Genomic DNA, 113,333 nt, shown 5'->3' with positions numbered 1-113,333 from the left:
GCGATTCCGCTCGGGTATTCGGGCTATCGGCGCACTATACGTCTTTTTAGCGGCGAAGACGTATCTGGAGCGCCACAACGATACCTGAGTCTTCCCGCCATCGTCAGTTGCTGAATCTGAGATTTGGTTCGTTGCGGCTGCACGTATTGCTTGGTATCTAAAGTTTGACCCCCAATAGACCAGTATAATCGAAGGGGAAATCCGCTAAAGGGAGGGAGCCGTATGTACCTCTGTATGACGACGACCATCACCGTGGAAGGAATGTCGTGCGGTCACTGTGAGCAGACGGTCGAAGAGGCCCTTGAAGAGGTCTCTGGCGTGACTTCCGTGACCGTCGATAGGGAGAGTGAACAGGCAAGTGTCGACGGTGAAGCAGAGGTCACGGCCCTCGTGGCGGCCGTCGAAGACGCGGGATACACCGCTCACGCCTGAGTATCGTGCGTTGCGGATAGCACAAGTCGCTTCGAGACGACGATTAACCGTTGTCTTCGGAGCTTGTCTACGCTGGTCTTGCTGTACGGTTTCAGGGCCGAAGATTCAGGAAGCCGGCGGAGCCACCTCAATAGAGAACATGACTCATGGACGACCACAAAGATACAACTGAGAATTCCCCGGGAGGAGAGGACCAGCCGGACACCACCAGTCACCAGCACGAACACGGTGAGCACGATGAAGCGGTCGCGGAATCGGACGAGGAAGGGGTAGAACAGGAGCTACTAGAGGAGGAGGCTCACCCTGCTGCGGCAGGTGAGATGGCGTCCCACGAGCAGCACGAGCACGCCGGACACGAGGGCGACGGGCACGGCCACGGTTCACACGATGGACACGGCGAGGGCCATGGCGGGATGCACGAAGGCCACGAACAGATGTTCCGCCGGCGTTTCTTCGTTTCGACGCTCCTGTCGATTCCCGTTCTCCTGTACAGCGAAATGCTGCAGGCGTGGCTCGGCTTCTCCGTTCCTGTGTTCCCGGGCAGCGAGTGGATCAACCCTGTCTTCGCGGTCATCGTCTTCGCCTACGGTGGGATTCCGTTCCTCCAGATGGCACTCCCGGAGCTGAAAGATCGGTCGCCGGGGATGATGACGTTGATCTCGATGGCGATCACCGTCGCGTTCGTCTACAGTCTCGCGAGCGTGGCCTTCCCCACGCAGTCGGCGTTCTTCTGGGAGCTCGTCACGCTGATCGACATCATGCTGCTGGGCCACTGGATCGAGATGCGGTCGGTCCGGCGGGCCTCCAGCGCGGTCGACGAACTGGCGAAACTGATGCCAGACACCGCCGAGCGTATCACCGACGACGGGGAGACCGAGGAGGTCCCCGTCAGTGAGCTCTCGGAAGGCGATCTCGTGCTCGTCCGGCCGGGCGCGAGTGTCCCTGCTGACGGCACCGTCGAGGAGGGTGACTCCGACGTCAACGAGTCGATGATCACGGGCGAGTCCAAGCCCGTCTCGAAAGAGCCTGGCGACGAGGTCATCGGCGGCACCATCAACGGCGACGGGAGTCTCCGTGTTCGCGTCGGTGCGACGGGCGAGGAGACAACACTCGCGGGCATTATGCGCCTCGTCGAGGAAGCCCAGCAGAGCAAGTCCAAGACGCAAGTGTTGGCCGACCGGGCGGCCGGCTGGCTGTTCTACGTCGCGCTCGGGGCGGCAGTCGTGACCGCGATTGCGTGGACGGTCGCAGTCTCGTTCGACGCGACGGTAATCGAGCGAGTCGTGACGGTGCTCGTCATCGCCTGCCCACACGCTCTCGGGCTCGCTATCCCGCTGGTCGTCGCGATCAACACCTCACTTGCAGCGCGCAACGGGATGCTCGTTCGCGACCGAATCGCGATGGAGGACGCACGGAACCTGGACGCCATCATCTTCGACAAGACAGGGACGCTCACCGAAGGCGAACACGGCGTCGTGGATATGGCGACCGTCGACGGCGTCGACGAGGATGACGCGCTCGGGCTGGCGGCAGCCGTCGAGAGCGACTCCGAACACATGATTGCCCGAGCGATCCGCGAGGCCGCCGACGAGCGAGACCTCAGTGCCCCTGATGCGTCCAGCTTCGAGGCGATCAAAGGGCGAGGGGTTCGCGCAAACGTCGATGGAAACGAGGTGTACGTCGGTGGGCCGAACCTGTTGACCCAGCTCGATAGCGAGATCCCCGCCCATCTCCAGCGCTTCGCTGACGAGGCGGGACAGAACGCTCAAACGGTGGTGTATCTCGTTCGTGACAGTGAGTTGATCGCCGCGTTCGCGATGGCCGACGTAATCCGTGAAGAGAGTTTCCGCGTCGTCGACGCCCTCCACGATCTGGGAATCGAAGTGGCGATGCTGACTGGCGACTCCCAGGACGTCGCCAACGCTGTCGCTGACGAACTGGGCATCGACACGGTGTTCGCCGAGGTCCTCCCCGAAGACAAAGACGAGAAAGTCCAGGAACTCCAAGACCAGGGGAAGCTCGTGGGGATGGTTGGTGACGGTGTAAACGATGCGCCGGCGCTGACGCGAGCCGACGTCGGGATCGCCATCGGGAGCGGCACCGACGTCGCCGTCCAGTCGGCGGATGTCATTCTCGTGCAGAACAACCCGATGGATGTAGTGCGACTCGTGAAACTCAGTAAGGCGAGCTACCGGAAGATGCAGGAGAACATCGTCTGGGCCGCCGGCTACAACGTGTTCGCGATTCCGCTCGCAGCAGGCGTGTTGGCACCGATCGGGATTCTGCTGTCTCCCGCTGTGGGTGCGCTTCTGATGTCGTTGAGTACAGTAATCGTCGCCATCAACGCGCAACTGCTCCGCCGGGTGGATCTATCCATCCCCGAGCTTCCAGGAGTGACACCATCCACTAGCACCCAAACTGCAGACTGAAACTCTGCCTGATCGCTTTAGGAGGGGTTTTTCGATTGCATACGGTTGGTATTCGGAATCAGAAAATCGGTGCAGTTTGGATAGATGGCACTCTGTAAACCGATTTAACGGGCTATAGATGCCAGTTTTCCCACTCACGCCGCGCCTCTTCTTGAGAAGCTGGTTGTCCTCACACGAGTTATCTCAGCATAGTTGATTCCAGAATCTCCCGACCAGTTTCTCACCCTCAACGTCGAGCAGGATGATTGAGTCATCATCAATGAAGGTGTTAGCTATGAGTGAACGAAGCGTAGCTGCGAGACTTACAGAGTACTTGTTTGTGCTGACCGATTCAACAGCAGCGGTTCCTGCGCAAAGAGGATGGGATCGCGCCGCTTGTGTGACTGGCTGATGGGATAGCTCACATGACTTCTCAGGAGCACCGATTGACCGACGCCTACCTTGTCGGGTTGACACTCACAGAGGCACTCAAAGCCGATCAGTCCCTCTGCACGGCTCTTCGAACTCTGGAGGGGCCGTTCGATTCGCTCAATGACGGCTACCCAGAGTGGCATCCAGCACCGCACTCGTTCGAGGGGATGGTACGCTTGTTACTCTACCGCGAACTCACTGGCGAAAGCTACCGTTCGCTCGCCCAGTATCCCGAACTCGCAGTTGTCTTCGACTTGGAGAAAATCCCCGACGAATCGGTGCTCTCGCGGACCTGGCGTAACCGGTTCGACGAGGCGACCCGGGAGTTCGTCACCACAGCCGCCCACTACGTCATCAAGGAAGTCCACGATCGCGACATCTCAGCGCCGGAGGTGCGGCCTAAGGCAGAGATCGTCGACGATGAGCAAGAAGCCGCAGATCCAGTAGAAGACAAATCCTTCTCACAGAAGGAGATCATCCAGACAACGCGCCTCGCGCGTGATCACGCCTTCGGTCACTTCGACTCTGGTCGGGCGTCGAACGCCTCGTACGAGGACACACAATTCTTTGAGCTACAGACGTTCATGGGGATGGTCCACTGTGGAACTGCGCAGGGAGCGACTCGCTTCCAATATCGCCATGGCGAAGAGTACAGCCCCCATGGTGATACCCACCTCCGCGCCGTCAAGCAGTTCGATCCCGAAGAACTCGTGAACGGATTCAACGAGACAACGGATCGCTTGCTCTCCGTGATCGCCTCGGAAGCATCCTTTCGAAGGCCGGTCACCGCTGCAATCGATATCACGACTATTCCCTATTACGGAGAGGTCGAAGGAATGCCGATGGTCAGCGGGACCAAGGACAGAGACGGTCGAGCATTCAAATTCGCAACCCTCTCGATCATCGGGCAGAACATCCCGCTCGTTCTGGCGGTTGAGCCGGTCCGTGAGAGTTCCGAGTGGGATGAGAACCCGTCGAATCAGATCCATCGTACTGTGCGACGGCTCGTTCGACGAGCGAAAGAACAAGTTCCGATCGAGACGGTGCTGTGTGATCGAGAGTTTGACTCGATACAAGTGTTCCAGACACTCTCAAACCTCGATGTGAACTACCTCATTCCGAAGCGAGTCTCAAGCTCCGAACGGGATGTGCTCGAACAAATGGAGGGAGACGACCAAGAGGTGGCTGTTGAGTCGGCTTCTATCCATGTAGAATCTGGATCGCATCCAATGCGGCTCCTGTACGTGCCGTCGACGAGTGGGGAGGGAACGGCCGTCTTCGCGACGAATCTACGAGTCGGTCCTGAGGAAGCCGAGACATTCTGTCAGCGCTACAGCCGCCGGTGGCAGATCGAGAGTGAGTACAAATCGATCAAAGGTGATTTTCTCGCGAAGACCTCCTCGAAAGACTACCGCATTCGTTTGTTCTACTTCGTTTTCGCGGTCCTCTTGTACAATATCTGGCGGCTCACCGACTTCCTGCTGAAAGCGAGTGTGGGAGGTGAGATGGACTACGCACCTGTGATTACTGCGGGTGAGTGTGTTGAGCTCGTTGCCTCGTCGTTGATTCCACACGACTAACCGGCTGATCCCCCTGAGTCCGCCGTTTGGGAGTGACAACCCTAATCAGGAGCGGCAGAATCTACGCAATTTCGCACGTCCGCCCAGTAGATGCGATCGGTAAGGATCCAAATCAGGACTGGTCGGTGAGAAGAACCACGAAGTGATGTTAATTCGATCTGAAACTGGGCTATCCTCCGAAACTGTGGTGCGGTTGAAGCATCACCCATTAGTATAGCGTCAAACAGTTTATTTAATGTCGCCGTCTCAGATGACCGCGTGCGGCCGAAACGTGTCGCCGACAGTACCCGGTTTCAGACGACCACTCGTCTCGTCGAAGCCCGCGACGTGCGCGTTGGTCGTCCTTGCCGTCTCGGGTTCGGGTGGTCGGCGCGGTCTCGACGGAACAACCCGTCGTCGCCGATGTCCGGCGCGACGTTCGGCGGATCACTCACAGGCCGAACAGGGTCGCGGCGTTCTCGCTGAGTATCTTCGTCCGCTGTGTCTCACTGATTCCCTCGAGGTTCTCGATTGCCGCGGGGGCGTCGAAGTCCTGATGCGGCCGGTCGGAGTTGTAGACGAGTTGATCCTCCAGGTTCGCGCGCTCGATGAGGCCTGGGAGGTCGACCATCCCGGTCGCTTCCTCGGGGAGGGGTTGGGTTCCGTAGTAGAACTCGGAGAGATACTCGCTGGGGAGTTGTGAGAGGTCTGCAAACTCCCCGGAGCGTTCGAGGTACTCGCGGTCGAGGCGTTCCGCGAGCGCCGGAATCCACGAGAGTCCGCCCTCCCAGAAGCCGAAGTCGACGTCGTACTCCTCGACGATCCCACGGACGATGAGGCTGTTCGCGTGCCACATCTTCGGGATGGTGTGTGCGAGCGTGTGGAACTCCGCGAAGTTCTTCGGTTTCATCCCGGTGATCGGGAACCCGGGGACGATTCCGGTCGTCGAGTGCAGGATGATGGGGAGATCGTGTTCCTCGGCGGCCTCGTACAGCGGCCGGTAGCTCTTGTGTCCCATCGGATAGGTGGGGCCGACGTCGGTGATCATCGCGCCGACGATGCCGTCCTCGTCACCGTGTCGCCGTATCTCCGCTGCGCTCTCCTTCGGGTGGTCGCCCATGACGAAGAGTTTCGCGTAGTACGTCCCGTCGCCCTTTGCGAACCGGTCGACGGTGAGGTCGTTCAACGCCCGCATGTAAGGCACCTGTTTCTCCTGGGAGGGGATGGTCGTCATCCGGAACTGTCCGGGGGAGAAAACGACGCGGTCGATGCCGAGTTGCTCGCGGTTCTCGTCGACGTCCGTCGCGTCGGTGATGTCGGGTTGGTGAATCTCGATGCGGCTCCGACCGCCGGCGCTCCGGTCCCACCCGTCCCACTGGATCGGCCCCCACTCGGCCGGACCAGCGGTGTAGCCGGCTTCCTCGTCGGCCTTGAACGTCTCGTCGGAGAGGTAATCGCGGATGTTCGATCCGGACTCGGCGCTGTGCCATTCCCCATCGATAACCATCTGGCTCATCGGTACCACACGTCGGTCGCGGGGCCTCTTAGTAGTTGCTCCGCTCTCGTCGGGGGAAAGGATATACGACCGCCGCGCCGAGGGGGGCGTATGCCACCGCGGAACGAACCGAACCGGCGCGTGAAAACGGCCGACACCGTGTTCGCCGTCGTGCAGGCGGTACACGAGCGCGACGGCGCGACGCTCGACGACCTGGCTTCGGACCTCGGGCTCGCGCGCAGCACCGTCCACGACCACGTTTCCACTCTCCGTGATTTGGGGTATCTGGTCCGCGACGACCACCGCTACTACCTCAGTCTCGCCTTCCTCGATCACGGGATGGAGGCCCGGCGGCGACACTGGATCGCCGAGATGGACGGCGCCACCCTTCGGCGATTGGCGGACGACACCGAGGAGGTCGCGTGGGCCGTCGCGGAGGAGAACGGACGGGCAGTCTATTTGGATCGCGCGAAGGGCGACCGGGCCGTCCAGACGTTCGCGCGCGTCGGCGCGCGCCGGGACCTGCACTACCTCGCGTCCGGCAAGGCCATCCTCGCGGAACTCCCGCGCGAGCGCGTCGAGGCCATCATCGACAAACACGGGCTCACGGGGCGCACCGACCGGACGGTCACCACTCCCGACGTGCTCTTCGAGACGCTCGCCGCGATTCGGGAGCAGGGCTACGCCGTCAACGACCGCGAGGTCGCGGATGGGACGCGCTCGGTCGGGGTCGCGCTCGTCCCGGACGATACCGTTGTGGGCGCCATCACGGTCACCGGCCCGCACAACCGCCTGAAGGGCGCGCACCTCGACGCAGTCATCGATGCGACCGTCTCGGCGGCGAACGAGATCGAGCTCAAGCTCTCCGCGACGACGGACTGACGGCCGCTCCATTCGGCGTCACCGAACGCCATATATAACGTTCGATAGTAGGTAATACGGCGGCTGCCGAGCTTCTCCTCCATTCGACCTTGACGACAATATTGGCGTAAAGCGATTGCGCGCGAGTCGGCCGTGTTACCGCCCCTCGACGGTGACGGGGCCGTCCATTCGGCGACGCCGAATCCGAACGGATGTACCGCCGAATCGCGACGGGCGTGTCGTCGTGGGTCGACTGCGTCGTCCGCTCTCCTGCACGCCCTCACGACGCGCGTGGGAACACTTATCTGGTCGGTCGATATACGATGACGCGATGACAGACCACGCGTCCGGTTCGTTCGGTGAGTTCGGGTGTTACATCGACGGCGCGTACCGGGAGCCGACCGAGACGTTCGCGGTGTCCGACCCCGCGACGGGTGACGACATCGCGACCGTCGCCGAGGGGGGAGCCGACGGTATCGACGCGGCGCTCGACGCCGCCGAGGCCGCCCAGCGCGAGTGGACGTCAATCGACCCGAGCGAGCGCGGTCGCATCCTGAAGGACGCTGCCGACGCCCTCCGCGACCACGCGGAGGAGCTTGCGCAACTGGAGACGGCCGAGACCGGGCGGCCGATCAGCCAGTCGCGCCTCTTCGTCACCAACGCTGCGAAGTACTTCGACTACTACGGCGGCCTCACGGACAAGGTCGAGGGCGAGACGATACCGGTCGGCGAGGGGTATCTCGACTACACCCGCCTTGAACCGCTCGGGGTCACCGGCCAGATCGTCCCGTGGAACGTCCCATCGCTACTCTCGCTTCGCGGGATCGCGCCCGCCCTCGCCTGTGGCAACGCCGTAGTTGCTAAACCCTCACCGGAAGCGCCCTTGACGGTCCTGGAGATGAACCGCATCGTCACCGAAGCGGGACTCCCCGCCGGACTCTGGAACTCCGTCCCAGGGGACGGCGCGAACACCGGTGCGGCCCTCACCGGTGCCGACCGGGTCGACAAGGTGGTGTTCACGGGATCGACCGAGACGGCGAAGCAGGTGATGAAGGACGCCGCGGACACTCTCACGCCCGTCGGGATGGAGACGGGCGGGAAGAGCCCGGGCATCGTCTTCCCCGATGCGAACCTCGACCACGTCGTCGAGGACGCGCTCAAGGTGTTCTTCAACGCCGGGCAGACCTGCTTCGCCACGACGCGCATCTTCGTCCACGAGGCCGTCTACGACGAGGTCGCAGAGCGCATCGCCGACGAAACCGCGGCGCTCAGCGTCGGCCCCGGTAGCGACGACCCGGACGTCGGCCCGCTCATCAGCGAGGCCGCCCGCGACAGCGTCGCGGCGTCGGTCGACGACGCCGTCGAACGCGGCGGTCGCGTCCTCGCCGGTGGCGAGATTCCGCGCGAGACCGGGAACTTCTACGCGCCCACGGTGATCGACGGCGTCGCGGACGACGCGCCGATCTCCCGCGAGGAGGTGTTCGGTCCGCTGTTCACCCTCTACGGGTTCAGCGACGAGGCAGAGGTCGTCCGCCGTGCGAACGACACGAAGTACGGGCTCTACGCGACCGTCTGGACGGCCGACGTCTCGCGCGCCCACCGGGTCGCACACCGACTCGAAGCCGGGACTGTCACCGTCAACGAGTACCCGGTGACCGCGCCACAGGCCCCCTTCGGCGGCTACAAGGAGTCCGGGATTGGCCGCGAGAAAGGCCTCCAGGCGGTCGAGGAGTACACGCAGACGAAGAACGTCGTCGTCTCCATCGACCGCTGAGGCGGTATCGGACCGACGGACACAGTTAAGCCCGTCCGCTCGGAAGTCGGAGCCGACCATGGCTAACGATTCCACGGAGCGGACTGCCGTCGTGACCGGCGCGGCGAGCGGTATCGGGCGGGCCATCGCGCGGCGACTCTCGGACGACGGGTTCCACGTCGTCGTCGCCGACGTCGCGGACGGCAACGAGACCGTCGATCTCGTCCACGACGACGGCGGTTCGGCCGAGTACCGCCGCGCCGACGTCACCGACCAAGAGAGCGTCGACGACCTCTTCGTCGACCTCGACGTCGACGCGCTCGTCAACAACGCCGCGCTCTACGGCCCCCTCGTCGAGAACAAACGCCGGTTCGACGAGATCGACGGTGAGGAGTTCCAGCGCGTCCTCGACGTGAACGTCACGGGCGTCTTCCGGGTGACGAAGGCCGCCGTTCCACACCTCCACCCGGGCTCGACCGTCGTCAACATCGGGTCGAACTCGGCCGAACTCGGCGTGCCGGGCTTCCTCCACTACGTCGCCTCGAAGGGTGCCGTCCTGAGTATGACGCGCTCGCTCGCCACCGAACTCGGTTCCGCGGACGTCCGCGTGAACGCGGTGCTACCCGGGTTGACGATGTCCGAGGCGACGCTCCAGAACGACGACGACTATATCGAGGACCTCGTCAGCCAACAGTCCATCGAGCGCCGCCTCGAACCCGAGGACGTGGCGAACAGCGTCGCGTTCCTCGCCACCGCGGAGAGCGCGCCGATGACCGGACAGGTTCTCAGCGTCGACCCCGGACAGACGTACTACTAGGGCGGCTCAGACCTCGACGTAGACGTCGTCGCCGTCGACTCGTACCTCGTACGCCGTCGCCGCCGCGACGTTCTGCGCGTGCTCGCCCGTTTCGAGGTCGAACTGCCAGCCGTGCCAGGGACAGTGGACGCAGCCGTCGGCCACCCGCCCCTCTTCGAGCGGGCCGCCTTGATGCGGGCAGGTGCTGTCGAGCGCGTAATACTCGCCGTCGAGGACGAAGACCGCGACTTCCGTCCCATCGACATCGCCGACGTAGGGTGACTCCGGCGTGACGTCGTCGACGGTGCAAACTCGGCGTGTTGGCTCCGGAACTTCGCTCGCCATGAACTCACTTACCACGCGGCCGGTATAAATCCCGGGGGTCGCGATGCATCGCCGGCGCGGCCGGGCCGAACGCCGCGGGCCGCCCGCGACGCCGAGCGACGCCGTCCCGGCGGGTCTATCGCCAGCTGATAACGTGGTCCTCGGCCAGTCGGAGCGCCTCCTGACTGAGGATGACGATGAGGATGGGGACGACGACCCACCCGAGCAGCATGTCGACACGCTGTTGGTTGAACCAGTAGTTGACCATGTAGCCGACCCCGGAGCCGGCACCGAACACCTCGGCGATGAACAGGACTTTCCACGACGTAATGAACCCCCAGTACATCGACGGGAAGAGGTACTGGAGCAGCTGTGGCACCAGAACGTGGCGTATCTGTTGTCGGCGGCTCGCGCCGAAGAAGTCTGCCATCTCGCCGATGTTCGAGTCGAGGTCCTGCGCGCCCTCCCACATGTTCAGCGCGACGAAGGGAATGCCGACGAGCGTCACCGTCAGTATCGGCACCCAGTTGGTGATCCCGAGCAGGATCACCAGCGAGAACGCGACGAAGATCGCGGGAAGCGAGAGACCGAAGACGACCCACGCGCGGAAGAACGCCTCGACGTTCGTCCGGAGACCCATGAGCGTCCCGAGTACGCCGCCGATGGCGACGGAGAGGACGAACCCGACGAGGAGACGGCCGAACGTCACGGCGACGTTCGAGGCGAACGACCCGAAGGCTGGGTCGCTTATCGCGGTGTTCAGCGCCGTGAGCACGCGCGCCGGCGACGGGAACACCCAGTACTGGAAGAAGAGCGACGTCACCCACCAGGCGGCGAGGAGGAGGAGGCCGACGAGCGCCTTATCGCGGAGCCCGCGGCCGTGAGACATGAGAGTCATAGCTGTGTGGAGGGATCAGACCGGGTTCTTGAGGACGTCGTCCTGTGCGGGCACGGAGTCGATGTAGCCGTGCTCTTGCATCAGCGCCGCGAACTCCCAGGTGGAGTCGACGAACTCCTGACTCTGCTCCTTGCGGAAGACGTGGCCCTCGTTCGCCATCTCGTCGACGACGTCGATCTGGGCGTCCGTCGTGATGCTCGCGGGTTCTCCCCACTGCTGGAGGATGTCCGTCGTGTTGTCCCGCCAGTACTGGACCGTCTCCTTCGACGCCTCCACCATCGCGGCAGCGACGTCCGTATTGTTCTCGTACCAGTCCGCCGTACACCACCACGAGGTGAGCGGGAGGGTGTGCCCGCTCTGGTTGAGCCACATCTCGTTGAGTCCGACGATGTTGCGGTACTTCTCCGGTTGTGCCTCCATTTTGATCGTCAGACTGCTCACGTCGATGACCGCGTCGATCTTCCCGGAGTCGAGCAACCCGATGAGCGCGGGCGGCGCGGCGGTCGTCGTCTCGAAGTCCTTCCGAAGGTTGAGTCCCGTCCGCTCAGCCATCAGAGCCTCGAAGGCTTGGACGGTCGAGGAGCCGAACGACCAAACGCCGATACGTTCCCCCTTCAGGTCCTCGATGGTCTCGTAGTCGCTGTCGGCGCGCACGTAGAGCGCGTTGATGCTCTGGAGGCCAGCCTGGAACCCGAACGTCACGAGGTCCTGCCCCTTGACGACGTTCCCGAGGTACGGGAGGAACGATTCGAGCGCCGTCGCCACCGACCCGCCGCTGACGGCCTGAATCTGTGCGGGGAACGGTTTGTACTGCGGGGTGACGTCGAGCCCGCGGTCCGCGTAGAACCCCTGGTCGAGCGCCGCCGACCACCGTGGGTGGTTGATCGTTCCCGCGATGGCCATCGGCGAGAGCGACGTCATTCCCTCGCCGCCCGACGACGTGGACGAGGCGTCCCCGCCCGAACTGCCGCCGGTTCCGCCGCAGCCGGCGAGCCCGACGCTCGCGGCGACACCCGTCGCTTTCAGGAGGTTCCGTCTGGTCCTCTGTGGCATGTTCCCACAGTTAGCGAAGCGCCCACATAATTGTAACGTTTAATTTGTACACCCATCTGGGTGAGATAATTCGCGCGGCCGCCGTCCTCCCCTCGTGTGTCCGAAAGTACCATAGTACTGGAGGGTAAGTCGAGTACACGTCCATGAGTCGAAGCCAACGGTCCGCCGACGCGACCGACAGCGATGACGCTACGCTCGAACTCCGAGACATCGTCAAGTACTACGGCAAACCCGGGCAGGGGCGCGTCCTCGTGCTCGACGAGATCGACCTCGACGTCGAACCCGGTTCGTTCGTCTCCCTCCTCGGCCCCTCCGGGTGTGGGAAGACGACGCTGATGAACGTCGTCGCCGGCCTCGTCGAACCGACCTCGGGGACGATGCGCCGCGGTGGCCGCGACGTCACGCCCGACGACCTTTCCTCCGGCTACGTCTTCCAGGAGCCCCGCCTCCTGGAATGGCGGACGGTTGCCGAGAACATCGAGTTCGCCCTGCAGGCCCGCGACGTCCCCGAATCGGAGTGGGACGAGCGTATCGAGAAGTATCTCGACATGGTCGGCCTCCTCAGCGACGCCGACAACTACCCGAGTCGACTCTCCGGCGGGATGAAACAGCGCGTCGCCATCGCGCGCGCGCTCGCTATCGAACCCGAGATGTTGCTCATGGACGAACCGTTCTCCAGCCTCGACGAGATTACTGCTGGTGACCTCCGCGAGGAACTCCTCGAGATTTGGCGCGAGGAGGACATGACCGTCCTCTTCGTCACCCACGACATCAACGAGGCCGTCTTCCTCTCCGACTACATCTACATGATGAACGAGGTCGGCGAGATGTTCGCCCGCCGCGACGTCGACATCGAGCGCCCCCGCCACTACGACGACCCGGCCGTCGCGGAACGCGAGACCGAACTCTACACGGAGTTCCACGAGCAGGTGGTGTCGTGATGGACCGGGTCCGGCGCATCCTCTGGTCTGTGGCGTCGATGCTCGGTCTGCTCGTCATCTGGTGGGTCGGCAGCGTCGCCTTCCCGGCCGTCCTCCCCGGCGTCGGGGCGGTCGTCGAGGAACTCGGCGTCATCCTGACCACACCCGGCGCGTACGGCCACATGTGGTACTACCACGTCTGGAAGACGGCGGAGATGATTTTCGTCTCGCTCGTCGTCTGTCTCGCCGTCGGCACCGTCGTCGGCGTCGCGCTCGGGACGTCCGACTGGCTGGAGACCGCGACGTCGCCCTGGGTGTACGGGTGGCTCGCCTTCCCCTCGCTGGTCGTCGTCTTCCTCGTCGGCGTCTGGTTCGGTTTCACGCCGCTCGCCGGCTACATCGGCGTCCCCATCGTCGTCACTCCCTTCGTCGTCCTGAACATGTGGGAGGGCGCGCGGAATCTCGACCGGAATCTCGAAGAGATGTCGGGGTTCTTCGGTGCGAGCCGCTATCAGACGTTCATGGAGGTCATCATCCCGCAACTCGTGCCGTTCCTCTTCACGAGCGTCCGCTCGGCGCTCTCCATCGGCTGGAAGATCACGCTGCTCGTCGAGGCGCTCCTCCTCACGCGCGGCGTCGGGTTCATGTTCAAGCGGAGCTTCGACAACTACCAGCTGACCGCGATGATGGCGTGGCTCGTCGTCTTCATGGTCTTCCTCTTCATCGTCGAGTACGGCGTCATCGTCCCCCTCCACAACTACATGACCGACTGGCGACCCGAGATCGAGGGCGTCCAGCCGACCGAGTAACGACACCGCTTCCCGACGACCCGCGCTCGTTCTCTTCCGTCTCCCTCACGCGTTCGTGCTCCCCGTCCCCGTCACGCGCGCAGCCGTCTGACCCGAGCGGCCGCTGACGTCGCTCGGACAGTCGTCGCGCCGCCTCCCCCACCCTGGGCGGTGGCGTCCGTGGGTGTCGGATGTCTCGAAGAAAAGTGGGTCGTAACGGCTCGATGCCCCGCGCCGTCGATGTCCCGTGTTCGTCCCTCCTCGATTCGCGTCAGCGTCGCGTGCTCGCGTCGGTCTCGGTGCGTCGCGTCGATGTCTCGTGTTCGCGCCGTCCCGCGTTCTCGTCGATGCCGCTCGCTTACTTCCGCTGGTCCGTGGAGTAGGGCGCTTCCCGGACCGTCGCGCGGATCGTCGTCTGCTCGTGCTCCTCGACCTTCGGGTTCGGCGAGTCGGACGCCTCGCCCCACGTCAGCGTGACCTCCGTGCCGGTCTCGCTGTACTCGGGGTCGATGCGGCACAGGGAGATCATCGAGCGGATGTCGTACTGGTACGACCGCGAGTGCGACGTGCCGATGAACTCGCCGTCCGCAGTGACGGTGTCGTAGTTCGCCCGCCCCCACCCGACGCGGGGCAGGTCCATGTACTTGTAGTGCCCGCCGTCGCCGAACAGCGAGGCGAAGACGTCGACGACGTCCTCGTCGTTCCATTCGAGCGTGACGAGCTCACGGTGGTCTTCCGCGAGCTGCGATTCGAGGGCGTCGCGGCCGACGAAGTCGTGGTCGAAGGAGATCAGCGACTCGTAGCCGAGCTCGACCGGGCTCATGTAGTAGTCGCTGATGTCGTCCGAGTCGTAGCTCCCGTCGATGGAGTACGTCGCTTCGCGGCTGTCGGCGTCGAGCCACTCCCGGTAATCGGCCATCTCCTCGACGTCGTAGATCGGCGGGACGCCCGGCGGGAGCCACCCGAGCTTGACGGAGAGCGTGTGGTAGGCCTTCGAGCCGAGTTGCCGGAGGTCGTACGCCTCGCCGGCCTCGACGATGGCCTCCCGGACCCGCTCGCTGTCCTCGAAGTCGCCGACGAACTCGAAGCCGCCGGCCTCCGTCGACATCCCGTGGCCGAGTGCGAGCACGCCGTCCGCGCCGCCGAAGGTGATCTCCTCGAAGTTGTAGAAGCCGATGGAGCCGAGATCGGCGTCGGTGAGGTCGGCGAGGACTTCGGGGGCGTTCGGGCCGGCGACCTGGTAGACGAACTTGTCGGGGTCGCCGTCGAGCGCCGACGTCCGCGCCTCGATATCGACGTCCGCGTCGTAGTCGCCCGTCTCCTGGTTGTACTTCACCCAGTTGGCGGAGAGGACGCCCGGGCCGTAGTACTCGTCGTCGTCGACGCGGAGCATCGGTCCGTCACCGATGATGTGGCCGTTGGGGTTACACATCACGATCTGCTTGGCCTTCCCGATGGGGAACTCCTCGAAACTGTTGACGCTGAGGTCGCGCAGGAGGTCGCGCGCGTCCGGGCCGCTGACGCGGAGCGACGCCATGTGATGTGAGAGGTTCGCTAGCGCGGCGGACTCGGTGATCGCGCGCTGCTCGTCGATCCAGTTCGTAATCTCGTTCGGGACGACCGGGAAGTTCGCTGTGTAGTCTTCTCCCTTCGCTCTGAGCAGTTCCACAGGCTCCGCAGACGCCTGTATCTCTTCAGGGACCATACGCCACCATCACGGGACCGTCACTTAATACTTCGTCTCCGACCCACCCCATCCCATCGTCCTCCCGCCACCCCTCTCACACCACGCCACTTCACCCCGACCGACCCCGGAGTTCGATACTGGGAAACGGTTTTGTACCCACCGCAGGTTTGTGAGAACGCATGCCACCAGTGATAGACGCGTATTCGCACGTCCTCCCACCCGCGGTCTACGATAAACTCGTCGAGGTCCACCCACACGACGAGGTGACGAACCTCGAAACCGCGACGCACCTGATGGACGTCGACAACCGCATCGCGGACATGGAGGAGTTCGGGATCGACAAGCAGGTTCTCACGCTCGCCCACCCGCCGATCTGGGAGGGGCTCTCCGATAAGGACGCCCTCGAAGTGACCCGTCTGGCGAACGACGAGATTCGCCGCATCGCCGACGACCACCCGGACAAGTTCATCCCGGTCGCCACGCTTCCGCGCCTCACGGGCGAGTTCGTCGACGAGGTCGGGCGGGCCGTCGATGACCTCGACATGGCCGGCGTCCAGACGTTCACGAACGTCGAGGGCCGTCTCCTCGACGACCCGGAGTTCGCGGAGTTCTACGATGCCCTGAATCAGGCGGACGTCCCGCTGTGGATTCACCCACAGCTCTACGACTGGCACGACTACGAGGCCGAGGACACCTGGATATACAAGGCGCTGGGCTGGCCGTTCGACACGACGGTCGCGCTCGCGCGACTCGTGTTCAACGGCGTGCTCGACGAGTTCCCGAACATCGACGTCGTCTCCCACCACATGGGCGGCTTCCTCCCCTTCGTGGACGAGCGCATCCGCTCGTTCTACCAGAGTCGCTCCGAGGACCCCGAACTGTACGTCGGGACCGTCAGCGACCTCTCCCAGCCCCTCGACGCCTACTTCGACCGCATCTACGCAGACACGGCGGTGAGCTCGCGCGGGAAGCAGCTCACGCTCCAGTGTGGCTACGAGTTCTTCGGTGCCGACAACGTCCTCTTCGGTGCGGACTACCCGTTCGGCCCGGACGGCGGCCGGTTCTGGCTCGACGAGACCGTCCCCGCCGTCGAGGCGATGGACGTCCCCGAGTCCGACCGGGAGGCCATCCTCGGCGGCAACCTCCTCGACCTGCTCGACCGGTAACGACTGCGTCCGCTCCTCGACCGACGCCTCCTCTTCCCGCAGGTTCCCACCGGTGAGCCGTGCGGCCGACCACGACCCCGTCGAGGGCGTCCAGTATTGTCGGTCGGGTTCTTCACTATCTTTGTGCGTGGGTATTCGGCTACCCTGAGACCGCACGCTCGCCGTCGCGTTACGCCAGTATCGCTGTAAATCCGCGAGCGGCGTCCAGTAATACCGGACGCTACGAGGGATACGTCAGCTCGATCTCGTTCGCCGCCGCGAGGACCTCGCCCAGCACGTCCGCCTCGATCCGCTCCGGTGTAATCCGGTGTGCTGGACCCGCCACGGCGATTGCCGCGACCACCTCGTCGTCGACGACGACTGGTGCGCCGACAGCCCGCGTCCCCGCGTTCGCCTCGTGCTCGTTGATCGCGTACCCCTGTTCGCGGACGCGCGCCAGCGTCTCGTCTAACGCTTCGCGGGACTGTATCGTCCGCTCCGTCTCCGCCGGGAGGCCGTGGGCTGCGACGATCTCGTCGACGCGCTCTTCGGGGAGGTGCGCCAGGATCGTCTTCCCTGACGCGATACTGTGTAGCGGCGAGCGCGTCCCGACGATGGCGTGCGTCGTGACTGCCCGCTCTCCGAGCGCGTAATCCACGTACACGCCGTAGCCGTGCTCCTCGACGACCAGGTAGACCGCCTCGCTCGTGTCGCTCGCCAACTGCTCGATGGTGTCCGCCGCGACGTCGACGATGGGGAGGCGCTCGCGTTCCTCCATCCCGTACTCGAGGAACTTCAGACTCACCGCGTAGCCGTCCGGTGAGCGCGTCACGTACTCCAACTCCTCCATCGTGGCGAGGTACGCGTGTGCGGTGCTCTTCGAAACGTCGAGCGCCGACGCCACGGCGCGCGAACTCAGCGGCTCGCGCTCCCGGAGCACCTCGATTATCTCCCCGAACCGCTCGACCGCTCCGATCCGGCTGGCCTCGTTGTCGCCCATGGTCGTGTGGAAGACCGGCGACCCGTATAGCTCTTTCCAACCGTCCACCATAACCGGACGGTCTGTGTGACTGCGGGCCGGTGCGTGCGGGTCGGTTTCGTCCTCGGGGACACGAACCGACGTGCGCCGGCCCTCACGGCGTCGCTTACAGGTACTCAGGGAAGAGACGTTTCTCCGGTGGCTCGATGTCGAGGAGTCGGCAGGCGTTCCCACCGAGAATGAGGTTGAACTCGTCCTGCGGGAGCTCCTCGTCCCAGACGAACTTCTCCAGTTGACGCAGCGACGTCCCCCAGTAGTCGGGTTGGTGCGCGGGGAGACCGCGGCTCTCGATCTGGTCCCAGTACATCGGCGGCTCCTCGTTCGGTTGGGCGTGCGCCACCATGGACGCACCCCAGTCGGTCCCCCAGAGCAGCTGGCTGAGGTCGATGTTCGGGTCGTTGAACGGTTTGTGGATGAGGTCCGCCCAGTAGAGGCCGATCTCCAAGTAGACGTTGTTGTGCCGGGCGGCGACCTTGCAGGCCGCGTCGACGGTGTCCTCGTGCCACGTCCCCTGCATCCCGCCGTGGTTGATGATGATGTCGACGTCCGAGTATTCGGCGGCGAGGTCGGAGACGAGCGTCGGGTCCTCCCAGTCCGGGTAGACGTCCAGCGAGGACTTCCCGTCCGAGTACCCGGACACCGTCCCCGAGTGCCAACTGATCGGGACGTCGTGCGCGTCGGCAACCTCGAACGCCTGCCTGAGTTCGTCCCGGCGTTCGCGCCACTCGATCCGTTCGTCGCGCGTCGGGTCCGTCGGCGCGGACTCGCCGATCCCGACGAACTCCTCCGCTTCGAGGACGTCGTCGAGCTCCTCACAAGCGCGCTCTATCGTCCACTCCTCCTCACCGCGCGCGGCGGCCTTGTCGGTCTGCACCGGCGAGGCGAGCGCGGTGAACCGGTCCGGGTGGTCCTGTACCATCTGCTTGTGTATCTCGTTCGTCATCCCGAAACCGGGGAGGAGCACGGCACGGTCGACACCGTAGGTGTCCATGTCGTGGATGATTCGGTCGGTGTTCGGGTAGACGACGACGTCCGAGTCCTCGGTCGCTTCGTCCGCGGGCGTCGCGGTCCGCATCACGTGCGAGATGTCCTCGTACCCGGCCTCGATCTCGGACTTGTCGAGTCGGACCGCGTGCCGCTGGCCGTGGACGTGCGTGTCGACGACGAAGCGCCCGGGCTTCATGCGCCGACCCCCATCGGCGTGGCCGTCCGGTCGTCGTGCTGTGCGCGTCGTCGGTAGTGGGTCGTGGGATTCATGCGTATCTGTGTCGGTCTCGACGGCGTGACGCGGACCGCTTCGTCGGTACCGGTGTCCGTGTAGTGTCGTGACCGCCCGTATATATCTTCCGCTGGCCGCGGGGTCGGCGACGCCTCGCCGCGTCGCTCGGCGCCGCTTCGAGCGCGTCGGACGACCGGGTCCGGGGTCGAGGTTGGGGGTGTCGATCCCGTGTTAGGTCGCTCACGCTGGATTGATGGTTCCGTCGGCCGCGTGCCCCGTCGGAAATACCCGGACGTGTTCGCGGGGGACGCGGATTTCGATCTCGTCGCCCGCCGCGAGGCTGAGCGGTTCCAGACTGCGGAATGTGACGGTGGTCCCCTCGACGGCGATCTGGTACTCCGTGAAGTCCCGCGTCGCTGCCTTCTGTTCGAGGCGACCGCGGAGTGTCGCCGCGTACGTCCGATCGACGGGGCGGTCCACTCGGGCCGCGTAGTCGCAGAACTTCGGTCGGAAGGAGACCAAGACCTCCGTTCCGGGCGTCGCGTCCGGGCCGACTCGCCGCTTGTCGAGCGTGAAGGGGCCAACCGGTGTCTCGACGGCGACGGTCCCCTCGCCCCGCTTCGCGACGCGACCACGGAGCGTGTTCGTGTGGCCCATGAAGTCCATGGCGAACAGGCTGCTTGGGTCCGTGTGGAGGGGTTCGGGCGCGCCCTCCTCGACGATCCGCCCGTTATCCATCAACGCAATCGTGTCGGAGAGGAACATAGCCTCGTCCTGCGAGTGCGTGACGTAGAGGGTCGTGATGTCCAGTTCGTCGCTGAGTTCGTGTATCTCCTCGCGCATCTCCCGGCGGAGCTTCGCATCGAGGTTGGACAGCGGCTCGTCGAACAGGAGGATGCTCGGTTCGATGACGAGCGCGCGGGAGATGGCGACGCGTTGCTGTTGACCGCCGCTGAGTTCGGTCGCCATCGAATCCCGGTACTCCGCGAGGCCGACCATTTCGAGCGTTTCGAGGACGCGCTCTTCGCGCTCGGCCGCGTCGCCGATCCCGCGGACCTTCAGCGGGAAGGCGACGTTCTCCGCGACGGTCATGTGCGGCCAAATGGCGTACGATTGGAACACCATCCCGATGTCGCGGTTCTCCGGTTTGACGTGGACGCCCTCGTCGGGGGCCGAGACGAGTTCGTCGTTGATGTATATCCGGCCACCGCTCGCCTTCTCGATGCCCGCGATACATCGGAGGGTCGTGGTCTTCCCACAGCCCGACGGGCCGAGCAACGATTTGAACTCACCCTCCCCGATGGACACCGAGAGGTCGTCCACCGCGACGGTATAGCCGTACCGTTTGGTGAGTCCCTCGACCCGCAACATCTGTGATGACATACCTCATCACACCCTGTTCATCATTATAAATGTTCGTGTAGTCGGCCCCATCGCATCAATCCATCATCATTAATCAGGATAACAGTTATATGAGAGTGTGTTACAGTACCATCCGTAATGTCGCAGCGAGAGCGCTTTAGTCGACGGTCGTACTTGGCGGGAGCAGCAACAGTCGGTCTCGGGGCACTTGCGGGATGCTCCGGTAGCGGCGGTGGTGACGGCGGCGAATCCGGTGGGGACGGTGGGACGGTCACTGGCGGGACGACGAGCTCGGACTCGATGGCCGACACGGTCGTCTACTACGGCTCCGCGTCCCGTCCCGGGTTCTTCGAGGCGTTCGAGGAAGAGACCGGGATCACCGTCAACGCCGTCACCGCCCCAGGGTACCAGTCCGTCTCCCGGTTCCAGACCGAGGAGTCGAACGGCCAGCACAGCGCCGACGTGCTCAACTCCGTCTCGCAGGTGTTCCTCCGCGACGACCTCACACCGTACTTCGCGGAGATCGATATGTGGGAGGAGTACAAGGACGTCTACTCGGACGCACTCGTCGAGAAGGTCGAGAGCACGGCGAGCGAGACGGAACGGAGCAAGATGCTCCCCGTGACGACGACGAACTACACGAGCGCGTACTCGACGTCCCGAACCGACGAACCGGTCGACTCGTGGGACGCGATCCTCGCCTCGCAGTTCGAGAACCGCATCGGCGCGCCGACGTTCACGATGTCCTCGATGTACTGGATACTCACGCGCGAGTGGGGGGAGGAGCGCGCCGACCAGTACTTCACCGACCTCGCCGACATGGAGACGCGGTTCGCCGGCCAGTCGACGAGCGCGTTCACGGAGTCGCTCGTCGCCGGCCAGTCCGACGTCGCATTCGGTGTCGCCGGCAGCACCGCCGTCGCGCCCTTCCTTCAGGACGGCGCGCCGATAGCGCCCGTCCGGACCGACTGGACGGGGGCCGTGATCTCGCCCATCGCCGTCTCGAAAAACGCACCGCATCCGAAGGCGGCGCGCAAACTCGTGGAGTTCATGATCTCCGAGGAGGGACAGCGAGCGAACGCGGCCCACGGTGCCGGCCGCCCGTCGATCCGCGCGGGCATCGAGCACGGGAACGAACAGCTCCGCCAAGCCTTCTCGGAGACGACGATCCACCCCATGTTTATCACTCCCGAGACGAAGAGCCGCATCGTTGAGAAGGCGAACAGCCTCCTCCCGCTCTCGTGAAACAGCGTGCAGCCACGAACCGTCACCGGTCGTCGCGGTCCGAACGCACCCCATGAGTAACGAGTCATCACCCAACCCACTCGTCCGCGGGTGGAACCGAGTACAGCGCCGATACAGCGCGAACCGGAACCGCTGGCTCGGTGCCGCGCTCGTCGTCGGGCTCTTCCTGTTGAACGTCGTCCCCTTCGTCGTCATCGTCCTCTCCAGCTTCCGGGCGAACGGGACGAACCTCTGGGCGGACCTGACCCTCCGCAACTGGCGACTCTTCGTGACGAACAGCGGCCCAGTCATCGTCAACACCTTCGTCTTCACTGTCGGGGCGGCCACGCTCACGACGTTCCTCGCGGGGTGCGTCGCGTGGGTGATCGCGCGGACCAACGCCCCGCTTCGGCGCGTCTACTACTTCTCGATCTTCCTCGTCTTCTTCTACCCGCCGGTCGTCATCGAGACCGTCTGGATTCGACTCCTCGGTGACAACGGGCTGTACCCCGCGCTCCTGGGTTTCGAGACCTTCCACATCTACTCGATGGTCGGGATGATCGTCGTCCAGTCGATCCGGATGCTCCCCATCGGGATGATCCTCCTCATCCCCCTCTTCGGCAGCATCGACCGGACCCTGGAGGACGCGAGTCGGCTCTCCGGTGCGGGACTGTTGCAGACGCTCCGCTACGTCACCGGGCCGCTGCTCCTCCCCGGGCTGTCGGTGGTGTTCGTCTTCACCTTCCTCATCACGCTGGAGTCGTTTCGCGTGCCGCTCATCATCGGCCTCCCCGCGGAGATTCCCGTCCTCGCCATCAAGGTCTACCAGAGCACGAACGTCCCCCCGATAGACTACGGCGTCGCCATGGTGCAGGCGGTCTTCCTCGTCGGCGTCGCCATCCCGCTCCTCTACCTCTACAAGCGGATGCTCGGGAAGACGAACCAGTACGTCACCGTCTCCGGTGAGGGGTTCGTCGCCGACAGCGTCGACGTCGGCCGCTGGCGATACGTCTACTCGGCGCTCACCGGCCTGTTCATCTTCGTGACCGTGATCGTCCCGGGCCTGTTCATGGTGTACAACTCCCTGCTTCCTTACTACATGCCCCCGCACGTCATGTCCGCCGAGCAAATTATCTCCTCGATCACCTTCGAGGGGTACACGGCGATGATCGGCGACGCGGAGCTGATCGACGCGGCCGCCAACAGCTTCCTCGTGGCCTTCATCGCGGCGTTCCTCCTCACGGGGACCGGCATCGTCATCGCGTGGGTGGTCAACAAGTCCAGCATCGAGTACCGGAAGGTCATCGACTACTTGGCGTTCTTCCCCATCGGCATCCCCGCGGTGTCGCTGGCGCTCGCCATGATGGTCATGTACCTCAAGTTCCTCGACTTCGTCCCGATCTACGGTACGATAGCTATCTTTCTCGTCGCCTTCTACATCAAGTACATCCCCTCGAACGTCCGGACGATGGAGACGGCGGTGCTCCAGGTCGACACGTCGCTCCTCGAAGCCGGTGCCGTCTCGGGTGCGAGCACGATTCGGTCGATATACAGCCTCCTCGTGCCGGTGATATTCGACCTCACGCGGATTTCCTGGATCCTCTCGTTCAGTTTCATCGCCATGGAGATGCCCATCGTGATGATGCTCCGGAGCCCGGACACGCCCATGATCTCCTCCGTCCTCTATCGTATCTCGAACCAGGCCACGACACACGCGGAGACGTACGCCTTCGGCGTCTCGATTACTCTCCTGTTCATCGTCGTCGTGCTGTTGCTTCACGCCACGAAGTACAAACGCTTCAACCTCTTTCGCTGGTGACGCCCCGCGGCGCCGCGGGGGCGTCATCGCTCGGTGGTTCCTTTCCCTTTCACCTGCCCAAAGCTTATAGTCGCCACTGGTGAAGTCGTGTTCACACGATCATGCGATTACTTCTCAAAGAGTGCCGTTCGGCTCCTGACAGCGCACCGGTGGGGCAATAACCGATGACGGGAGACGGCACCCGACAACCGAGTCTCGGGGAGCTCTCGACGATTCAGGCCGAGAACCACCCCGGGGGGCTCGCGTTCGCCGACGACACCGGAACGGCGCTCACGTGGCGGGAGTTCGAGGCGCGAAGCACCGACCTCGCCGCGTCCTTCGCCGACCGGCTCTGCCACCGCGACCGCGTGGCCTTCCTCTGTGACACCGGCGTCGACACCGTCACTGCGTGGAACGGCGCGGTGAAGGCCGGGGCCATCACCTCGTTCGTTCACACCCAATCCTCCCCGGAGACGGTCCGCTACACCATCGACCACTTCGACCCCTCGATACTCGTCGTCAGCGAGACGTACGCGGCGTTCGTTGATGAGCGAGTCGTCGACGGACTGACGGCCGAGCCCGAAATCGTCGTCCTCGGCGACGCGGCGCGCGAACACGGGCGCTCGGTGGACGACTTTGTCGCCGCGACGGACGACGTTCGGCCGGACACCTATCTGGACGAGGACGACATCGGTGCGGTCATCTGGACCTCGGGGACGACCGGCGACCCGAAGGGATGGTGTCACACGTACCGGAACCTCCGCATGAAGGCCCGCGACCCGAGCGTCATCACGAACCGCTCGAAGACGCGAATGAGCCAGACGATGCCGTCACTCGGCGGGTGGTACAAGTGCGTCGTCGCGACGCTTCTCGCCGGCAGTTCGCTCGTCCTCCTCACCGACTGGGGGCCGGAGCGGTGGCTCGCCGCCGTCGAACGCCACGGGGTGACGCACGCCTCCATGGTGCCGACGATGTGGCGCGAAGTGCTAAACACGGACGTCGACGCCTACGACGTCGACACGCTCGAAACCGTGCTCTGCCTCGGCGAGAAGGTCGAGCCCGAGACGCTCAGGCGAATCCGCTCGACCGTCTGCGAGAGCGTCGTGAACGCGTACGCGTCGACGGAAGTGGACGTCTCGATGCTGGAGAACGAGGAGTTCACCGAGGACCGCCTCGGAAGCGTCGGCAAGCCCTCCGGTGGCACGCGGGTTCGCGTCGTCGAGGAAGGGGGGGCGCCCGACGCGACGGTCCCGGTCGGCGACGTGGGCGAGGTCATCGTGCACGCGCCCGACCGCCCCGTCTGGGCGTGGCAACGGAGCGAGGTCCTCGATGAGGAGTTCACCGACGGGTGGTGGTACTCCGGCGACCTCGGCTACAAGGACGAGGACGGCTATCTCTATCTCGAAGGCCGCAAGGACTTCATGATCAAGTCGAAGGGCGTGAAGGTGTTCCCGAGCCCCATCGAGGGCGTGCTCAACGACCACCCGGGTGTCGAGGAGGCTGCCGTCGTCGGTCTCGACGACGACGAGTACGGCCAGAAGGTCACGGCGGTCGTTCGCCGGAGCGACCCGACGGTTACGGCCGCGGACCTCGACGAGGCGTGTCTCGAAAGCGACGAGATCGCCCGGTTCGAACGCCCCCGAGAGTACCGTTTCGTCGACTTCGAGATTCCGAAGACGCCGAGTCAGAAACTCGACCGACAGGGGACCGCCGAGCGGCTCGACCACTCCGACTAACGCCCCAGCGCATCCGTCCGAGTATTTCTGACGGACACCACTCGTTCCGAGCCGGTCCCTTTACGCGCGTATTGGTGTAACGGACGCCGCCTCGACTCAGAGCTACGGCGTCGCGCGAAGTACTGGGACCGTCAGTATATATCGGACGCCGAGCGATACCCGACACGCGGTTACTCGAACTGGTACGGGTCACGCGACATCTCACGGTGTTGTAGCTCGCGGTAGTTGATGCTGATCTCGTCCGCGATGGCGTTCAACTGCCCTTCGAGCTCGCCGCAGTAGCCGGGCCGTTTGAGCCGACCGGACGGACACGCGACGGACACGCTCCCGAGCACCGTCCCGTCGAACGTCACCGGGCACGCCACGAACCCGATACCGACCGACTGCTCGTCCGCATCCGTGGCATAACCGTCCTCCGCGATCCGTTCGAGCTCCCGACGAAGCGCTCCGGCGTCCGTGGTCGTCTGCTCGGTCCGGCAGGCGAGCGGATCGGCGAGTAACCGATCACGACGCGCCTCGGGTAGCGACGCGAGGAGTACTTTCCCGCCGGCGTGCGTGTGCAGCGGCGTCCGCATCCCCGGATACGGGCCCATACACGCCAGCCGCCGCTCGTGCTCGGCGTGGACTAGAACCCACTCCCCGGCCTCTTCCACGCCGATCTGCGCGATCTCCCCGGTTTCGGACGCTAGATCGGCCAGCGGGGCGCGCGAAGCCCGAAAGAACTGTTCACCGTACTTCACTCGACTCCCGCGCTGGAGGAACCGGTATCCGAGCCGGTACGTGCCGTCCTCGCGGGAGACGTATCCGGCCTCGGCGAGCGACACCAAATAGTCGTGTGCGGTGCTCCGCGTCACGTCGAGTTCGTCGGCGACCGCCGCTGGTCCCGCGCTGCCCAGCCGCCCAAGCACGTCCACGACGTCGAACGCCCGTTCGACGGTCTTCAACGACCCCGTTCCTTGTGACATACCCTCACTCTCTTGTCGACGACTATAACGTTCGGGGTCGCCGCGACCACCATCCGCCGGTCCGTCTCCAACTCCGCTCCGCTCGCCGATCCGGTCATCGGCGTCACGCGTCGGTTGTCGGTGTCCGACTTCCCGGACGCACAATTATCAGATTCAAATATACTGTGTAGAAATTATAATTATTGTCGAGGACCGCGAAAGACCGACGCCTCCTCTTCTCTTGGTTGACTGGCCGACGGTGACGCCGGTTCGCCTCTCGTCCCGCCCGATGTCGCGGCTTCGAGTCGATATGCCCGATGATACACGGGTGGCAGTTGACGGACGCGACACGAGGCGTCCCGTACCGTCGTGAATCGTCTCAATTCCCCCGGAAACGAAGCGGCTGCACTCAGCATTTTCTATCTGCTCTATTGACATCTGAAGAAAATAGACGAGCACAACACTATATTCATTCCTGTTAGTCGATAGCTTCTCTTCTATAATGGTTTACAAACACGTCTTCAGGGCCGTTGGGCGGGTCAGCTAGCTTGCCGACCGCCGCGCCACCTCCGCCGAACGGCGACACCGTGGGGACGTCCCCCGTCTCGTCGGAACGTTCGAGACCGACGGCATCGGGCGTATTTCACCGCCGAGCCGCCTCTCCGGACAGATTCCTAATAGATACTACTCTAGTATTCGCTCGAAACTCCAGCGATAATACTATAACCGTCCTCGAAGAACACAGTGTCGTGTCTCTGGAACAGCAGCCCACGTCACCACTCGCCGACGCGGGAGAACGAACGCTGGAGATCGGCGGCGACCGGCCGATACGCATCAGCACGGGCCATCGCCTCCGCCACCACGACGGGAAGTGCAGCCGTCCACACGGCCACAACTACGAGATTTCGGTCGAAGTGACCGGCACGCTCTCGGCGGACGGGTGGGTCGTCGACAAGGGCGACGTCACGGGCGTCATCGACGAGTGGGACCATCGCTTCCTCGTCGAGGCGGGCGACCCGCTCGTCGAGGCGTTCGAGGAAAGCGGCGACTCCGATGGCCTCGTCGTCCTCGACCACCCCCCGACGGCTGAGGTGATGGGGGTCCTCCTCGAAGAGAAACTCCAGGACGTACTTCCGGACCGTATCTCCGACGTCTCCGTCTCCGTCCGCGAGACGGCCGAGCTCTGCGCGGGGAGGTACTGATGCCCGTCAACGCGAGCGCCGACGCGGCGTCGCCGACCGCGGACGCCGACGACGCGGCGACGCTCCCCATCAACGAGGTATTCTACTCGCTGCAGGGGGAGGGGACACTCGCCGGCGTGCCGAGCGTCTTCGTGCGCACCTCTGGGTGTAACCTCCGGTGTTGGTTCTGTGATTCCTACCACACGTCGTGGGAACCGACGCACGGCGCGATGACCCTCGACGACATCGTCGCGGACATCGAGTCTCACGGGGAGGCCGACCACGTCGTCCTCACGGGTGGTGAACCGCTCATCCACGAGCAGTCCGTCGCCCTCCTCGAACGCCTCGACGGGTTGGGGTACCACACGACCGTCGAGACGAACGGCACCATCTATCGCGACGCTCCAATCGACCTCGCCTCTATCAGTCCGAAACTCGCCTCCAGCACGCCCACTCCCGAGAAGGACCCGAAGGGTGACGGCGAGTGGGCCGAACGCCACGAGGAGCGCCGTATCGACATCGACGCCCTCGCGGACCTCGTCGACACCTACGACTCCCAGTTGAAGTTCGTCGTCACCGGCGAGGACGACCTCCCGGAGATCGAGGACCTTCTCGAACGCGTTCGGAACGCCGCCGCGACGACCGTCGCGGATTCGGACGTCCTCCTGATGCCCGAGGGGACGACGCGCGAGCAGTTGGACGGCTCGCGGAACAGGGTCGCCGACCTCGCCATCGAGTACGGCTATCGCTACACGCCCCGCCTGCACGTCGACCTCTGGAACGACGCCCCCGGAACCTGATCTATGACACGACACGATTCTCACGACCCGACGACCCGTCTCGACTCGTCGCTCGAACACCCCGCGGTCGACACCGGCCGACACCCGTTCACCGTCGCGGTGGAGGGCCAGCGATGAGCGACGCGACCGAGAAGCGCGCCGTCGTGCTCGCGTCCGGCGGGATGGACTCCGCGACGGCCGCCGCCGTCGCGCAGGAGCGTGGCTACGACCTCTACATGCTCCACACCTCCTACGGCCAGCGCACCGAGGACAAAGAATACGAATGCGCGACGGCGCAAGCCGAGCACTTCGACGCCGCGGACTTCCTCCACCTCACTACCGACCACCTCTCGAAGGTCGGTGGCTCCTCGCTCACCGACGAGGAGATGGCCGTCGAGGACGCCGACCTCGAAAGCGACGAAATCCCCACGTCGTACGTCCCGTTCCGAAACGCGAACCTCCTCGCGATGGCGACCTCCTACGCGGAGGCGAACGACTGCGACGCCGTCTTCATGGGCGCACACTCCGAGGACTTCTCCGGCTACCCCGACTGCCGCCCCGAGTTCTTCGACGCCTTTCAGCAGGTCGTCGACGTCGGCACCAAGGACGACACCCGAATCGGCATCGAGGCGCCGTTCACCGAGTGGTCCAAGACCGACATCGCCCAGAAGGGCACCGGCCTCGACGTCCCCTACGACCTCACGTGGAGTTGCTACCGCGACGACGAACCCGCCTGCGGGACCTGTGACGCCTGCGCGTTCCGCCTCCAAGCCTTCCAGAACATCGACGTCCACGACCCGATCGAGTACGCCGAGCGGCCCGACTACACCGAGGCCTGATTCCGGGCCCCCACACAGTCCGGGTCAGCCACTCGCCCACCGTCTTCCAACGCACGGCGATGCTCTACCACGCCGGTATCCCCGCCGAACGCGGTGCCGAACCGCACCGCCTCGACCCGACCGCCGACTCGTGGCGACTCCGCGAGTCCCCGCGCGCGTTCCGATAGCGCTCGCACCGAACCGCGGAGGAGGGGGACGTCTCTATAGGTATCCGATGTGGTATAATCCGCTCATAGCAACCGCTTTCTTCGGAAATACGCCCCATCCACGTGATGGTATCAACACGACGGAAGTTCATCGGGACTGCTTCCGCTGCCGCCCTGACGAGTCTCGCGGGTTGTAACACGGGGTCCTCCACCGAACAGACGACGACCGGGACAGGGAGTGCGGAGACGTACGACATCGGCTACGGTGACTCCCGGACGACGGTCGAGGCGTCCGCCTTCCCGGACATGCTGTACTTCTACTGCGTGCAGTCGGGGTGGATGAACTGGCCGTCGCTGATGCAGTCCTTCGAGGACGCGTACGGCGTCGCGGTGCACGACGACGACCGCTCGTCGGGGGAAGCCCTCCAGCACATGCGTTCGCACGCGAACGACATGACGCACTCGGGCTACAACGGCGGGTACACGTACGGCATCGTCGCCCACAACGACGGCTTCACGCGGGCGTACAAGCCGAACGGCTGGGATACGGTCCCCGAGTCGCTGAAGACGGACGACGGTCACGTGACCGCGACGCGACGGGTGACGACGGCCGTCACGTATCGCAAAGACATCTACGAGGAGCGCGGCCTCGAGGAACCGACGACGTGGGAGGACCTGTTGCAGCCCGAGATCATGCAGGACCTCGCGCTCCAGACCCCACAGGCCGCCGTCGGACTGGCGACGGCGCTCTCGATCAACAACGCCCGCGGCGGGACGATGGACGACCTCCAGCCGGTCATCGACTACTACACCCGGATTCAAGAGGGCGGCGCGGAGTTCACCGACAACTTCCTCGCGCAGTTCTCGCGCGGCGAGTACGCGACGTTCCTCCGCTACGACTACTCCGGACTCGACCTGAAGTACAATAACACGGAGGTCCCCGAGGAGAACGTCGGCGTCGCCCTGCTCGGCGGCGAGAACGGAAACGAGGGCGCGCTCAACATGCCCTACGGCTACGCGCTCCTGAAGGACGCCCCGAACCCCGGTGCGGCGAAGCTCTTCATGGACTACGTGCTCTCGCTCGAGGGCCAGCGGCAGTTCCTCGACGCGTACGTCCGGCCGATCCGCTCCGCGGAGCTCGAACTCCCCGACGAGTTCATCGACCCCGCGGAGTACGAGCGCACGGAGTTCCAAGTGGACTACGGACAACTCGTCGAGCGACAGGAGTCGATCATCCAAGCGATCACGCGCGGCGCGAACATCTGAGAATGGCGGACGGACACGCCGGCACGGACGCTCCCTCGACGGGACGCGACCGGCGCACTGGCGTCGCCGGCGTTCTCGACGCGCTCTCCGACCCCGTCACCGAGCGGGATCGGGAGTACCGCCGTATCGCGGCCCTCTGCGCGCCGTTCGCCGCCCTGGTGCTCCTCGCCGGGCTCTACCCGCTCGCGGAGGTCGTGCGAATCAGCGTCTCCACCGACCAGTATCGGTCGGTCGGCGTCTCCCTCGGGGCGTACGCGACGCTGTTCGGCGACCCGTACTACCGGTCGGTCGCGTTCAACTCCCTCTGGCTCGCCGCCGGGACGACCGTCGTCTCGGTCGCGCTCGCCGTCCCCATCGCGCACGCGCTGGAGAAGTACGACCTCCCGGGCGAGGACCTGCTCGTGACGCTCGTCTCCTTCCCGATTAGCCTCCCCGGGATCGTCGCCGCGTTCATGATCCTCGTGCTCTTCGGGAACAACGGCCTCGTCACGGCCATCGTCGCCGCGCTCACCGGGAGCCGTCCGCTCGACGTCGCGTTCGCGGTGAGCGTGCCCGGCCTGTTCGTCGCGTTCGTCTACTCGATGGTGCCGCGCGCGACGCTCATCCTCCGCGGGACGTACGCGGAGGTCGATGAGGCCGCCGAGGAGGCCGCACAATCGCTGGGCGCGACGCCGTTCGAGACCTTCCGCTACGTGACCCTGCCGCAGATTCGTCCGGGTATCACCGGGGCCGTCATCCTCACGTTCCGCACGGGGCTGGCGATCTTCGGGACGCTCATCGTCATCCAGACGCTCGTCGTCTGGACGCTCCAGATATCGCGCGAACTCGGGAACGGCTGGAACGTCCAGGTGGCGGGCGCGATGGCGACCGTCTACTTCCTCTTCACCTTCCTGTTCACGGTGCTGGGACTGCGGTACACGAGCGCGGAGGTCGGTCTCTGATGGTCGCCCTCTCGCGGCGCGTCGGCCGGCCGGCCGTGACGGCGCTCCTCCTCGCGGCGGTCGTCTTCCTCGTCGGCCCCATCGTCCTCACGGTCGTCGCGTCGTTCGCCCGCAGTTGGACCGGCGTCCTCCCTTCGGGGTTCGTCACCCTCCAGAACTGGCGGGAAGTGCTCGGGCTCGCGGAGACGTTCGGCGCACAGCGGAGCATGGGGTGGGACCCGCTCGTCACCCTCCCGGTTGCCGGTGGGACGACGCTGATGGTCCCCTCCGAACTCGCGTTCAGCGTCGGCCTCGCGCTCGGCGGCGTGCTGATCAACCTCGTCGTCGGGGTGCCGATCGCGTACGCGGTCTCCCGCTACGACTTCCGCGGGAAGGAGTGGGTGAACGCGCTGTCGATCCTCCCGCTCGTCCCGGGCGTGATCCTCGGCGTCGCGTTCCTCCGTGCGTATCCCGAGCTCTCGGGGACGAGCGTCGGCCTCATCGTCGGCTACTCGCTCCTGAAAGCGCCGTTCATGGTGATGGCCGTGCAGAGCGAGTTCGAGTCGATGCCGCTGCGCCGCCTTGAGGAGTCCGCGCGTTCGCTCGGCGCGTCGTGGCCGCGGACGTTCCTGACGGTCATCGTCCCGAACGCGAGCTCCGGCATCATCTCCGGTGCGATCATCTGCTGGGCGCTCGCCGCCGCCGAGTTCAACTTCTCCTACATCGTCTGGGCGAAGGGTACACAGCCGCTCGCGGTCTTCCTCCAGCGCCACATCTCGAACAGCTCGTTCACGAAAGCTGCCGCCGCGGTCTCGATGTTCTTCTGCATCATCGCCGTCGTCACGCTCCTCCTCCAGCAGCTGGGGCGACGTGGCTTCGACACGAGAGGACACTGAACACAATGGCACGCGTCACACTCGATTCGGTGCGAAAGACGTACGGCGACACGACGGCGATGGACGGCGTCTCGTTCACCGTCGGCGACGGAGAAGTACTGGGCGTTCTCGGGCCCTCGGGGTGCGGGAAGACGACGACGCTGCGGAGTATCGCGGGGTTCGAGACGCCGACCTCGGGGACGATCCGCTTCGACGACGACGAGGTCACGCACGTCCCCCCGGAGAACCGGAACGTCGGTCTCGTCTTCCAAGAGTACGCCCTCTTCGACAACATGACCGTCGCGGAGAACGTCGCCTTCGGCCCGAAGATGCGAGGCGTCGACAAAACAGCCCGGCGCGAGCGCGCGACCGATCTCCTCGAACTGCTCGGCATCGGCGGGTTCGAGGACCGTGACCCGACGACGCTCTCCGGCGGCCAACAGCAGCGCGTCGGCCTCGCGCGCGCACTCGCCATCGAGCCGAGTATCCTGCTCCTCGACGAACCGATGACCGGACTGGACGCGAAACTGAAGACGCGTCTCCAGCGCGAAGTCGGCGACCTCCTCGCCGAATTGGACGTCACCGGCCTCTACGTGACGCACGACCAGGAGGAGGCGATGGTGATGTGCGACCGCGTCGCGGTCGTGAACGACGGTCGCGTCGAACAGATCGGCACACCACGGGAAATCTACGAGGACCCCGCCAACGACTTCGTCGCCGAGTTCGTCTCGCTCGACCCACCGGCGCTCCCGTTCGTCGAATGGTGAGGTGCACGCCACACCACGCCGACGGCGCTCTCGGGAGGTGTCAGCGGTGACGTCGCCACAGCGTCCCGGGACCGACGCGCACGGTCCGTCGACACCGACGGTCATCGCGCATCGCGGTTTCGCCGGGCTCGCACCCGAGAACACGCCCGCGGCGGCCCGCCTCGCCGCCGCGCGTGGCGCCGACGTGATCGAGTGCGACGTCGTCGCCACGGCCGACGGCGACCCGGTCGTGTTTCACGACCCGGCCCTCGACGCGTCCGGCGAGAGCCGCGGCATCACCGACCGAACGGGACGGGTCGCGGAGCGCACAACCGACTACGTGACCGGGGCGACGGTTCTCGGTAGCGGCGAGCACGTCCCCACGTTCGCGCGCTTCGTCGAGGCGGTTCCCGCGTCGGTCTCGCTCAACGTCGAACTGAAACGTCCCCGGGATGTCGAGCCCCGACACGGCGTCCCGCCCGACGAAATCCGTGTGGCACATCGGGAGGCGTGGCAGCCGCTCGTCGACCGCGTCCTCGACGTCCTCGATACGAACGCCCGGGGGACGTGGTTCTCCTCGTTCTCTCAGAGCGCCCTCGAAGCGGTCCGTCGACGGGAGACGAGCGCGCGGATCGCCCCGCTCGCCGAGTCCGTCGAGACCGCCCTCGAGATGGCCGAGATGCTCGGGACGGACACAATCCATCCCCCGATCACGTCTCTCACGACTGTCGAGGCATCGCGGCGTCTCGACGCGTACACCGTGAACGCGTGGACGGCGCGCACTTGGACCGACGCACGCGACGCCCTGCGACACGACGTCGACGGCCTCATCGCGGACTACCCGGACCTCGACGCGATAACTGACGGCTCCGGGACGCACACCGATACCTGACCGGACCCCTCTTAGCGCCGGCGGTCGGCCATTCGGCCGAGCGCTGGGCTTATCTGCGGAAGCACCGAACCAGGTGGTAGTTGATGACCACCGGTCCGACCGACACCGATCAGGCCCGCTCGGACGGCGCGTCGGGAGATACGAACGCGACGTCGCGGTCGCTCGGGCCGGACGACGCCGCGATATACGTCGACGGGCTCGCGAAGACGTTCGGGGACGGCGCGGACGCCGTGACCGCCGTCGACGACGTCTCCTTCACCGTCGCACCCGGCGAAGTCGTGGGGTTGCTCGGCCCGAACGGCGCGGGCAAGACCACGACCATCAAGTCGATTCTCGGGCTCGTCCTCCCCGACGATGGCGCGGTGCGTATTCAGGGTGTCGACGTCCACGCCGACCCGCGAGCGGCCTACGAGCACGTCGACGCCATGCTGGAGGGCGCGCGCAACGACTACTGGCGGTTGACGGTCCGGGAGAACCTTCGGTACTTCGCCGCGATACGGGGGCAGAATCCCGACGCCGTCGCCGACCGCCACGAAGCCCTCCTCGATAATCTCGACCTCGCGGACAAAGCGGACACGGCGGTTCGAGAGCTCTCGCGCGGGATGAAGCAGAAGGTATCGCTCGCGAGCGTGCTCGCCGGCGACGTCTCCGTCGCCTTCCTCGACGAGCCAACGCTCGGACTGGACGTCGAGAGCTCGCTGAAACTGCGGCGCGAACTCCGTCGGCTCGCCGAGGAACGCGGGCTGACGCTCGTCCTCTCCAGTCACGACATGGACGTCATCGAGGACGTCTGCGACCGCGTCGTCATCATGAACGAGGGGAGGGTGATCGTCGACGACACCGTCGAGGACCTGCTCGCGGGCTTCGAGACGAGAGGCTACCGCATCACCGTTCGCGGCGTCGACGACGCGACCCTCGACGACGTACGGGAGCGCTTCGAGCTCTCCGACGTCCAGCGGACCGCTGACCGGGCGCGCTTCGACGTCGCCGCCGACACCGAGACGTTCTACCGGCTGACGGACGCGATGGAGGCCCACGGCCTCGACGTCGCGAGCGTCGAGACGGTCCAGCCGGACCTCGCGGAGGTGTTCGTCGAGATGACGAGCGCGACTCCCGACGGTGACCCCGCGAGCGACGGGGCGGAACCCGAAAGCGAACCACGGACGAACCACCCGCCGGCCGGTGACGGTGGTGACGGGCGATGACGGCCGTCGGGGACCCCGCGCGGACCGGGGGCTACTACCACCTCCTGAAGGCCGTCGTCTACCGCGACCTCCTCATCTGGGTCCGGTACCCGCTGAACGCGGCGCTCGGGCTCTTCATGGGCGTCTTCTTCTTCGCGCTGATGTTCTACGGCGGGACGCTCGTCGCGGGTCAGGCCTTCTCGGACTCCATCGAGGGGCTGGTCGTCGGCTACTTCCTGTGGACGCTCTCGCTGGGCGCGTACTCGGGAATCATGAACGACATCCAGTCCGAGGCGAGTTGGGGAACGCTGGAGCGACACTTCATGACGCCCTTTGGCTTCGGGCCGGTGGTGTTCGCGAAGTCCATCGCCATCGTCTTCCGGACGTTCGTGACCTCCGCGGTGGTCCTCGCCGTCATGTTGCTCATCACGGGGACGCCCCTCGACCTCAATCTCGTGACGGTGCTCCCCGTCGCGCTCCTCACCGTCGCGGGCGCGCTCGGCCTCGGCCTCGTGATGGGCGGGCTGAGCGTGCTCTACAAGCGCATCTCGAACGTCGCGAACCTCCTCCAGTTCGCGTTCATCGGCCTCATCTCCGCGCCCGTCTTCGACATCCCGTGGACGCGGTTCCTGCCGCTCGTCCAGGGGAGCGCGATGCTCCAGCGGGCGATGGTCGAGGGCACCCACCTCTGGGAGTTCGACTCGTTCACCCTCGCCGTCCTCGTCGGCACGTCCGTCGGCTACCTCGCGCTCGGCTACGCCATCTTCGGGCTCGCGACGCGGCGTGCCCGTCGACTCGGCGTCCTCGGCGACTACTGACGCGGCGCGCTCGCCGCTGCGCGGACCACCCCGGCCGACGCGCACAAACTCTTCTGGCTCGCCGAGCGCGACGCCGGCGACGTCATCGTCGACAGCGTCACCGGCGACGAATCACGCCTCGGGGGCTGACCGACTCGGCCGTTCGCCACGAAACGCCTCCGCTTCGCCCGGACGAGCGAGAAGCGGCCCCACATCGTCGACCGGACCCGCCTCACGCCTCGACGGACACTACTCCACGGTCGTCGACGCCGGGTCGTCCTCGGCTTGCGCCTCCCAGAGGGCGGCGTATCCGCGGTCGGCCGCGAGGAGTTCGTCGTGGGTGCCAGTTTCGACGATTTCGCCGTCCGCCATGACGACGATGCGGTCGGCGTCGCGGATCGTGGAGAGCCGATGAGCGATGACGAACGCGGTGCGGTCCTCGATGAGGCGGTCGATGCTCTCCTGAATCAGCTCCTCGGTCTCCGTATCGACGTCGGAGGTCGCCTCGTCGAACACGATTATCTCCGGGTCGTTGAGGAGCGCGCGAGCGATGGCGACACGCTGGCGCTGGCCGCCGGAGAGTTTCACGCCGCGCTCGCCGACGAGCGTGTCGTAGCCCTCCGGGAGGTTCCCAATGAACGCGTCGGCCTCAGCGGCTTCGGCGGCCTCGACGACGGCCTCGCGGGTCTCCGCGTCCGCCTCCCACTCCTCACGGAGGAGTTCCCGGTCGCCGTACGCGATGTTCTCCGCAATCGTCCCCGAGAAGAGATAGGGGTTCTGCTCGACGACGGCGACCGACTCGCGGAGCGTCTCGAGGTCGTAGTCGCGCACGTCCACGCCATCGACGCGAACGGCGCCCGCATCGACGTCGTGGAAGCGCGGGATGAGCTTGAGGAGTGTGGATTTCCCGGCACCGGAGGTCCCGGCGAGGCCGACGGTCGCGCCCGCCGGGACGTCGAGGGAGACGTCCGTGAGGACCGGCTGGTCGTCGTAGCCGAACGTGGCGTCGTCGAAGGTCACGCGGCCGTCGACCGCCGCCGGCACGTAGGGGTCCTCTGGGCTCGTGATGGTCGGGGTACGTCCGAGGAGACCGAAGACGCGTTCCGCACTGGACTTCGCGAGCTGGTACTTGTTCGCGGACTTGCCCACGCGCCGCATCGGCGAGTAGAGCCGGCGCAGATAGAGGAAGAACAGGGCGAACGCACCCGCGCTGAGCGCGCCCGGGGCACCCGCGACGATGTCGCTACCGCCGACGTAGAGGACGAGTACGAAGACGACGCCGGTGAGGAGGCGCAGCCCCGCGAAGAACGCCCGGCGGATGCGGAGCGCCCCGACCTTCTCGTCGTGGTAGGTCTGGCTCTGCTCGGCGACACGTTCGCGCTCGAAGCCGTAGCGGTTGAACGCCTTGATGACGGCGGCGCCGCCGAGGTTGTTCTCGAGGCGCGTGTTCAGTCGCGCGACCGTCTCCCGGATCGACTTATACCGGGGCTCGATCCACGTGAGGAAGCGCCCGGAAGCGACGCCGATTATCGGGACGGGCGCGAGGGCGATCAGCGCGAGCTTCGGCGAGTAGAGCCAGAGCACGACGCCGATCCCGCCGACGGTCGCGACGACGCGGATGAGCTGGCGGAACTCCGTGTTCAGGAACTTCTCCAGGCGGTTGATGTCGCTGTTCAGGATGGACATCATCCCGCCGGTCTGGTGGTTGACGAAGAAGTCCATCGAGAGGTGCTGCAGGTGGTCGTACGTGTCGTCGCGCAGGTCGCGCTGGACCTTCTGCGCGGTCGATTGGAGGAGGTAGCGTGACGCGAAGCGCGCGACCGACCGCACGAGGTACGCGAGCACGGCGATCACGACGAGACGTTCGAGAAGCGCGTGTCTCGCGGCCTGCCCGGTGATCCCGTGTCCGGGGAGGAGGCCGAGCGAGGCGAGCAGCCCCGGCTCCCCGGACTGGAGGACGACGCGGTTGATCGCGGCCGCGACGACGATTGGCGGGACGAGGCGCGCGAAGCGCGTGCAGAACGACGCCACGACCCCCACCACCAGCCGAAGCCAGTACGGGCGAGCGTACCCGAGGAGGTTCCGAATCGGGTGGCCGTCCACGTTCTCGCGGACGTGCTTGAAGCCACCGTGTTCGTCCGACATGCCACGGCGAACGGGCCACGCCGTCAAGTATGCCGTGGCTCGGCACGGAGAGAACCCGCTACCACGCGAGCAACCACTATCGGTCCGCCAGTCGGTGAGTGAGACGTGAAGCCATCGTGGGAGCGGTCATCACCGGTATCACGACGCGTTCGTCGCCGAGCCTCCGGTTCTTGAAGCGTTCCCTCGCCTCGACCGATGGTGGTTCGATCCCGAGACGGTCGACAGTTAGCTACACTCGTCGTCGCGTCTCTGCACTCCGAGGCGCGTGACGCCGTCCCGCAGTCGTGTGGGCTGCCCAGCATCGCCCCTCATGGCCGATTGCGCTGTCGTGTTCTTCGACTCCGCCATTGAGTCCGTCCCGGCCATACTCCGGTCCGACGCGACTACACGTGACAGTGATCCGCCGGCGACCGTCCCCTCGCCCTTGACAGCCGCCACTATCGCGTCGAGACCTCCCTCTCGGCGAAATCGGTCGTTACTGTCGATATCTACTGATTGAAACAGCTGCCGCGTCGTGTTTTACTCCCGTTCTGGGTTTCTACCGCGTTGCGACCTGACGATGGTCGTCGCGTCTGGTTGACTGCTGACGGTTTCAATCCCGTTCTGGGTTTCTACCGCGTTGCGACCCGCCACGAGACTTCGAGGACTCGTGGTACGCGTTTCAATCCCGTTCTGGGTTTCTACCGCGTTGCGACCCTCGGCCGCCAGCCCGAGCGGGGATGGAGCGACGAGTTTCAATCCCGTTCTGGGTTTCTACCGCGTTGCGACCGGACGTCCCGATCTCGATGGAGCGCCGACTCATTCGGTTTCAATCCCGTTCTGGGTTTCTACCGCGTTGCGACATGACTCGGGTCTGCCTCGACCTATTCGCCGGGTTTCAATCCCGTTCTGGGTTTCTACCGCGTTGCGACGATCCCGTGGTGGCTCCTCCCCGCCGTCCTGCTGATGTTTCAATCCCGTTCTGGGTTTCTACCGCGTTGCGACCAATTGCGCACGCGACGCCGTTCCCCGAGTTCGACGTTTCAATCCCGTTCTGGGTTTCTACCGCGTTGCGACCCAGCGTGCCTGTGGACACTATTGACGTGACGGAGTTTCAATCCCGTTCTGGGTTTCTACCGCGTTGCGACGTTCTTCTTCGCGCTCTGCTTCCTTCTCCGTCGCGTTTCAATCCCGTTCTGGGTTTCTACCGCGTTGCGACACCGCACACGTCGACGACGGAAAGCCGTGTCACGGCATCGTTTCAATCCCGTTCTGGGTTTCTACCGCGTTGCGACTATAGCGAAGAACTCGTCTCGCATTCGCTTGTCTTGTTTCAATCCCGTTCTGGGTTTCTACCGCGTTGCGACACTCGGTCGACTACGCGGCGAACACCGTGACCGTGAGTTTCAATCCCGTTCTGGGTTTCTACCGCGTTGCGACCAACCGCCAGTTCCGGGTCGGCATCCGCGTGCTCTTTGTTTCAATCCCGTTCTGGGTTTCTACCGCGTTGCGACACCACCACGCGCACCGAGTTGCCACGCCGCATCTACGTGTTTCAATCCCGTTCTGGGTTTCTACCGCGTTGCGACGGCCCGAGCGGGATTGAGTACGGGCATCGGCTTCGGTGTTTCAATCCCGTTCTGGGTTTCTACCGCGTTGCGACATCAGGATGTTGATTGACCCCTCGAATCCATCAAGGTTTCAATCCCGTTCTGGGTTTCTACCGCGTTGCGACGCCACCATCCGGTTCGGTCTCACTCTCGTCGTCGTGTTTCAATCCCGTTCTGGGTTTCTACCGCGTTGCGACCACTTGCGACGGATCGCGTGACCGAAGTCTCGGCGTGTTTCAATCCCGTTCTGGGTTTCTACCGCGTTGCGACACCCGCCGAGGCTATCGGCCTTGTCGATGTACGTCAGGTTTCAATCCCGTTCTGGGTTTCTACCGCGTTGCGACGCCCTCTGGGGCATCCTGCCGGTCCTCCTTGTCCTGTTTCAATCCCGTTCTGGGTTTCTACCGCGTTGCGACTGTAGTATGGCACGAGAGATGTACCACGCAACCGAGTTTCAATCCCGTTCTGGGTTTCTACCGCGTTGCGACTCGCCATGCACACCAGCCTCGTCGCGGATTGGTTCGTTTCAATCCCGTTCTGGGTTTCTACCGCGTTGCGACGTGAGGGTCTCGGCGATGTCCCACTCGACGGGGCTGAATCGTTTCAATCCCGTTCTGGGTTTCTACCGCGTTGCGACTCGCCGTTCGCGTTCCGCATCTCGGAGACCGTAAACTGTTTCAATCCCGTTCTGGGTTTCTACCGCGTTGCGACGGATTCACCTCCTCGCGCGCATACTTAATCCATGCTGTTTCAATCCCGTTCTGGGTTTCTACCGCGTTGCGACTCGCGATTATCGTCGAAGTAGAGTTGGAGGATGCTGTTTCAATCCCGTTCTGGGTTTCTACCGCGTTGCGACGCGCCACTTGACGACTCCATCAAGCGCATGCTCTTGTTTCAATCCCGTTCTGGGTTTCTACCGCGTTGCGACCGATAGGCGCGTCAAACCCGTACAGTACCACCGTCGGTTTCAATCCCGTTCTGGGTTTCTACCGCGTTGCGACGAAGCTCAGGGGCTCCGCGAACCACCCGACAAGATGCAGTCCCTGTTTCAATCCCGTTCTGGGTTTCTACCGCGTTGCGACCCGGAGGGCTTCCACGACGATACGGTCGACGCGCTGTTTCAATCCCGTTCTGGGTTTCTACCGCGTTGCGACTCGCAATCGAGGCAGATGAGCCGCCACTCGGTGCGTTTCAATCCCGTTCTGGGTTTCTACCGCGTTGCGACAAACCTCACCGACATCGTCGACATCGCTGTTGCGGCGTTTCAATCCCGTTCTGGGTTTCTACCGCGTTGCGACCACCGTCGCAGGTTATCAACTTAACAATACCGGTGATAGAGCGTCAGAGTTTCAATCCCGTTCTGGGTTTCTACCGCGTTGCGACCGAGCGCCGCCGCGAGCAGCACGCGATCGTCGCGGCGTTTCAATCCCGTTCTGGGTTTCTACCGCGTTGCGACCGTTGTCGAGCGTGACGGTCTCGTTGACGACGACGTGTTTCAATCCCGTTCTGGGTTTCTACCGCGTTGCGACGCGTCTCGACGGACGACCTCGCGACCGTCGAGTTGTTTCAATCCCGTTCTGGGTTTCTACCGCGTTGCGACACGACGTCCTCAATTGGGACGCCGCGCTCGTAGTCGTTTCAATCCCGTTCTGGGTTTCTACCGCGTTGCGACGAAGACGACGCAGGGAGACTACGCGAAGATAGACCTGTTTCAATCCCGTTCTGGGTTTCTACCGCGTTGCGACATGGCGGCCACCCCCTCCCCGAGTCCTTCGAAGCGTTGTTTCAATCCCGTTCTGGGTTTCTACCGCGTTGCGACAGGGGGTGTTTTCTCGGGGATGGCACCTATAGTTTTCTCTGGCGGCAGGAGAGAGTGGCGACCGTTCGTGGACCCCCGCTGTACACGGCTTTGAAAAAGGTCCACGAAGGGGGTGTCAGATGACGTTCGACTGCTCCCCCGGCGGCTCCGTTCCGAGGTCGGTCGTCGCCTTCTGACAGGCTTCACAGAGTCGATACAATCGAATACGGTCGCCATCGGCTGGCTCGATGTGACTCTCGAGTTCGTCTTCGAGTTCGACCCGCTGGCTCTTCGAGACGTCGAGTTCGAAGACGCTGTACTGTCGCCACGCCCCGTATCGTTCGAGCGTCCGATAGACGCGCCGCCGATTCGCGTCGTCGCTGACGTCGTACGTCACCGCCAACCTCATCTCGACACCTCCAGTGCGTGGTAGTCGTCGAGCTCGCCCGTGATCGCTTTCCGCAGGAGGATCACTTGCTGTCGGATCGCCTTTCGACGGCTCACGCGATAGTCGAAGTGCGGATGCGTCAGCTCCTCGGTCATGTAGTCGTCGAACTTGTCCAGGTACGCTCGAAAGCCGTCGTCGGTGAGGCGATTATCGTCGCCGAACTGGTCGTGCGTGATCGTCCCTCGGTTGACCAAACGGGTGACGAACGCGTCGCAGAACAGCGGTCGAAACTCCTCTTGGAGGTCGAGCGCGAGCGACGGCCGCCCGTGTCGGTCGGCGTGGAGCACGCCCAAGAAGGGATCGAGATTGTAGCAGCGTAACGCGCTCAACACCTCGTTCTTCATCATCACGTACGTCAGTGACAGCAGGGAGTTGATGTGGTCCTCGGGCGGGCGCTTACTGCGCGTCTCGAACGTCCAGTCGTCGACGAGCGTCTCGTCGAGTCGGTCGAAGTAGCGTTCGGCGGCCTCGCCCTCGACGCCGCGGAGGTCGTCCTTGTTCGACGCGGTCGAGACGCGTTCGCCGAGGTCCTTGAGCACGGTCGTCCCGCGAACGCCCTTCCGCGAGAGGATCGTCCGCGCGTTCCGGACCTTCGCCGCGATCATGGCCTTCGCGATGGTGAGCTCAGAGCCATCGTCGAGTGCGTACTGCGCGCGACGGACTTCTGCGATGGTGTTCCGCTCCGGCACGAAGCTCCCACGGTACTGCCCGTTCTGCGTGAAGTAGTTGAGCACGATCCCGTGTTCGTTCGCCGTCGCGACGAACGGCGTCGAGAAGTTCACGCCGCCGAAGACGTTGATCGTGTCGAGTTTCTCGACGGGGAACGACGCGAGTTCGCCGTCGTCTCCCTCGACGTCGTAGATGACGACTTGACCGCCGTCGATGCGGACCTGTGAACCCTGCGTCGTCACGTAGACGACCGAGTCGTCGAACATCCCTTGGCTCGCTTTCACGCCAGATCACCTGCCGTCGTCCCCTCCCATCCCGTTCCTTCTGCCTTAGACGGGGAGAGAACGGCTGTTTCACCGGGCATACAGTACGTTCTCGCGGAGCACGCCTCGCACTTCGACGGATTCTGCGTCAACGGCGGGATCGAATCGACGGACATGGTCTGGATTCGCTGTAGTATCTCGCGGACTGTGTCGCGGTGGTCCTGTGTGATACGGACCGAGTGTCGGGTATCGGTCGAGTAGAGGTAGATGTATCCCACGTTCACGGATTCGTCGATGGCATCTTCGAGCAGCATACAGTAGCCAGCGAGTTGGATCTCGTCACTCGGATAGTACGAGCCGCTCTCCGAGCGCTTCCGTTCGACCGGGGTCGGTGTCCCGTTTTCGGTGTCCACGAGGTCGATCTTCCCGTGCAACTCGAGGTCGTCGGAGCGGAAGTACCGCTCCGTCACCCAGCCACCACGGCGGGACGCGTGCTCGTGTTTCGAGCGGCCGTCGACGAGTTCGTACGGTTCGCCGATCTCGTCGTAGTACCGTTGGTAGTAGTACCGACGGGGACAGTAGACGAACTCGTTCAGCGCACTCACGTAGACCAGTTCGTCCTTGAAGCTCGACTCCGGCATCTCAGAGATCGATCCCCAGGCTCTCGAGGTCGACGGCGTTCTGTGACTCCTGTACCGCGCAGTGAAGATAGAGCGCGTCGAGACCGAGCGCGACACACCACTGCTCGTCGCCGAGGGCGAGCGGGTAGAGGAAGAGAAACGTCCCGAGGTCGTATCGGTTCTTGACCTCCGAGGGATTCCCCTTCAGGGCGTAGCAGAGCACGTCGAGGTCCCCGTCCATCCCGTCACGAAGGTGGTCGATTGACGTGATCCGATCCGCTCCGTCCGGATCGACGTCAATCCCGATTCCATCGAGTTCACGGGGTTTCCGCGTTCCCTCGTCGGCGCCGTCGCCGCGAAGCCAGCCGTATATCTCTGAGATAGCTTGAAGACGTACGCTCCTTCCGTATCCGTCGTCGTTCGTTTCGATCGTTCCGTCGTAGGTGCAGTATCCCGTGACGTACGGCGCGAGGTGGGAGACGTCGCCGGCGTACTCGTTGGGGACGACCTCGTCGAATCCGGCACGTGAGAAGAATTCGACGTCCCCGTAACGAAGGAGGTAGAACAGGTCGTACGTCTTGATCGGCTCGTCGGCGCCCGGCTCCCTGTCGTAGACGAGGGCTTGTAGCGAGCCGCCGCGGTACCACTGGAGCGTGCGTTCGACCGCGCTGTCGATGACATCGGCGTGCGCTTCGACGTCCGATAGAGTGAGCGGTGGATCGCCACCGCCGAAGTGTCGGAGGATACGCGTCCACCCCCTCTCGCGGATATCTTCGGCCCGTTCCGAGTTGGCATCGCGAGCACGCCGTTCGACGTGGTGGTATGCTTCGGCCGCCGAGTACCGCCAGTCGAACGATTCGAACTCCCGAGGGTTGTGATAGGCGTCCTCGAGCGTCTCGACGAGATGCACCCGCGGGACACGACCGTCGTGTTCGATCTCGGCGAGCGAAGCCGCGACGGTCGATGGAACGTAGCAGCGGGCGGACTGTGGCTCGGATTCCGTTCGGAGACGGCCGAGGCGCTGGACGAAACTCGCCCGGTCGGGAGCCGAAAACACGAGACGGTCGACAGAGAAGTCGATTCCGACCTCGACGGCGGAGTTACTCACCAGCACGTCGAAGTCGTCCAGTTTCTCCTCGGCGTCACCGCGGTGGAACCCGTCGATTCGCACGACGGTCCGCTCGTCAAGCGCGCCCGAGAGGCGAGTATATACCTCGTCAACCTCGTGTATCCCGTCGAGAATGAAGACGGTCCGTCCGGGCTGGTCGGCGAACGCTTCTGTGTCCTCCCAATCCGCATCGAGGAGTTCGCTTGCGGTGTCGAACGTCGACGCCGAGCGGACGTCGAGGTCGACGGGGGGCATGACCGCACTCCATCCGTTCGTCGGTGTCTCGCCGAACGGTCGCTCCTCAACAGTTTCTCGACGCCCGGTCACGCGATGGTACGGCGCGCTCATCGCCTCCTCGAAGCGGTGTTCGAGGCGCGTCGTCGGCGTCGCGCTGAGGAGTACGACCTTCGAGAGCGCGCACTGGTACTCGGGGAGGTCGTACATCTCGTCGAGCGCGAACAGGAGCGTGTTCTGCTCTTTCCGACCGGCGCGATGGAACTCGTCGACGACGACCGTCTCGAACTCGTTGAGCTGCCTGATCCGCGAGCCCGGATCACCGGACCACCCGTATATGTGTCTGCGCATCATCACGAGGATGTCGGGATTCGTCAGGACGAGGACCGGACCGTGACGCTGATAGACGTACGTTCGAAGGAGTCGCTGTAACCGTTCCCCGTTCGTCTCCGCTTCCGGGTACTCGGCTGCGTACTGTGTCCGGAGTGTCTCGGCGGTGACCGGGAGCACCTCGACGCTCGCCCCAACGTCCGGGAAGCTCTCCTCGAGTTCCTCGGTGAGTTGGTCGTACTGGTCGTGGATGAGCGCGTTCGTCGGGTAGACGGCGAGCGCGTGTTCACCGCGTTCGACGATCGGTGCGAGCCACGACATCGTCTTCCCGCCGCCGGTCGGGCTGTCGTTCACCGCGAGGAACTCGTCTGCGCTCCGAAACAGCTCCCGGAGGTCCTGCTGGTGAGCGTACGGCTCGAAATCCGGCGTCTCGACCGGGTACGTCGAGTCGTCGTGGCGTCGGAGCTCGACGCCTGCAAGTGGGAGTGCGGCCCTCATCGCTTGGTCTCGAGGAACGTCGCGTCGGCGGGGAGGCGGACGCCGTCGTCGTCTTCACCGTCCTCGTCGTCCCCATCCGGGGTCTCGAGTTCGAGGTACGAACCCTCGTAGGAGGCCTGCATCACGAGCGGCGTCGGTCGCATCCGCTTCGTCACGAGGTTCCCGACCGGCGTGAGCGCCGTGTCGTACGCGCCGATCGGATGACCGAGATCGAATCCACCGGACCCTTCCGAGACGGTCAGTGGTTCGGTCTCGACGCGAGCTTTCCCGCGCTTCTTTCCGAGGCGAACGTATCCCGGAACCCGCGCGTCCAGTTCGCCCGCGTCGAGACCCCGCCCGACGATGTAACACGTGAGCTCGTTCCCGTGTCCGAGGACGCGACGGCGGCCGTACGTTGGGAGGTTTCGAGAGGCGTCGGTATTCTCGTCGTCCGTTGCCGCGTAGTTGATGGTCGCGTAGTCGTCGCTGCTCGTGTTGTACGTCGACGTGATTCGGTTCGCGAGTCCCGTCCCGGGCGAGTCGGACGGCGTCGCCGGCGTCACGTACAGCTCATCGGCGACCGCGTCGGTGTCGTCGAGGTACGTCGGCTCGAACGAGCGGTCGACGTACCGGCCGGACGCGAGGCCGAGCGCGTAGTAGAGCGCCGTGTTCAGGAAGTACGGTTCCGTGTCCGCGAGCCGACCGACCTCGCGGCTCGCGAACCAGACCTCCCCCTGCGTCCGGAGCGTCACTTCGAGTGCTGCCGTCATACCCTCAGTCGGTCTGTTCGAGGAACGCTCGCGAGGCGTCCAGTTGCGTTTCGAGGACGTCGGCGAGCGAGTCGCCCGTCGCGGCTTCGAGCAGGTCGTCGACGGTCTCGTCCGGGACGCGTTCGAGGTCGAGGCCGCCGCGTTCCGCGTCGACGCGGTCGTCGAACGCCTCCCGGAGGAGGTCCCCGACGAGTTCCGGGTCGTGTGCCGCCGCCGTGATGACGTCCTGAATGGAGTCACCGCCCGTCTCGTCGCTGTCGCGAAGGCGCGTGACGACGTCCCGCGTCAGCCCGAGATTCGCCGGTCCCTCCTCGCTCCCGGTGTAGACGCCAAGGACGTGGTTCTTGACGCGACCGAGGCGGGACGTCGCGGCGCCGTAGCGTTTGTTCTTCGCCGTGATACCGAGGACGAACGCGAGCTCCTCGGGCGTCGCGTCGCGGAGCGTGACGACCGAGGGGAACAGCGTCCCCGGCTCGAAGAAGTCGGGTTCGCGGATCGTCGCCTCCGCGGTCTTCGCGTAGTCGTCGCCGGGCGCGTTCTGGAACTTCTCGTCGATCACCGCGGTCGCGTCGCGGAGCGTGTAGGCGGTGTCGTACATCACGCGGGACGTGACCGAGAGCTGTTTGTCGGCGTCGTCGCTCGCGGCGCTCCCGTAGAGGATGCACTCGACGCAGTCTTGGCACATGCCGTTGACCTGCATCGTACACTCCGTTCCGAGGAGGTCGCGCTGGAGCGACTTGCCGAACCGACGGTCGCTCCCCGTCTGCTTGCGCATGAACATCAGTCCGGGCGAGTACGTCTCGCGGTCGTCGCCCGACCCGACCGCGACGTTCGCGAGGTCGGCGCTCTGCCCGTCGGTCGTGAAGACCGCGTGGCTCTCCAGTTCGCGCAGGACGAGGACGTTCGTGAAGTTGTTCTCCGGGGCGATCGTCATCTCGTCTCGGGAAACGGTACCGCGCTCCAGTTCGGGGTAGGTGTCGTAGTCGAACATCGTCAGTTGGTCTCCGTGGTGTCGTCGGTCGTCTCGCGCTGCAGCCGAATCGTCGCCGCGTAGAAGCCGTCGGCGAGGTCGTTCGCCTGCCGTTTCAGCAGCGACGGCTTACACTCGTAGCGCTCGACGAGCAGTCGCTGTACAAACGTCTCCGCATAGCGCTCAACCCGCTCATGGAACGGATCGCCGCTCTCGCTCTCTTCGGCTTTCACTCGACGGGCCTTCCGGGTCCGCGAGGGTAGTTTCTCCAGGCGACCCGCGATGCGCATCGTGGCTTCGTCCGGATCGATCCGAATACCGTGCGTGTTCTTGACAGCTTTCACCGACTCTCGGAACACCCGCTCGACGGAGTACGGCTGGTAATCGTACTGGTTTCGCGGTCGCACTGCATCGTACGCGAGCTTCGCGAGTTCGGTGATGTCGTCTTTGATCGCGTTCGTCATCTGTTGATGGTCTCCGTGGTGGTCTCCGCGTCGTTCGTGAGGTTCCCGTGATAGTCGAGGTAGTCCGCTTCCTCGAGCAGGTACCGTGCGGCCCCGCCGTCATCGGAGTCCTGTGCCGCTCGCTTCAGCAGGTACGACCCGGGGAGCGGCTTGTTCCGGACGACCCGGAGGTACTTCGCGAACCGGGCGTCGTCGAGCGCGAGCTCGTACCCGAGTCCGATCAGCGCCGCTGCGGCGCCGAGCCGCTCCCGGAACTTCGAGAGCGGGACGTCACGACCGTAGAACCCGCTCACGGTCGAGAACCCCGCGTCGAGTTTCGCCATCTCCTGGAAGTCACGACCCCTGAGGTCGGGGAGCGGGGATTCCGAGACGTACGCCCGGAGCCCCATCGCGGACGCGACCGAGAGGCCGACGAAGACGCCGAAGAACTGGAACTCCGTGTCGTTGTCCTTCGGTTTGTAGAACGAGAGGGTCTGCGTCCCGAACCCGGCGTCCGACTCGAAGTCCTGTTGGATGCTTTCGACCATCGAACGACCACCCTCGTCGTCGGCGCGCGTCGACTCCCGCAGAACGGTCGAGATCAGCTTGGCGCACGGAGCCGGGCTGGACCGGTCCGCGTCGCTGGTCGCGAGGTCGAACATCGCGGAGGCGAGGTGTCCGACTCGCGTCATCGCCTCGCCGGTGAACCGCGCGAACACCTGCTCGGAGTAGAACTCCCACATCGTCGGCGTGTAGAAGTAGTCGGGGACGAGGTGGACGAAGATTCGGCCGGCGTCGCGACGACTCGATCCGGTCTCTCGGAGGGAGAACTCGATCTGACACGGCGTGCAGACGAGGAGCTTCTCCGGCTGGCCGGCGTCGGCGGGTATCCGGTTCGAGTACCCCGCTTGGAACGTCGTGAGCGACTTTGGCGCCTTCATGTCGCTTTTCCGCGTGCTCGTCGTGCCCCGATTGCAGAACGTGCACGTCTTCCCGCGTCGGGTCGCGTGATGTTCCTCGAAGGGGTCGGTCAGGTCGTTCAGCTCCTCGGTCGGCGGGGACGCCCGCCCATCGACGCGGAGGACGTCGGCGACGTACGCGCGGAGTTCGGTCTCGAAGCGGCCCGTGTGTGCGGCCATGACGGCGTCCTCCCACTCCCCGTCGAGCGCGTCGAGGTTCGTGACGAGGAGTTTCGCGACGTGCTGGGACACGCTCCCGGTCCAGCCGTCGCGGCGGGCGCGGTCCGCGACGTGTTGGCCGATCGCGTACGCGTAGTCCCACTTGCCGCCGGCCGTGAGGTCGACGTCGTCGTCCTCCCGTAACTCCCGGAGGCCGTCGAGGACGCCCTCGTCGACCTCGAAGAGCCGGCACGTGAGCGTGAGCGCGTCCTCGTCCGTCGAGCCGGCGTCCACGATCGGAGCGACGAACGACCGTTCGAACGTATACACCAGACGGGCGTATCCCGGGGCGACGCGCGTGGTCGTATCGATCTCGATGGGGAGCCGGTCGTTCAGCGTCTCCATCGTCTCCGCCATGCTGTCGGTCGGATCGGCGTCGGGGTCGGCGTCCTGTGTGGCCTTCACCGCGACCGCGTAGAGGAGGTTCCGTGCGCCCGCGTAGAAGAAGTCCTGATCGTTGATCGTGTAGAAGCCGTGTGACTGCGTCGAGAGGTTCTCCGCGAGCGCGTCGTGGTCGTCGTACGCGGGATGGGAGTCGCCTATCGTGGACTGGAGTCGGTCGTAGACATCCTCGATCAGTTCGTCGTCGACGGCCACGTCGGGAGCGTCGCCGTCTGTCAAGTAGACACAGCCGTCCTGATAGACGAGGAGCGGCTCGTAGCCCACGCGATCACCGAGGACCTCACTGACGGCTCCGTTGAGCAGATTCGTGAGCATCCCCTTGACGTCGTCGAGCGTGTGCTGGCGGAGTTCGAGGTCGGCATCGGGGTACGCGACGTCGAGCGCGCGCTGGTTCCGTTCGACGACGGCCGACTCCGGCGTGGGACAGGACGCGAACGCGTCCGCGAGGCGGACGTACGGACGAAGCCGACCGTACGTTCGAGTGGAGTGCTCCGGGTTCGAGTTCCACGTGTTCGCGTGGTCGACCGCGGACGCGTGGAAGTCTTCGATCCTGAGGTCTGGTCCGAACCCGTCGACCCCGAGCGCGTCGACGAGCTCTTCGACCTCCGCTCGTGGGATGTCGTACTCCTCGTCCATCGACTGCTCGCCGCGTAGCTTGTGAAGGTCGTGGACGGCGAACAGCGCGATCACCCGACGGAGGTCGTCGTCGTCCAGTTCGTACGCGCCGAACGACGGTGCGACCTCGTTCAGCCACGTGATCGCGAACACGCCGTTCCGGACGTGATTGAGCATCGACTGGTCGGTGAGGTCGTACTCGACGCTCTTCGCCGACTCGAACGCCCAGCCGACGTCGAGGAGTCGCGGGTCGACGTCCGCAAGGTACTCAGCGAGAGCGGGGTGGACGTCCCCGTCCCGGTCGCCCCAGATGGAATCGTCAGTCGGCATCAGATTCGCCCTCGTGGAGTGGGTAGTACTGTCGAATCCAGAGGAGATGGCCTACACCGGGTACATCGGCTGTATCGACGAGACCACGCCCAGATTCTTCGACCGTGTGGGATGACAGGTACCGATACTGCCGACCAAGGTCGTCTATCAAGAGCCCGGAGCGTGCGTCGCCACTGAGACGGTTGTTGGTAACGATTTCGACTGGTTGGGCAACCGGGGAGTTCGCGTGGTTCATCTGGCGCACTTGCCACTACCATGCCGAAGCAGTTAGTGGTTGCGGCGCCTATACTGGTTGAATTAGAACCGGAAGATTCGAGTATCTGGGTATCCCAGTTCCGGGTGCGTCCGGGTAGAAATCCACTAGGAATTGAAATCCTATACTGGTCGCAACTACTACGGTTCATTCTTTCACCTCCACGGAGACTGTCCCACACCCTCTGGAGACGAACCCACCGACGCCAGCGTACTCGCTGAAGAGCGCGAGCGCCGTGACCGCGGTCCGGATGGCGTCGCTCGCGCCCTTGAACCGGTAGGTACAGTCGGCGGTGAACCCCTGTCGGAGGATGGGCCCGCCGTCCTCGCCGCGGTTGACGAGGACGCTGTGCGTCTCGTAGGTGTGTGCGTCGGGTTTCTCGATGAGGTTCGCCTCGAAGTCCTCGCGGGTCATCGCGAGGTCGAGCTCGTCGGCCCGCTCGTCCGGAATCGTCGACGACCATTTGCGCAGGAGCGAGCGGAAGACGCTGCCACGGTGGGGGAACATCGTCGTGATCTCCCCGCTCTCCTTGATGCACGTCGGCGTCTTGAAGCGTACCTCAATCTCGAAGGTGTCGTGATTCCGCTCGACGACCTTCGAGGCTTCGGTGAGAATCTCCTCGTGCGTCGCGTTCGTGCTTGCGAAGTCGCGGACGCGGAAATCGCCGTCAGCGAGTTCGAGCATGTCGCCGCTGAAGACGAACGCGTCGGCGAGCGCCTGAAAGACCTCCTGATCACGGGGATCGGCGACGCCGATTTTGAGGTCGTACGTCTCCTCGCGGATCACGCGTTTGTGGTGGTCGCGGTGGCTCCCGTCGAAGGTCCCGAGGAGGCCGCTGTTCGTCAGGCTCCCGATCGGGGAGTCGTGGACGCGCGTGCTGACGTCCCCGTCGACGTCGTCGAGCGCCGAGAGCACGGCCCCGTAGATCTGGTAGCCGTTCGCGGTCGGCACCGGGAATGACCCCTCCGGCTCAAGCGTTAAGTCGACCCGACGCATGACACCTCACGAAGCGGGGTGATCGTGTGTCGATTCACGAGCACATCTGGATCGGTCACCCTATTGAATCTTTTCGTGGTTGCGCAAACGTATGTGCGTACATGAAATTCTAGACGCTCAATTGCACGATACCGAAGCCAAACCGTTTAGTCACATTCGACTGCAAACGAACGTATGCGCACATACGTCTCGACGATCGGGCATCACAGCCCACGCGTGATGCGCCCGATTCTCAACAACGGCCTCGATGCGGACGACGTCGTCGTTCTCCTCCGACCGCACGACGATACGAGCGACCGGGCGAAGAACGCGATCCGAGACGTCGAACAGACCGTCAACGAACTCGGCCCTGGATCGGACGTCGTCGTCGAGGAGATCAGCTACGGATCGTTTCAGACCGCCGTGTTAGAGTGTGTCGACGTCCTAGAGGCGGCAGACGGGACTGTCGTACTCAACTTCGATGGAGGGCCGCGAGAAATCTTTCTGCCGTTGACCGTTGCTGCGATTGCTCGACCGACCGCCGTTGACCTGGCACTCCAGTTCAGAGATGTGGACGAGGAGATCGAAGAACTCACGATTCCGAATCTAATGAGTCGTCCATCGGATGCGACCCTTGAGACGCTCCGCTATCTCGTCTCTGCCGATGAAGAAATGACACTCCCCCAGCTCTCCAAGGAGGCTGACAAATCCCGGAGCACTGTCGGCCGACATCTCGATGCACTTGAGGCCGATGGCACCGTCGAGACATGGATGGAAGGGAAAACGCGCCACGTCGCTCCAACGCTCGCCGGTCAACTTCGCGTATGATCGCCGTCTTCGTGGACCCTTTTCAAAGCCGTGGACAGGTGGGGTCCACGAATCGACTCCCCTCTCACGCGTCTTCAGAGAAAGATATAGGTACTATCCCCGAAAAAATACCCCCTGTCGCAACGCGGTAGAAACCCAGAACGGGATTGAAACTCCATCACTCCCCGTCCTCCGTCTCGGGCGCGTCGAGTCGCAACGCGGTAGAAACCCAGAACGGGATTGAAACGCGCTCGACGCGTGGCTGAAGTGCCACGAGGCCCCGTCGCAACGCGGTAGAAACCCAGAACGGGATTGAAACACGTCGAGGCCGGCGAGTTCCTGGAGGGCGTTTGAGGGTCGCAACGCGGTAGAAACCCAGAACGGGATTGAAACGCGAGCCGCTGCGACCACTCGGGGACGTCGTCGTGTCGCAACGCGGTAGAAACCCAGAACGGGATTGAAACCATCGAGCGGCGGCGCGACGGCGGCCGTCGCGCTCGTCGCAACGCGGTAGAAACCCAGAACGGGATTGAAACGCAGCCTCGCGAGCGCGGGCGCGCGAGCGCCTCGGTCGCAACGCGGTAGAAACCCAGAACGGGATTGAAACTCGTCTGAGCGAGATTCTCCTTTGCGAGCTGGGCCGTCGCAACGCGGTAGAAACCCAGAACGGGATTGAAACACGTCATGCCGACCGCCCCTCGTAGAACGCGCTCGGTCGCAACGCGGTAGAAACCCAGAACGGGATTGAAACAGGTCGGGCGTGCTCACCGCGCGTCACCCCGTTCGGTTTGTCGCAACGCGGTAGAAACCCAGAACGGGATTGAAACTTCAGAACTCGCCCGGTTAGCAGACTCTCGACGAGGGTCGCAACGCGGTAGAAACCCAGAACGGGATTGAAACACCCCGGCGTCGCGGACGACCCCAACTCTTCGTCGGGTCGCAACGCGGTAGAAACCCAGAACGGGATTGAAACGCGGACTACTCATCATCGCTCACCTCCTTGTTTCCGGTCGCAACGCGGTAGAAACCCAGAACGGGATTGAAACTTATCACAACAACCGGCCAGACTGTGGTTCGGGATGTCGCAACGCGGTAGAAACCCAGAACGGGATTGAAACAGTAGTAGGTTGCTGTTTCACTTCCGGCGTCCGGTCGCAACGCGGTAGAAACCCAGAACGGGATTGAAACACGTGCAGTACGCGATGGATGGGCGGGGGAGTCGCCGCGTCGCAACGCGGTAGAAACCCAGAACGGGATTGAAACGTCTGGAACCCACGCGGATGCGTCTCCATACTGATCGGTCGCAACGCGGTAGAAACCCAGAACGGGATTGAAACGCTCCTCGACGCTCTCTTTCGGACGGTCGGCGGTGGTCGCAACGCGGTAGAAACCCAGAACGGGATTGAAACTCGGACACGAATCTCACCCTCTCAATTCCGCATCGTCGCAACGCGGTAGAAACCCAGAACGGGATTGAAACACATCGGCGAGCGTCAGATCGGTCAGGACGCGGGCTGTCGCAACGCGGTAGAAACCCAGAACGGGATTGAAACAGCACGCAACCGTCTGGGCCGTCACGCGCAACGAGTCGCAACGCGGTAGAAACCCAGAACGGGATTGAAACGGTCACACTCCTCAGCAAGCACATCGCGGACACAACCGCGCTGTGTCGCAACGCGGTAGAAACCCAGAACGGGATTGAAACAGGAGTAGGGTTCTATGCGGTGTAGGTCGCGGTCGCGTCGCAACGCGGTAGAAACCCAGAACGGGATTGAAACGAAGAACAGGCAGCCCAGAAGCGCCGCAACGAGATTATGTCGCAACGCGGTAGAAACCCAGAACGGGATTGAAACGTGTGGGCGGCCTCGTCGACGTGGGCGAGCAGCTGGTCGCAACGCGGTAGAAACCCAGAACGGGATTGAAACATCGGCCCGCGTCGGTCAGCCAATAAACCTTGGCGGAGTCGCAACGCGGTAGAAACCCAGAACGGGATTGAAACATCGGCCCGCGTCGGTCAGCCAATAAACCTTGGCGGAGTCGCAACGCGGTAGAAACCCAGAACGGGATTGAAACACGAGTACGAGGAAGTCGGGTCGGTGACGGTGCGTGGGTCGCAACGCGGTAGAAACCCAGAACGGGATTGAAACGCCCTCCACCTATCCCTCCTGGTGGCGTCGACACGTCGCAACGCGGTAGAAACCCAGAACGGGATTGAAACTGCCGACCGTGACGGCCATGCGACCGTCGTGCGTCGACGGTCGCAACGCGGTAGAAACCCAGAACGGGATTGAAACAGATCGACAACCTCGACGCCAAGAACGCGTACGACTGGTCGCAACGCGGTAGAAACCCAGAACGGGATTGAAACTTATGGAGGACGCCGGTGTAGCGGTCGGTCTCGTCGAGTCGCAACGCGGTAGAAACCCAGAACGGGATTGAAACAACTGCCAGACGGTCGCGCTCGCGCAGTCTCCGACGGGTCGCAACGCGGTAGAAACCCAGAACGGGATTGAAACACTGGTAATCACTCGGTTCGCTGTCCATACTGCGGGGTCGCAACGCGGTAGAAACCCAGAACGGGATTGAAACCTCCTCACCGACGGCGAACGAGCCGCAGTACGGGACGTCGCAACGCGGTAGAAACCCAGAACGGGATTGAAACTCGTCCTTCGGGACCGGCACCGTCACGGACTCCAACGTCGCAACGCGGTAGAAACCCAGAACGGGATTGAAACCTACTGGAGCGCGATGCAGACGAGAATCGGCTGAACGGTCGCAACGCGGTAGAAACCCAGAACGGGATTGAAACCTGGCTGCGCGTCCGCGCCACCGATGTAGACGCGAGTCGCAACGCGGTAGAAACCCAGAACGGGATTGAAACACCGCACTATGACGGCGCGAAACGGACGGTCATGTGCGTGTCGCAACGCGGTAGAAACCCAGAACGGGATTGAAACACGATGGCTGAGAGCCGTCGCGCGTTCTCGGACGGTCGCAACGCGGTAGAAACCCAGAACGGGATTGAAACTCCCGGACACGGAGGTGCTCGACGATCTCTTCCGCGTCGCAACGCGGTAGAAACCCAGAACGGGATTGAAACTCGTCGAGTGCGTCGGCCGTCCGCTCACGGCGCTGTCGCAACGCGGTAGAAACCCAGAACGGGATTGAAACTCCCGGACAGCAACGTCAAAACCGACCTGCCGAGTGGTCGCAACGCGGTAGAAACCCAGAACGGGATTGAAACGGAGGCTGGATAACTCAATTTCCGGCGCGTTCGCCTAGTCGCAACGCGGTAGAAACCCAGAACGGGATTGAAACTTGATGGCGATCTCGATGTGGCGGCCGGGCTTCGCAGTCGCAACGCGGTAGAAACCCAGAACGGGATTGAAACCGGGCTGCGCTCGAAAGAGTGGCTTGACGTGGAGGTCGCAACGCGGTAGAAACCCAGAACGGGATTGAAACCCTCCCAGTTATCGACTACGTTGGCGGGTATGTCGCAACGCGGTAGAAACCCAGAACGGGGCTGAAACAAACGCTACGGGACGCCTGGTCGATGACCGAGACGATGGTGTGTTCGTGGGAGAGCGAGCGCTCAGCGGCCTCGGTCGCCATTGGTGGCGCCGGCGGCACGAGTGCTCGTCGCCGTCGCGTTCGCGTCGGCCGGTCGTCCGCCGCGGGTCGTCGTGGTGTTCTCGTCGGTCGACGGCGCAGTATCCGCCGTCGCGTTCGAGTCGGCCGTCCGCTCGTCGCTCGGCGTCGTCGTACGCTCACCGGACGCCCGTTCGTCGTTCGGCGTCGCGTTCGTGCCGAACGCATTCCCGTCGCTCCCCGTCGCCGCCGTATCCTCGCCGGGCGTTCGTTCGCCATCTACCACTGCCGTCGCGTTCGCGCCGGACGCATCACCGGCGCTCGGCGTCGCGTTCTCGACCCGGTCGCTCGCGGGCGTCGCCGGTCGGTCGCCGCCGGCCGTGGCGGGCCCGCCACCGACCGGCGTCGCGGTGCGGTTGCCGTCGGAACCGGGGTGTCGGTCCGCCGCGGGCGTCCCCGTTCGGTTACGCCGCTCGGTGGCGTTCGCGGGGGCGCGCCCGTCGGGGCCGCCAATCGTCCGCGCGATGGCGGCGACTTCGGGACCGCTCGCCTCGGCGGCGCGCTCCCGGAGCGACCGAATCGCCGTGACGTTCACGCCGTTCGCCCGGAGGACGTCGTCGGGGAGGCCGGCGGAGACGGTCTCGCTTCGGTTCGCCATCGCCGCGACGGCGTCGAGTTCGGCGCGTGTCTCGGCCACGCGGGCGATGTACTGGCCGTGGCTGATGCTCTCGTTCCGACGGGCCTGCTGAAGACGGGCGAGGCGGTCGGTGAGCCGGTCCGCTCGCGTCTCGCTCGCGTCGAACTGTGCGGCGACGACCGCGGCTTTCGCGTCCGCGCTCTCGGCGCGCGCGACCCGAACCCCGAAGGACCGAGCTTCGAGGTCGCCACCGAGTTCGGCGCTCTGGACGCCGACGACGCCCGAGAGGCGTTCGCCGGGCGCTATCGTGCCGTTGTCGTTCGCCGTCCCGTTCGCGGTGTCGTCCGGCGTCGCGTTCGTCGCGTCGATACCGGTCGTCGCGCCGGCCATCGGCACCGCGACGACGGCGGCGACGACCAGCAGGCTCACGAGCAGTACGGGGGCGGGGTGACGCATCGGCTCGTCACCACTCACGGCCCGTGAACGTATATACACCCGCGTCGATAAACCCGAATCGGCGACCGTCGTACCGGATTAAGCCGATTTTCGCCTCACTGTTGTCGTGCGTTTCTCGGGGTCGACACCCGACCCGGCCGCGTCGGCGCCGCCGCCGTCACCCGAGCGCCGAGTGGAGCGCTCACTCCCCCTCAGTGAGTCGCACGACGTTCTCGCGGCCGATGCGGAACGTCTCGATGTCGCCGGCGTCCCGGAGGTCGCCGATGACCTGGCTCGTCTTCGCGTCCGTCCACCCGAGTTCCTGGACGACCTGTTGTTGTTTCAGCCGGCCGCCGTTGGTCTCGAGGAGACGGAGCACGCGCTCCTCGTTGCTCAGTAGCTCCGCGGGCGGTTCGTCGGACGCTTCGCCATCCGCCTCCCCGCCGCCAGAGTCGGTCGCGGCCGTCGACGCCTCCTCGTCGGACGCGTCGGCTCCCGCGTCGGCGGCCGTCGAACCGAAGCGGTCGGTCCGCCGGAGGGCGTAGAACGCGCCGCCGGCGCACGCGAGCAACACGAGCGCACCGGCGGCCAAGAGGGCGGGCGACGGGCCGGTCGCGGGTTCCGACTCGGTCGACGCGGGCGACGCGGGCGCGCTCGTGGCGACGAGCGTCGGCTGCCCGGCCGTAAATTCGAGCGGCCCCTCCCAGACGACCGCGTTCTCGCGTCTGTCCGTCGGTTGCGGGTCGACCGTCGTGGCGCGATACGCCGCCGGCCACTCGACGATGAGCGTCGTCTCGTCGTCGAGGAAGAGCTGCGCGAGGGCGTCCCCGGCGCGGAGCCGCGGGCCGTCGACCGCCGCGAAGTTCGTCCACGTGAACCGGTAGGTGACGACGCCGTAGGACTGGGGGAGTTGGCGCGTCGTCGCGTCGACGGAGACGTCCGTGACGCGCATCTCGCGGCCGGTCGCGTTCGCCGCCGCGGCCGCGGTCGCCCCCATTCGCCGCTCGAAGCCCGACGTGTACTCCGCGGGATTTCGCCGGACGTCGGCGGCGAACTCCTCGAACGCCGCCGTCTCGTTCTCCGTCGCCAGCCGCATCCGATAGGTGACTCGCCACGTCGCGTTCCCGTTCGCGTGCAGGGTCGCCCCGAGCACGACGTCGTCGGGGTCTATCTGGACGTCGCCGACGCGGACGGTGTCGCTCGCCGGCGAGGCGGGTGTGGCGAACGCGCCCGTCGGTACCGCCCCGACGAGACAGAGCGCGAACACGAGGAGGACGGTTCGGCGACGGCCGGCCATGACGCGCTCACTTCTCGGCCGAGACGCAAAACGGTTTGCGAAGCGTGCGCGGCCGTCGGCGGGCCGTCACGACGCGTCCGAGGCGGGCGTCACCTCGACGCTCGCCGTACCGGCGCGGACGAGCGGGTCGGCGACGTCCGCGTGGAGATAGGCGACCCCCTCCCGAAGGCCGTCCTCGACGGTGAGCGCTGTCTCGAGTCTCGCGCCGTCGCCGTGAACGATAACGGCGTCACCGTCGGCGAGGCCGAGCGCGTCGGCGTCCGCGGGGTTGAGGTGGAGGCGGTCGTCCGCCGTCGCGTCCGTCGCGCCGAAGCCGCCGGCGCGCGAGCCGACGACGAGCGCGAGGCCGTCCGCGGCGACCTCGACGTCCGTCTCGACGGGCGCGAAGGCGGCGCGGCCGTCGGGCGTGGCGAAGCGCTCGCGGTAGTCGTCGCCCCACCGCTCGCCGACGGCGACGTCGGCGTGGACCGGGCTCACGTCGCGGAGTTCGTCGAAGGCCTCGCGCGGGTCGTCGTAGTCGAAACCGTCGCCGACGAGGCGCGTCCCGAGGTCGCAGAGCGTCTCGAAGTCGGGGCGCGCGTCGCCCGGCGGGTCGGCGACCGCGGCGAGCGCCTGCACGCGGCGGTCGAGGTTCGTGACCGTTCCCGTCTTCTCCACGCCGACGGCGGCGGGAAGGACGACGTCCGCGTGCGCCGTCGTCTCCGTCTCGTAGACGTCCACGACGACGAGCGCGTCGAGCGCGTCGAGCCGCTCGGCCGTCCAGTCGGCGTCGCGCTTCGAGATGGCGGGGTTCTCGCCGACGACGAGCGCGCCGTGGATGGCGTCGCCGAAGACGGCGAGCGCCTCCTTCTCGTTCAGCCCCGGTTCGGCGGGGACGTCGAACCCCCAGACGTCGGCGACGCGCTCGCGCGCCGCGGGGTCGGTGACGTCCGCGTGCCCCGGGAGTTCGTCGGGCCGACAGCCGACGTCGGTCGCGCCCTGCTCGTTGTTCAGCCCGCGGAAGAGCGCGAAGCCCGCGCCCCGCCGGCCGACGTTCCCCGTGAGACAGAGGAGGTCGCAGAGCGCGCGCGCGGTCGCGCCGCCGTCCGCCTCGACGCCCGTGCCGGCGATGATGGCGACGCCGTCCGCGGCCGCGAGACGCTCGGCGAGGTCGCGGACGTCACCGGCGGGGACGTCGGTCGCCGCGGCGGCCCGTACGGCGTCGACGTCCGCGAGCGACTCGCGGTAGGCGTCGGAGCCGGTGGTGCGCTCGGCGACGAACGACTCGGCGACGGCGTCGCGCGCGAGGAGCTCGGCGGCGACGGCGTGGAAGAACAGCGCGTCCGTCCCCGGCCGGGGCGCGAGGTGGGCGTCCGCCGCGCGCGTCGTCTCGTTCGCTCGCGGGTCGACGTGGACGACGTCGGCGTCGCCCCCGCGGACGAAGGCGTTGAACGCCACGGGCTGTTGTATCGCGGGGTTCGCGCCGACGACGAGGACGAGGTCGCTCTCCGCGAGTTCGTCCATCCCGAGCGTCGACGCCGGGTAGCCAAAGCGCTCGGCGAGCGCCGCCGCGGCGTTGTCGTGACAGAGGCGCGCGCGGTTGTCGACGGTGTTCGTGCCGACGGCGCGCGCGAGCTTCTGTAAGAGGTAGTTCTCCTCGTTCGAACAGTGAGGCGCGCCGAGGAAGGCGAGCGCGTCGGGGCCGTGCGCCGCCGCGACGTCGCGGAGGCCGTCGGCCGCCCGGCCGAGCGCCGACTCCCAGTCCGTCGGGACGAGCTCGCCGTCCTCGCGGACGAGCGGCTCGGTGAGTCGGTCGGGGTCGGCGACGCTCTCGAAGGCGTTCGCGCCCTTCGCGCAGAGCCGGCCGTTCGGGTTCGCGGGGCCGGCGACGCCGCGCGCCCGGCCGTCAGCGTCCGCGCCGTCCGCGGGCGCGAGGTGACAGCCGACCGCACAGAGCGGGCAGACGGTCGTCCCCGTGGGTTCGGTTCGGTCGCTCGCGTCGTTCGCGCCCGCCTCTTGCATCACCTAGGTGTTACGGCGTCCGAGCCCCTTCAGTATCTCGACGACGTAGCCGAGACCGGCGCGGGCCTCGCTGCTGCGGAGCGCGCCGAGCGCGCCGAAGAGACCCATCGGCTCGGACTCCTCCTCCGCCTCCCCGACGGCACCGAGGACGTCGTTGAGGGCGTTCGCGGTCGTCTCGTCGGCCTCGAGGGCCGAAAACGTCGCGGCGAGGTCGAGGAGCGCGTCGAGCTGGCCGGCCTGCTTCAGCTCCATCAGGTCGTCGAGGACGTCCGCGAGCGACTCGGCGTTCTCCCCGACGGTGTTGGCGAGGCGCTCGGCGTCGTCCTCGTCGAGCGGCTCGGCGAGCGTCCCCGCGAGGTCGAGGAACATCGTGAGGTGGCCGTCCTGTTCGAGGCGCACCAGTTCGTCGAGGAGGTCCGCGAACCCCTCCGAATTCTCGCCGAACGACTCGGCGAGCGCGACGGTGCCCTCGGTGCTGATGGCGTCGCCGGCCTTCACGAGCGTCACCATCGAGTCGGTGACGTAGTCGACCTCCTCGTCGTCCGCGCTGGAGATGACGAGGATGGCGGTTTCGAGGACGTTCTCCAGTTCGTCCGTGTACTCGGCGGCGTCCGCGTAGTCGCCGCCGTACTCCTCAAGGACGGATTCGAGAGCCTCGCGGCCCTCCTGGGGTCGCTCGGGCTCCCGGTTCGTCGCGCTCTCCGGGACCTCACGAACCGGTTGCGCCATCAGTCGTCACCCCGGGCGGGCTCGACGCTCCCCGGTCGGCTCGTGGACTGCTTGCCCTCGACGGGGCTGATGCGGACGGCAGTCGCCTTGAACTCGGGCGTCTTCGCCTCCGGGTCGAGGCGCTCGGAGTCCGTGAGCGTGTTGACCGCGGTCTCCGCGAAGTGGATCGGCGCGAAGACGGCCTCCTCGCCGATGCGCTCGGTCACCTGCGCGGTGACGACGATTTCGCCCTTGTCGGACTCGATGCGGACGGGGTCGCCGTCCTCGATGCCGTAGGAGGCGGCGGTGTCCGGGTTGATTTCGACGAAGTCCCGGTCGTTGTACTTCATGATGCCCTCCTCGGGGTGCGTCATCGTTCCCGTGTGGTACTGGTAGAGGACGCGGCCCGTGGTGAGCGTGAGCGGGAACTCCTCGGTCTGCGGGGACATCGGCTCGGCGTAGCCGACCGGCGTGAGGTTCGCCTTCCCGTTCTCCGTGTTGAACTCCTCGGTGTAGAGGCGCTCGGTCCCGGGATGGTCCTCGTCCCAGCACGGCCACTGGATGCCGCCTTCTTCCTCGACGCGCTCGTGGCTGATTCCGCCGTAGATCGGCGTCAACGAGCGCATCTCCTCGTTGATCTCGTTCGTGTCCGCGTAGTCCCACTCGCGGCCCATCCGGTTGGCGAGCGCCTGGAGAATCTCCCAGTCGGCCTTCGCGTTGCCCTTCTTCTCGAGGACCTGGTTGACCTTCTGGACGCGACGGTCCGTGTTGGCGAAGGTCCCCTCCTTTTCGAGGAAGGAGACGGCGGGCAGAACGACGTCGGCGTACTTCGCCGTCTCGTTCATGAAGAGGTCCTGCACGACGAGGAACTCCATGTCCGCGAGGACCTCGTCGGCGTGCTTCTTGCCGGGCTCGGAGAGCGAGGGGTTCTCGCCGATGCAGAACATGCCCTCGAGGTCGCCGTCGTCGAAGGCGTTGAACATCTCGGTCGTGTAGTAGCCCCGCTCGGCGGGAATCTCGCAGTCCCACGCCTCCTCGAACTTCGCGCGGACCTCGTCGTCCGCGACCTTCTGGTAGCCGGGGAAGTTGTCGGGCAGGGGGCCCATGTCGCCGCCGCCGCCCTGCACGTTGTTCTGGCCGCGGAACGGCGAGACGCCGGTCCCGGGCTTGCCGACGTTCCCGGTGATGGCGGCGAGGTTGGCGAGCGACGCGACGTTGTCCGTCCCGTGGGAGTGCTCGGTGATGCCGAGCGTCCACCCGAAGACGGTGCGGTCGGCCTCCGCGATGGCCTCGGCGGCGGAGACGATGTCCTCGGGCGGCGCGCCCGTGACCTCCTCGACGTAGTCGAGGGTGAACTCGGAGACGGCCTCCTTGACCTCCTCGAAGCCGTCGGTGCGCTCCTCGACGAACTCCTCGTCGTAGAGGTCGTTCTCGATGATGTAGCGCGTGACGCCGTTGACCCAGACGGTGTCGTAGCCGGGCCGGATCGAGGTGTACTGGTCGGCGTACTCGGCGATCTGCGTCTCACGCGGGTCGAAGACGATGAGCTCGCCGCCCTCCTTGACGTGCTGCTTGACGCGCGTGCCGAGCACGGGGTGGGCCTCCGTCGTGTTCGAGCCGGTGAGGAAGATGAGGTCCGCCTCCTCGAAGTCCTTCACGCTGATGGACGCCGCGCCGTAGCCGTACGTCTTGGCGAGGCCGGCGACCGTGGAGGAGTGACAGAGGCGGTTGCAGTTGTCGACGGTGTTCGTCCCGAGCACCTGCCGGGCGAACTTGCCCATCAGGTAGTTCTCCTCGTTCGTCGCCTTCGAGGACGCGATGACGCTCATCGCCTCGTTGCCGTACTCGTCGATGATGTCCTGGAAGCCCTCGACGACGCGCGAGAGGGCCTCGTCCCACGTGGCCTCGCGCCACTCGCCGTTCTCGTCGCGGACGAGCGGGTCGGTGAGGCGCTCCTCGGAGTTGGCGAAGCTGTAGGAGAACTTCCCCTTCACGCACGTCGAGATGTCGTTGACGGGGGACTCCTCGGGGTCCGTGGCGCGCGTCGCCAGCACCTCCTCGCCGTCCGTGTAGACGTCGAATCGACAGCCGACCGCACAGTAGCCACACGTCGTGCTGTCGACGGTGAGTTCGCCGAGGCGCTTGTCGCTGATCTGCTGGGCGATGTCGAAGAGCTTGCCCTCCGGCATCGACCCGGCGGCCATCCCCTCCGCGAAGTGCTCGACGTTCCTGTTCGCCTGCTCCTTGGCGCGCTGCATGAAGCCAGCGACGCCCTCCTTCCGCTCGTTGTTACTACTCATAGCCAATCTCCGGGGTTCTCGTCGGGCTCCTCGCCCGTCAGGTCCTTCGGTTCGTCGCGCTTCATCCGCGTCATCGGCCCCTTCTTCTCCTTGCCCGTGCTCTCCAGGGACTTCCCGATGGAGTTCTTCTGGCTGAAGCCCGGGAGGGGAATCGTCGCCGCGTCGGTGATGCCCTGCTCGACGAGCGACCCCGTCGGGCAGACCGTCACGCAGTGCCCACAGGAGACACAGGTCGAGTCCTCCATCGTCTCCGAGCCGTTCTGGAAGCCGATGCGGGTGTCCTTCCCGTGCCCCTCCATCCGGAGGACGCCCTCGACCTGCACGTCGTTACAGGCGTCCACGCAGCGGTTACAGAGGATGCACTTGTTGCGGTCGATCTGGATGAAGTCGCTCGAATCGTCGAGGGGCTCGTAGGCCTCTCGGTCGTCGAAGACGCCGTATCGAGGCTCCTCGACGTCGTTGTCGATGGCCGCGTCCTGCAGTTCGCAGCGGCCGTTCTTCCCGCAGGTCGTACAGCGGAGGTTGTGGTCGGAGAGGACGAGGTCGAGGTTGACGTCGCGGGCCTCCGTGGCCGCCTCGTCGTCCGTCGAGACCGTCAGGCCGTCCTCGGCCGGGAAGCTACACGATGGCACCATCCCGTGCTCGTCGGTCTCGACCATGCAGGTCCGACACTCGCTTCGCGGCCCGATCTTCTCCGCTTCCGGGCTGTCGCGGTCGTAGTAGCAGAGGGCGGGGACCTCACCCGCCGTCTCCGCGGCCTCGATGGCCTCGATGACCGTCGAGCCCTCCGGGACGACGACGTCCTGGCCGTCGACCGTCACGGTGGCCTCGTCGGCGCTCTTCACGTCGGGGTCGGTGGCCGTCCCCGGCGCGATGGTCTCCGTCAGCGGCGGTGCGTCTGCTCTGTCTGCGTGTTCAGAACTCATCTACTGTGTCCCTCCGACCGCACAGGTGCCGCTCGGGCAGTCCCCGTCGGCGTGCGCCTCGAACGCGTCGTCGAACTCCCGCATCGCCGTCCGCACCGTGCGGGGGACGTCGCGCCCGAACGCGCAGATACTCGTCGACTCCATCACGCCCATCAGCTCCGTCATGCCGCCCTCGTCGTACGTGCCGTCGTAGACGTCGCGGAGCTTCTCCGTGAGCTGCGTCGTCCCCTCCCGACAGGGCACGCAGCGCCCGCAGTTCGTCTCCGAGGCGACGTTCGTCCGCTGGCCGACGAACGCGACCGGACAGCGGTCCTCGCCGAGGATTTCGACGACGCCCTCGGTGCCGAGGTCCGCCCCGTCGAGCGCGTCGGGGGCGACCTCGACGTCGAGGTCGGTCGTCAGGCCGCCGAACTTCCCGCCGACGCAGGCGGCCGTGAACTCGTCGACGCCCGCGGCGGCCGTCGCGCTCGCCACGGTGTCCGACTCGGCGAGTTCGACCGTCGTCGCCTCGGTCACGTCGCCCGTCACGGAGACGACCCGCGTGTCGGGGGCGTCGCCGTGGAGCGCGCCCGCGAGGTGCGCGTACGTGCGCGCCGTGTGGACGACCGTCGGGTTGCCGTAGATGCCCTCGACTTCGGGGCCCGGCGGGCGCAGGCGCGCCTCCAGGCGATGGTTGCCCTCGATGGCCTCGATGGCCATCGTCGGCTCGGCGGCCCGATAGACGTCGGGGCCGGCGACGACTTCGACGGGGACGCCGTAGTCGCGGGCCGCGGCGGCGTCGCGCGCCCGTTCGAGGGCGACCGCGTCGGCCTCGCTCGCGTAGAGATAGAGATAATCGGCGTCGACGGCGCGCGCGGCGGCGCTCGCCCCGTCGAGGACGGCGTAGGGGTCGCTCTCCAGCAGGAGGGCGTCCCCGGGGTTGCCGTGGGCGTTCACGACGACGGAGGTCGGTCCGTCGCGCTCGCGGACGCCCGCCCAGAGGTCGGCGTACGGTTCGTCGACGCACCAGTCGCCCCAGCCGCGACCGCGGAGGCCCTCGGCGGCCTCGAGTACGGCGTCGGCGTCGGCGTCGCTGAAGCCGACGGCGCTCGCGTAGTCGTCGGGGTCGCTCGGGTCGGTCCAGCCACAGCGCGCGAGGGCGCTGCGCTCGCCCGCGAACCCCTCGATGTCGGGGAGCGGGAGCGACGTCTGTGCGTCGTCGTGGTCGACTCGCGCGGTCGCGTCGGGGAGGTCCCCGTCGGCGAGCGCGTCGGCGGCGGCCGCGACGTCGTCCGCGTCCGCGTTCGGCACGAACGCCGACGTCCCCTCGTGGGTCGCGACGACGAGCGGTTCGAGAGCGCGTGCGCCGGTCGAGCCGACGGCGACGACGGGGACGTCGTCGCGCTCGACGCCGGCCACCAAGCCCGCGGCGTCCGCCCCGGCGACGCGGAGCGCGGTCGTTCGTTCGGATAAATCAGTCACTACGTGTCACCATTCGTCAGGTCGTTCTCGCCCCAGGCAAAAATAGTTACTCGCTTCGTTCCGTTCCGCCCCTTCCTCCACAGGGTGGCGTCCGCGGGTCCGTGGCGGGCGAAACCACCGTACGGCGACGGAATATTTAGGGGTGCCAAAATCCGAGCGGCGGGACCGCGTGGGTACTCCTCCCGCGATGGGGTTCAAGTGAGCTGGGAGACGGGCAGTCGAGCGGGAGGGGGTGGGAGGGGACGGAACGGCGCGTCGCTCAGCGGTCTTCGAGCGCGTCCGCCATCGAGGTGGAGAGGTAGTGCGAGAACAGTTCGTCCGTCGTGAGCGGCGACTTCCCGCTCGGGTAGCTCTCCTCGAAGACGGCGTACAGCGGCCGGAGGTAGACGCGCAGGTCGTGCCCGCGGCGCTCGACCGTCTCGTGTCGCCAGCCGGATTCTTCGAGCGCGCCGCGGACGAGTTCGTCGAAGCCGCCCTGCTTCCAGCCGGTGACGTGGTCGCGGACCGGCTCCTCCTCCTGGCTCTCGCGCGCGAGTTCGTCGCAGACCTCGTCGTGCGTGACGAGGAGGCGGCCGTCGCCGCGCAGGTCGTCCGCGAGGTCCGTCGTCGCGTCGCGCAGCGCCTGCGGGTGGTAGTAGAGGTGGCGGCTGTACTCCCATCCTTCGTCGGCGAACGCCTCCGTCACGAGGTCGTGGTCGATCTTGGAGACGTCGAGGCGGGTCTTCAGTCGGTGGTTGACGTCCGGTCGCGAGAGGACCACGATGTCCTCGCGGACGAGGTCACTGGCGAGGTCCGCTGCGGTCTCCGAGAGGTCGTCGCTCATGTCCCGTGGTGTGAATCGGCCACCGCATAACCGTTCCGGCACCGACCGAGCGCCCGCGGCCGGACGGGTGCGCTCGTCCCCGGTTCGGTCCCGCCGCTTTCACGCGAGCACGGCGTCCGCCCACGCGCGTAGTCGCCGCCGGAGGACGTCGCCCTTGAGCAGGCAGAAGCCGGCGAGGACGGCGACGAAGCCACCGACGGTCGCCGTCTCGATGGTCTCGCCGAGGAGGAGCCAGCCGAACAGCGCCGCGAACGGCGGGATGACGTACTCTATCAGCCCCATCTCGACCGGTCCGAGACGGTCGAGGAGGCGGAAGTAGACGAGGAAGCCGAGCGCGCCGGGAACGAGCGCGAGGTAGAGCACCCAGCCGACCGTCGGGAGGGGGACGGCCGCCGCGTCGAACGACTGACCGGGGAGGAGGAGGGCGGCGGCGTCGAGCGCGAGCGCGCCGACGAGGAGCGTCCACGCCTGCAGGGCGAGCCCGCCGAGGGCGGCGTCGTCCTCGTCGACGAGGACGGCCCCGACGGTCCAGACGGCGGCGGACGCGAGGACGAGGCCGACGCCGACGCTCGCTGCGAGGTTCGACGGGTCGGGGTGCGCGATGAGCGCGACGCCCGCGAAGCCGACGAGGACGCCGGCGACGCCGCGCGGGGCGAGCCGGTCGTCCGCGCGCGCCACCCGCGCCGCCGCGGGAGTCAACACGGGCACGAGGCCGAGGAGCGTGGCGGCGACGGCGGGCGGGACGGTCCGCTGGCCCGCGAAGAGGAGCGCGTGGTGGAGGCCGATGTTACAGACGCCGCCGAGGAGAATCGGGGCCCAATCGCCGCGCCCGCGCGGTCGGAGGGAGTGCCCGAGGAGGGCGGCGACGGCGAACAGGGCGAGCGCGGCGACGTCGAATCGGACGGCGGCCAGCGACACCGGCGGCACCACGTCGAGGGCGGCGTCGGTGGCGACGAACGCCGTCCCCCACGCGGCGGCCAGCCCGAGGTACAGCGCGGCGTCGCGTCTCGCGGTCACGCGAATCCGAACGCAGTCGGGCGGTTTGTATCCGTCCATTCGGGCGCGACGGGGGCGGGGGCGCCGCCCGCGAGGGCCGCGTCCGGCGCAACCCTTATACGCGACGGCGGCTAGGGTTCTCGTACGACTGACTAACCGTTCAGTTACTATCTACCATGGACGAGAGATACACCGACACGACCGCGGAGGTGAGACGATAGTGGGCGTCCTCGATACCGACAGGCGCATCCTCGCGCTCGCGTTCGCGCGGATGGCCGACTCGGTGGGGAACTCCTTCCTCATCGTCGTCCTCCCGCTCTACATCGCCAGCGGCGTCGTCTCCGGCGGGACGTTCGGGCTCGCGCCCGCGCTCATCACGGGAATCATCCTCTCGATGTTCGGCTTCTTCAACAGCGCCATCCAGCCGTTCGCCGGCAACCTCTCCGACCGCAGCGGTCGGCGGAAGGTCTTCGTCATCGCCGGGTTGCTCCTCCTGACGGTGGCGAACTTCGTCTACACGCTCGTCGGGAGCTACGCCGCCGTCCTGCTCATCCGCGTCGCGCAGGGCGTCGGCGTCGCGCTCACCGTCCCCGCGACCGTCGCGCTCGTGAACGAACTCTCCACGGACGCCGGACGCGGCGGCTCGATGGGCGTCTTCAACACCTTCCGGATGGTCGGCTTCGGGCTCGGTCCCGTCGTCGCCGGCGGCGTCGTCGCCGGCGGGCCGTACACCCTCCTCGGGGTGTCGATTACCGGCTTCGAGTCCGCGTTCTACGTCGCCACGGTCTCCTCGCTCGTCGGCGCCGTCCTCGTCCACCTGCTCGTCTCCGACCCCGACCCCGAAGAGCTCGGCGAGGAGGCCGGCGAGGACCTCAGCATCGCCGTCCTCGACCACGAGCGCGAGGGCAAGCTCCTCGACCCCGTCTTCACGCTCGGCGTCGCCTCCGTCTTCATGGCCGTCGGCATCGCCCTCCTCGAACCGCTCGCCACCCACATCAACGCCACACTCGATCAAAACGCGACGTGGTTCGGCATCGAGTTCGCCGCGTTCGTCCTCGCGCAGGTCCTCCTGCAGGCCCCCATCGGCGCCTGGAGCGACGAGTACGGCCGCAAACCGTTCATCCTCGCCGGCCTCCTGTTGCTCGTCCCCACGACGCTCGCGCAGGGGTTCGTCACGACGCCGCTCGGGATGGTCGCGGCGCGCTTCCTCCAGGGCGTCGCCGGCGCGGCCGTCTTCGCGCCCGCGATGGCGCTCGCCGGCGACATCGCCAAGGGCCGGAGCTCCGGGACGACGCTCTCCGTCCTCACGATGGCGTTCGGGCTCGGCGTCGCCATCGGCCCGCTCTCCGCCGGCTACCTCGCCGGTTTCACGCTCCCGTTCGGGACGTCCTACGCCGCGCCGTTCGTCTTCGGGGCCGTGCTGGCGTTCCTCGGCTTCCTCCTCGTCTACTCGCAGGTCGACGAGACCGTCCAGCGCGGGCCGTCCGGCGACCGCGCCGACGCCGACCCCGCGGCCGCGGACTGAGACGCGAGCGAAAGCGGATAAAGGGGTGCGCGCCGAACGGTCGGTGTGACCGCACGCCCCCGCTCGCGCACCCTCCTCGCCGTCGCGGCGCTCCTCGCCACCGTCGCCACCGCCGGGAGCCTGACGTACAGCCTCGTCCTCGGCTACCCGCCCTGCGAGCTCTGCTGGTACCAGCGAATCCTCATGTACCCGCTCGTCGGCGTCCTCGCGTACGCGTTCCTCACGGGCGACGACGGGGTCTATCGCCTCGTCCTCCCCTTTTGTGCCGGCGGAATCGCCCTCGCCGCCTACCAGTCGTACCTCCAGGTCGTCGCGGGCGGCACCTGCACCTTCGGCGGGTGCGCCGCCGTCCACGTTCGCCCCGTGACCATCCCGAACCAGTCGCTCGTCGCGTTCTGTCTCATCGCCGTCTGCATGGTCGCGCTCGCCGTCCGCGGGCGTCGCGCCTGAGTGACGATTTCTGCGGACAGCGTGGGGTCGATACTGCGGACGCCGTGGTGTCACGGGGCACGCGAGGGGCCCGTCGGCCGCAACGCCCTTCGGCCGTCGCCCGCCACGACGGGTATGAGCCGCTTCGTCGTCGCGCTCGGCGGGAACGCCCTCCTCCGCTCCGGTGAGGGGACGGTCGCCGAACAGCGCGCGCGCATCGACGAGACGCGCGCCGCCCTCGAACCGCTCCACGAGCGCGGCCACGACCTCGTCTTCACGCACGGCAACGGCCCGCAGGTCGGCAATCGGCTGCTCGCCGAGGAGCAGTCCGAAGGCGACGCCGAACCCCTCGACGTCCTCGTCGCCGAGACGCAGGCCCAGGTTGGCTACCTCCTCCAGACGGGCTTCGGCGACGCCTTCGGCGGGCCGCCTGCCCCCGTCGTCACGCGCGTCCGCGTCGACCCCGACGACCCCGGTTTCGACGACCCCGCCAAACCCGTCGGTCCCTACTACACGGCGTCGGAGGCCGCCGAGAAGCCCTTCGAGACGTCCGAAGTCCACGGCGGCGGCGAGGGGACGCGCTATCGGCGCGTCGTCGCCTCGCCGGAGCCAATCGAACTCCTCGAAGCCGACCACCTCGCCGCGCTCGTCGAGAACCGGGCCGGCCCCGTCGTCTGCGGGGGCGGCGGCGGCGTCCCGGTCGTCCCGCGCGACGAGACGGCGAACGAGAACGCCGCGAGCGAGGCGGCCACCGGCGACAGCGATAGAGAGGCGTACGAGGGCGTTCCCGCCGTCGTCGACAAGGACCACACGACGCGTCTCGTCGCGGACGTCGTCGACGCCGACACCGTCGTCATGCTCACGGACGTCGACGCGGTGTACCAGGACTACGCGAGCGACGACCCGACGCCGATTCGGGAGACGACGCCGGGCGAACTCCGCGCGCTCCGCGAGGCCGACGAGTTCCCCGCCGGCAGCATGCGGCCGAAAGTGGGCGCGTGTGCGCGCTTCGTGGACGAGACGGGCGGGCGCGCTATCGTCACCGACCCCGACTCGCTCGCCGCGGCGCTCGACGGCGAGGCGGGGACGACCGTCCGGCCCGCCTGAGCGGGTCGGTTCCGGCGGGGCTTTGTGGACGGCCCCGGAAGGGTCGTCCATGCACGCCGCGAGGGGGGACGCGTGACGGTGGACCGGCGCGTCGTCGCGCTCGGAATCGCGCGCCTCGCCGACTCGTTCGGGAACGCGCTCCTCATCGTCGCCCTCCCGCTCTACGTCGCGAGCGGGGGCGTCGGCGGGCGAACGCTCGGGTTCTCCGTCGCCGTCCTCAGCGGCGTCGTCCTCGCCGCCTTCGGGGTCTTCGACGCCCTGGTCCAACCGGCCGCCGGGCGGCTCTCGGACCGGCTCGGTCGCCGGCGCGCGTTCGTCCTCGCCGGTCTCGTCGTCCTCGTCGGCACCGACCTCGCCTTCCTCGCCGCCGACAGCTACCTCGGGCTGTTCGCCGCGCGCGCGGTCCAGGGTCTCGGCGTCGGTTGCACCGTCACCGCGAGCGTCGCGCTCATCAACGAGTACAGCACGCCCGAGGACCGCGGCGTCAACTTCGGCGTCTTCAACGCCCTCCGCCTCGTCGGCTTCGGCGTCGGCCCGCTCGTCGCCGGCGTCCTCGTCGACGGCGGCCCCTACGCCCTCCTCGGGCACACCGTCGGCGGGTTCGCGCTCTCCTTCGACGTCGCCGCCGCCGCGGCCGCCGTCGGGTTCGTCGTCGTCCTCGCGCTCGTCCGCGACCCCGCGAGCACGAGCGCCGCGGCGTCGACGGACGTCGCGTTCGCCGTGACGGACGGCGCGGGCGGCCTCGACCCCGTCTTCGCCCTCGGCGTCGCCACCCTCGTGCTCGCGCTCGGCATCGCCTTCTTCGCCGCCATCGAGCCCGCGGTCAACGCCCGCCTCGGGCAGGGCGCGGCGGCCTTCGGCGCGCAGTTCGCCGCGTTCGTCGCCACCTTCGTCTGCACGCAACCGCTCGCCGGTCGGCTCTCGGACCGCCACGGGCGCAAGCGCTTCGTCGTCGCCGGCCTCCTCGTCACCGCGCCGACACTCCTACTCCAGGGGGTCGTCACGACGCCGTGGGGGCTGGGTGCCCTCCGCGCGCTCCAGGGCGTCGGTGCCGCGATGGCGTTCGGGCCCGCGCTCGCGCTCGCCGGCGACTACGCCTCGGGCGGCACCGACGCCGCCACCCTCTCCGTGCTCACGACGGCGTTCGGCCTCGGTGCGGGCGTCGGCCCCGTCGTCGCCGGCCCCCTCAGCGCCACCGGCTTCGCCGTCCCGTTCGCCGTCGCCGCCGGCCTCAGCGTGCTCGCCGCGCTCGTCGTCCATACGCAGGTACCGGACGACGGCGTCGCGGGCTGACGCGTCTCAGCGCGCGTCGTCGTAACGGCCGTGCCAGTCACCGAACGTCTTCGTGAGCGCGCCGAGGGTGCTGCCGACGTGGAGGAGTTGGTAGTCTCGTTCGACCTTCTCGACGACGTCGTCCATCCCGAAGGTGAGTCCGCCGAGCGTCACGTCGCGGGCGAGCGCGGCGTCGTGCACCGTCTCGACGGCCGCCTGAACCTCGGGGTCGCCGACATCGCCGGGCGAGCCGTACGCGACGGAGAAGTCGTTCGGCCCGAGGAAGGCGAAACCGAGCTCCGGCACCGAGAGTATCTCGTCGATGTTCTCGACGGCCTCGACGGTCTCGACCGTCACGCCGAGACAGATTTCCTCGTCCTCGGTCCCGACGTAGTCGTCCGCGAGGCCGTAGCGCGCCGAGCGGGGGCCGGCGAGGCCGCGACGACCCGGCGAGCCGTCGTACTCGAAGTTCGCGGCCGCGAGGGCGTCGCGGACCTCGGCGGCGCTCTCGACGCGCGAGAGGAAGACGTTGCGCACGCCCGCGTCGAGGGCCTTGCGGACCATCGACGGGTTCGCCTCCGGGATACGGACGAGGAGTTCGGTGTCGGTCAACTCGGCCGCGCGCAGGAGGTCGGCGAGCGCGTCGGCGTCCCACGGGCTCGGCCCGCCGTGTTCGAGGTCGATCCAGACGAAGTCGAAGCCGAGTTCGCCGACGACCTCGACGGCCGCGGGGCTGTACGTGTTGTCGAGCACGCCGAACGCCGGCTCGTCACGAGCGAGCGTTCGGCGGAGCGCGTTGTGTCGCGGGTCCACGCCAGTGGCGAAGTGCGGCGCGAGCAAAAGCGTCCGGGCCGGCACCGGGCGCGGCGGCGCGACAACGCGGCAACGCGGCAACGCGGCGGCGCGACAACGCGGCAACGCGCCCCCCGAATCAGAGCACCGCGCGGACGGCGCCGGTCGGGTCTTACTGGATGTGGCCTTCTTCGCGCAGCTGCTCGGCGGCGTCGTCGTCGTAGCGCCACTCGACGTTCGCCTTCTCGTCCTGCCAGTCCCACGGTTCGGCGATGACGACGTCGCCCTCCTGAATCCACGTCCGGAACTTCATCCGGCCGGGGATACGCCCCATCCGCTCTTTGCCGTCCGCACAGCGAAGTTGCACGCGGCTCCCACCGAGCATCTCGGTGACGACCGCGAAGACCTGGTTGTCGTCGGGCATCCGGAGGTTCCGTCGGCCCTGATTGTCGCTCATACAGGAAGTAGGCCGGCGACACGGTTAAACGGTTCCCCTTCGTCACCGGGCGGCGAGCGACCCGGAGGGGACCGTTTCGCCCAGATTCGAGCGGAAACGAACAGGACCGGAAATAAATAGTTATACGCGGTGCGCGTCTCCTCTCGACAGAGACCACGTCCAGCAATGCTACCGGAAGCGAGAAAACGGAAGATAGTGGAACTGGTGTCGACGCACGACGGCCAGTCCGTCTCGGAGCTCGCGGACGAACTCGACTACTCGAAGGCGACGATACGGCGCGACCTGCGGGCGCTCGCGGAGGAGGGACTCATCGAGCGCAGCCACGGCGGGGCGCTCCCGGCCACGTCGGTCGCCAACGAGCGGTCGTACGACGAGCGCGAGGTCAAGAACCTGGAGGCGAAGCGCGCCATCGCGGCGCGCGCCGTCGAGGAGGTCGCGGACACCGAAGTCGTCTTCTTCGACGCGGGGACGACGACGACGGAGGTGGCGCGACGCGTCCCGAACGACCTCCTCGCGGTGACGAACTCGCCGCCGCTCGCCGTCGAGCTCGGGGACCGCGTCGAGGAGGTGAAGCTCACCGGCGGGACGTTCCGGCGTCGCACGCGCGCGCTCGTCGGCCCGACCGCCGAATCGTTCATGGAGCGAACGAACTTCGACCTCCTCTTCCTCGGGACGAACGGCCTCGACGTCGAGGCGGGGTTGACGACGCCGAACGAGAACGAGGCGCGGATGAAGGAGCTGATGGTGCAGAAGGCGAACCGGGTCGTGCTCGTCTGTGACGGCTCGAAGGTCGGCGAGCGCAGTTTCGTGCAGTTCGCGGACCTGTCGGACGTCGATCACCTCGTCACGGACGCCGCGCTCCCGAAGCGGCTCGCGGAGACGCTGGACGCCGCGGGCGTGCACGTGACGGAGGAGGTCACGGCGTGATTCTCACGGTCACGCCGAACCCCGCGCTCGACTACACGGTCGAACTGGACGAGCCGCTCGACGCCGGGACCGTCGCCCGGACGGACGGCGCGCGCATCGACGCGGGCGGGAAGGGTATCAACGTCTCGCAGTACCTCCGCGCGCTCGACACCGAGACGGCCGCGAGCGGATTCTTGGGCGACCCGTTCGGCCGGGTGCTCGCGGACGAGCTCGCCGAGTCGGGCTTCGAGACGGCGTTCGTCGCCGTCGGGGAGTCCACGCGACTCAATCAGACGATTCTCGCGCCGGACGGCGAGTACAAGGTCAATCAGGACGGTCCGCGGGTGACCCCGGAGGCCGTCGACGACTTGCTCTCGCGCGTGCGCGAGTTCGCGCCGCCGTCGCTCGTCGTCGGCGGGAGCCTCCCGCCGGGCGTCGGCCCCGGGGCCGTCGACCGGCTCGCGGCGGCGGGCGACTGGGCGACGACCGTCGACGTCGGCGGCGAGCTGCTCGCCGAGCTCGACGAGGAGTACGCCCTCTGCAAGCCGAACCGCGAGGAGCTCGCGGCCGCGACGGGGATGGCGACCGGAAGCGTCGAGGACTGTATCGCGGCGGCGGAGGCGCTGCGCGAGACGGGGTACGAGCGCGTGGTCGCCTCGCTGGGCGGCGACGGCGCGGTACTCGTCGGCCCCGACGGGGCGTTCGTCGCGAACGCCCTCGACGTCGACGTCGTGGACACGGTCGGGGCGGGCGACTCGCTCCTTGCGGGCGTGCTCGCGGCGTACGACGACGGCGCGGACGACGCGACGGCGCTCGCGCAGGGCGTCGCCGTCGCCTCCCGCGTCGTCGGCGTCGCGGGGACGAGCGTGCCCGACGTGACCGGAATCGCGGCCGTCCGCGACGACGTGCGCGTCCGGCGGCGGTAGGGCGTCGGTCAAATACCTGCAGAAGAGCGCACAACCGAACGGTTTTAACCACCCTCGAACAACTATCGTGACAGACCATGGCAGATCTGACCACAGCGTATCGGGACTACCTGACCTCCATCAAGGACGACTTGATGACCGGGGTGTCGCACATGATCCCGTTCGTCACCATCGGCGGGATATTCCTCGCGCTCGGCTACGCGTCGGCGAGCGTCTTCGGTGACGTCACGAACGTCTTCGAGGCGACGGGGACCCTCGGGTGGTTCTTCGCGCAGGTCGGGAGCATCGGTCTCACGATCATGGTGCCGATTCTCGGCGCGTACATCTCGTACGCCATCGCCGACAGGCCCGGACTCGCCCCCGGGTTCGTCCTCTCGTACCTCATCCAGCAGGGGAACGTCCTGCAGGAGGCCGGGACGATAATCGGTATCCAGGGTGGTGCCGCGGGGGCCGGCTACCTCGGCGCGCTCGTCGCCGGCCTGATAACGGGGTACGTCGCGCTGTGGTTCAAGCGCCGCGACGTCCCCGGCTTCATCGAGCCGATGATGCCGGTGCTCGTCATCCCGGTGGCGACGACGCTCGTGCTCCTCCCCGTGATGCTGTTCGTCGTCGGCGTCCCCGTCTCCATCCTCAACGCCGCGCTGACCGCGTGGCTCCGCGACATGCAGGGCGGCCAGGCGCTCCTCGTCGGCGCGATTCTCGGCGGGATGATGGCCTTCGACATGGGCGGTCCGATAAACAAGGTCGCGTACGTCTTCGCCACCGGTCTCATCAGCGAACAGCTCTACGGGCCGATGGCGGCCGTGATGATAGCGGGCATGACGCCGCCGCTCGGCATGGCGCTCGCCAACCTCGTCGCCCCCGAGAAGTACCCGGCGGAGATGTACGAGAACGCGAAGAACGCCATCCCGCTCGGCCTCTCCTTCATCACCGAGGGCGCCATCCCCTACGGGGCCTCCGACCCCGGTCGCGTCATCCCGGGCATCGTCGCCGGTTCGGCCGTCGCGGGCGCCGCCGCGATGGGCCTCGGCGTCACGATGCCCGCCCCGCACGGCGGCATCTTCGTGATTCCGCTGTCGAACAAGCCGTTCCTCTTCCTCGGCTGTCTCGTCCTCGGTGCCGTCGTCACCGCGGTCATCGAGTACGCCATCACGCCGGCGTACGACGAGCGCGTCGGCAACGTCTGAGTACCGGATACTGAACGAGTGCGGAACGCTTACCCTTCGCGCAACAACACTCACAAACGATGAACGAAGCTGAACTGAAGTCGCTTATCGACGTCGAGTTGATATCGCTCGACGAGCCGCCGGCGGAGAAGGAAGCGGTGATCGAACACCTCCTCGACCTCGCCGTCGCGGCCGGACGCGTCTCCGACCGGGAGCAGGCGCTCGCCGACCTCCTCGCGCGCGAGGAGGAGTCCACGACGGGCGTCGGGATGGGCATCGGCATCCCGCACGCGAAGACGGCGGGCGTCGACGAGCCGACGCTCGCGTTCACGCGCTCGGGCGAGGGCGTCGACTTCGGTGCGATGGACGACGAGCCCGCGACGCTCTTCTTCATGATACTCGTGCCCGAGGCGTCGAGCGACGATCACCTCCAGATACTCTCCAGCCTCTCGCGCTCGCTCGTCCACGAGGAGACCCGCGAGAAGCTCCACGCGGCGGAGACGCCCGAGCGCGTCCAGGAGATAGTCATCGAGGAGGTGGCCTGAGATGCCCGAGCGCGTCGTCGAGGTCGTCCCCGAGGAGGGCCTCCACGCCCGGCCCGCCTCGCTGTTCGTCGAGACCGCGAACGAGTACGACGCCGAGGTGTCCGTCGGCCCGGAGGGCGCGGCGGACGACGACCTCGTGAGTGCGTCGTCGATGCTCGCCGTCACCGGCCTCGGCGTCGCGGGCGGTGAGAAACTGCGCATCGTCGCGGAGGGCGGGGACGCCGAAGCCGCCCTCGACGCCCTCGAAGCGCTCCTCTCGACGCCGGAGGACGAACTGTAGGCATGAGCGAGCGACGACTCGCGGGTATCGACGTCACGCCCCTCGCCGGCGTTGGCACCGTCGTCTGGTACCGTCCGGACGCCGACCTCCCGGAGCCCCCGGCACCCGAGGACGTCGACGGCGAGGCGGAGTTCGCGGCGTTCGAGGCGGCCCGCGACGAGGCGGAGGCCGAACTCGACGAGGAGCGCGAGCGTACGGCAGAGCGCGTCGGCGAGGACGAGGCCGCGGTCTTCGACGCGCACGCCCAGTTCCTCACCGACCCGCAGATCGCCGACGGCGTCGCGGAGCGCATCGACGGCGGCCTCCCGGCGACCCACGCCGTCCGTGAGACCTTCGACGAGTTCGTCGAGCAGTTCGCGGGGATGGAGGGGAAGATGGCCGAGCGCGCGGACGACCTCCGCGACGTCCGGGACCGCCTCCTCCGCATCCTCACGGACGGCGAGCGCGTCGACCTCTCCGCGCTGCCCGAAGGGTCGGTGGTGTTCGCGGAACGACTCACGCCGAGCGATACGGCGCAGCTCGACCCGGAGCGCGTCGCGGGCTTCGCCACCGTCACGGGCGGTCGCACCTCGCACGCGGCGATATTCGCGCGCTCGCTCGCCATCCCCGCGGTCGTCGGCGTCGGCGAGGCCCTGAACGACGTCGCGGACGGCGAGACGGTCGTCGTCGACGGCGACGCGGGCGAGGTCGTCGTCGACCCGGACGAGGACACCGTCGCGGCCGCGAGCGAGGACGCGACGGCCCCGGTCCGCGAGGGGGCCGTCGAGACGGTCGACGGGACCGAAATCGAGGTCGCGGCGAACGTCGGAACGCCGGCGGAACTCGGCCCCGCGGCGGAGCGCGGCGCGGACGGCGTCGGGCTCTTTCGCACCGAGTTCCTCTTCCTCGACCGCGATGACGCCCCCGACGAGGACGAGCAGTACGCGGCCTATCGGGAGGCCATCGAGACGTTCCCCGACGGGCGCGTCGTCGTCCGGACGCTCGACGTCGGAGGCGACAAGCCCGTCCCGTACCTCGACCTGCCCGCGGAAGAGAACCCCTTCCTCGGCGAGCGCGGCATCCGGCGCTCGCTCGGGCCGGACGCGGACCTCTTCGAGACGCAACTGCGCGCGCTCCTGCGCGCGGACGCGGACACCGACGTCGGGAGCCTCGCGGTGATGCTCCCCCTCGTCGCCACCGTGGAGGAGATCGAAGCGGCCGAGACCGTCCTCGAAGGGGTCGTCGACGACCTCCGGGACGAGGGCGTCGACGCGGAGCGCCCGGAGTTCGGCGTGATGATCGAGACGCCCGCGGCGGCGTTCATGGCGGACGCGTTCGTCCCGCACGTTGATTTCTTCAGCATCGGAACGAACGACCTCGCGCAGTACGTGATGGCGGCCGAGCGCGGCAACGACGCCGTCGCGGACCTCGGCGACTTCCGCCAGCCGGCGGTGTTGCGCGCCATCGACGCGGCGGCGCGCGCGGCCGAGGGGACGGACGTCTGGGTGGGGATGTGCGGCGAGATGGCCGGCGACCCCGAGCTGACCGAGTTGCTCGTCGGCCTCGGGCTGACCGAGCTCTCGATGAGCGCGGTGACGGTGCCGGCGGTGAAGGCACGCGTCGCGGAGATCGACACGGAGGCGGCGACGGCGCTCGCGGAGCGCGCGCTCGCCGCTGCCAGTAAAGACGAAGTGACGGACCTCCTAACGTAACGTATGAAGCTAGTCGCAGTCACGAGTTGTCCGACGGGTATCGCACACAGCCAGATGGCGGCCGAGAACCTCGAAACGACGGCGGAGGGGATGGGCCACGAAATCGAAGTCGAGGTCCAGGGGGCCATGGGCGCGGAGAACGAACTCACCGCCGACGACATCGCGGCGGCGGACGCCGTCATCATCACGGCGGACACGGCCGTCCAGACGGACCGCTTCGAGGGGAAGCCGGTCGTGCAGGGGTCCGTGAAGGCGGGCGTCAACCGCGCGGGCGAGATGATAGAGCGCGCCGTCGCAGCCGCGAAAGCGGGCGAGTCCGGCATCATCAGCGAGGGCGGCGTCGCCGGGACGGCGAGCGGGACGACGAGCGTGGACACGGACCGGACGCCGGCCGTGGACGCGGACGCGGATGCGGAGTCGGACGCCGAGACGGACGAACCGACGAAGCGCGGCGGCGACCCGGAGAAGGGCATCTTCCGCCGGCTCCGCCGGTGGATTACGGGCTAACTCGCATCGGAGTTTTCGTTTCTGCTCGGGTCTGCGTTTTTCCGTGTCAATTATACGGGTGGCGGAGAACCACCCGCACGAGGTAACACAATGGGCTTCTACGGCGGCGACGAACTCTCGAAGGTGTACGCAGACGGACTGGAGGACGGCTTCGGTCTCGTCGCGAGCAACGTCGCGGAACCGAACGTGCTCCTGGGACTGCTGGAGGGGGCCGAGCGCGTCGACTCGGACCTCCTCGTCCAGATGAGCGCCGGAGCCTGTCGGTTCGCCGGCGACGGCGACGAGGTGGCGGGCCTGAAGGCGATGGGGAACTACATCGAGGTGATGGCCGAGCAGCGCGACATCGGCGTCTTCCTCAACATGGACCACCAGACGGACATGGCGTTCATCGAGGCGCAGATGGACCTCGACATCCCCTCCTCCATCATGATCGACGCGAGCCACGAGGAGTTCGAGGAGAACGTCGCGCGCTCGAAGCGCGTCGTCGAGATGGCCGAGGAGAAGGGCTCGGACGTCCTCGTCGAGGCCGAGCTCGGCCAAATCAAGGGCGTCGAGGACGGCATCGAGGCCGACGAGGCCTTCTACACCGACCCCGAGCAGGCCGTCGAGTTCGTCGAGCGCACGGGCTGCGACCTGCTCGCCATCGCCGTCGGCACCCAGCACGGCGTGGCGAAGGGCAAGGACCTCGAACTCCGCCCCGACCTCGCGCGCGACATCGAGGACGCGCTGCGCGACCACGGCCTCGACACGCCGCTCGTCCTCCACGGCTCCTCGGGCCTCCAGCCCTCGCAGGTCGAGGAGATGATGCAGTACGGCATCTGCAAGATGAACAAGGACACGCGCTACCAGTACGAGTACACGCGGACGGCCTTCGACCTCTACCGGGCGCACACGGACGAACTCGTCCCGCCGGAGGGCGTCCCGGACAGCCGCGACACCTTCTTCGAGGACGCCGACTGGTCGCCGAACAAGGACGTCTTCGACCCGCGCGTCGCGGGCCGGGACATCCGCGAGCGCATCGCGGACGTCCACGCCGACCTCGCCGAACTTGCCGGGAGCGCCGGGCAGAGCCGCTACGCGTAACGCCCACAGCTCTCCGTTCTCGCACGTCTCGGGTTCGGTTCTTCTCGCTCTCCGCCTGTTCTCTCTTCTCGTCCCACCGTCCTCTCGCTCTCTCTCCTCGTTCCACCGTCCGCCCGCCCCCCGCCGCGCTCCCCCGTTTCTCTCCATCCGTCTCTCCGCCCGCGACCCCGGACAGCGGCGCGCCCGGCGGTCGAGCCGACCCCGCTCGCGCACCGCCATCTCTAAGTAGTCGGTTGTAACACTAGGTGGTATGTCGTTCAGCGGCTTCAGCGACGCGACGGAGGCACAGGTCACGAACGCCATCGCCCGCTCGTGGGGCGACGAGTTCCTCGACTACACGGACACGGAGGCGATAATCGTCGGCGGCGGCCCCTCGGGGCTCACGTGCGCGAAGGAGCTCGCGGAGCGCGGCGTCGACGTGATGGTCGTCGAGAAGAACAACTACCTCGGCGGTGGGTTCTGGCTCGGGGGTTTCCTGATGAACAAGCTCACCGTCCGCGAGCCCGCCCAGCGCGTCCTCGACGAACTCGGCGTCCCCTACGAGGAGGCGGAGGAGGCGGACGGCCTCCAGCTCGCGGACGGACCGCACGCGTGCTCGGCGCTCATCCACGCGGCCTGCGACGCCGGCGCGAAGGTCCAGAACATGACGGAGTTCACGGACGTCGTCGTCCGCGAGGACCACGAGGTGTCGGGCATCGTGATGAACTGGTCGCCGATACACGCGCTCCCGCGCGAGCTGACCTGCGTCGACCCCATCGCCGTCGAGTCGGACATCGTCATCGACGCGACGGGCCACGACGCCGTCGTCGTCTCGAAACTTCAGGAGCGCGGCGTCGTCGACGCGCCCGGCATCGACGAGACGGAGGCGACGGGGATGGACACCACCGAGGAGGGCGAGTACGGCGCGCCCGGCCACGACTCCCCCGGCCACGACTCGATGTGGGTCGCGGACTCCGAGGACAAGGTCGTCGAATATACGGGCAAGGTCCACGACGGCCTCCTCACCTGCGGGCTCTCGACGGCGACGACGCACGGGCTCACGCGGATGGGCCCGACGTTCGGCGCGATGCTCCTCTCGGGCAAGCGCGCCGCCCAAACCGCCATCGACGAGCTCGGCGTCGACGCACCGAGCGTCGACATGCCGGGGGCGTCGGCCTCGCCCGCTGACGACTAGCGTGATCCCGGAGGGATCACGTTGACGCGAACGGCGACGCCGTGAGCAACGCGTCGCGGAGCGACCGCGTTCAGGCGAGCGGGAGTGAGCGGCGCGAAACGACACGCGAGCGGCGTGTTCCCGGAGGGAGCACGTTGACGCGAACGGCGACGCCCCGTCAGGCTTCGAGGACGCCCGCGACGTACGCGTCGGCGACGTCGCGCGCCACGCGGAGAACGTCGGGGTCGGCGAGGACGACGTATCGGGTGCGCGCGCCCTTCACGATGGTGATGAGCGCCGAGGCGACGGTGTCCGGGTCGACGTCGTCGCGGAAGACCCCCCGCTCGATGCCGTCGGCGATGACGGCGCGGAAGACGTCGCGGATGTACTCGTCGTTCCGGACGAGCTGCTCGCGGATGGCGTCGTGGTAGGGCGCCTGCGCGCGCATTTCGAGGAGCGCGCAGATGAGGTCGTAGTCGTCCTCGCGTTCGATGAGGAGCCCGTCAAGGAGGTCGCCGAGGCGGTCCTCAGGGTCGTCGGTCTCGATTTCGCGGACGTGATCGAGGAACTTATCGAGGAGGTACGCGAGGAAGGCGACGAGCAGGTCGTCCTTCGTGTCGTAGTGGTAGTGGATGGCCGCCGTCGTCTTCCCGTACTCCTCGGCGATGGCGCGCATCGTGAGGTCGGCGTACCCGTGTTCGCGGAGCGCGCGGTAGGTCGCTTCCATGATGGCCTCCTCGACGTCCGTGCGCTCCCGATCCGTCGGCGTGTCGGCCATTAGTAGTACGTGGGGTCGCGGGGGGTTTGGGTGCGTCGGTTCGACGCCCGACGACGGCGGTCGCGGGCGACGAGCGGGCACGGCGCGGTGGCCGGCACGGGGTGGTGTGCGGGCGGTGCGGCGTGGGAGGAAGGCGTCAGGCGGCGTCGAAGCAGCCGTCGACGACGTCGAGGAACTCCTCGGGGCGTTCGGCATGCGGGACGAGCGCCGTCCGGTCGATCTCGACGAAGTCGGCCCCCGCGGCGTCGGCGAGTTCGCGGCCCTCGGCGGGCGTCGTCGTCTCCGCGGCCGACCCCCAGACGAGCGTCAGCGGGCCGTCGTAGGCCCCGAGCGCGGCTTCGAGGTCGACGTCGACGTTGAGGTAGCCGCCGACGAACGCCGCGACGGCGTGTTTCGCGCCGCGCTGGTGGGCGCTGCGCCACTGGTAGTCGAGCCACGCGTCGTCGGCGTTCTCGACGTCGTAGTAGCCGTGGTCGGCGTTCGAGCGCCGGATGGAGTAGCGGGCGGTCGCGGCGTCGACGAGGAGGTCGCCGAGCAGCGGCGCGCGGACGACGCGGCGCGCCCACGGGTTCGGCCCCGGCATCGCGCCCGTCGAGGGGCAGACGAGGACGAGCGCCCGCGGGTCGATCTCGCCGCGCGCGAGCGCGTTCGCCACGTAGCCGCCGGCGAGCGAGGCCGCGAGCACTGCCGGGTCGTCGTAGCGGTCGAGGAACGCCGCGACGAACTCCGTGTAGAGGTCGCCGTCGTAGTCGATGGGCGGGCGGTCCGAACAGCCGAATCCCGGGAAGTCCGGCGCGACGACGTGGTAGTCGTCGGCGAGCGCGTCCCATATCTCCCGGTACTCGCCGCTCGACCCCGCGGCGTTCACGCCATGCAGGCAGACGACGGTGGGGGCCGACGAGTCGCCGGCCTCGGTGTACGCCACGTCCATCCCGCGCCAGCGAAACGTCCCGCGGCGGCCGCCAAGCGGCGGTTCGAGGTCGCCGGCGTACGCGCCGAGTGCGCGGTCCGCGACGGTCGCGAGCCCGACCGCGCCGGCCGCCGCGCCGATGGTTCGGAGGAGTCGCATGGACGACGGTTGGCCCGCGAGCGACAAAAGTGCGGGTGGAAGGGGCAGTCCGGGCGGCGAAACGGGGGGAGTGAGAACGATACTGGTGGCCGGGAACCGCGAAGAACGGCGGACGATACGGGGTCCCGGCAGTGTCGTGTGAGAAACGTTTAGACGCCGCCGTGCGACGCCACGCGCATGCCCTCGGATCGCTGGCTCTACGCGCTCTCCCTCTCGGCGGTCGCCTCCAGCGTCGCCGGCCTGCTCGTGCCGCTCTACGTCGTCTCGCTCGGCGGCGGCCCGGGCGCGCTCGGCGTGTCGGCGTCGCTGTCGTCGCTCGTCGGCGCGCCCGGGGCGATCCTCGCCGGCCGCTACGCCGACCGGACGGGGGACCGCCGCGGGGTCGTCGTCGCCGCGCTCGCCGTCGCCGCCGTCGCGCTCGTCGTCCTCCCGTTCCTCCACAGCGTCTGGACGGTCATCGCCGTCTACGCCGTCCTCGCGTTCGCCATCGCAGCCATCTCGCCCGTCGTCACGATGCTCGTGGTGGGCGACACGCCCGAGCAAGCGTGGAACGGCCGTATCGCGCGCCTCAACGTCTTCCAGGGGTACGGCTCGACGGCGGGGTTCGTCATCGGGACGGTGTGGACGGTCGGCGTCGCGGCGGTCGCTTCCACGGAGGTCGTGCAGGGGTCGCTGTTCGCCGTCGCGGCGCTCTTCGGCGTCGGGGCCGCCGCGCTCGCCGTGTACTCGCTCCCGCGCCACGACGCCATGCAGGTCGGTCCGCGGCGCGCGAATCGCGTCGCCGCCATCCTCTCGCGGACCTCGCGGAACGCCCCGGACGCGACGTTCGCGTACGGGACGAACCGGCTCTTCTGGGCGACGCGCTCGCTCTCGCTCGCCCGCCTCCGCCGCCTCCGCGCGGACCTCCCGCCGGCGCTCTGGCTCTACTTCGGCGCGGCGTTCTGTTTCTTCACGGGCTTCTCCGTCTTCTGGGCACCGCTCCCCCTCTACCTCGACGCGAACCTCGGCTTCACCTCGGGGATGGTGTTCGCGCTCTACCTCGTGAACAACGCGGCCTCAACGCTCCTCTTCGGCCGCGCCGGTGACGTCAGCGGCGCACACGACGTTCGGCTCGTGCAGGGCGGCGCGCTCGGCCTGCGCGCCGCCGCGTTCGTCGGCGTCGCCGGCGTCGGGCTCTTCGGCGCGGACGCGCTCTCGGGGACGCTCGGTTCGCTGGCCGCGGTCGGGGCGCTCCTCTTCGTCGTCGGCGTCACGTGGGCGTTCATCGCCGTCACCGGGACGGCCATCGTCTCGCGGTTCGCCCCGGCGAGCGCCCGCGGGAGCGTCCTCGGAACGTACGCCGCACTGGCCGCCGTCGCGGGCGCGGTCGGCGGCCTCCTCGGCGGCTGGCTCGCCGCCTACCGCTTCGACGTCGCGTTCGTCGTCGCCGCCGGCCTCTGCGTCGTCGGCGCGGCCGTCGTCTACGGCGCACGGCGGCTCTCGGCGGGGTCGGCGGCCACCACCGACGGGACGGGCGCGTGAGCTGACGGCGACGCGGGGACGCGGGGACGAACGGCGAACCGCGCGCCGGCGGCGTCGTCCGTACCGGCAGCGAGTGGCGGGACCCGGTCCTTTAGGCGCGTCCCGGCCGTCCGAGCGGACGTGGCAACGTCCCACTCTCGCTATCGTGCCGGCGTGTGCAACATCGGTCGGCGCGAGCGACGCCGTCGATACACGTACGCCGCGGCCGCCCTCGTCGCCGCGGGCGCGTTCGTGGTCGGCGTCGTGCTCGGCGTCGTCCCGCAGGAACTCGTCCCCGCCCTCTTCGTCCCGCTCGCGCTCGCCGCCGAGTGGTACCTCCAGGCCTCGAAGTCCTTCTGCGCCGCCCTCGCGCTCCTCGGCCGGTACAGCTTCGAGGACGCCGACGAGCACGGGGCCGTCGAGGACCCGGCGGACCGCGCGGCCGACCAGCAGTACGCCGTCCAAATCACCGCGACCGCCGTCGTCGTCGCCGCGCTCGTCACGACCGTCGTCTTCGTCGCGCTCTGAGGGCGGGGCTCCGCGTCCCCGCGGAACGACGTCTCCTCGTTCACGCGCGTCGAGGGGTGACGTCGTCCTCGCGTCCGAGTGAGCGCGCACGTTCGTGTCGCTTCGGCGCTCGGCCGCGTCACCGCGCCGCGTCGGCCGTGACGTCGAATCCCCGCTCGACGAACGCCGCGACGGCCCGTTCGTACGTCTCGTCGCCGTGCGACAGATAGCGCGACGGGAGGTTCACGCGGCGCTTGCGCGTCGCGTCGCCGTCGCGGTAGGTGAGCACGAGCCGCGGGCGCGTCAGACCCTTCTCGCCGCGCGTCGCACGCACCGACTCGACCCGGTCGAGCGCGAGGCGGTCCGGCGAGCGATACCCGCGGACGTAATCGAGGAGACGAAGCGCGACGACGAGCGCGAGAACGACGCCCGCACCGACAGCGACCCAAATGAGGTCGGCGCGCCGCGTGAGGAGACGCGTGAGCAGTCGTCCCGACCAGCCGAGCGCGACGACGAGCCAGCAGACGTAGCCGACGAAGAGCGCCTTGCGCCACCACACGTCGCTGCGCCAGTAGCCCCGGTAGAGCGAGCGGGCGTAGCCGACGACGGAGGCGTCGAGGACGAGCGCGCCGTCGTCGAAACGCGCGGTGCCGCGCTTCGTGTCGAAGGCGTCGGGGGGACCGGCGGCGTCGGACGCGACGTTCGGGGGGTCGGTACCGTCGGGAGGAGCGTCGTGCGGGTCGATGGAGGGCACGAACGGGTCGTGACGCGCCGGCGAGATATCCGTTCCGGTGGCCCGTACGGCTTTTGGCGGTGGGGGCCGTTCGGTCGCTCGATGGTAGGGCGGGGATTGGACCGATGGCGACGCGATTGGCACCGATGGGTAGCGTTCAGCGCCGACCGACGGATTCTGACGACGCTCGTCCTCCTCATCGGGTTCACCTTCTTCGGGCCCGTCGCCAGCTTCCTCCTCCCGTCCGCGAAGAACCCGCTCGCGGACTCCAGTCCCACTATCTCGCTCGTCTCCGCGCTCCTCAGCGGGACGTTCTTCCTCTTCAGCATCGTCGTCACCGTCAACACGCTGTTCGTCTCCCAACAGCAACACCCGCTGGCCCAGCAGTTCGGCCGCGTGCAGAGCGTCGTCGAGTACCGCCGCCAACTGGAGGACGTCGTCGACACCGAACACGTCCCGGCCGAACCAGAAGCGCTCCTGCGACTGCTCTCGGGCAGCATCCTCGAACGCGCTCAGCGCCTCGAAGACGAGCTCGGTGCCGCGGATTTCGAGCTGCGCGAGGACCTCGACGGCTACGTCGAGACGCTCGCGGAGGAGACGGGCGAGATGAATCGCGGGCTGGAGGACGCCGAGGACACCCTCGACGTCGTGCTGGCGACCATCGACTACGACCACGACAGACAGATACACGACCTCCGCGCGATTCGCGTCGCCCACGGCGACGAACTCGACGACGGGACCGCAGAACGAATCGAGGAGATGCTGCGGCTCCTCCAGTACGCCGCGACCGCCCGCGAGTACTTCAAGACGCTCTACACGCGCCGCGACCTCGCGAACCTCTCGCGCGACCTCGTGCTCACCGCCGTCCCGACCGCCGCCATCGTCGCGGCGTTCATGCACTTCCTCACGGACCTCCCAGACAGCAACCTCCTCGTCGTCGCCGTCGAGGCCGTCGCGTTCGCGCCCTTCGTCCTCGTCGCCGCCTACGTCCTCCGCGTGACGCTCGTCAACAGCGCGCAACGCGCCGCCGGCCAGTTCGTCGTCGGCGACGACGGCGGCGACATCGAGGGCATCCCGGACGGCGACTGAGGCGAGTTAGGACGCGTCCGTCGGCGGGTCCGTTCCGTCGGCCACGTCCCGGACGGCTTCGACGTCGACCACCTCGCCGTCGTCGTTCAGCGCCCGGACGAGAATCACGTACTCGTCCCCGCTCGTGTAGTAACTCGACCCCGACGGCGGGTACGTCGCGCTCCCGTTCGGCGCGAGCCCGAGCATCGACTCTACCCCGTATCCCGGGTTACTCGGGTGGTGGAAGACGACGTCGACGCGCGAGGCGTTCGAGGCGTACTCGACCCGGTAGCGGCTCTTCTTTCCGGCCTTCTTCGCGCTCTTGTCGCTCACCGCCACCCGCGAGAGGACGGCGCGGTCGGTGTCGTAGGACTCCGCGCTGTCGCGACCGTCCGCGACGTCCGTGACGACGTAGGCGTCCACGACGCTCCCGTCCGCGTCGTACGCGAGGAACGTGAACGCGTAGCGCCCACCGCCGGAGCCGTAGTAGTCGAACCCGGCCGTCGCGTCCGTCCACGCCTTCGCGACGCTCCCGTCCTGCATCACCATCGCCTCGACGCGAGCCGCGCCCGAACCGGCGGTCGCCTCGACGGTGTAGTGGCCGTCGGACTTGTCGTCGACGCTGAGGTGGCGAATCGGCTTCCCGGGACGCGACACCGCACCGAGGTTCCGGCCGTCCTCGCCGTCGGCGGTATCGTCGAGCGTCCGAACGTCCAGGACGCGCCCGTCGCCGTCGAGCGCCGCGACGACGATGGTGTAGTCGTCACCGTAGGTTCTCTCGGCGTACGTCGCGCTCCCGTTCGCCGGGTGCGTCCCGGTGCGAATCGCGTACGTCGCCTCGCGGTCGACGAACGCGACGGCGACCCGCTGGGTGGAGTCAGCCGTCGCGTACGAGACGGCGTACTGGGTCCCATCACTCACCGTGCTCCGGTCGGCGAGCGTGACGTTCCGAATCGCGTCGCGCGCACCGGGCTCGAAGCCGTCGTGCGTGTCGCGGCCGTCCGCGACGTCCTGGAGGACGTATCGGTCGAGCACGCCCCCGCTCGCGTTCCGCGCGACGAACGAAGCCACGTATCGCTCGCCGGCGCTCCCGGTGGTGTAGGTGACGCTCCCGCTCGGCGTCGTCACCGTCGTCGCCCGTGCGACCTTTGAGGCGTTCGCGGTCGGCGTCAGCGAGACCGTCACGTTCGCCACCGCGTCGGCCGCCTCGTAGCCGAGCGTGTACGCCACGCCGTCACCGGACGGGCCGGTCCGGTCGACGAGGGAGACCTGCGAGAGCGGGGAGTCGGCACGAGAGACGGTCCCGGCGGCGTCCGAGTCGGCGCCGTCGGCCACGTCGGCGACGGTCTCGGTGTCGAGGACGGTGTCGCTCCCGTCGTGCGCGCGGACGGTGACGGTGTACCGGTCGCCGGCCGTACCCTGATCATCGTACGCGACGGTGTGGGTCCCCGCCGTCGCCGCGAGGCCGGTCGCGTTCCGCGTCACGGTGTCCGTCGTCTCGTCACGAACCGTCACGGAGACGGTCGCCGTGCGCGCGGCGTCCGTCCCGTCGAGCGCGTACCGCACGTCGTACGCCGCCCGGTCGTTCGGGCCGCTTCGGTCCACGAGCGTGACGTCGAGAGACACCGGCGGGGTCGAGTCGTCGTCGCTGGTGGTGGTCGTCGTGGACGTCGTACTCGTCGTGGTCGTCGTAGACGTCGGCGTACTCGTCGTGGTCGTCGTAGACGTCGGCGTACTCGTCGTGGTCGTCGTAGACGTCGGCGTACTCGTCGTGGTCGTCGTAGACGTCGGCGTACTCGTCGTGGACGTCGTGGTCGTCGTACTCGTCGTGGACGTCGTAGACGTCGGCGTACTCGTCGTCGGGCCTCCGACGCACGCCGCGGTGTCGAGGACCGTGTTCGAGGGCGTGTGGACGACTGAGACGTCGTCCTCGGTGAGAGAGCCGATGCTCTCGTTCTGCCACGTCATCCCCGGAGCGAACGTCCCGGTCGCGGATCCGCCGCTCGCCCAGGTGCCCTTGGAGAATGCGACACGTTGCGTCTCGTCCGCTCCGCGAAGCACGACGACGAGGTCGTCACTGGCGAGTGGCTCGCCGCCACAGTGAGCGACGGTGACGGTGTCGCCGTGGACCGCGACGTCCACGGCTCCGACGGGGGCACCGGCAGCGCCGTCGTCGCCGTACGTTCGCTCCAGCATGGCGGCACCACCGACCGTCACCGCGGTGATGACGATGCCGGTCATGAGAATCGTCCCGACGACGCTACTGGCACCCTTGTTCATTCGTGACGCTCCGAGGTCGTCACTCGCCCTTCGCCCCACGCGCGCAAAAGGGTTCGGCGTCCGGACCGGCCGGTTTTTGTCGGCCGGCCGCGAACGGGTCCGTCGTGACGCGTCGTGACCTCCTCGTCCGGGCCGCCGGTGGGGCCGTCTGCTGGCTCGCGCTCGTCGCCGCGACGGCGGCGCTAGTCGTGGGTGGACTCCTCGGAACGTATCCGGGCCCGTACGACGGTGCGCTCCTCATCGCGGGCGCGCTCGCCGTCGCCGTCGTCGGCGGTGCGCTCCTCGTCGCGGGCGTACCGGCGCGGCTCGCGGACGGGACCGGAGGAGGGCGTTAGCCCGAGCCCTCTATCGGCGGGTTGACGAACACCGCCTCGCCGATGAGGCAGAGACACCCGAGACAGCCGACGGCGAGCGTCGGCATCGTCGCGTACGGCGCGGCGACGGTCGCCGCGAGGGCGGCGACGAGCAGGACGGTGATGGCACCGAGCACCGCGTCTGGGCGGCCGATACCGGCGGGGAGCGTGCGCTCGCTGGCGTCTGCCTGGGTCATCGAGGGGGAGAGAGGGGGTGTGGTCGGCCGAGCGTTACATGTAGCCCAGGTCGCGGAGGCGCTCCATGAGGTCCTCCTTGTCCTGGGCGCGGCCGGCGCGTTCGGTCGTGTTGTCGAGGTCCTGGAGCCACGCGGGGTCCTCAGCGGCCTTGTCCGTACTGACTTCGCTGCCGAGCGAGCGGAAGCCCTTGAAGTACTTCGGGCTGACCGGGATGTCCTCGTGGCTGATGCCCTCGGGGAGGTCGTCGTAGGCCTGCGGGACGTAGCCCTCGTCGGGGTAGCCCGCGACGGACTCGGGGACGACGTAGTGCCAGAAGGCGTCCCAGACGGCGGCCTCGTCGAACTGGAGGATCGGCTGGATGCGGTCGTGGGGCGGGTAGATGTCGGGGTCGTGACGCGGGCTGAAGAACGTCTCGTCGGCGCGGGCCTCCTGTTCGTCCCAGCGGATTCCCGAGAAGATGCCGTCAACGTCGTACTCCTCGAGGGCGTCGTTGAGCGCGACGGTCTTCAAGAGGTGGTTGCCGACGTAGGTGTCGAGCAGGAACGGGAAGGTGTCCTCCTCGTACTCGAGGATGTCCCGAACGTGGTGTTGGTTGTGCTCGGAGAGCTCGGAGATGTCGATGTCGTCACCGGGTTCGAGGTCGTTGGCCTCGACGTACTCCCCGACGTCCTCGTTGCGGGCGTAGATGAGCTCGAACTCCCACTCGTCGGCCCAGCGCTCGGCGAAGTCGAGCAGGTCCTCGAAGTGCTGGTAGTGGTCGATGAAGATGGCCGGCGGCATCTCGTAGCCGTACTCCTCGGCGACCTCCTTGACGAAGTAGAGGGTGAGCGTCGAGTCCTTCCCCCCGGTCCACATGATGGCGGGATTCTCGTACTCCTCGAGGCCGGTCTGGACGACCTCGACGGCTTTCTCGATCTTGTCCTCGAGGGCGGGATAGTCCTCGGGGTTCTCGCCCTCGCCGTCGGTGTAGTCGACGTCGAGGTAGTCGGGGAAGTCCGCTGACATCGTTGTACTCCCCTCGTATACCGTCCCACGTAAAGGCTTGCGTGTGCGGTCAGCGTTCACCGGTGGACCGCGAAGGCGGAGGATGTGGCCGGTACCTGTGTGGCCGGGCGGGGCACTCCGTGCCCTATACCGGCAGAAGCCTCCGGTACCAGCCGCAACACCGAAGGCAGTCGGTCGTGTCAATTAGCTATGGATTCGCGTCCGGTCGTCTACGTCGACGACGACCCAGCACTCGTGGACGTCGTCGACCGGCGCTTGCGCGCCCGTCTCGACCGGCCGGTGGAGACGACGAGGAGCGCCGCGGACGCCCTCGAACGCCTCGACGCCGAGCGCGTCGCCTGTCTCGTACTCGACTACCGCATCACGGGTGAGGAGCCGCTTTCCCTCCTGCGCGACGCGTGCGCCCGCCGTCCCGACGTGCCCGTCGTCTTCTTCACGAGCATCGGCGACCCGGAGACGATGGCCGCGGCGAGAGAGGCGGGTGCCGACGCGTTCGTCCGGAAGGGACCCGGCGGGGCGGACGCGCTCGCCGAGACGCTCGCGGACGTCCTCGACGAACCGCGCGACGGCTGATGGGGAAGTGCTAGGGACGCGGGAGGCGGAGTCGGACGTCGTTGCCGCCGAGGTCGCTCTCCCCGAAGGAGAGTTCGCCGCCGAAGCTCTCGACGGTCCACTTGACGAGCCAGAGACCGAGGCCACTCCCGTGGCGCGTCGGCGTGATCTCAGCCTCGCCGGTGACGACGTCGCGCTCGGCGGCCGGAATCGGCGGGCCGTCGTCCTCGACGTGGACCGTCGCCCATCCCTCCCCCTCGGCGACGACGCGGACGCGCACGTGTGGCGTCTCGCTCGGGTTGTGCCGGATCGCGTTGTCCACGAGGCTGTCGAGCGCGACGTCGAGGTGGCCGTTCGCCCGGACGGTCATCGACGTCGGGAGGTCCGTCTCGACGGCCGCCTCGGGCGACTCGCGTCGGTGGGCCTCGGCGACCCGGCGAATCGTCGGGACGCAGTCGACGGTCTTCGTCTCCTCGGCGGCGTTCAGGACGCGGTGAATCTCGCCGGCCTCCTCGGTCAGCTGTTGGAGGTCGTTCGCGGCCCGCTCGACCGTCGCGACGGCGTTCGTCCGCTCCGCGGACTGCTCGTCGAAGGCGTCGAGGAGCCGCGCCGTGTGCGCGACGATGACGTTCGCCTTGTTCCGCAGATTGTGCCGGAGCACGCGGTTCATCACCCGCGCGCGGCGCTCGTTCTGGACGAACTCGCTCAGGTCCGTGTAGATGGCGAAGCCGCCTTCGCCCGCTCGGTCGTCGGGGTACGGGATGCCCCGATAGAGGAACTCCCGGAGGCCGTCCACCGTCTCGCGCTTCACGCGTCGATAGTTCACCTCGCCCGCCGACGTCCGACTGTCGAGGGCGTGGGCCTCGTCGCGGAGCCAGACGGGGACGATCAGGTCGTTGAGGACCTCGCCGCGCGCGTCCGCGGTGTCGTACCCGAACGTCTCGGTGAACGCCCGATTGACGTCGACGACGACCGGAACTTCGTCGGCGAGCTCGAACTCGACGACCGCGTCCTGGATGTGCTCGATGAGGTGGCGATACCGGTCGTCGCCGCCCGGCCGACCGATTGGCGTGTTCCCATCCATATTTTATTTCACACGTGCAACATTCATCACAATATGTACGTCGATAGCGCACACTGATTCATAAGCGTGCTGTTCGTTTCACCGAGGGCTCGGGGACCACTGCAAGATTGATTTGTGCGGCTGCCGACAGTCCGTTCGACGCCGGCCTCGGCCGGCCCCTGCATCAAATGGCACCCGACGACACCACACAGCGCCGATCCCTACCGGGCGGCCGCGAGCACGACGCAGCGATGGCGGACCTCTCCGGCTTCCAGCGCGACCTGCTCTGGCGGCTCTACGAGCACCAACCGTGCAACGGGCTCGACGTCGAGACGCACATAGAGGAGTATTACGGGGAGACGGTCAACCACAGCCACGTCTACGCGAACCTCGACCGGCTCGTCGAGGCCGGGTTCATCGACAAGCGCGACGGCGACGGTCGCGCGAACGAGTACCGACTCACCGCGTTCGCGCGGACGACCCTCGACCGCCGGCGTGCGTGGCTGAACGACCGCTCCACGACGTAATTAAAATTCGTTTGTAGTTCTACAACGCGAGTTGCAAACCTTTATTCGCCCGTAGGGAGACACACGTAGTACCGCCGGAGACGGCCCGAGCACGCCGCGGGCGGCCGTCCCGCCGGACAGATACATCCCCGTTCGACCGACCAGACGCCCGGGTAGTGGCGACGCCGTCGAACGGTCAACCACATACGATGAGTCAGACACAGACACACGACGACCCACGAGACACCGTCCACGCCGTCCTCGAACGCGCACGGTCGCGCCTCGACGACGAGGGCGACGGGGACGTGGTGACGGACGAAACGTTCGCCGACCTCGTCGCCGAGGCCGACCACGCCCTCTACGACGGCGCGACGACCGAGGAGGTCTACGAGGCCGCCATCGACGCCCTGACCGCGCGCGTCGAGCGCGACCCCGCCTACAAGCGCGCCGCCGCCGAAGTCTTCCTCCAGAAGTACTTCCAGGAGGTCGCCGGCGAGGACCTCACCGGCTTCGAGCGCGACCGCGCGTACCGCGAGACGTTCCGCGAGAACGTCGCCGAGCTCGTCGAGCGCGACATCCTCGACGAGCGGATGCGCACGCGCTTCGACCTCGACCGCCTCGCCGACCACCTCGAACCCGAGCGCGACGGGAAGTTCGAGTACATGGCGCTCGACACCCTCTACCAGCGCTACTTCCTCAAGACCGCCGACGACGAGCGCATGGAGCTCCCCCAGGCCTTCTGGATGCGGGTCGCCATGGGTCTCGCCCTGGAGGAGGAGGAGCCGAACCGCCGCGCCGAGGAGTTCTACGACGTCCTCTCGAAACTCGAGTTCACGCCCTCCTCGCCGACGCTCTTCCACGCGGGCACGACGCACCCGCAGCTCTCCTCGTGCTACCTCACGACCGTCCCGGACGACCTGGAGGGTATCTTCGACGCGTACAAGGAGCACGCGAAGCTCTCGAAGTGGAGTGGGGGCCTCGGCAACGACTGGACGAACGTCCGGGCCGCGGGCGCGCGCATCTCCTCGACGGGCGTCGAGTCCACGGGCACCGTCCCCTTCCTCCGCATCTCGAACGACGTCACGGGCGCCATCAACCGCTCCGGGAAGCGCCGCGGCGCCGCCGCAGCCTACCTCGCGGCGTGGCACGCCGACTACCCGGACTTCCTCGACCTCAAGCGAAACACGGGCGACGAGCGCCGGCGCACCCCCGACATGAACACGGCGGCGTGGGTGCCCGACCTCTTCATGGAGCGCGTCCAGAACGACGAGGAGTGGACGCTCTTCTCACCTGATGAAGTGCCCGACCTCCACGAGACCTACGGCGAGGAGTTCTGCGAGCGCTACGAGGCGTACGAGGAACAGGCGCGCGAGGGCGACATCGACGAGTACGAGGTCGTCGACGCCGCGGACCTCTGGCGCAAGACGCTCACGCGGCTCTTCGAGACCGGCCACCCGTGGATCACGTTCAAGGACCCCTGTAACGTCCGCTCGCCGCAGGACCACGAGGGCGTCGTTCACTCCTCGAACCTCTGTACGGAGATCACGCTGAACACGAGTGAGGAGGAGACCGCCGTCTGCAACCTCGGGAGCGTCAACTACGAGACGCACGTCTCGGGCTCCGACCTCGACCGCGAGCGACTCGCCGACACCATCGAGACGGCGATGCGGATGCTCGACAACGTCGTCGACCTCTGCTTCTACCCGACGGAGAAGGCGGAACGCTCGAACATGCGTCATCGGCCCATCGGCCTCGGGACGATGGGCTTCCACGCCGCGCTGATGGAGTGCGACGTCCCGATGGGGAGCGACGAGGCAATCGAGAAAGCGAACCGCTGGCAGGAGTTCGTCTCCTATCACGCTATCCTGAACTCCGCGGAACTCGCCGGCGAGCGCGGCGCGTACGACTCCTACGAGGGCTCGAAGTGGTCTCGCGGGATACTCCCGCAGGACACCGTCGACCTGCTCGAGGAGGAGCGCGGCCGCGAGATTCCCACGGACCGCGAGGAGACGATGGACTGGTTCGTCGTCCGCGAAGCCATCGAGGAGCACGGGATGCGCAACTCGAACACGATGGCGATTGCGCCGACGGCGACCGTCTCGACCATCAACGGCACGTCGCCCTCCATCGAGCCGATCTACTCGAACCTCTACGTGAAGTCGAACATGAGCGGCGACTTCACCGTCATCAACGACCGGCTCGTCGACGACCTGAAGGAGCGCGACCTCTGGACGGAGGAGGTCCGTGACCGCATCAAGTACCACGACGGCTCGATACAGGAGATCGACGCGATACCCGACGAACTGAAGGAGCACTATCGCGGCGCGTTCGAGATCGACCCGCGCCACCAGCTCGACCTCACCGCCCACCGGGGGACGTGGATAGACCAGTCCGTCTCGCACAACGTCTTCTTCCCGAGCACGGACGGGAGCCTGCTCGACGACGTCTACACCCGCGCGTGGGAGATGGGCGTGAAGACGACGTACTACCTGCGGACGCTCGGCGCGAGCCAGATCGAGAAGTCCACGCTCGACATGGCCGAGTACGGGAAGACCCAACACCGCGACGACGCGGACGCGGAGACCGCGACGGACGGCGGGGAGCGCACCGACGACACCGAACTCTGCGCCGTCGAGGACCCGACCTGCGACGCCTGTCAGTAACACGAACTACACCGCTATGCCTGTCCTGAACCACGACGACGAGCACGACCCGAACAAGATACTGCCCATCGACTACGACTGGGCGCGCGAGTACTACGAGGCCGGCGTGAACAACAACTGGGTGCCCGAGGAGATTCCGATGCAGGACGACGTCGCCCAGTGGCAGGGCGACGCGCTCTCCGAGGCCGAGCGCCGACTCGTCGAGTGGAACCTCGGGTTCTTCTCGACCGCCGAATCCCTCACGGCGAACAACATCGTCCTCGCCATCTACGACTACGTCACGGCGCCCGAGTGTCGCCAGTACCTCCTCCGGCAGGCCTACGAGGAGGCCATCCACACGGACACCTTCATCTACTGCTGCGACAGCCTCGGCTTCGAGCCCGACTACCTCTACGGGATGTACGACCGCATCCCCGCCATCGAGGCGAAAGACGAGTTCGTCGTCGACCTGACGCGCGCCGTCGACGACCCCGACTTCACGCTGGAGACCGAGGACGACGTCCGCGAACTCCTGCGCGACCTCGTCGGCTTCTACGTCGTCATGGAGGGCGTCTTCTTCTACGCCGGGTTCGCGATGATGCTCGGGCTAAAGAGGCAAAACAAGATGGTCGGCGTCGGCCAGCAGTTCGAGTACATCATGCGCGACGAGTCCCTCCACGTCGGCTTCGGCGTCGACCTCGTCAACCAGATTCGCGAGGAGAACCCCGGCGTCTGGACGGCCGACTTCGAGGCGGAGGTCCGCGAGATGATCACGGACGCCGTCGACCTCGAACAGGTCTACGCCCGCGAGGCCTGTCCCGAGGAGGTCTTCGGGATGAGCCCCGAGCAGTTCGCGGAGTACGTCGAGTACGTCGCGGACCGCCGCTTCGGCCAGCTCGACATGGCCGAGGAGTACGGGACGCAAAACCCCTTCCCGTGGATGAGCGAACAGGTCGACCTGAACAAGGAGAAGAACTTCTTCGAGACGCAGGTGACGGAGTACCAGTCCGGCGGGAGCCTCGACTGGTAACGCGCACACCTCGCACACCCCGCGCACACCTCGCCCGCGCCCGCTTTCGGCCCGCCCACGCGTTGCTTCACTCCCCGCCCGAGCGCCCCGTCAGGCCGGGACGGTGGCGTCGAAGGCCTGTCTCGTCTGCAGGACGCTCGCATAGTCCGCGCGGGTGACGACGCCGACGCGCTCCTCGCCGTCGACGACGAAGGCCGCGCTCGCGTTCGATTCGTTCAGTTCCGCGAGCGCCTCGAAGGCGTCCGCGTCGTGCGCGACGGAGGGGAGGTCACGGACCATCACTTCCTCGACGCGGTAGGCGTCGCGCTCGACCTCGCGGACCCCGCGAAGCGCGTCGAGGGTGACGACGCCGACGACGCGGCCGTTCTCGGTGACGGCGTACTCGGTGCGCCGGTCCGCGAGCACGCGGTCCGCGAACGCCTGCACGCTCGCCTTGGCGTCGATAGTCGGGGTGTCCGCGAGCACGTCGCGGACCGTCAACCCCTCGAGGAGGTCGTCGATGAGGACGGTGCGGGACTCGCCCGTCGCGGCGCTGTAGACGAACCACGCGAGCAGGAGGAACAGCGGCGCGAAGTTGAGGACGCCGAAGATGGCGAAGGCGACGGCGAACCCGACGCCGATTCGCGCGGCGGTGCGCGTGGCGACGCCGTACGGCCGCGAGCGCGCGAGGTACGCGCGGAGGACGCGCCCGCCGTCCATCGGAAACGCGGGCAGGAGGTTGAACCCCGCGAGGAGGGCGTTGCTAATGGCCAGCCAGCCGACGACGAACCCGACCACGGGGAGCGACGGCGGGACGACGTAGAGGCCGGCGTAGCAGAGCGCGGCGACGAGCAGGCTCGTGACCGGGCCGGCGATGGCGATACCGAACTCCTGTTCGGGGTCGCGCGGAATCGTCGAGAGGCTGGCGAGCCCGCCGAGGAGCCAGAGGGTTATCGATTCGGTCTCGACGCCGTAGCGCGCGCCGGCGTACGCGTGCCCGAGTTCGTGGAGCGCGACGCCGACGAAGAGGCCGACGGCGGCGAGCACGCCGACGAGCCACGGGTTCGCGCCGGCGTGGAGCGTCGCCACGTCGTACGCGCGGGGCGCGATGGCGTTGACGACGCCCGCGTACGTGTCGATCTGCACCTCGCTCCCGAGGAGCCACGCGAGGAGCGGGAGGAAGAGGACGAGCGAGAGGTCGATGCGGATGGGGATGCCCCACACCCGCCCGACGGTGAACTTGCGCATCGGATGGGGGATGGCGCGGCGGGTAGTAATAGCCACCGCCCGCACCGGAACGCCGCGCTCGCGGTCGTGTTCGGCGGCAGAGGTGTACGGCCTCGGTGGTCAGTCCTCCGGGTCGCCAGCGTCGCCCGCGGCCGTCGCGCCGTCGCCGTCGAGCAGGTCGTGTTCGGCGGCGTACGCCCGGATGCGCTCGTCGTCGAGGTGGGAGAGGAGGCGGTCGTGGGCGCGCTCGCGGAGGTCGTCGACCGCCGCGGGGTCCCGGCGCGTCTCGAAGGCGGCGTCGATGTAGGACGCGCGGAGCGCCGCGATGTCGTCGTCGCCCGCGCGTGCGTCGGGGACGTGGTCGTCGAACCACTCGCGCCAGCGCTCGCGCTCCGCCCACTCGCCCGAGAACTCGCTCGCGGAGCGCAGCCAATCGTAGTGTTCGGCGAGGTCGTCCGGGTAGCCGCGCGCGAGCCGAACGTCCTTGATCAGCCGACGTGCGACGTGCGCGCCCTGCCCGGCCGCGACGACGGCCTGTGCGTTGCGCTGGCCCGCGGGCGCGACGACGTAGAGGCCCGCGACGTCGGTGCGGCCGTCCGCGTCGGGGTAGTCGCCGTCGAAGTGCTCGTGGCTCTCGCCGTCGTGCTCGTGGGACTCGTAGGCGTCGTCGCCGACGACCGGCCGGAGGTAGTCGCCGTCGTACCACGACGCCGCGACGACGTGGCGCGCGCGGACCGTGCGGCCATCCGCAGTGGTGACGACGAAGTGCGCGCCGCTCTCGTTCCCGTGCTCGTCGTCCGCGCCGGCGTCGCCCGTGGGACCGTCCGCGCTGCCTGTCGCCGGCGCGTCGCCGTCCGCGTGTTCGACGGCCTCGACGGTGTCCGCGACGAGGTCCGCGCCTGCGGTTTCGAGGTGGTCGTGGAGAAGCCCTCGATAGGTCTCGATGTCGATACCGGCGGGGAAACCGGGGTAGTTTTCGAGGAACGCCGAGCGCGGGAGCGCGGCGACGCCGCGGTCGAAGACGAGTGTATCGAGGCCATAGCGGGCGGTGAATATCGCGGTACTCGCGCCGCTCGGGCCGCCGCCGACCACGACGACGTCGCGCTCCGTCCGTTCGCTCATTCGTCGAACGCGCCGGTGACGATGTCGGCGACGCGCTGGCGGTCGAAGAGTCGTTCGTCCGCGTCGAACACGTCGGGGTAGAGGCCCTTCGCGGCCTCCTCGAGGTGGAAGAGGTGGATGATGGGGCCCTGGTAGGTGTGTCCGCCGTAGAAGACGCGGCCCTCCTGGACGGCCGTGAGTTCGCTCGCCACCTCGTGTTGCTCCATGTGCGCGACGACGTTCTCCTCGAAGTACTCGTCCGTGATCTCGCCCTGGATGCGGACGGCGATGGCGTCGGGGTCGATGTCGAGGAGCGCCTCGTAGTCGAGCGTCGCGCCGCCCGCCTGCGCGTCCGTGACGTCGTGTTGCGCGAGCGCGTCGCCGACGCCGAGGTCCCGCCACTGCGCGGACTGCGTGCCGTCGCCGATGAGGTAGGGGTAGAAGGACTCGGGCGGGATGCCGGCCGGGTAGAGGAGCGCGATGTCGGGCGTCTCCGCGGGGAGGCGACTGGTCACGTCCGCGACGACCGTCTCGCGGTAGGCGCTGAGCGCCTCGTAGCGCGCGCGCTCGTCGAAGAGTTCGGCCATCTTCTCGAAGGCCTCGTCGAGCGAGTAGTACCGGTAGTCGTGCCAGTCGTAGACCTGCGTGAATCCCGTGTTCCCGAAGAAGGGCGCGACGTTCTCCCGAATCTCCTCGACGTCGCCCTCGTTCCACTGGAGGCGGTTGACCATGAAGTTCGGGTCGACGACGTGGACGTCGGCGTCGAGCGAGTAGAATATCTCCTTGCCCGTCCCGTCCTGATAGAGCTGCGTGAGGTCCGCGGTGTCGAGGGAGACGCCGGGGAGTTCGTCGTAGTAATAGGCGGCGTAGCGCGCGCGGATGCCGATGGCTTCGAGGCCCTCGGCCTGCCCGAGCGCGACGCCCATGTCCGCGTAGTCGGCGGTGTAGGGGAACCACGTCTCGGGCACCGACTCGAAGGTGACGTCGCCGACGGGAGCCATCGAGACGGTGTGCGCATCGTCGTCGGCGTCGCCCGACTCGGTCGTCTCCGTCGTGGTGGTCGCGTCTCCCGTGCTCGTCGTCGAGTCCCCACCGGAGCCGCCACAGCCGGCGAGCAGGCCGCTGCCGACGACCGCGCCGGTCCCGAGGAGGTAGTCGCGTCGCGTCCGCGTTCGTTCGACCATATGTTTTAGGCTACCCTAAAACAATAAATCTCCACCGGTTCGCGTCGGCGGCGTCAGTCGTCGTACACGTCGTCGAGGAAGTCGCGGAGGGCGTCGGTCACGACGGCCGGGCGTTCGAGGTTCGAGAGGTGGCCCGCCGCCGGCACGCGCACGAGGTCGGCGTCTGGGAGGCCGTCGGCCGTCGCCTCGGCGCGCTCGATGTCGAAGACGTCCTCCTCGCCGTGGACGACGAGCGCGGGGACGTCGATCTCGTCGAGTCGGTCCGCGACGCCGGGTTTGTCGTACCACGATTCGTACTCGTTGGCGACCGCGTCGCCGGGGTAGGTCTCCCACCGCTCGGCCCACGTCTCTAAGAGTTCGGGGCGTTCCTCGTGCGTGGTCTCGCTCGTCACGCGCTCGGCGACCTGTCGGGCGAGCGTCCCCGGGACGAGGTCGCTCTCGCGGAGGTCCGCGACGATGCGCTCGTAGGTGTCGCGTTCGGCCTCGGTCGTCGGGCCCGCGGGGGCGTCGATCAGGACGAGGCCGTCGACGCGGTCCGGGTAGTCGAGCGCGACCCGCAGGGCCGTGAAGCCGCCGACGCTCATGCCGACGAGGACGCAGGAGTCGATGCCCTTGCCGTTCAGGAGTTCGACGCAGTCCGCCGCGAGGTCGTCGAGGTCGTAGTCGCCGACGTAGGCGTCCGTCCGCGCGCGCGAGTCGTAGGCGACGCAGCGGTAGTCGGGGGTCAGTTCGGCGACCTGCGGGTCGAACATCGTCCGGTCCATGAACGTCCCGTGCGCGAAGACGACGGGGGAGCCCGAGCCGCGGTCGTCGGCGAGGACGTCGGCGCGGCGTCGGAACAGCTCCGGGTGTGCGGGCATACGTTCGGACGAAGGCGTGGGGGGTACACGAAAGTGGTGGGTAGCGTTGGGCCGAACGAAGTGAGGGCCAACGAAACAGCGAGCGGGAGCGACCCCCCGGAGCGACACGCGAGCAGCGTTGGGCTGAACGAAGTGAGGCCCAACGGAACGGCGAGCGGCGGAGCCGCGAGCAGCGTCGGGTCGAACGGAGTGAGAGCCGACGAAATGGCGAGCGGGGAGGGACGACACGCGAGCAGCGTTGGGCCGAACGAAGTGAGAGCCAACGGAACGGCGAGCGGCGAAGCCGCGAGCAGCGTGGTGCGACGCGCCACGGAGAAGACGCCTCAGTCGCGCTCGCGTTCCTGGGTGGTCTTCTCGGTGGCGCGGAAGGTGTCGGGTTCGTCGACGAGGCCCCACGCGGCCCCGATGGAGTGGACGGCGACGACGAGCGGGTAGAGGGGGACGGCGAGCCAGTGGTGGTAGCCGATGTCGTCGTAGTAGCGCCAGCCGCGGACGAACCAGACGAGCGCGTAGGCGAACAGCCCCCACGAGAGGACGTGGTAGAGGTGGACGCCGGGCATCGTGCCGGGGAGGTAGCCGACGACGAGGAGGAGGAAGGGCGCGACGGGCGAGAACGCCCACGTGACGTTCCGGAAGGCGTAGAGCGCCCAGTAGCGCCGGGGGAGGACGGGTTCGTCGCGGAGGCCGCCGGAGAGCCACCGGCGGCGTTGTTCGACGAGTTCGCGGATGGACGGGGGTGCCTGGTTCCGGAAGCGGTCGGTGGTGACGACGTACTCGGCGTCGTGTTCGAGCACGGCGCGCCAGACGAAGACGGTGTCCTCGATGAGCGTCGGGTAATCCCACGTCACGAGGTCCTCGAGGTCGGCGCGGACGGCGATGCCGCCGCCCCACGCGTAGAGCGGGACGTCGGGGAGGCCGAAGCCCTGCTGTTCGGCCTGGTAGCCGATACGGACGAGTTCGCACCAGAAGGCGAGCGTGGAGCCGGTGTACTCGGGCCACTCGCGGAACTGGACGATGTCGGCGTCGGGGAACCCCGCGAAGGGCCGGACGTGGGAATCCTCGTCGAGGAAGAGGACGAACTCGCGTTCGCACGGGACGTTCCGGCGCGCCCACTCCAGCGCGCGGCCCTTATCGGAGGCGCGGCTCTCGAAGTCGTCGGGGACGACGTGGACGGTCGCGCCCTCGACGTCGATGGGTTCCTCGGCGATGACGTGTCTGTCGCCGGGGGCGACGTCCGCGGGGAGCGCGTCGACGGTCTTCTGGACGACCGCCTCGGCGTCGACGGTGAGGATGCGGAGTTGGCACTCCGTGGGGGCGTACGCGACCTCGGGGGACTCGTAGTCGCGCCACGAGGTGAGGACCTCGTACGTCCAGAACAGGGTAGCGAAGGCGTAGACACCGAGGAAGGCCCAGAGGGAGGCGTACGCGACCGGCCGGAGGACGGTGTCGACGAACGGGTGGAGGTCGCCATGGAGGACGACGACGGTGGCGACGGCGAGCGCGAGCGCGAACGCGCCGGCGATGAGCCTGTCCGGGGCGAACGGTGACGCGCGCATCTACGACCTGCGAGGGGCGGCGGCGGTATTAAGCGTGCGGTCGCGTCGAAGACGGTGCGGGGACGGTTCGGGAGAGGCGCGCGGCGGGCGGGACGCGTCGGCGGGGCAACGCGGGAGGCGGGCGACGACGCACCACCGGTGCTCACGCCGTCGGGTCCGGGGGGTCGGGGAGATCGGGGCCGACGGCGCGGAGCGCGGTGGCGACGAGGACGAGCGTGCTCAGGACGCCGACCCAGAGGACGAGGTGAACGAAGGCGAGCGGGAGGACGTCGGCGGTGACGGCGAGCGGAACGCCGGCGGTGAAGGCGAGCGCCTGGACGAGGAGGAGCGCGGAAATCGCGGCGACCGCGGCGTCGAGGAGTCGCCCCGGGGTCGGACGGGGGGGCCAGGCTCGCGCGGCGAAACAGCCGACGAAGCAGGCGGCGGCGAGGGCGACACCGACGCCGACGCCGACGCGCGGCCAGCGACCGAAGAGGTCGGGGACGAGCGTCGTGGCGACGAAGTAGAGCGCGAACAGCCCGACGACGGCGGCGGAGACGGCGGCCGCGGCGCGGCCGGGCGAGAGGTCACGACCGGTCATACGTCGGGGTTCGGCGGCGGGGCGGTTAGGCCGTTCGGTGCGGTGGTGTCGCGCTCGTCACAGTGGTGTACGTTCGGTGCGGCGTCACTCCTGGGCTTCGAGGAGTTCCTTGTAGCGCGACCGGATGGTGACGCGCGCGACGTTCGCCACCTCGCTCACGTCGGCCTGCGTGACCGAGTGGTTCGTGAGGCGGGCGGCGGCGTAGACGGCCGCGCCGGCCATCGTAGTCGGGCTCTTGCCGCTGTGGACGTTCGCCTCGATGGCGTCGTCGAGGAGTTCGCGGGCGCGTCGGGCGGTCTCGCCGGGGAGGTCGAGGTCGCTCGCGTAGCGCTCGACGTACTCGCGGGGGTCGGTGGGCGGGACTTCGAGGCCGAGTTCGCGACACACCTGCCGGTAGGCGCGCTGGACGCGGAGGCGGTCGACGCGGGAGACGGTCGCCACCTCGTCGAGCGAGCGCGGGACGCCGGCCTGCCGAGCCGCGGCGTAGACGCTCGCGGTGGCGACGGCCTCGATGGAGCGCCCGCGGAGGAGGTCCTCGTCGAGCGCGCGCCGGTAGACGACGCCCGCCGTCTCGCCGACGGTCTCGGGAAGGCCGAGCGCCGAGGTCATTCGCTCGACCTCGCCGAGCGCCTGCTTGAGGTTGCGCTCCTGGTCGTCGCGGGCGCGGAAGCGCTCGTCCCACTTGCGCAGGCGGGCGAGCTGGCGGCGCTTGCGCCCGGAGAGACGCTTGCCGTAGGCGTCCTTGTCCTGCCAGCCGATGACGGAGCTCAGCCCCTTGTCGTGCATCAGGTTCGTGGTGGGAGCGCCGACGCGCGAGCGGTTCTCGCCGTCGCCGTCCTCGAACGAGCGCCACTCGGGCCCGCGGTCGACGACGTCCTCGTCGACGATGAGCCCGCACTCACGACACGACACCTCGCCGCGGGTGTCGTCGTGTTCGAGCGCGGCACCGCACTCCGGGCAGGCGTCCTCGCGCTCGACGGTCGTCTCGTTCGTTTCGCGTTCTCGGCCGACGGCCGTGGTCGTTGCTTGCATCGTTAGGTCACCCAACGCTTGCGTGTCTACGGAGACGCACCCCTGTCACATAGTATCGCGACCCGGTTCCCACGACGTGGGAATCGGGGGAGTGGGACGTGGTCACGTGTCCAGTTCCGGCGGGCGTGGACCCGAGCGGAACGACTATGTATCGCAGCGGAGAACCCGTGATTGCGATGTCCACGTGTGACCGCTGCGGTGGCTCGCCACGACAGCTCTGGAAACACACCGATACCGGGTTCGACGGGTTCGTCTGTTCGGACTGTCACCCGACGGTCGACGACGGAATCGCGTTCGGTTCCTGAGGCGGCGCTCGCCCCTCGCTTCCTCCGAGACGACACCCACAAGAGCGACCGTTCCCGAGTGCGCGTGAACGGAACCATGAGCGACCTCGACTTCGACCCGCTGTCCTACGAGGAACTCCCGCCGGAGCGGCGCCCGTCGCTCGCGCAGGCGCTCGTCCCCGTCGTCGGGATGCTCGGCTTCCTCGGCATCGGACGACTCGTCTTCGGCCTCGACCCGCAGTTCCCCCTGCTCCTCGGCGTCGCGTTCACCGCGCTCTGCGCGCGCCGGTGGTTCGACCTCGGGTGGCGGGACCTCTACGACGGCGCGGCCGACAGCATCACGATGGGCTTACAGGCGGTACTCATCCTCTTCGTCGTCTACGCGCTGATTTCGACGTGGATCACCGCCGGCACCATCCCCGCGATCATGTACTACGGTCTCGGCGTCCTCACGCCGAAGGTCTTCCTCCCCGCGGCGTGCGCCCTCGCGGCCGTCGTCTCGTTCTCCATCGGCTCCTCGTGGACGACCGCCGGCACGCTCGGCGTCGCCTTTATCGGCATCGGTCACGGTCTCGGCATCCCCGCGCCGATGACCGCAGGCGCGATCCTCTCCGGGGCGTACGCGGGCGACAAGCAGAGTCCCCTCAGCGACACGACGAACCTCGCGGCGGCGGCGACGGAGACCGACCTCTTCGAGCACGTCGACGCGATGCGCGTCGGCACGGGAATCGCGTTCCTCGTCGCGCTCGTCGGCTACGCCGCCCTCGGGCTCCACGCGGGCGGCGACATCCCCGTCGGTCAGGTCGACGCCATCCGCGGCGCGCTCGTCGGGAGCTACGACGTCGGCGTCGTCGTCCTCCTCCCGCTCGTCCTCACGTTCGCGCTCGCGCTCTACGGGGTCCCGGCGCTCCCCTCGCTCGGGACCGGGGTCTTCGCGGGAATCGCCACGACGGTCGTCTTCCAGGAGGGGCCGGTCGTCACGACCGCCCCGCTCGCCTTCCACAGCGGGCCGGTCACCCACGCGTTCACGGTCGCGCAGTCCGGGACGAGCCCGAGTACGTCCTCCGACCTCGTGAACAGCCTCCTCTCCTCGTCGGGGCTCACGGGCGCGTCGTGGGTCGTCACCATCGTCCTCGCGGCGCTCGCGCTCGGCGGGATGCTCACGCGTTCGGGCGTCCTCGCCGCCGTCGCGCACGCCATTGCGAAGCGCGCGCGCTCGGTCGGGTCACTCACCGCAACCACCGCGGTCACCGCGTTCTCGATGAACGTCCTCGCCGCCGACCAGTACATCAGCATCGTCGTCCCCGGGATGACCTATCGCGGCCTCTACGACGACTTCGGCCTCGACTCCGCGAACCTCTCGCGCGCCGTCGAGGCCGCCGGCACCACGACGAGCGCGTTCGTCCCGTGGAACTCCGGTGGCGTCTACATGGCGGGCGTCCTCGGGGTCGTCCCGCTCGGCGTCAGCGTGGGGAGCGGCGGGCTCCTCGACCTCCAGTTCCTCGGGTACGCCCCCTACTACTTCTTCGGCTTCCTCAGCCCCGCCATCCTCCTCGTCATGGGGTTCACGGGGTGGCGCATCCGCACGAAGGAAGGCGTCGAGACGCCCGAACCCGGCGCGGGCGAGAGCTGAGGCACCACGTTTCTTGACCGTCCGGGTGCGGGATTCACCCGCGATGGTCCGAACGCCCTCCAGGCGGTCCCTCCTCCACGCGACCGGCGGCGCGCTCGCGGCAGCCCTCGCGGGCTGTAGCGCGCGCGAACGCGACCACGGCGCGGAGCGCGGCCGCCTCCTCGACGACGTCCCGCACGCCACGCTACGCACGACCGGCGCGCGCCCGCCACTCGTCGGGCCGACCGACGACGACGGCGACCTCTCGCTCGGCACGGTCGGGAGCGACGCTGACGCCGCAAAACTGTCGTACGCGACCGACGCGCTCGGCGCGAGCGAGGTCGCCGCCGCCCGCCGCCTCGTCGCCGAGACGGCGTTCGAGCGCGAGTCGATCCTCGTCTCGCAGACCGGGATCGACGCGTGCTACCGCCGCCGGCTGCAGTACGTCGCGCTCGACGCGGACGGCGACCCGGACGTCCAGTTCTGCCGGGTCGTCCGCGACGCGCACACGCCCTGCGAGCGCGACGAGCGCCACCACGCGGCGGTGCTCGTCCGGCTCCCGCTCGCCGCCGACGAGTACGGCAGTCACACGGTAGGGTACGGCGGGCGGTGCGGTCCCGTCCCGGAGCGCTACCGTAACGAGAGTGAGTCGGCGTGAGCGGCGGCGACGAGCGGCGAGCCGACGGCCACGAGCGGCGCGCCGGGTCGGCGGATGACCCGCACGGGCGGTCCTCGCGCCGCGGCGTTCTCGCCGCGACCGGAGCGGCGCTCACCGCGTCGCTCGCGGGGTGTGGCGGGCTCCTCGGTGGCGACGAGGCGCCGCCCGACTACGACGCGGACGCGCTCGCGGCGACGCTCGATCCCCTGCCGGACGCGCCCGTCGGCGTCCCCGTGCAGCCCTCGCGCGAGCACGTCGCGGACGCCCGCGAGCGCGTCCGAACGCTCCGCGCCGGCGACGTCTCACGCGTGCCGAACGCGGTCGTCCGCGACCGTCTCGCCGAGAAGAGCGAGAGCGCCCGCGAAGCGCTCGCCGAGCAGTCGTCGAATCGTCTCGACGCCGTCTCCGGGCTCGCCTACCCGCGCGGGGAGGCGATGTTCGTCCACGCGGGACTCGCGGCGTTCGACGGCGAACTGACCGCCGCGGACGTCGCCGCGCGCCGCGAGCGCGTCACGGCGGCGCTGGCGGCCTTCGAGTCGGAGCGCCGGTACGTCGGCGGCGACGACCCCGTGGCCGCGCTCGTCGAACACGTCGAGATCGGGTCGTGGCGGGCCGACGCGGCCAGCGTCCTCTCCTCGACCGAACCGGACGCCCTCGACCCCCGGAACGACGTCCTCCGCGTCGGCACGCGGGCGAAGGACGTCGAGTGGGGACGGGCGGCGCTCGCGGACGCCCGACGGCTCGCGGCGCACTACCGTGGGACGCTGGCCGAGCCCGTCGACCACAGGGGGCGGTTCGCCGCCGCGGCCGCCGCGCTCGCCGGCGCGCTCCCGGCCGACGTGACGGACCGACCCGACCTCAACGACGTCGGGGCGGGGATGGACCGCGAGATCGCGGGGACGGCGGCCGCGACCCTCCTGCGCGACCTCCGCCGGTCGCGGTGGCGGCACGCGACCGACGTCGCCGACGAGCGGGACGCGGGCCGGTATCCGCTGGCCGTGACGGCCGCGATGCACGCGCTCGTCGAAGAAGCCGCCCTCGCGGACGCGCGGGCCGCGATCCGTGACGGCGCGTACGCGAGGCCCGAAACCGTCGACGCCATCGCGGCCGAGCGCGACGCGGCCGTCGGCGCGCTCCGCGAACTCCGCCAGACGGGCCCCGAGCCGCTCGCGTCGCGGATCGCGGCGAGCGTGCACGCCCGACTCCGCTGGACCGACCGCGACGTTCGGGACGCGCGAGACGGCGTGAGCGACGGGTACCTCGCGGACGACGTGTACGCCGACTACGGGTACGCGCGCCGCGTCGCGGCCGCCGCGCCGCCGGTCCTCGAACGCGTCGCGGACGCCGTGCGCGGCGGCTCGTGAGCCGATAGTCGAGGGAGTGACGACGGACCGAACGGGCGCGGTGGGGGCGGAGTGACGCCGCCCCGCCGACGCCGGACGCCGTGGTACGGAATAATCGTTCGTTATGGATTCGGGCGCGATGGAACTTAATAGGCATTCTATATCAGGGAAAGATACCTCCCCGTCAGACGCATACGCCGAGCTATGGGAGAGGATGACACGGGCTCGGTAGTGCTCGTGGCGGAGGACGACCCGGAGTTGCGGACGCTGTACGCGGCGCGGTTGGAGAGCCGGTACACCGTCCGGACGGCAGGGAGCGGCGCGGAGGCGCTCGACGTCGCGGACCCCGCCGTCGGCATCGTCGTGCTCGACCGTCGGCTCCCCGACGGTGACGGGCTCGACTACCTCGACGACCTCGACGCGCGGACCGACGGGGCGTTCGTCGCCGCGGTCACGGGCGTCGACCCCGAACTGGAGGTGGCGACGGTCGACGTGGACGACTACCTCGTCAAGCCGGTCGACGGGGACCGACTCGTGGAGACGGTGGACGCCCTCGACGAGCGGCGGCACTACGAGTGCGACGTCGCGCGCTACTACGCGCTCGCGTCCCGGCGCGCCGCCCTGGAGGCGGCTCACGACCCCGAGTCGCTGCGCGACGACGAGCGGTACGTCTCACTGGTCGAGGAGCTCGACTCGCTACGCACGAGCATCACGGTTCCAACCGCCATCGTCGAGGACCCGGCGCGCTCGGCGGCGCTCTACCGCGACATCGCGGCTCCCGAGTGAGCGGAACGGCGGACACGGTGGGGTCGGGCGCGCTCGGGACGTCGGGGCCGCCGGCACCACGACGAGCGCGCGGCCCACGCGTCAGCCGTCGGTCGACGGCCCCTCAATCGCGGCGTCCTCGACGTCGACGCGCTCGCGGGTGAGGTCGCCGCCGCGCCACCCCCCGCGGCGGTACCACGCGTAGGCGACGAGCGCGCCGAGGACGTTCGAGACGGCGAAGGAGAGCCAGATACCCGTCTCGCCGACCCATCCGGAGGCGACCCACGCGATGGGGAAGCGGACGAGGCCGAGCATCACCACGGAGAGCGCCGCGGCGGTCAGCGTCTCGCCGGCGCCGCGGAAGCTCCCGGTGTAGGCGCGCATCACGCCCATGAAGCCGAAGGTCAACGCGACGTAGCGGACGAAGGTCGCGGCGGCGTCGACGACCGCGGGGTCGGTCGTGAAGACGCCGACGATGGGGACGGCGAAGACCCACGCGACGACCCCGACGCCCGTGAGGACGAAGAAGAGGGTCTTGGCGGCGAGGCCGGCGGCCCGCTCGGCGCGGTCGGGTTCGCCCGCACCGATGTTCTGCCCCGTCATCGTCTCGACGCCGCGCGCGACGGCGATGGCGGGCAGGAAGACGACGGAGAAGACCCGCGTCCCGATGCCGTAGCCGGCGACGACGGTGTCCGGGAAGAACGCGACGATGAGCAGGAGGAGGTTCATCGAGAGCGCGCGCCCCGTTCCCTCGACGGACGCCGGGATGCCGATGCGGGCGAGCCGTCGGAGGTAGGTGAGGTCGGGGGCCATGTCGCGGAGGGAGATACGGACGCCGCGGGTCCCGCGGAACATGACGGCGAGGCCGACGGCGAAGGCGAGTGCGCGCGAGAAGACGGTGGCGATGGCCGCGCCCTCGATGCCGAGGGCGGGGAACGGCCCCCAGCCGAAGATGAGGAACGGGTCGATGACGATGTTGAGGACGACGGAGCCGAACATGACGAGCATCGGCGTCACGGTGTCGCCGTAGCCGCGCATGAGGGAGACGAAGACGGCGAAGCCGAACATCGAGAAGAGACCGAGCGAGATTATCTCCATGTAGCCGGTCGCCATCGGGAGGACGTCTGCGGAGGCACCCATGACCGCAAGGAACTCGTCGACGAAGAGGTAGCCGCCGGCCCCGAGGAGGAGCGAGGCGAGGACGGCGAACGTGACCGTCTGCGAGGCGGCGTACTCGGCTTCGGCCTCCGCGCCCGCGCCGGTGTACTGGGCGACGAGGACGCTCCCGGCGACCGAGAGCCCCAACCCGAGGGCGATGAGGAGGAAGACCATCGGGAACGCGAAGCTGATAGCCGCGAGCGCGTCGGTGCTGTACTGGCCGAGCCAGAAGGTGTCGGCGAGGTTGTACGCCGTCTGGAAGAGGTTCGTGATGACGATGGGGAGCGAGAGGAAGAACAGCGGGCGGGCGATTCCGCCGCTCGTCAGGTCGAACTCCTCGGGCCCCTTGAACAGCCGCTCGATTCGGTCGCGGACGCCCATCAGCGCCCCGCCCCCCGCGTCGCGGACGCGCCGGAACCCGGACCGCGAACGCGCCGCCGCACGCGCTTCGCGCGCGCCGCGTCCCCGCGGTTCCGCGTCGGTCGCCCCCCGATACCGTGCTCGTCTCGCATTACCGTCTTTACTGACTAATCAGTCAAAGGTCTTCCGTGAGGGGCGACGGCACGGGGTGGGGGGGCGGCGGGCGACGAGGAGCGAAGCGCCGACGCGAAGTGGGCGACCGCGGACCCCGCTCATTTTTCTTCGGACGGCGTCTCTGTACGCTCGAATGCCGCCGAACCGCCCCAATCGGTCGCTCGCGGACGACGTCGCGTGGTGTTACGAGGCCGTACACGGTGTATCGCGTACGTTCAGCCTGACGATTCAGGAACTCGACGAGCCGATGGCGCGCGAAATCTGCGTCGGCTACCTCCTCTGTCGCGTCGCCGACACGGTCGAGGACGCGACCCACGTCCCTCCGGCGGCGCAGGCGGAACTCCTCGAACTGTACAGCAGGGCGCTCGACCCCGACGACGACGCGGAGGTGGAGGCGTTCCGCGAGGACGTCGACGAGTGGGTGCCCGACGACCCCGACGCGGACTGGACGGTCGTGGCGAACGCGCCCCGGGTCGTCGGCGTCTTCTGCGACCTCGAACGGGAGTCGCGCGAGACGATTCGCCCGGCGGTCCGCGAACTCACGGAGGGGATGGCGATGTTCGTCGAGCGGTACGCGGACGCGGGCGGTCTGCGTATCGGGACGCTCGACGAACTGGAGGAGTACTGCTGGTACGCGGCGGGGACGGTCGGCGAGCTCGTCACGGGGCTCGTCTCGCGCGGCGCGACACGGGCGACGCGCGCGCCGCTGGAGGAGAACGCGACGGCGTTCGCGATGCTCCTCCAGTTGGTCAACGTGGCGAAGGACGCCGCGCGCGACTTCGAGGAGGAGAACAACGTCTACCTCCCCACGGAGCTCCTCGACGCGCACGGCGTCACCCCGGCGGCGCTCGCCGACCCCGAGCGGAGCGCCGCGGTCGCGCCCGTGATAGCGCGCGTCGCCGAGCACGCGGAGGGCTACCTCGACGGCGCGAAGACGTGGCTCGACGCGATGCCGGAGACGCGCGGGAACACCATCGCGGCGTGGGCGATTCCCTACCTGCTCGCGGTCGGGACGCTGCGCGAGCTCAAGGCGCGCCCCGCCGACGTCGTCACCGAGGGGAACGTGAAGATCACGCACGCCGAGGTCGCGGCCGTCTGCGCGCAGTTCGCCGGCGACGCCAGCCCGTCGCTCGGCGAGTTGCGGGCGCGAATCGAACGCCGGCCGCTCCACGAGTACGAGAACTGAGCAGCGACGGCGGCGGCGAGAAGGGACGATGGGGGAAAACCGGGTAAGCGTCTCGGTGCCTCAGAGGTCGGCTTGGCGGAGGATGCGGCGGCCGGACTGTTCGAGACGGTCGAGGTGGTTCTGCGCGGTCGCGTTGTGGACGAGGCCGTTGCGCTTGACGACGGTCCCGTCGACGAGCACGGTGTCGACGTTCTCGATGCCGGCCTGGAAGACGACGGTCTCGACGGGGTTGTGCACCGGGGCGGTGTTGAGGTCCTCGCCGTCGATGATGGTGATGTCGGCGCGCTTGCCGGGCGTCAGCGAGCCGATGCGGTCGGCGAGGCCGAGCGCACGCGCGCCCTCGATGGTCGCGTACTCCAGCGCGCGGTGCGCCGTCGGCGTGACGTCCTGAATCTGCTCGCCGCGCTCGACGGCGGGCTGGTTGCGCAGGCCGCGCTCGACCTGCACGGCCGTGCGGAGCTGCGTGAAGAGGTCGTCGCTGACGTTCGAGACGATGTCGACGCCGACGGAGGGCGTTGCACCGGCGTCGACGGCGTCACCGATGGCGGGCATCCCCATCCCCATCTGGAGTTCGACCTCCGCGGTGGTCGAGATGGAGCCGCCGGAGGCACCCATGAGGCGGAACTCCTCGTCGGTGAGGCGGTTCGCGTGGACGTAGTTGAGGTCGTTCCCGAGGAGGTCGAGGTCGTCGAGCTTCGCCACGCCGCCCGGACCGAGCGACCCGATGTGCATGGACACCGGGATTCCGAGTTCGCGCGCGAGTTCGATGTCGTGGCGCGTGACCTCGTCCGTGGAGTAGTCGGGACCGCGCGCACCCATGGCGAGCGTGAGCAGGCCGTCGTCGCTCGGGAAGCGCTCGCGGGCGAGCCGCCGGATGTCGTCGGGGTGCGGGACGGAGCTGTTCTCCCACCACTTCGCGCTGTCGTCGCCGGGCGGGCCGTGCGTGAACAGCGCGCGGACGCCGGCGTCCTGCAGGCCGTCGATGGCGCGGTCGGTGTGGTCGGGCGTGTTGGCGATGTGGAACCAGTCGAGGATCGTCGTCGTCCCGGCGTTGAGTTGCTGGACCGCGCCGAAGAGGTTGCCGAGGTAGGCGTCCTCCGGGCGGTAGTGGCTGCTGATGTTACCCAACATCTTCTCCAGGTACTCCATGAACGTCCAGTTGCCCGCGACGCCGCGGACGCCGGACTCCCACGTGTGGAGGTGGGCGTTGACGAACCCGGGGACGACGATGGCGTCACTCGCGTCGATGACGTCCGCGCCGGGCGCGGAGATGTTCGGCTCGATGCGCCGAATCTCCCCGCCGCGCACGAGGACGTCCGCGGTGTCGTAGACGCCGTGGTCGGGGTCGACCGTGACGACCGTCCCCCCCTTGATGAGCGTCGCGCCGCCGGCGTTCGCGGTGCCGGGGGCGTCCGCTTCCTGTCCCGCGGCGGCCCCCGTCGCGAAGGAGAGCGACGCGAGGCCCGCCGCGCCAGCCTTCAGGTAGCTTCGCCGCGATACGCCAGCTTTCGATGCGTCGGTGTCGTCTGCCATGGACGGTTTCTGCTTGCGGGGGGAGGGAGATATGGCCTCGTTCGGTATGTTCCAACCGCGGGCGGACGGCGGCAGTCGTCGCCGCGAATCGGCCGACGGCGCGGCTGTCGGCCCGGCCGATGGGGGCACGGGCGCGCGAGCGGCGGCGGCGGAGAGCAACGGAGAGCAACGACGGCGAACGGGTCGCCGGAGGTGGCGCAGTCGGGACGCGAAAACGGAGACGCGGCGAGTGAAGGGAGAAGGAAGAGGGGGAAGCGTGCGAGTCGTCGAGTGGCCGGCTTCGGCGGCGCTACTGCGAGGCCGCGGAGGCGAGCGAGGCGGGGTCGAAGCGCGTGTCGTCGCCGACGAAGGACTCGACGACGTGTCGTTCGGCGCTGGTGAGGCGGTACTGGAGGGTGGAGGTCGGGATGTCGACCATCGCCGCGATCTCCTGGAGGGAGTTGCGTCGCGGCTGTTCGTAGTAGCCGTGTTCGACAGCGAGTTCGAGCGCCGCGCGCTGCGTCGGGGAGAGGCCGGCGTCGTCG

The 113,333-nt window shown here is 67.5% G+C and carries 99 protein-coding genes, 1 pseudogene and 2 CRISPR repeat arrays (2 of these 102 running past the window's edge); of the genes and pseudogenes, 52 read left to right on the top strand and 48 right to left on the bottom strand.

The genetic code is table 11. The features are described from left to right. From IEX84_RS05860 to IEX84_RS05845, 4 genes are all read left to right on the top strand, one after another. Nucleotides 1-88: the 3' portion of a hypothetical protein gene (locus tag IEX84_RS05860; RefSeq protein ID WP_188870789.1), read on the top strand. 308 nt of this gene lie to the left of the window's left edge; 88 of the gene's 396 nt are visible here — the last part of the coding sequence; its start codon lies off the left edge, out of view; it ends in the stop codon at nt 86-88. 146 nt (nt 89-234) lie between these two features. Beyond that, a complete protein-coding gene (locus IEX84_RS05855; RefSeq protein ID WP_066419296.1) occupies nt 235-432 on the top strand; it encodes a heavy-metal-associated domain-containing protein in 198 nt (65 codons plus the stop codon). Between the two features lie 146 nt (nt 433-578). After that, a complete protein-coding gene (locus IEX84_RS05850; protein ID WP_188870787.1) occupies nt 579-2,861 on the top strand; it encodes a heavy metal translocating P-type ATPase in 2,283 nt (760 codons plus the stop codon). A 404-nt stretch (nt 2,862-3,265) separates the two neighbouring features. Next, nucleotides 3,266-4,852: a transposase gene (locus tag IEX84_RS05845; RefSeq protein WP_188870785.1), complete on the top strand. Its 1,587-nt coding sequence runs from the start codon at nt 3,266-3,268 to the stop codon at nt 4,850-4,852. 430 nt (nt 4,853-5,282) lie between these two features. Here IEX84_RS05845 and IEX84_RS05840 read toward each other — a convergent pair whose 3' ends face one another. Further along, entirely contained in the window at nt 5,283-6,347 is a 1,065-nt protein-coding gene (locus IEX84_RS05840; RefSeq protein WP_229732317.1) for an amidohydrolase family protein, read from the bottom strand. A 90-nt stretch (nt 6,348-6,437) separates the two neighbouring features. Between IEX84_RS05840 and IEX84_RS05835 the strand changes: the two genes are divergently transcribed. The 3 genes from IEX84_RS05835 (at nt 6,438) to IEX84_RS05825 (ending at nt 9,757) form a co-directional block, all read left to right on the top strand. Next, complete coding sequence (locus tag IEX84_RS05835) at nt 6,438-7,208, top strand: IclR family transcriptional regulator (RefSeq protein WP_188870784.1); 771 nt, start codon at nt 6,438-6,440, stop codon at nt 7,206-7,208. Nucleotides 7,209-7,518: 310 nt separating this feature from the next. Further along, nucleotides 7,519-8,961 (top strand): aldehyde dehydrogenase family protein, encoded by a 1,443-nt coding sequence (locus IEX84_RS05830; protein ID WP_188870782.1) that lies wholly within the window; start codon nt 7,519-7,521, stop codon nt 8,959-8,961. A 58-nt stretch (nt 8,962-9,019) separates the two neighbouring features. Further along, the gene (locus tag IEX84_RS05825) at nt 9,020-9,757 is read left to right on the top strand and encodes an SDR family NAD(P)-dependent oxidoreductase (protein ID WP_188870780.1); all 738 of its coding nucleotides are present in this window, start codon (nt 9,020-9,022) and stop codon (nt 9,755-9,757) included. 6 nt (nt 9,758-9,763) lie between these two features. On the opposite strand, the gene IEX84_RS05820 is transcribed toward IEX84_RS05825, so the two are convergent. From IEX84_RS05820 to IEX84_RS05810, 3 genes are all read right to left on the bottom strand, one after another. After that, on the bottom strand, nt 9,764-10,081 hold the full coding sequence (locus IEX84_RS05820; RefSeq protein WP_188870778.1) for a Rieske (2Fe-2S) protein: 318 nt from the start codon (nt 10,079-10,081) through the stop codon (nt 9,764-9,766). Nucleotides 10,082-10,196: 115 nt separating this feature from the next. Continuing rightward, the gene (locus IEX84_RS05815) at nt 10,197-10,958 is read right to left on the bottom strand and encodes an ABC transporter permease (protein ID WP_188870776.1); all 762 of its coding nucleotides are present in this window, start codon (nt 10,956-10,958) and stop codon (nt 10,197-10,199) included. A gap of 15 nt (nt 10,959-10,973) precedes the next feature. After that, nucleotides 10,974-12,011: an ABC transporter substrate-binding protein gene (locus IEX84_RS05810; RefSeq protein ID WP_188870774.1), complete on the bottom strand. Its 1,038-nt coding sequence runs from the start codon at nt 12,009-12,011 to the stop codon at nt 10,974-10,976. A 143-nt stretch (nt 12,012-12,154) separates the two neighbouring features. Here IEX84_RS05810 and IEX84_RS05805 point away from each other — a divergent pair, with 143 nt between their 5' ends. Together IEX84_RS05805 and IEX84_RS05800 are read left to right on the top strand one after the other, a co-directional pair. Next, entirely contained in the window at nt 12,155-12,952 is a 798-nt protein-coding gene (locus IEX84_RS05805) for an ABC transporter ATP-binding protein (RefSeq protein ID WP_188870772.1), read from the top strand. Next, the gene (locus IEX84_RS05800; protein WP_188870770.1) at nt 12,952-13,740 is read left to right on the top strand and encodes an ABC transporter permease; all 789 of its coding nucleotides are present in this window, start codon (nt 12,952-12,954) and stop codon (nt 13,738-13,740) included. Before IEX84_RS05805 ends, IEX84_RS05800 begins: the two co-directional genes overlap by 1 nt. A gap of 337 nt (nt 13,741-14,077) precedes the next feature. Here IEX84_RS05800 and IEX84_RS05795 read toward each other — a convergent pair whose 3' ends face one another. After that, a complete protein-coding gene (locus IEX84_RS05795) occupies nt 14,078-15,424 on the bottom strand; it encodes an aminomethyl transferase family protein (protein ID WP_188870768.1) in 1,347 nt (448 codons plus the stop codon). Nucleotides 15,425-15,585: 161 nt separating this feature from the next. On the opposite strand from IEX84_RS05795, the gene IEX84_RS05790 reads away from it, so the two are divergent. Then, nucleotides 15,586-16,572, top strand: coding sequence for an amidohydrolase family protein (locus IEX84_RS05790; protein WP_188870767.1), 987 nt, complete (start codon nt 15,586-15,588; stop codon nt 16,570-16,572). Between the two features lie 220 nt (nt 16,573-16,792). On the opposite strand, the gene IEX84_RS05785 is transcribed toward IEX84_RS05790, so the two are convergent. The 3 genes from IEX84_RS05785 to IEX84_RS05775 all read right to left on the bottom strand — a co-directional run bounded on the left by IEX84_RS05785 (nt 16,793) and on the right by IEX84_RS05775 (nt 20,192). Then, on the bottom strand, nt 16,793-17,551 hold the full coding sequence (locus tag IEX84_RS05785) for an IclR family transcriptional regulator (protein WP_188870766.1): 759 nt from the start codon (nt 17,549-17,551) through the stop codon (nt 16,793-16,795). 145 nt (nt 17,552-17,696) lie between these two features. After that, nucleotides 17,697-18,773 carry an amidohydrolase family protein gene (locus IEX84_RS05780; protein WP_188870764.1) on the bottom strand — a complete coding sequence of 359 codons (1,077 nt, stop codon included), beginning with the start codon at nt 18,771-18,773 and terminating at the stop codon, nt 17,697-17,699. A 276-nt stretch (nt 18,774-19,049) separates the two neighbouring features. Then, nucleotides 19,050-20,192: an ABC transporter ATP-binding protein gene (locus tag IEX84_RS05775; RefSeq protein WP_188870761.1), complete on the bottom strand. Its 1,143-nt coding sequence runs from the start codon at nt 20,190-20,192 to the stop codon at nt 19,050-19,052. 279 nt (nt 20,193-20,471) lie between these two features. On the opposite strand from IEX84_RS05775, the gene IEX84_RS05770 reads away from it, so the two are divergent. The 3 genes from IEX84_RS05770 (at nt 20,472) to IEX84_RS05760 (ending at nt 24,929) form a co-directional block, all read left to right on the top strand. Beyond that, nucleotides 20,472-21,416, top strand: coding sequence for an ABC transporter substrate-binding protein (locus tag IEX84_RS05770; RefSeq protein WP_188870759.1), 945 nt, complete (start codon nt 20,472-20,474; stop codon nt 21,414-21,416). Nucleotides 21,417-21,468: 52 nt separating this feature from the next. After that, nucleotides 21,469-23,214, top strand: a complete 1,746-nt coding sequence (locus tag IEX84_RS05765; RefSeq protein WP_188870758.1) for an ABC transporter permease — start codon at nt 21,469-21,471, stop codon at nt 23,212-23,214. 164 nt (nt 23,215-23,378) lie between these two features. Beyond that, nucleotides 23,379-24,929 carry a class I adenylate-forming enzyme family protein gene (locus IEX84_RS05760; RefSeq protein ID WP_188870756.1) on the top strand — a complete coding sequence of 517 codons (1,551 nt, stop codon included), beginning with the start codon at nt 23,379-23,381 and terminating at the stop codon, nt 24,927-24,929. Nucleotides 24,930-25,099: 170 nt separating this feature from the next. Here the strand turns inward: IEX84_RS05760 and IEX84_RS05755 are convergent, their stop codons facing one another. Then, the gene (locus tag IEX84_RS05755) at nt 25,100-26,038 is read right to left on the bottom strand and encodes an IclR family transcriptional regulator (RefSeq protein ID WP_188870753.1); all 939 of its coding nucleotides are present in this window, start codon (nt 26,036-26,038) and stop codon (nt 25,100-25,102) included. A gap of 584 nt (nt 26,039-26,622) precedes the next feature. On the opposite strand from IEX84_RS05755, the gene IEX84_RS05750 reads away from it, so the two are divergent. The 10 genes from IEX84_RS05750 to IEX84_RS05705 all read left to right on the top strand — a co-directional run bounded on the left by IEX84_RS05750 (nt 26,623) and on the right by IEX84_RS05705 (nt 35,519). After that, on the top strand, nt 26,623-27,075 hold the full coding sequence (locus IEX84_RS05750; protein ID WP_188870751.1) for a 6-pyruvoyl trahydropterin synthase family protein: 453 nt from the start codon (nt 26,623-26,625) through the stop codon (nt 27,073-27,075). Next, the gene (locus IEX84_RS05745; RefSeq protein WP_188870749.1) at nt 27,075-27,854 is read left to right on the top strand and encodes a 7-carboxy-7-deazaguanine synthase QueE; all 780 of its coding nucleotides are present in this window, start codon (nt 27,075-27,077) and stop codon (nt 27,852-27,854) included. The genes IEX84_RS05750 and IEX84_RS05745 overlap by 1 nt, the downstream gene beginning before the upstream one ends. 113 nt (nt 27,855-27,967) lie before the next feature. After that, nucleotides 27,968-28,672 carry a 7-cyano-7-deazaguanine synthase QueC gene (gene queC / locus IEX84_RS05740; RefSeq protein WP_188870747.1) on the top strand — a complete coding sequence of 235 codons (705 nt, stop codon included), beginning with the start codon at nt 27,968-27,970 and terminating at the stop codon, nt 28,670-28,672. 320 nt (nt 28,673-28,992) lie between these two features. After that, on the top strand, nt 28,993-30,084 hold the full coding sequence (locus IEX84_RS05735) for an extracellular solute-binding protein (protein WP_188870927.1): 1,092 nt from the start codon (nt 28,993-28,995) through the stop codon (nt 30,082-30,084). Nucleotides 30,085-30,086: 2 nt separating this feature from the next. After that, nucleotides 30,087-31,025 carry an ABC transporter permease gene (locus IEX84_RS05730; protein WP_188870745.1) on the top strand — a complete coding sequence of 313 codons (939 nt, stop codon included), beginning with the start codon at nt 30,087-30,089 and terminating at the stop codon, nt 31,023-31,025. Then, nucleotides 31,022-31,900: an ABC transporter permease gene (locus IEX84_RS05725; RefSeq protein ID WP_407647591.1), complete on the top strand. Its 879-nt coding sequence runs from the start codon at nt 31,022-31,024 to the stop codon at nt 31,898-31,900. The genes IEX84_RS05730 and IEX84_RS05725 overlap by 4 nt, the downstream gene beginning before the upstream one ends. A gap of 5 nt (nt 31,901-31,905) precedes the next feature. Further along, nucleotides 31,906-32,646, top strand: coding sequence for an ABC transporter ATP-binding protein (locus IEX84_RS05720; protein ID WP_188870741.1), 741 nt, complete (start codon nt 31,906-31,908; stop codon nt 32,644-32,646). A gap of 46 nt (nt 32,647-32,692) precedes the next feature. Further along, entirely contained in the window at nt 32,693-33,517 is an 825-nt protein-coding gene (locus IEX84_RS05715) for a glycerophosphodiester phosphodiesterase (protein WP_188870738.1), read from the top strand. Nucleotides 33,518-33,600: 83 nt separating this feature from the next. Beyond that, nucleotides 33,601-34,722 (top strand): ABC transporter ATP-binding protein, encoded by a 1,122-nt coding sequence (locus IEX84_RS05710; RefSeq protein WP_188870736.1) that lies wholly within the window; start codon nt 33,601-33,603, stop codon nt 34,720-34,722. Next, nucleotides 34,719-35,519, top strand: coding sequence for an ABC transporter permease (locus IEX84_RS05705; RefSeq protein WP_188870734.1), 801 nt, complete (start codon nt 34,719-34,721; stop codon nt 35,517-35,519). Before IEX84_RS05710 ends, IEX84_RS05705 begins: the two co-directional genes overlap by 4 nt. A 228-nt stretch (nt 35,520-35,747) precedes the next feature. On the opposite strand, the gene IEX84_RS05700 is transcribed toward IEX84_RS05705, so the two are convergent. From IEX84_RS05700 to cas6, 10 genes are all read right to left on the bottom strand, one after another. Next, nucleotides 35,748-37,643: an ABC transporter ATP-binding protein gene (locus IEX84_RS05700; RefSeq protein WP_188870731.1), complete on the bottom strand. Its 1,896-nt coding sequence runs from the start codon at nt 37,641-37,643 to the stop codon at nt 35,748-35,750. Between the two features lie 516 nt (nt 37,644-38,159). Continuing rightward, nucleotides 38,160-41,051: a CRISPR direct-repeat array (repeat unit 37 nt; unit sequence GTTTCAATCCCGTTCTGGGTTTCTACCGCGTTGCGAC). A 115-nt stretch (nt 41,052-41,166) separates the two neighbouring features. Continuing rightward, nucleotides 41,167-41,439 (bottom strand): CRISPR-associated endonuclease Cas2, encoded by a 273-nt coding sequence (gene cas2 / locus IEX84_RS05695; protein WP_188870729.1) that lies wholly within the window; start codon nt 41,437-41,439, stop codon nt 41,167-41,169. After that, nucleotides 41,436-42,431 (bottom strand): CRISPR-associated endonuclease Cas1, encoded by a 996-nt coding sequence (gene cas1, locus IEX84_RS05690; protein WP_188870726.1) that lies wholly within the window; start codon nt 42,429-42,431, stop codon nt 41,436-41,438. Before cas1 ends, cas2 begins: the two co-directional genes overlap by 4 nt. Beyond that, the gene (cas4, locus tag IEX84_RS05685) at nt 42,428-43,051 is read right to left on the bottom strand and encodes a CRISPR-associated protein Cas4 (RefSeq protein WP_188870724.1); all 624 of its coding nucleotides are present in this window, start codon (nt 43,049-43,051) and stop codon (nt 42,428-42,430) included. Before cas4 ends, cas1 begins: the two co-directional genes overlap by 4 nt. 1 nt (nt 43,052) lies before the next feature. Then, nucleotides 43,053-45,200: a type I-D CRISPR-associated helicase Cas3' gene (gene cas3 / locus IEX84_RS05680; RefSeq protein ID WP_188870722.1), complete on the bottom strand. Its 2,148-nt coding sequence runs from the start codon at nt 45,198-45,200 to the stop codon at nt 43,053-43,055. Then, complete coding sequence (gene cas5d / locus IEX84_RS05675; protein ID WP_188870720.1) at nt 45,197-45,949, bottom strand: type I-D CRISPR-associated protein Cas5/Csc1; 753 nt, start codon at nt 45,947-45,949, stop codon at nt 45,197-45,199. Before cas5d ends, cas3 begins: the two co-directional genes overlap by 4 nt. Before the next feature lie 4 nt (nt 45,950-45,953). Then, nucleotides 45,954-46,940 carry a type I-D CRISPR-associated protein Cas7/Csc2 gene (gene cas7d, locus IEX84_RS05670; protein WP_188870718.1) on the bottom strand — a complete coding sequence of 329 codons (987 nt, stop codon included), beginning with the start codon at nt 46,938-46,940 and terminating at the stop codon, nt 45,954-45,956. Between the two features lie 2 nt (nt 46,941-46,942). After that, nucleotides 46,943-47,383, bottom strand: a complete 441-nt coding sequence (gene cas10d / locus IEX84_RS14700; RefSeq protein ID WP_188870716.1) for a type I-D CRISPR-associated protein Cas10d/Csc3 — start codon at nt 47,381-47,383, stop codon at nt 46,943-46,945. After that, a complete protein-coding gene (cas10d, locus tag IEX84_RS05660; RefSeq protein ID WP_188870714.1) occupies nt 47,380-49,887 on the bottom strand; it encodes a type I-D CRISPR-associated protein Cas10d/Csc3 in 2,508 nt (835 codons plus the stop codon). The genes cas10d (IEX84_RS14700) and cas10d (IEX84_RS05660) overlap by 4 nt, the downstream gene beginning before the upstream one ends. 400 nt (nt 49,888-50,287) lie before the next feature. Next, nucleotides 50,288-51,136 carry a CRISPR system precrRNA processing endoribonuclease RAMP protein Cas6 gene (cas6, locus tag IEX84_RS05655; RefSeq protein ID WP_188870712.1) on the bottom strand — a complete coding sequence of 283 codons (849 nt, stop codon included), beginning with the start codon at nt 51,134-51,136 and terminating at the stop codon, nt 50,288-50,290. 174 nt (nt 51,137-51,310) lie between these two features. On the opposite strand from cas6, the gene csa3 reads away from it, so the two are divergent. Further along, nucleotides 51,311-51,943, top strand: a complete 633-nt coding sequence (gene csa3, locus IEX84_RS05650) for a CRISPR-associated CARF protein Csa3 (RefSeq protein WP_188870710.1) — start codon at nt 51,311-51,313, stop codon at nt 51,941-51,943. A 116-nt stretch (nt 51,944-52,059) separates the two neighbouring features. Beyond that, a CRISPR array of direct repeats spans nt 52,060-55,452; the repeat unit is 37 nt; unit sequence GTCGCAACGCGGTAGAAACCCAGAACGGGATTGAAAC. A 62-nt stretch (nt 55,453-55,514) separates the two neighbouring features. Here the strand turns inward: csa3 and IEX84_RS05645 are convergent. The 9 genes from IEX84_RS05645 to IEX84_RS05605 all read right to left on the bottom strand — a co-directional run bounded on the left by IEX84_RS05645 (nt 55,515) and on the right by IEX84_RS05605 (nt 67,115). Further along, the gene (locus tag IEX84_RS05645; protein WP_188870709.1) at nt 55,515-56,621 is read right to left on the bottom strand and encodes a prolipoprotein diacylglyceryl transferase; all 1,107 of its coding nucleotides are present in this window, start codon (nt 56,619-56,621) and stop codon (nt 55,515-55,517) included. 163 nt (nt 56,622-56,784) lie between these two features. Beyond that, a complete protein-coding gene (locus IEX84_RS05640; protein ID WP_188870707.1) occupies nt 56,785-57,879 on the bottom strand; it encodes a DUF7345 domain-containing protein in 1,095 nt (364 codons plus the stop codon). 66 nt (nt 57,880-57,945) lie between these two features. Beyond that, nucleotides 57,946-59,880: a molybdopterin oxidoreductase family protein gene (locus tag IEX84_RS05635; RefSeq protein ID WP_188870705.1), complete on the bottom strand. Its 1,935-nt coding sequence runs from the start codon at nt 59,878-59,880 to the stop codon at nt 57,946-57,948. 3 nt (nt 59,881-59,883) lie between these two features. Then, nucleotides 59,884-60,609 carry a DUF1641 domain-containing protein gene (locus IEX84_RS05630; protein ID WP_188870703.1) on the bottom strand — a complete coding sequence of 242 codons (726 nt, stop codon included), beginning with the start codon at nt 60,607-60,609 and terminating at the stop codon, nt 59,884-59,886. Continuing rightward, nucleotides 60,609-62,888 (bottom strand): formate dehydrogenase subunit alpha, encoded by a 2,280-nt coding sequence (gene fdhF / locus IEX84_RS05625; protein WP_188870701.1) that lies wholly within the window; start codon nt 62,886-62,888, stop codon nt 60,609-60,611. Before fdhF ends, IEX84_RS05630 begins: the two co-directional genes overlap by 1 nt. After that, nucleotides 62,885-63,814, bottom strand: coding sequence for a 2Fe-2S iron-sulfur cluster-binding protein (locus tag IEX84_RS05620; RefSeq protein WP_188870699.1), 930 nt, complete (start codon nt 63,812-63,814; stop codon nt 62,885-62,887). Before IEX84_RS05620 ends, fdhF begins: the two co-directional genes overlap by 4 nt. After that, nucleotides 63,815-65,275 (bottom strand): NADH-ubiquinone oxidoreductase-F iron-sulfur binding region domain-containing protein, encoded by a 1,461-nt coding sequence (locus IEX84_RS05615; protein ID WP_188870698.1) that lies wholly within the window; start codon nt 65,273-65,275, stop codon nt 63,815-63,817. Between the two features lie 259 nt (nt 65,276-65,534). Then, nucleotides 65,535-66,098, bottom strand: a complete 564-nt coding sequence (locus tag IEX84_RS05610; protein WP_188870696.1) for a hypothetical protein — start codon at nt 66,096-66,098, stop codon at nt 65,535-65,537. Nucleotides 66,099-66,197: 99 nt separating this feature from the next. Beyond that, nucleotides 66,198-67,115 (bottom strand): DMT family transporter, encoded by a 918-nt coding sequence (locus IEX84_RS05605; protein WP_209590339.1) that lies wholly within the window; start codon nt 67,113-67,115, stop codon nt 66,198-66,200. 199 nt (nt 67,116-67,314) lie between these two features. Here IEX84_RS05605 and IEX84_RS05600 point away from each other — a divergent pair, with 199 nt between their 5' ends. The 4 genes from IEX84_RS05600 to IEX84_RS05585 all read left to right on the top strand — a co-directional run bounded on the left by IEX84_RS05600 (nt 67,315) and on the right by IEX84_RS05585 (nt 71,448). Next, complete coding sequence (locus IEX84_RS05600; RefSeq protein WP_229732314.1) at nt 67,315-68,619, top strand: MFS transporter; 1,305 nt, start codon at nt 67,315-67,317, stop codon at nt 68,617-68,619. A gap of 45 nt (nt 68,620-68,664) precedes the next feature. Then, a complete protein-coding gene (locus IEX84_RS05595; protein WP_188870691.1) occupies nt 68,665-69,069 on the top strand; it encodes a disulfide bond formation protein B in 405 nt (134 codons plus the stop codon). A gap of 114 nt (nt 69,070-69,183) precedes the next feature. Further along, nucleotides 69,184-70,155 carry an amino acid kinase family protein gene (locus IEX84_RS05590; RefSeq protein WP_188870689.1) on the top strand — a complete coding sequence of 324 codons (972 nt, stop codon included), beginning with the start codon at nt 69,184-69,186 and terminating at the stop codon, nt 70,153-70,155. Nucleotides 70,156-70,233: 78 nt separating this feature from the next. Continuing rightward, complete coding sequence (locus IEX84_RS05585; RefSeq protein WP_229732313.1) at nt 70,234-71,448, top strand: MFS transporter; 1,215 nt, start codon at nt 70,234-70,236, stop codon at nt 71,446-71,448. A gap of 6 nt (nt 71,449-71,454) precedes the next feature. Here IEX84_RS05585 and IEX84_RS05580 read toward each other — a convergent pair whose 3' ends face one another. Both IEX84_RS05580 and eif1A read right to left on the bottom strand, forming a co-directional pair. Further along, nucleotides 71,455-72,240: an HpcH/HpaI aldolase family protein gene (locus IEX84_RS05580; protein WP_188870685.1), complete on the bottom strand. Its 786-nt coding sequence runs from the start codon at nt 72,238-72,240 to the stop codon at nt 71,455-71,457. A gap of 151 nt (nt 72,241-72,391) precedes the next feature. Continuing rightward, nucleotides 72,392-72,676, bottom strand: coding sequence for a translation initiation factor eIF-1A (eif1A, locus tag IEX84_RS05575; protein WP_188870683.1), 285 nt, complete (start codon nt 72,674-72,676; stop codon nt 72,392-72,394). 165 nt (nt 72,677-72,841) lie between these two features. Between eif1A and glpR the strand changes: the two genes are divergently transcribed. The 9 genes from glpR to IEX84_RS05530 all read left to right on the top strand — a co-directional run bounded on the left by glpR (nt 72,842) and on the right by IEX84_RS05530 (nt 80,954). Then, nucleotides 72,842-73,603, top strand: a complete 762-nt coding sequence (glpR, locus tag IEX84_RS05570) for an HTH-type transcriptional regulator GlpR (RefSeq protein ID WP_188870681.1) — start codon at nt 72,842-72,844, stop codon at nt 73,601-73,603. Further along, a complete protein-coding gene (pfkB, locus tag IEX84_RS05565; RefSeq protein ID WP_188870679.1) occupies nt 73,600-74,508 on the top strand; it encodes a 1-phosphofructokinase in 909 nt (302 codons plus the stop codon). The genes glpR and pfkB overlap by 4 nt, the downstream gene beginning before the upstream one ends. A 77-nt stretch (nt 74,509-74,585) precedes the next feature. Next, nucleotides 74,586-75,695, top strand: a complete 1,110-nt coding sequence (locus IEX84_RS05560; RefSeq protein WP_188870677.1) for a PTS fructose transporter subunit IIC — start codon at nt 74,586-74,588, stop codon at nt 75,693-75,695. Between the two features lie 59 nt (nt 75,696-75,754). Further along, nucleotides 75,755-76,219: a PTS sugar transporter subunit IIA gene (locus tag IEX84_RS05555; protein ID WP_188870675.1), complete on the top strand. Its 465-nt coding sequence runs from the start codon at nt 75,755-75,757 to the stop codon at nt 76,217-76,219. A gap of 1 nt (nt 76,220) precedes the next feature. Further along, complete coding sequence (locus IEX84_RS05550) at nt 76,221-76,499, top strand: HPr family phosphocarrier protein (RefSeq protein ID WP_188870673.1); 279 nt, start codon at nt 76,221-76,223, stop codon at nt 76,497-76,499. Nucleotides 76,500-76,501: 2 nt separating this feature from the next. Then, nucleotides 76,502-78,190, top strand: a complete 1,689-nt coding sequence (ptsP, locus tag IEX84_RS05545) for a phosphoenolpyruvate--protein phosphotransferase (protein WP_188870671.1) — start codon at nt 76,502-76,504, stop codon at nt 78,188-78,190. Between the two features lie 3 nt (nt 78,191-78,193). Beyond that, nucleotides 78,194-78,697 carry a PTS fructose transporter subunit IIB gene (locus tag IEX84_RS05540; RefSeq protein ID WP_188870669.1) on the top strand — a complete coding sequence of 168 codons (504 nt, stop codon included), beginning with the start codon at nt 78,194-78,196 and terminating at the stop codon, nt 78,695-78,697. A 90-nt stretch (nt 78,698-78,787) separates the two neighbouring features. After that, complete coding sequence (gene fba / locus IEX84_RS05535; protein WP_188870667.1) at nt 78,788-79,780, top strand: class II fructose-bisphosphate aldolase; 993 nt, start codon at nt 78,788-78,790, stop codon at nt 79,778-79,780. Nucleotides 79,781-80,030: 250 nt separating this feature from the next. Further along, entirely contained in the window at nt 80,031-80,954 is a 924-nt protein-coding gene (locus IEX84_RS05530) for a sulfide-dependent adenosine diphosphate thiazole synthase (protein WP_188870665.1), read from the top strand. Nucleotides 80,955-81,111: 157 nt separating this feature from the next. Here IEX84_RS05530 and IEX84_RS05525 read toward each other — a convergent pair whose 3' ends face one another. Beyond that, nucleotides 81,112-81,711 carry a TetR/AcrR family transcriptional regulator gene (locus IEX84_RS05525; RefSeq protein ID WP_188870663.1) on the bottom strand — a complete coding sequence of 200 codons (600 nt, stop codon included), beginning with the start codon at nt 81,709-81,711 and terminating at the stop codon, nt 81,112-81,114. Nucleotides 81,712-81,847: 136 nt separating this feature from the next. After that, the gene (locus tag IEX84_RS05520) at nt 81,848-82,780 is read right to left on the bottom strand and encodes an alpha/beta fold hydrolase (RefSeq protein WP_188870661.1); all 933 of its coding nucleotides are present in this window, start codon (nt 82,778-82,780) and stop codon (nt 81,848-81,850) included. A 177-nt stretch (nt 82,781-82,957) separates the two neighbouring features. On the opposite strand from IEX84_RS05520, the gene IEX84_RS05515 reads away from it, so the two are divergent. Beyond that, a complete protein-coding gene (locus IEX84_RS05515) occupies nt 82,958-84,301 on the top strand; it encodes an MFS transporter (protein ID WP_188870659.1) in 1,344 nt (447 codons plus the stop codon). 120 nt (nt 84,302-84,421) lie between these two features. After that, a complete protein-coding gene (locus IEX84_RS05510) occupies nt 84,422-84,808 on the top strand; it encodes a hypothetical protein (protein ID WP_188870656.1) in 387 nt (128 codons plus the stop codon). Between the two features lie 118 nt (nt 84,809-84,926). Here the strand turns inward: IEX84_RS05510 and IEX84_RS05505 are convergent, their stop codons facing one another. Beyond that, on the bottom strand, nt 84,927-85,541 hold the full coding sequence (locus tag IEX84_RS05505) for a hypothetical protein (RefSeq protein ID WP_188870654.1): 615 nt from the start codon (nt 85,539-85,541) through the stop codon (nt 84,927-84,929). 81 nt (nt 85,542-85,622) lie between these two features. Between IEX84_RS05505 and IEX84_RS05500 the strand changes: the two genes are divergently transcribed. Then, nucleotides 85,623-86,609 (top strand): hypothetical protein, encoded by a 987-nt coding sequence (locus IEX84_RS05500; protein ID WP_188870652.1) that lies wholly within the window; start codon nt 85,623-85,625, stop codon nt 86,607-86,609. A gap of 6 nt (nt 86,610-86,615) precedes the next feature. On the opposite strand, the gene IEX84_RS05495 is transcribed toward IEX84_RS05500, so the two are convergent. Beyond that, a complete protein-coding gene (locus tag IEX84_RS05495; protein WP_188870650.1) occupies nt 86,616-88,214 on the bottom strand; it encodes a hypothetical protein in 1,599 nt (532 codons plus the stop codon). Nucleotides 88,215-88,242: 28 nt separating this feature from the next. On the opposite strand from IEX84_RS05495, the gene IEX84_RS05490 reads away from it, so the two are divergent. After that, nucleotides 88,243-88,692 (top strand): hypothetical protein, encoded by a 450-nt coding sequence (locus tag IEX84_RS05490; RefSeq protein ID WP_188870648.1) that lies wholly within the window; start codon nt 88,243-88,245, stop codon nt 88,690-88,692. On the opposite strand, the pseudogene IEX84_RS14880 reads toward IEX84_RS05490, so the two are convergent. Then, a pseudogene (locus IEX84_RS14880) lies at nt 88,692-88,829 on the bottom strand (hypothetical protein); the annotation flags it as partial. The gene IEX84_RS05490 and the pseudogene IEX84_RS14880 sit on opposite strands and share 1 nt — an antisense overlap. Before the next feature lie 143 nt (nt 88,830-88,972). Between IEX84_RS14880 and IEX84_RS05485 the strand changes: the two are divergent. Further along, on the top strand, nt 88,973-89,203 hold the full coding sequence (locus tag IEX84_RS05485; protein WP_188870646.1) for a hypothetical protein: 231 nt from the start codon (nt 88,973-88,975) through the stop codon (nt 89,201-89,203). On the opposite strand, the gene IEX84_RS05480 is transcribed toward IEX84_RS05485, so the two are convergent. Continuing rightward, the gene (locus IEX84_RS05480; protein ID WP_188870644.1) at nt 89,200-89,418 is read right to left on the bottom strand and encodes a hypothetical protein; all 219 of its coding nucleotides are present in this window, start codon (nt 89,416-89,418) and stop codon (nt 89,200-89,202) included. The genes IEX84_RS05485 and IEX84_RS05480 overlap by 4 nt on opposite strands. A 34-nt stretch (nt 89,419-89,452) precedes the next feature. Then, the gene (locus tag IEX84_RS05475; RefSeq protein ID WP_188870642.1) at nt 89,453-90,424 is read right to left on the bottom strand and encodes a phosphoadenosine phosphosulfate reductase family protein; all 972 of its coding nucleotides are present in this window, start codon (nt 90,422-90,424) and stop codon (nt 89,453-89,455) included. Between the two features lie 189 nt (nt 90,425-90,613). Here IEX84_RS05475 and IEX84_RS05470 point away from each other — a divergent pair, with 189 nt between their 5' ends. Next, a complete protein-coding gene (locus IEX84_RS05470; protein ID WP_188870640.1) occupies nt 90,614-90,997 on the top strand; it encodes a response regulator in 384 nt (127 codons plus the stop codon). Nucleotides 90,998-91,007: 10 nt separating this feature from the next. On the opposite strand, the gene IEX84_RS05465 is transcribed toward IEX84_RS05470, so the two are convergent. Beyond that, nucleotides 91,008-92,060, bottom strand: coding sequence for a PAS domain-containing sensor histidine kinase (locus tag IEX84_RS05465; protein WP_188870638.1), 1,053 nt, complete (start codon nt 92,058-92,060; stop codon nt 91,008-91,010). A 167-nt stretch (nt 92,061-92,227) separates the two neighbouring features. Between IEX84_RS05465 and IEX84_RS05460 the strand changes: the two genes are divergently transcribed. The 3 genes from IEX84_RS05460 to IEX84_RS05450 all read left to right on the top strand — a co-directional run bounded on the left by IEX84_RS05460 (nt 92,228) and on the right by IEX84_RS05450 (nt 96,217). Further along, nucleotides 92,228-92,566, top strand: a complete 339-nt coding sequence (locus IEX84_RS05460; RefSeq protein WP_209590335.1) for a PadR family transcriptional regulator — start codon at nt 92,228-92,230, stop codon at nt 92,564-92,566. Nucleotides 92,567-92,754: 188 nt separating this feature from the next. Beyond that, nucleotides 92,755-95,208: a ribonucleoside-diphosphate reductase subunit alpha gene (locus tag IEX84_RS05455; protein WP_188870636.1), complete on the top strand. Its 2,454-nt coding sequence runs from the start codon at nt 92,755-92,757 to the stop codon at nt 95,206-95,208. Nucleotides 95,209-95,224: 16 nt separating this feature from the next. Then, on the top strand, nt 95,225-96,217 hold the full coding sequence (locus tag IEX84_RS05450; protein WP_188870634.1) for a ribonucleotide-diphosphate reductase subunit beta: 993 nt from the start codon (nt 95,225-95,227) through the stop codon (nt 96,215-96,217). Between the two features lie 90 nt (nt 96,218-96,307). On the opposite strand, the gene IEX84_RS05445 is transcribed toward IEX84_RS05450, so the two are convergent. The 7 genes from IEX84_RS05445 to IEX84_RS05415 all read right to left on the bottom strand — a co-directional run bounded on the left by IEX84_RS05445 (nt 96,308) and on the right by IEX84_RS05415 (nt 103,736). Beyond that, nucleotides 96,308-97,444 (bottom strand): site-2 protease family protein, encoded by a 1,137-nt coding sequence (locus IEX84_RS05445; RefSeq protein ID WP_188870632.1) that lies wholly within the window; start codon nt 97,442-97,444, stop codon nt 96,308-96,310. A gap of 99 nt (nt 97,445-97,543) precedes the next feature. After that, nucleotides 97,544-98,545, bottom strand: a complete 1,002-nt coding sequence (locus IEX84_RS05440) for an FAD-dependent monooxygenase (protein WP_188870630.1) — start codon at nt 98,543-98,545, stop codon at nt 97,544-97,546. After that, nucleotides 98,542-99,708, bottom strand: coding sequence for an ABC transporter substrate-binding protein (locus tag IEX84_RS05435; protein ID WP_188870628.1), 1,167 nt, complete (start codon nt 99,706-99,708; stop codon nt 98,542-98,544). The genes IEX84_RS05440 and IEX84_RS05435 overlap by 4 nt, the downstream gene beginning before the upstream one ends. 53 nt (nt 99,709-99,761) lie before the next feature. After that, complete coding sequence (locus IEX84_RS05430; RefSeq protein ID WP_188870626.1) at nt 99,762-100,568, bottom strand: alpha/beta fold hydrolase; 807 nt, start codon at nt 100,566-100,568, stop codon at nt 99,762-99,764. 323 nt (nt 100,569-100,891) lie between these two features. After that, nucleotides 100,892-102,124, bottom strand: coding sequence for a glycosyltransferase (locus tag IEX84_RS05425; protein ID WP_188870624.1), 1,233 nt, complete (start codon nt 102,122-102,124; stop codon nt 100,892-100,894). Nucleotides 102,125-102,266: 142 nt separating this feature from the next. Next, on the bottom strand, nt 102,267-102,704 hold the full coding sequence (locus tag IEX84_RS05420; protein ID WP_188870621.1) for a hypothetical protein: 438 nt from the start codon (nt 102,702-102,704) through the stop codon (nt 102,267-102,269). 84 nt (nt 102,705-102,788) lie between these two features. Then, nucleotides 102,789-103,736 carry a transcription initiation factor IIB gene (locus tag IEX84_RS05415; RefSeq protein ID WP_188870619.1) on the bottom strand — a complete coding sequence of 316 codons (948 nt, stop codon included), beginning with the start codon at nt 103,734-103,736 and terminating at the stop codon, nt 102,789-102,791. A gap of 176 nt (nt 103,737-103,912) precedes the next feature. Here IEX84_RS05415 and IEX84_RS14695 point away from each other — a divergent pair, with 176 nt between their 5' ends. The 5 genes from IEX84_RS14695 (at nt 103,913) to IEX84_RS05395 (ending at nt 108,419) form a co-directional block, all read left to right on the top strand. Further along, the gene (locus tag IEX84_RS14695; protein WP_268237632.1) at nt 103,913-104,041 is read left to right on the top strand and encodes a hypothetical protein; all 129 of its coding nucleotides are present in this window, start codon (nt 103,913-103,915) and stop codon (nt 104,039-104,041) included. 76 nt (nt 104,042-104,117) lie between these two features. Continuing rightward, nucleotides 104,118-105,653, top strand: a complete 1,536-nt coding sequence (arcD, locus tag IEX84_RS05410; protein ID WP_188870617.1) for an arginine/ornithine antiporter ArcD — start codon at nt 104,118-104,120, stop codon at nt 105,651-105,653. 43 nt (nt 105,654-105,696) lie between these two features. After that, nucleotides 105,697-106,290 (top strand): hypothetical protein, encoded by a 594-nt coding sequence (locus IEX84_RS05405; protein WP_188870615.1) that lies wholly within the window; start codon nt 105,697-105,699, stop codon nt 106,288-106,290. Then, nucleotides 106,287-107,654: a hypothetical protein gene (locus tag IEX84_RS05400; protein WP_188870613.1), complete on the top strand. Its 1,368-nt coding sequence runs from the start codon at nt 106,287-106,289 to the stop codon at nt 107,652-107,654. The genes IEX84_RS05405 and IEX84_RS05400 overlap by 4 nt, the downstream gene beginning before the upstream one ends. 183 nt (nt 107,655-107,837) lie before the next feature. Further along, complete coding sequence (locus IEX84_RS05395; RefSeq protein WP_188870611.1) at nt 107,838-108,419, top strand: response regulator; 582 nt, start codon at nt 107,838-107,840, stop codon at nt 108,417-108,419. Between the two features lie 81 nt (nt 108,420-108,500). On the opposite strand, the gene IEX84_RS05390 is transcribed toward IEX84_RS05395, so the two are convergent. Next, the gene (locus IEX84_RS05390) at nt 108,501-109,937 is read right to left on the bottom strand and encodes an MATE family efflux transporter (protein WP_188870609.1); all 1,437 of its coding nucleotides are present in this window, start codon (nt 109,935-109,937) and stop codon (nt 108,501-108,503) included. 286 nt (nt 109,938-110,223) lie between these two features. Here IEX84_RS05390 and IEX84_RS05385 point away from each other — a divergent pair, with 286 nt between their 5' ends. After that, the gene (locus tag IEX84_RS05385) at nt 110,224-111,276 is read left to right on the top strand and encodes a phytoene/squalene synthase family protein (RefSeq protein ID WP_188870607.1); all 1,053 of its coding nucleotides are present in this window, start codon (nt 110,224-110,226) and stop codon (nt 111,274-111,276) included. A 60-nt stretch (nt 111,277-111,336) separates the two neighbouring features. On the opposite strand, the gene IEX84_RS05380 is transcribed toward IEX84_RS05385, so the two are convergent. Then, nucleotides 111,337-112,809, bottom strand: a complete 1,473-nt coding sequence (locus IEX84_RS05380; protein WP_188870605.1) for an amidohydrolase family protein — start codon at nt 112,807-112,809, stop codon at nt 111,337-111,339. A 289-nt stretch (nt 112,810-113,098) separates the two neighbouring features. Then, nucleotides 113,099-113,333, bottom strand: partial view of a helix-turn-helix domain-containing protein gene (locus tag IEX84_RS05375; RefSeq protein WP_188870603.1) — the 3' portion only. Its footprint extends 524 nt past the window's final position; only the last 235 of its 759 coding nucleotides appear in the window; its start codon lies off the right edge, out of view — the gene reads right to left on this strand; the stop codon is at nt 113,099-113,101.

It is taken from the genome of Halarchaeum rubridurum (assembly GCF_014647115.1).
GTDB classification, from domain to species: domain Archaea; phylum Halobacteriota; class Halobacteria; order Halobacteriales; family Halobacteriaceae; genus Halarchaeum; species Halarchaeum rubridurum.
Note: the sequence above shows the minus strand (reverse complement) of the source record. Positions and strands in the feature narration are given on the sequence as shown.

Excerpts from the sequence above, each read along its gene's own strand:
- IEX84_RS05855 (WP_066419296.1), top strand. The coding sequence starts at position 235 with ATGACGACGACCATCACCGTGGAAGGAATGTCGTGCGGTCACTGTGAG.
- IEX84_RS05850 (WP_188870787.1), top strand. The coding sequence starts at position 579 with ATGGACGACCACAAAGATACAACTGAGAATTCCCCGGGAGGAGAGGAC.
- IEX84_RS05845 (WP_188870785.1), top strand. The coding sequence starts at position 3,266 with ATGACTTCTCAGGAGCACCGATTGACCGACGCCTACCTTGTCGGGTTG.
- IEX84_RS05840 (WP_229732317.1), bottom strand. The coding sequence starts at position 6,347 with ATGAGCCAGATGGTTATCGATGGGGAATGGCACAGCGCCGAGTCCGGA.
- IEX84_RS05835 (WP_188870784.1), top strand. The coding sequence starts at position 6,438 with ATGCCACCGCGGAACGAACCGAACCGGCGCGTGAAAACGGCCGACACC.
- IEX84_RS05830 (WP_188870782.1), top strand. The coding sequence starts at position 7,519 with ATGACAGACCACGCGTCCGGTTCGTTCGGTGAGTTCGGGTGTTACATC.
- IEX84_RS05825 (WP_188870780.1), top strand. The coding sequence starts at position 9,020 with ATGGCTAACGATTCCACGGAGCGGACTGCCGTCGTGACCGGCGCGGCG.
- IEX84_RS05820 (WP_188870778.1), bottom strand. The coding sequence starts at position 10,081 with ATGGCGAGCGAAGTTCCGGAGCCAACACGCCGAGTTTGCACCGTCGAC.
- IEX84_RS05815 (WP_188870776.1), bottom strand. The coding sequence starts at position 10,958 with ATGACTCTCATGTCTCACGGCCGCGGGCTCCGCGATAAGGCGCTCGTC.
- IEX84_RS05810 (WP_188870774.1), bottom strand. The coding sequence starts at position 12,011 with ATGCCACAGAGGACCAGACGGAACCTCCTGAAAGCGACGGGTGTCGCC.
- IEX84_RS05805 (WP_188870772.1), top strand. The coding sequence starts at position 12,155 with ATGAGTCGAAGCCAACGGTCCGCCGACGCGACCGACAGCGATGACGCT.
- IEX84_RS05800 (WP_188870770.1), top strand. The coding sequence starts at position 12,952 with ATGGACCGGGTCCGGCGCATCCTCTGGTCTGTGGCGTCGATGCTCGGT.
- IEX84_RS05795 (WP_188870768.1), bottom strand. The coding sequence starts at position 15,424 with ATGGTCCCTGAAGAGATACAGGCGTCTGCGGAGCCTGTGGAACTGCTC.
- IEX84_RS05790 (WP_188870767.1), top strand. The coding sequence starts at position 15,586 with ATGCCACCAGTGATAGACGCGTATTCGCACGTCCTCCCACCCGCGGTC.
- IEX84_RS05785 (WP_188870766.1), bottom strand. The coding sequence starts at position 17,551 with ATGGGCGACAACGAGGCCAGCCGGATCGGAGCGGTCGAGCGGTTCGGG.
- IEX84_RS05780 (WP_188870764.1), bottom strand. The coding sequence starts at position 18,773 with ATGAAGCCCGGGCGCTTCGTCGTCGACACGCACGTCCACGGCCAGCGG.
- IEX84_RS05775 (WP_188870761.1), bottom strand. The coding sequence starts at position 20,192 with ATGTCATCACAGATGTTGCGGGTCGAGGGACTCACCAAACGGTACGGC.
- IEX84_RS05770 (WP_188870759.1), top strand. The coding sequence starts at position 20,472 with ATGGCCGACACGGTCGTCTACTACGGCTCCGCGTCCCGTCCCGGGTTC.
- IEX84_RS05765 (WP_188870758.1), top strand. The coding sequence starts at position 21,469 with ATGAGTAACGAGTCATCACCCAACCCACTCGTCCGCGGGTGGAACCGA.
- IEX84_RS05760 (WP_188870756.1), top strand. The coding sequence starts at position 23,379 with ATGACGGGAGACGGCACCCGACAACCGAGTCTCGGGGAGCTCTCGACG.
- IEX84_RS05745 (WP_188870749.1), top strand. The coding sequence starts at position 27,075 with ATGCCCGTCAACGCGAGCGCCGACGCGGCGTCGCCGACCGCGGACGCC.
- queC (WP_188870747.1), top strand. The coding sequence starts at position 27,968 with ATGAGCGACGCGACCGAGAAGCGCGCCGTCGTGCTCGCGTCCGGCGGG.
- IEX84_RS05730 (WP_188870745.1), top strand. The coding sequence starts at position 30,087 with ATGGCGGACGGACACGCCGGCACGGACGCTCCCTCGACGGGACGCGAC.
- IEX84_RS05720 (WP_188870741.1), top strand. The coding sequence starts at position 31,906 with ATGGCACGCGTCACACTCGATTCGGTGCGAAAGACGTACGGCGACACG.
- IEX84_RS05710 (WP_188870736.1), top strand. The coding sequence starts at position 33,601 with ATGACCACCGGTCCGACCGACACCGATCAGGCCCGCTCGGACGGCGCG.
- IEX84_RS05705 (WP_188870734.1), top strand. The coding sequence starts at position 34,719 with ATGACGGCCGTCGGGGACCCCGCGCGGACCGGGGGCTACTACCACCTC.
- IEX84_RS05700 (WP_188870731.1), bottom strand. The coding sequence starts at position 37,643 with ATGTCGGACGAACACGGTGGCTTCAAGCACGTCCGCGAGAACGTGGAC.
- cas2 (WP_188870729.1), bottom strand. The coding sequence starts at position 41,439 with ATGAGGTTGGCGGTGACGTACGACGTCAGCGACGACGCGAATCGGCGG.
- cas4 (WP_188870724.1), bottom strand. The coding sequence starts at position 43,051 with ATGCCGGAGTCGAGCTTCAAGGACGAACTGGTCTACGTGAGTGCGCTG.
- cas3 (WP_188870722.1), bottom strand. The coding sequence starts at position 45,200 with ATGAGGGCCGCACTCCCACTTGCAGGCGTCGAGCTCCGACGCCACGAC.
- cas5d (WP_188870720.1), bottom strand. The coding sequence starts at position 45,949 with ATGACGGCAGCACTCGAAGTGACGCTCCGGACGCAGGGGGAGGTCTGG.
- cas7d (WP_188870718.1), bottom strand. The coding sequence starts at position 46,940 with ATGTTCGACTACGACACCTACCCCGAACTGGAGCGCGGTACCGTTTCC.
- cas10d (WP_188870716.1), bottom strand. The coding sequence starts at position 47,383 with ATGACGAACGCGATCAAAGACGACATCACCGAACTCGCGAAGCTCGCG.
- cas10d (WP_188870714.1), bottom strand. The coding sequence starts at position 49,887 with ATGCCGACTGACGATTCCATCTGGGGCGACCGGGACGGGGACGTCCAC.
- cas6 (WP_188870712.1), bottom strand. The coding sequence starts at position 51,136 with ATGCGTCGGGTCGACTTAACGCTTGAGCCGGAGGGGTCATTCCCGGTG.
- csa3 (WP_188870710.1), top strand. The coding sequence starts at position 51,311 with ATGCGCACATACGTCTCGACGATCGGGCATCACAGCCCACGCGTGATG.
- IEX84_RS05640 (WP_188870707.1), bottom strand. The coding sequence starts at position 57,879 with ATGGCCGGCCGTCGCCGAACCGTCCTCCTCGTGTTCGCGCTCTGTCTC.
- IEX84_RS05635 (WP_188870705.1), bottom strand. The coding sequence starts at position 59,880 with ATGCAAGAGGCGGGCGCGAACGACGCGAGCGACCGAACCGAACCCACG.
- IEX84_RS05630 (WP_188870703.1), bottom strand. The coding sequence starts at position 60,609 with ATGGCGCAACCGGTTCGTGAGGTCCCGGAGAGCGCGACGAACCGGGAG.
- fdhF (WP_188870701.1), bottom strand. The coding sequence starts at position 62,888 with ATGAGTAGTAACAACGAGCGGAAGGAGGGCGTCGCTGGCTTCATGCAG.
- IEX84_RS05620 (WP_188870699.1), bottom strand. The coding sequence starts at position 63,814 with ATGAGTTCTGAACACGCAGACAGAGCAGACGCACCGCCGCTGACGGAG.
- IEX84_RS05610 (WP_188870696.1), bottom strand. The coding sequence starts at position 66,098 with ATGAGCGACGACCTCTCGGAGACCGCAGCGGACCTCGCCAGTGACCTC.
- IEX84_RS05590 (WP_188870689.1), top strand. The coding sequence starts at position 69,184 with ATGAGCCGCTTCGTCGTCGCGCTCGGCGGGAACGCCCTCCTCCGCTCC.
- eif1A (WP_188870683.1), bottom strand. The coding sequence starts at position 72,676 with ATGAGCGACAATCAGGGCCGACGGAACCTCCGGATGCCCGACGACAAC.
- glpR (WP_188870681.1), top strand. The coding sequence starts at position 72,842 with ATGCTACCGGAAGCGAGAAAACGGAAGATAGTGGAACTGGTGTCGACG.
- IEX84_RS05560 (WP_188870677.1), top strand. The coding sequence starts at position 74,586 with ATGGCAGATCTGACCACAGCGTATCGGGACTACCTGACCTCCATCAAG.
- IEX84_RS05555 (WP_188870675.1), top strand. The coding sequence starts at position 75,755 with ATGAACGAAGCTGAACTGAAGTCGCTTATCGACGTCGAGTTGATATCG.
- IEX84_RS05550 (WP_188870673.1), top strand. The coding sequence starts at position 76,221 with ATGCCCGAGCGCGTCGTCGAGGTCGTCCCCGAGGAGGGCCTCCACGCC.
- ptsP (WP_188870671.1), top strand. The coding sequence starts at position 76,502 with ATGAGCGAGCGACGACTCGCGGGTATCGACGTCACGCCCCTCGCCGGC.
- IEX84_RS05540 (WP_188870669.1), top strand. The coding sequence starts at position 78,194 with ATGAAGCTAGTCGCAGTCACGAGTTGTCCGACGGGTATCGCACACAGC.
- fba (WP_188870667.1), top strand. The coding sequence starts at position 78,788 with ATGGGCTTCTACGGCGGCGACGAACTCTCGAAGGTGTACGCAGACGGA.
- IEX84_RS05530 (WP_188870665.1), top strand. The coding sequence starts at position 80,031 with ATGTCGTTCAGCGGCTTCAGCGACGCGACGGAGGCACAGGTCACGAAC.
- IEX84_RS05525 (WP_188870663.1), bottom strand. The coding sequence starts at position 81,711 with ATGGCCGACACGCCGACGGATCGGGAGCGCACGGACGTCGAGGAGGCC.
- IEX84_RS05520 (WP_188870661.1), bottom strand. The coding sequence starts at position 82,780 with ATGCGACTCCTCCGAACCATCGGCGCGGCGGCCGGCGCGGTCGGGCTC.
- IEX84_RS05515 (WP_188870659.1), top strand. The coding sequence starts at position 82,958 with ATGCCCTCGGATCGCTGGCTCTACGCGCTCTCCCTCTCGGCGGTCGCC.
- IEX84_RS05500 (WP_188870652.1), top strand. The coding sequence starts at position 85,623 with ATGGTAGGGCGGGGATTGGACCGATGGCGACGCGATTGGCACCGATGG.
- IEX84_RS05480 (WP_188870644.1), bottom strand. The coding sequence starts at position 89,418 with ATGACCCAGGCAGACGCCAGCGAGCGCACGCTCCCCGCCGGTATCGGC.
- IEX84_RS05475 (WP_188870642.1), bottom strand. The coding sequence starts at position 90,424 with ATGTCAGCGGACTTCCCCGACTACCTCGACGTCGACTACACCGACGGC.
- IEX84_RS05470 (WP_188870640.1), top strand. The coding sequence starts at position 90,614 with ATGGATTCGCGTCCGGTCGTCTACGTCGACGACGACCCAGCACTCGTG.
- IEX84_RS05465 (WP_188870638.1), bottom strand. The coding sequence starts at position 92,060 with ATGGATGGGAACACGCCAATCGGTCGGCCGGGCGGCGACGACCGGTAT.
- IEX84_RS05460 (WP_209590335.1), top strand. The coding sequence starts at position 92,228 with ATGGCACCCGACGACACCACACAGCGCCGATCCCTACCGGGCGGCCGC.
- IEX84_RS05455 (WP_188870636.1), top strand. The coding sequence starts at position 92,755 with ATGAGTCAGACACAGACACACGACGACCCACGAGACACCGTCCACGCC.
- IEX84_RS05450 (WP_188870634.1), top strand. The coding sequence starts at position 95,225 with ATGCCTGTCCTGAACCACGACGACGAGCACGACCCGAACAAGATACTG.
- IEX84_RS05445 (WP_188870632.1), bottom strand. The coding sequence starts at position 97,444 with ATGCGCAAGTTCACCGTCGGGCGGGTGTGGGGCATCCCCATCCGCATC.
- IEX84_RS05440 (WP_188870630.1), bottom strand. The coding sequence starts at position 98,545 with ATGAGCGAACGGACGGAGCGCGACGTCGTCGTGGTCGGCGGCGGCCCG.
- IEX84_RS05435 (WP_188870628.1), bottom strand. The coding sequence starts at position 99,708 with ATGGTCGAACGAACGCGGACGCGACGCGACTACCTCCTCGGGACCGGC.
- IEX84_RS05430 (WP_188870626.1), bottom strand. The coding sequence starts at position 100,568 with ATGCCCGCACACCCGGAGCTGTTCCGACGCCGCGCCGACGTCCTCGCC.
- IEX84_RS05425 (WP_188870624.1), bottom strand. The coding sequence starts at position 102,124 with ATGCGCGCGTCACCGTTCGCCCCGGACAGGCTCATCGCCGGCGCGTTC.
- IEX84_RS05420 (WP_188870621.1), bottom strand. The coding sequence starts at position 102,704 with ATGACCGGTCGTGACCTCTCGCCCGGCCGCGCCGCGGCCGCCGTCTCC.
- IEX84_RS05415 (WP_188870619.1), bottom strand. The coding sequence starts at position 103,736 with ATGCAAGCAACGACCACGGCCGTCGGCCGAGAACGCGAAACGAACGAG.
- IEX84_RS14695 (WP_268237632.1), top strand. The coding sequence starts at position 103,913 with ATGTCCACGTGTGACCGCTGCGGTGGCTCGCCACGACAGCTCTGGAAA.
- arcD (WP_188870617.1), top strand. The coding sequence starts at position 104,118 with ATGAGCGACCTCGACTTCGACCCGCTGTCCTACGAGGAACTCCCGCCG.
- IEX84_RS05405 (WP_188870615.1), top strand. The coding sequence starts at position 105,697 with ATGGTCCGAACGCCCTCCAGGCGGTCCCTCCTCCACGCGACCGGCGGC.
- IEX84_RS05395 (WP_188870611.1), top strand. The coding sequence starts at position 107,838 with ATGGGAGAGGATGACACGGGCTCGGTAGTGCTCGTGGCGGAGGACGAC.
- IEX84_RS05390 (WP_188870609.1), bottom strand. The coding sequence starts at position 109,937 with ATGGGCGTCCGCGACCGAATCGAGCGGCTGTTCAAGGGGCCCGAGGAG.
- IEX84_RS05385 (WP_188870607.1), top strand. The coding sequence starts at position 110,224 with ATGCCGCCGAACCGCCCCAATCGGTCGCTCGCGGACGACGTCGCGTGG.
- IEX84_RS05380 (WP_188870605.1), bottom strand. The coding sequence starts at position 112,809 with ATGGCAGACGACACCGACGCATCGAAAGCTGGCGTATCGCGGCGAAGC.